Annotated in this window: 75 protein-coding genes and 4 pseudogenes (1 of these 79 running past the window's edge); 54 read left to right on the top strand and 25 right to left on the bottom strand. The window is 63.3% G+C overall.

What is annotated here, in order from left to right; all coding sequences use genetic code 11:
- Positions 1 to 638, bottom strand: the 5' portion of a protein-coding gene (locus HHL14_RS25770) for an OmpA family protein (RefSeq protein ID WP_169500412.1). Its footprint begins 52 nt before the window's first position; only the first 638 of its 690 coding nucleotides appear in the window; it begins with the start codon at positions 636 to 638; its stop codon lies off the left edge, out of view.
- A 100-nt stretch (positions 639 to 738) separates the two neighbouring features.
- Here HHL14_RS25770 and HHL14_RS25765 point away from each other — a divergent pair, with 100 nt between their 5' ends.
- The 3 genes from HHL14_RS25765 to HHL14_RS25755 all read left to right on the top strand — a co-directional run bounded on the left by HHL14_RS25765 (position 739) and on the right by HHL14_RS25755 (position 2638).
- Entirely contained in the window at positions 739 to 960 is a 222-nt protein-coding gene (locus HHL14_RS25765; protein ID WP_169500411.1) for a hypothetical protein, read from the top strand.
- Positions 961 to 1144: 184 nt separating this feature from the next.
- Complete coding sequence (locus tag HHL14_RS25760) at positions 1145 to 1927, top strand: ABC transporter substrate-binding protein (protein WP_169500410.1); 783 nt, start codon at positions 1145 to 1147, stop codon at positions 1925 to 1927.
- Between the two features lie 366 nt (positions 1928 to 2293).
- Complete coding sequence (locus tag HHL14_RS25755) at positions 2294 to 2638, top strand: DUF190 domain-containing protein (protein WP_169500409.1); 345 nt, start codon at positions 2294 to 2296, stop codon at positions 2636 to 2638.
- A 24-nt stretch (positions 2639 to 2662) separates the two neighbouring features.
- Here the strand turns inward: HHL14_RS25755 and HHL14_RS25750 are convergent, their stop codons facing one another.
- The 3 genes from HHL14_RS25750 to HHL14_RS25740 all read right to left on the bottom strand — a co-directional run bounded on the left by HHL14_RS25750 (position 2663) and on the right by HHL14_RS25740 (position 6233).
- Positions 2663 to 4075 carry a DUF2252 domain-containing protein gene (locus tag HHL14_RS25750; RefSeq protein WP_169500408.1) on the bottom strand — a complete coding sequence of 471 codons (1413 nt, stop codon included), beginning with the start codon at positions 4073 to 4075 and terminating at the stop codon, positions 2663 to 2665.
- 705 nt (positions 4076 to 4780) lie between these two features.
- Positions 4781 to 5503, bottom strand: a complete 723-nt coding sequence (locus HHL14_RS25745) for an EAL domain-containing protein (protein ID WP_169500407.1) — start codon at positions 5501 to 5503, stop codon at positions 4781 to 4783.
- Between the two features lie 316 nt (positions 5504 to 5819).
- Positions 5820 to 6233, bottom strand: coding sequence for a response regulator (locus HHL14_RS25740; protein ID WP_169500406.1), 414 nt, complete (start codon positions 6231 to 6233; stop codon positions 5820 to 5822).
- 724 nt (positions 6234 to 6957) lie between these two features.
- Here HHL14_RS25740 and HHL14_RS34000 point away from each other — a divergent pair.
- Together HHL14_RS34000 and HHL14_RS25735 are read left to right on the top strand one after the other, a co-directional pair.
- Positions 6958 to 7071, top strand: a pseudogene (locus HHL14_RS34000) (ESPR domain-containing protein); the annotation flags it as partial.
- Positions 7072 to 7182: 111 nt separating this feature from the next.
- Positions 7183 to 21063 carry an autotransporter-associated beta strand repeat-containing protein gene (locus HHL14_RS25735; RefSeq protein ID WP_230413190.1) on the top strand — a complete coding sequence of 4627 codons (13881 nt, stop codon included), beginning with the start codon at positions 7183 to 7185 and terminating at the stop codon, positions 21061 to 21063.
- A 162-nt stretch (positions 21064 to 21225) separates the two neighbouring features.
- Here the strand turns inward: HHL14_RS25735 and HHL14_RS25730 are convergent, their stop codons facing one another.
- On the bottom strand, positions 21226 to 21945 hold the full coding sequence (locus tag HHL14_RS25730) for a response regulator transcription factor (RefSeq protein WP_169500404.1): 720 nt from the start codon (positions 21943 to 21945) through the stop codon (positions 21226 to 21228).
- 257 nt (positions 21946 to 22202) lie between these two features.
- Here HHL14_RS25730 and HHL14_RS25725 point away from each other — a divergent pair, with 257 nt between their 5' ends.
- Positions 22203 to 25553 (top strand): hybrid sensor histidine kinase/response regulator, encoded by a 3351-nt coding sequence (locus HHL14_RS25725; RefSeq protein WP_169500403.1) that lies wholly within the window; start codon positions 22203 to 22205, stop codon positions 25551 to 25553.
- A 131-nt stretch (positions 25554 to 25684) separates the two neighbouring features.
- Here the strand turns inward: HHL14_RS25725 and HHL14_RS25720 are convergent, their stop codons facing one another.
- On the bottom strand, positions 25685 to 26116 hold the full coding sequence (locus tag HHL14_RS25720) for a transposase (protein WP_169500402.1): 432 nt from the start codon (positions 26114 to 26116) through the stop codon (positions 25685 to 25687).
- Between the two features lie 68 nt (positions 26117 to 26184).
- Here HHL14_RS25720 and HHL14_RS33605 point away from each other — a divergent pair, with 68 nt between their 5' ends.
- The 8 genes from HHL14_RS33605 to ggt all read left to right on the top strand — a co-directional run bounded on the left by HHL14_RS33605 (position 26185) and on the right by ggt (position 34444).
- On the top strand, positions 26185 to 26313 hold the full coding sequence (locus tag HHL14_RS33605) for a hypothetical protein (protein WP_268966644.1): 129 nt from the start codon (positions 26185 to 26187) through the stop codon (positions 26311 to 26313).
- 523 nt (positions 26314 to 26836) lie between these two features.
- Complete coding sequence (locus HHL14_RS25715; RefSeq protein ID WP_230413195.1) at positions 26837 to 28339, top strand: catalase; 1503 nt, start codon at positions 26837 to 26839, stop codon at positions 28337 to 28339.
- Positions 28340 to 28413: 74 nt separating this feature from the next.
- Positions 28414 to 29064 carry an ankyrin repeat domain-containing protein gene (locus tag HHL14_RS25710; protein ID WP_169500401.1) on the top strand — a complete coding sequence of 217 codons (651 nt, stop codon included), beginning with the start codon at positions 28414 to 28416 and terminating at the stop codon, positions 29062 to 29064.
- 366 nt (positions 29065 to 29430) lie between these two features.
- A complete protein-coding gene (locus HHL14_RS25705) occupies positions 29431 to 30114 on the top strand; it encodes a GntR family transcriptional regulator (protein ID WP_169500400.1) in 684 nt (227 codons plus the stop codon).
- A 94-nt stretch (positions 30115 to 30208) separates the two neighbouring features.
- Positions 30209 to 31030: an ABC transporter substrate-binding protein gene (locus HHL14_RS25700; RefSeq protein WP_169500399.1), complete on the top strand. Its 822-nt coding sequence runs from the start codon at positions 30209 to 30211 to the stop codon at positions 31028 to 31030.
- 13 nt (positions 31031 to 31043) lie between these two features.
- A complete protein-coding gene (locus HHL14_RS25695) occupies positions 31044 to 31811 on the top strand; it encodes an amino acid ABC transporter permease (RefSeq protein ID WP_169500398.1) in 768 nt (255 codons plus the stop codon).
- Between the two features lies 1 nt (position 31812).
- Positions 31813 to 32625, top strand: coding sequence for an amino acid ABC transporter ATP-binding protein (locus tag HHL14_RS25690; RefSeq protein ID WP_169500397.1), 813 nt, complete (start codon positions 31813 to 31815; stop codon positions 32623 to 32625).
- Between the two features lie 226 nt (positions 32626 to 32851).
- Complete coding sequence (ggt, locus tag HHL14_RS25685) at positions 32852 to 34444, top strand: gamma-glutamyltransferase (RefSeq protein ID WP_169500396.1); 1593 nt, start codon at positions 32852 to 32854, stop codon at positions 34442 to 34444.
- 162 nt (positions 34445 to 34606) lie between these two features.
- Here ggt and HHL14_RS25680 read toward each other — a convergent pair whose 3' ends face one another.
- Genes HHL14_RS25680 through HHL14_RS25670 form a run of 3 tightly spaced genes read right to left on the bottom strand, consistent with a single transcriptional unit; the run spans position 34607 to position 36375 of the window.
- Positions 34607 to 35083, bottom strand: a complete 477-nt coding sequence (locus HHL14_RS25680) for an SRPBCC family protein (protein WP_169500395.1) — start codon at positions 35081 to 35083, stop codon at positions 34607 to 34609.
- A complete protein-coding gene (locus HHL14_RS25675; protein WP_169500394.1) occupies positions 35076 to 35411 on the bottom strand; it encodes an ArsR/SmtB family transcription factor in 336 nt (111 codons plus the stop codon). The genes HHL14_RS25680 and HHL14_RS25675 overlap by 8 nt, the downstream gene beginning before the upstream one ends.
- Before the next feature lie 58 nt (positions 35412 to 35469).
- A complete protein-coding gene (locus HHL14_RS25670; protein WP_169500393.1) occupies positions 35470 to 36375 on the bottom strand; it encodes a LysR family transcriptional regulator in 906 nt (301 codons plus the stop codon).
- Positions 36376 to 36470: 95 nt separating this feature from the next.
- Between HHL14_RS25670 and HHL14_RS25665 the strand changes: the two genes are divergently transcribed.
- From HHL14_RS25665 to aroE, 5 genes are read left to right on the top strand one after another with little or no spacing between them, the layout of a single operon-like run.
- Entirely contained in the window at positions 36471 to 37421 is a 951-nt protein-coding gene (locus HHL14_RS25665) for a ketopantoate reductase family protein (protein ID WP_169500392.1), read from the top strand.
- A complete protein-coding gene (locus HHL14_RS25660; protein ID WP_169500391.1) occupies positions 37418 to 37810 on the top strand; it encodes a VOC family protein in 393 nt (130 codons plus the stop codon). The genes HHL14_RS25665 and HHL14_RS25660 overlap by 4 nt, the downstream gene beginning before the upstream one ends.
- A gap of 1 nt (position 37811) precedes the next feature.
- Positions 37812 to 38270: a MaoC family dehydratase gene (locus HHL14_RS25655; protein WP_169500390.1), complete on the top strand. Its 459-nt coding sequence runs from the start codon at positions 37812 to 37814 to the stop codon at positions 38268 to 38270.
- Entirely contained in the window at positions 38270 to 39490 is a 1221-nt protein-coding gene (locus HHL14_RS25650; RefSeq protein WP_169500389.1) for a CaiB/BaiF CoA transferase family protein, read from the top strand. Before HHL14_RS25655 ends, HHL14_RS25650 begins: the two co-directional genes overlap by 1 nt.
- Positions 39490 to 40323: a shikimate dehydrogenase gene (gene aroE / locus HHL14_RS25645; RefSeq protein WP_169500436.1), complete on the top strand. Its 834-nt coding sequence runs from the start codon at positions 39490 to 39492 to the stop codon at positions 40321 to 40323. The genes HHL14_RS25650 and aroE overlap by 1 nt, the downstream gene beginning before the upstream one ends.
- Here aroE and HHL14_RS32905 read toward each other — a convergent pair.
- A complete protein-coding gene (locus HHL14_RS32905) occupies positions 40304 to 40834 on the bottom strand; it encodes a hypothetical protein (protein ID WP_206002509.1) in 531 nt (176 codons plus the stop codon). The genes aroE and HHL14_RS32905 overlap by 20 nt on opposite strands.
- 120 nt (positions 40835 to 40954) lie before the next feature.
- Entirely contained in the window at positions 40955 to 41614 is a 660-nt protein-coding gene (locus HHL14_RS25635) for a hypothetical protein (protein ID WP_169500388.1), read from the bottom strand.
- 63 nt (positions 41615 to 41677) lie between these two features.
- Between HHL14_RS25635 and HHL14_RS25630 the strand changes: the two genes are divergently transcribed.
- Both HHL14_RS25630 and HHL14_RS25625 read left to right on the top strand, forming a co-directional pair.
- A complete protein-coding gene (locus tag HHL14_RS25630; protein ID WP_169500387.1) occupies positions 41678 to 42016 on the top strand; it encodes a phage baseplate assembly protein in 339 nt (112 codons plus the stop codon).
- Between the two features lie 106 nt (positions 42017 to 42122).
- Entirely contained in the window at positions 42123 to 42536 is a 414-nt protein-coding gene (locus HHL14_RS25625) for a PPC domain-containing DNA-binding protein (protein ID WP_169500386.1), read from the top strand.
- A 68-nt stretch (positions 42537 to 42604) separates the two neighbouring features.
- Here the strand turns inward: HHL14_RS25625 and HHL14_RS25620 are convergent, their stop codons facing one another.
- Positions 42605 to 43216, bottom strand: coding sequence for a LysE family translocator (locus HHL14_RS25620; RefSeq protein ID WP_206002508.1), 612 nt, complete (start codon positions 43214 to 43216; stop codon positions 42605 to 42607).
- A gap of 676 nt (positions 43217 to 43892) precedes the next feature.
- On the opposite strand from HHL14_RS25620, the gene HHL14_RS25615 reads away from it, so the two are divergent.
- On the top strand, positions 43893 to 46556 hold the full coding sequence (locus HHL14_RS25615; RefSeq protein WP_169500385.1) for a glycosyl hydrolase family 28 protein: 2664 nt from the start codon (positions 43893 to 43895) through the stop codon (positions 46554 to 46556).
- A gap of 161 nt (positions 46557 to 46717) precedes the next feature.
- On the opposite strand, the gene HHL14_RS25610 is transcribed toward HHL14_RS25615, so the two are convergent.
- Positions 46718 to 47584 (bottom strand): IclR family transcriptional regulator, encoded by an 867-nt coding sequence (locus HHL14_RS25610; protein WP_169500384.1) that lies wholly within the window; start codon positions 47582 to 47584, stop codon positions 46718 to 46720.
- Positions 47585 to 47701: 117 nt separating this feature from the next.
- Here HHL14_RS25610 and HHL14_RS25605 point away from each other — a divergent pair, with 117 nt between their 5' ends.
- Positions 47702 to 50047 carry a cytochrome P450/oxidoreductase gene (locus HHL14_RS25605; RefSeq protein WP_169500383.1) on the top strand — a complete coding sequence of 782 codons (2346 nt, stop codon included), beginning with the start codon at positions 47702 to 47704 and terminating at the stop codon, positions 50045 to 50047.
- Between the two features lie 192 nt (positions 50048 to 50239).
- On the opposite strand, the gene HHL14_RS25600 is transcribed toward HHL14_RS25605, so the two are convergent.
- The 4 genes from HHL14_RS25600 to HHL14_RS25585 all read right to left on the bottom strand — a co-directional run bounded on the left by HHL14_RS25600 (position 50240) and on the right by HHL14_RS25585 (position 55983).
- Complete coding sequence (locus HHL14_RS25600) at positions 50240 to 51790, bottom strand: sulfatase family protein (protein WP_230413189.1); 1551 nt, start codon at positions 51788 to 51790, stop codon at positions 50240 to 50242.
- 165 nt (positions 51791 to 51955) lie between these two features.
- Complete coding sequence (locus HHL14_RS25595) at positions 51956 to 53053, bottom strand: porin (protein ID WP_169500381.1); 1098 nt, start codon at positions 53051 to 53053, stop codon at positions 51956 to 51958.
- Positions 53054 to 53112: 59 nt separating this feature from the next.
- Positions 53113 to 54408, bottom strand: a complete 1296-nt coding sequence (locus HHL14_RS25590) for an MFS transporter (RefSeq protein ID WP_169500380.1) — start codon at positions 54406 to 54408, stop codon at positions 53113 to 53115.
- A gap of 138 nt (positions 54409 to 54546) precedes the next feature.
- Positions 54547 to 55983, bottom strand: a complete 1437-nt coding sequence (locus HHL14_RS25585) for an NAD-dependent succinate-semialdehyde dehydrogenase (protein WP_169500379.1) — start codon at positions 55981 to 55983, stop codon at positions 54547 to 54549.
- Between the two features lie 77 nt (positions 55984 to 56060).
- Here HHL14_RS25585 and HHL14_RS25580 point away from each other — a divergent pair, with 77 nt between their 5' ends.
- Positions 56061 to 57020: a LysR family transcriptional regulator gene (locus HHL14_RS25580; protein WP_230413194.1), complete on the top strand. Its 960-nt coding sequence runs from the start codon at positions 56061 to 56063 to the stop codon at positions 57018 to 57020.
- 114 nt (positions 57021 to 57134) lie between these two features.
- On the opposite strand, the gene HHL14_RS25575 is transcribed toward HHL14_RS25580, so the two are convergent.
- From HHL14_RS25575 to HHL14_RS25555, 5 genes are all read right to left on the bottom strand, one after another.
- Entirely contained in the window at positions 57135 to 58283 is a 1149-nt protein-coding gene (locus HHL14_RS25575; RefSeq protein WP_169500377.1) for a pyridoxal phosphate-dependent aminotransferase, read from the bottom strand.
- Entirely contained in the window at positions 58280 to 59959 is a 1680-nt protein-coding gene (locus HHL14_RS25570) for a thiamine pyrophosphate-dependent enzyme (RefSeq protein ID WP_230413188.1), read from the bottom strand. The genes HHL14_RS25575 and HHL14_RS25570 overlap by 4 nt, the downstream gene beginning before the upstream one ends.
- Positions 59960 to 60490: 531 nt before the next feature.
- Complete coding sequence (locus HHL14_RS25565) at positions 60491 to 60877, bottom strand: MAPEG family protein (protein ID WP_169500375.1); 387 nt, start codon at positions 60875 to 60877, stop codon at positions 60491 to 60493.
- 193 nt (positions 60878 to 61070) lie between these two features.
- The gene (locus HHL14_RS25560) at positions 61071 to 62765 is read right to left on the bottom strand and encodes an alkaline phosphatase family protein (protein ID WP_169500374.1); all 1695 of its coding nucleotides are present in this window, start codon (positions 62763 to 62765) and stop codon (positions 61071 to 61073) included.
- 193 nt (positions 62766 to 62958) lie between these two features.
- On the bottom strand, positions 62959 to 64800 hold the full coding sequence (locus HHL14_RS25555; RefSeq protein WP_169500373.1) for a sulfatase-like hydrolase/transferase: 1842 nt from the start codon (positions 64798 to 64800) through the stop codon (positions 62959 to 62961).
- Positions 64801 to 64943: 143 nt separating this feature from the next.
- Here HHL14_RS25555 and HHL14_RS25550 point away from each other — a divergent pair, with 143 nt between their 5' ends.
- The 19 genes and pseudogenes from HHL14_RS25550 to HHL14_RS25460 all read left to right on the top strand — a co-directional run bounded on the left by HHL14_RS25550 (position 64944) and on the right by HHL14_RS25460 (position 102482).
- Positions 64944 to 65945 carry a LysR family transcriptional regulator gene (locus HHL14_RS25550; protein WP_169500372.1) on the top strand — a complete coding sequence of 334 codons (1002 nt, stop codon included), beginning with the start codon at positions 64944 to 64946 and terminating at the stop codon, positions 65943 to 65945.
- A 777-nt stretch (positions 65946 to 66722) separates the two neighbouring features.
- Entirely contained in the window at positions 66723 to 72020 is a 5298-nt protein-coding gene (locus HHL14_RS25545) for a YadA-like family protein (protein ID WP_169500371.1), read from the top strand.
- Between the two features lie 87 nt (positions 72021 to 72107).
- Positions 72108 to 73247, top strand: a complete 1140-nt coding sequence (locus HHL14_RS25540) for a DUF2827 domain-containing protein (RefSeq protein ID WP_169500370.1) — start codon at positions 72108 to 72110, stop codon at positions 73245 to 73247.
- Positions 73244 to 74398: a DUF2827 domain-containing protein gene (locus HHL14_RS25535; protein ID WP_169500369.1), complete on the top strand. Its 1155-nt coding sequence runs from the start codon at positions 73244 to 73246 to the stop codon at positions 74396 to 74398. Before HHL14_RS25540 ends, HHL14_RS25535 begins: the two co-directional genes overlap by 4 nt.
- A 72-nt stretch (positions 74399 to 74470) precedes the next feature.
- The gene (locus HHL14_RS25530; protein WP_169500368.1) at positions 74471 to 76372 is read left to right on the top strand and encodes a tetratricopeptide repeat protein; all 1902 of its coding nucleotides are present in this window, start codon (positions 74471 to 74473) and stop codon (positions 76370 to 76372) included.
- Positions 76373 to 76387: 15 nt separating this feature from the next.
- Complete coding sequence (locus tag HHL14_RS25525; protein WP_169500367.1) at positions 76388 to 77446, top strand: tetratricopeptide repeat protein; 1059 nt, start codon at positions 76388 to 76390, stop codon at positions 77444 to 77446.
- 23 nt (positions 77447 to 77469) lie between these two features.
- Positions 77470 to 78969: a tryptophan halogenase family protein gene (locus HHL14_RS25520; protein ID WP_169500366.1), complete on the top strand. Its 1500-nt coding sequence runs from the start codon at positions 77470 to 77472 to the stop codon at positions 78967 to 78969.
- A 369-nt stretch (positions 78970 to 79338) separates the two neighbouring features.
- Entirely contained in the window at positions 79339 to 80880 is a 1542-nt protein-coding gene (locus tag HHL14_RS25515; RefSeq protein ID WP_169500365.1) for an acyltransferase domain-containing protein, read from the top strand.
- Positions 80881 to 80964: 84 nt separating this feature from the next.
- Entirely contained in the window at positions 80965 to 87096 is a 6132-nt protein-coding gene (locus tag HHL14_RS25510) for an SDR family oxidoreductase (RefSeq protein WP_169500364.1), read from the top strand.
- Positions 87093 to 91376, top strand: a complete 4284-nt coding sequence (locus HHL14_RS25505) for a cytochrome P450 (RefSeq protein ID WP_169500363.1) — start codon at positions 87093 to 87095, stop codon at positions 91374 to 91376. Before HHL14_RS25510 ends, HHL14_RS25505 begins: the two co-directional genes overlap by 4 nt.
- 45 nt (positions 91377 to 91421) lie before the next feature.
- Positions 91422 to 92786: pseudogene (locus HHL14_RS25500) on the top strand (flavin-containing monooxygenase); the annotation flags it as partial.
- Entirely contained in the window at positions 92783 to 93502 is a 720-nt protein-coding gene (locus HHL14_RS25495; RefSeq protein ID WP_169500361.1) for an ABC transporter ATP-binding protein, read from the top strand. The pseudogene HHL14_RS25500 and the gene HHL14_RS25495, both read left to right, overlap by 4 nt.
- Positions 93499 to 94938 (top strand): ABC transporter permease, encoded by a 1440-nt coding sequence (locus tag HHL14_RS25490; protein ID WP_169500360.1) that lies wholly within the window; start codon positions 93499 to 93501, stop codon positions 94936 to 94938. The genes HHL14_RS25495 and HHL14_RS25490 overlap by 4 nt, the downstream gene beginning before the upstream one ends.
- A 179-nt stretch (positions 94939 to 95117) precedes the next feature.
- On the top strand, positions 95118 to 95876 hold the full coding sequence (locus HHL14_RS25485) for an outer membrane lipoprotein-sorting protein (protein WP_169500433.1): 759 nt from the start codon (positions 95118 to 95120) through the stop codon (positions 95874 to 95876).
- 11 nt (positions 95877 to 95887) lie between these two features.
- The gene (locus tag HHL14_RS25480; protein WP_230413187.1) at positions 95888 to 97399 is read left to right on the top strand and encodes a hypothetical protein; all 1512 of its coding nucleotides are present in this window, start codon (positions 95888 to 95890) and stop codon (positions 97397 to 97399) included.
- Positions 97400 to 97455: 56 nt separating this feature from the next.
- Entirely contained in the window at positions 97456 to 97905 is a 450-nt protein-coding gene (locus tag HHL14_RS25475; RefSeq protein WP_329601730.1) for a DUF4345 domain-containing protein, read from the top strand.
- A gap of 63 nt (positions 97906 to 97968) precedes the next feature.
- On the top strand, positions 97969 to 99060 hold the full coding sequence (locus HHL14_RS25470; RefSeq protein WP_169500359.1) for an esterase/lipase family protein: 1092 nt from the start codon (positions 97969 to 97971) through the stop codon (positions 99058 to 99060).
- A 2-nt stretch (positions 99061 to 99062) separates the two neighbouring features.
- Positions 99063 to 100091, top strand: a complete 1029-nt coding sequence (locus HHL14_RS25465; RefSeq protein ID WP_169500358.1) for a lipase secretion chaperone — start codon at positions 99063 to 99065, stop codon at positions 100089 to 100091.
- 123 nt (positions 100092 to 100214) lie between these two features.
- Complete coding sequence (locus HHL14_RS25460; protein WP_329601729.1) at positions 100215 to 102482, top strand: multicopper oxidase family protein; 2268 nt, start codon at positions 100215 to 100217, stop codon at positions 102480 to 102482.
- 30 nt (positions 102483 to 102512) lie between these two features.
- On the opposite strand, the gene hcaR is transcribed toward HHL14_RS25460, so the two are convergent.
- Positions 102513 to 103400 carry a DNA-binding transcriptional regulator HcaR gene (gene hcaR / locus HHL14_RS25455; protein ID WP_169500356.1) on the bottom strand — a complete coding sequence of 296 codons (888 nt, stop codon included), beginning with the start codon at positions 103398 to 103400 and terminating at the stop codon, positions 102513 to 102515.
- Positions 103401 to 103553: 153 nt separating this feature from the next.
- Between hcaR and hcaE the strand changes: the two genes are divergently transcribed.
- The 8 genes from hcaE to HHL14_RS25415 all read left to right on the top strand — a co-directional run bounded on the left by hcaE (position 103554) and on the right by HHL14_RS25415 (position 111384).
- Positions 103554 to 104918 carry a 3-phenylpropionate/cinnamic acid dioxygenase subunit alpha gene (gene hcaE, locus HHL14_RS25450; RefSeq protein WP_169500355.1) on the top strand — a complete coding sequence of 455 codons (1365 nt, stop codon included), beginning with the start codon at positions 103554 to 103556 and terminating at the stop codon, positions 104916 to 104918.
- Positions 104911 to 105453, top strand: coding sequence for a 3-phenylpropionate/cinnamic acid dioxygenase subunit beta (hcaF, locus tag HHL14_RS25445; protein ID WP_169500354.1), 543 nt, complete (start codon positions 104911 to 104913; stop codon positions 105451 to 105453). The genes hcaE and hcaF overlap by 8 nt, the downstream gene beginning before the upstream one ends.
- A gap of 10 nt (positions 105454 to 105463) precedes the next feature.
- Positions 105464 to 105784 (top strand): 3-phenylpropionate/cinnamic acid dioxygenase ferredoxin subunit, encoded by a 321-nt coding sequence (hcaC, locus tag HHL14_RS25440; RefSeq protein ID WP_169500353.1) that lies wholly within the window; start codon positions 105464 to 105466, stop codon positions 105782 to 105784.
- The gene (gene hcaB, locus HHL14_RS25435) at positions 105781 to 106629 is read left to right on the top strand and encodes a 3-phenylpropionate-dihydrodiol/cinnamic acid-dihydrodiol dehydrogenase (protein WP_169500352.1); all 849 of its coding nucleotides are present in this window, start codon (positions 105781 to 105783) and stop codon (positions 106627 to 106629) included. Before hcaC ends, hcaB begins: the two co-directional genes overlap by 4 nt.
- Positions 106630 to 106679: 50 nt before the next feature.
- Entirely contained in the window at positions 106680 to 107906 is a 1227-nt protein-coding gene (gene hcaD / locus HHL14_RS25430) for a 3-phenylpropionate/cinnamic acid dioxygenase ferredoxin--NAD(+) reductase subunit (protein ID WP_169500351.1), read from the top strand.
- 258 nt (positions 107907 to 108164) lie between these two features.
- A complete protein-coding gene (locus HHL14_RS25425; protein ID WP_169500350.1) occupies positions 108165 to 109361 on the top strand; it encodes an acetyl-CoA C-acetyltransferase in 1197 nt (398 codons plus the stop codon).
- A 105-nt stretch (positions 109362 to 109466) separates the two neighbouring features.
- Positions 109467 to 110357 (top strand): MBL fold metallo-hydrolase, encoded by an 891-nt coding sequence (locus HHL14_RS25420; RefSeq protein WP_169500349.1) that lies wholly within the window; start codon positions 109467 to 109469, stop codon positions 110355 to 110357.
- A gap of 115 nt (positions 110358 to 110472) precedes the next feature.
- The gene (locus HHL14_RS25415) at positions 110473 to 111384 is read left to right on the top strand and encodes a LysR family transcriptional regulator (protein WP_169500348.1); all 912 of its coding nucleotides are present in this window, start codon (positions 110473 to 110475) and stop codon (positions 111382 to 111384) included.
- A 44-nt stretch (positions 111385 to 111428) separates the two neighbouring features.
- On the opposite strand, the gene HHL14_RS25410 is transcribed toward HHL14_RS25415, so the two are convergent.
- Positions 111429 to 113141: a phospholipase D-like domain-containing protein gene (locus HHL14_RS25410; RefSeq protein ID WP_169500347.1), complete on the bottom strand. Its 1713-nt coding sequence runs from the start codon at positions 113139 to 113141 to the stop codon at positions 111429 to 111431.
- An 89-nt stretch (positions 113142 to 113230) separates the two neighbouring features.
- Positions 113231 to 113576 (bottom strand): annotated as a pseudogene (locus tag HHL14_RS25405) (DUF3616 domain-containing protein).
- A 67-nt stretch (positions 113577 to 113643) separates the two neighbouring features.
- Here HHL14_RS25405 and HHL14_RS25400 point away from each other — a divergent pair.
- The 3 genes and pseudogenes from HHL14_RS25400 to HHL14_RS25390 form a co-directional block, all read left to right on the top strand.
- Positions 113644 to 114364 (top strand): annotated as a pseudogene (locus tag HHL14_RS25400) (IS5 family transposase).
- A gap of 287 nt (positions 114365 to 114651) precedes the next feature.
- Positions 114652 to 114951, top strand: coding sequence for a hypothetical protein (locus tag HHL14_RS25395; RefSeq protein ID WP_169500346.1), 300 nt, complete (start codon positions 114652 to 114654; stop codon positions 114949 to 114951).
- 58 nt (positions 114952 to 115009) lie between these two features.
- A partial coding sequence (locus tag HHL14_RS25390; RefSeq protein ID WP_169500345.1) for a hypothetical protein occupies positions 115010 to 115343 on the top strand: 334 nt, incomplete at its 3' end.

Raw genomic sequence — 115343 nt, 5'->3', positions numbered from 1 at the left:
GTCGCATTGCTGGCGACCGGCTGCGCGTCGCCGTAACCGTGCACGTCGTAGCGATGGGCCCGCAGTCCGTGCGCGTCGAGGTAGTGCGCGACGGTCTGCGCGCGTCGTTGCGACAGGTCGAGATTCTGCGTAGTGGAGCCGCGCGAGTCGGTGTAGCCTTTGATCACGACCGTGTCGATCGTGACGCCGGCCGAGTTGGCGATCAGCTTGTCGAGTTGCTGCGTCGCGGCCGGTCGCAGCGTTGCTTGTGCGGTGTCGAAAGTCGCATCGCCGGCGAGCGACAGTTGCTGGGTCTTCGGCACGGGTGCGACCACCGGTGCGGCCGGTGCTGCCGCGGCGGGCTGCTCGGGCGTACCGCACTGGAACAGCAACTCGCGCTGATCCTTCTGGGCCGTGTGACCGACCGGCGAGATGCCTTCCAGCACATGCAGCTGGCCGCCGTCTTTCTCGCAGATGCGCTCCGCTTCGCGGCGGCAGGTCGCACCGTCTTCGAGCAAGCCGAGACAGGTGACTCGGTACGCGTGCTGGCCGTTATCGAGCTGCACGCTGTGGAGGCTATAGGTCAGCCCCGACGAGGACTGACATCCGGCGAGTCCGAGCCCGGCCAATACTACCGCGGCGGTGAGTGCCTTGACCATGCGATGCTCCTTCCGCGTTTCAGCGATATCGGAAATCGTGTGGTGATTTCCGATTGCCTGACGTCGATTAAATGAATTAGATTGATTGGATTTTTTTTCAATGAAGCGGGTGCGTAAATCTGTTGTTGAGTCTGTTGTTGCGCGGCACCCATTCATCGAAAAGTCTGGTCTCTTCGCGCTAAAGCGCTTTTTTGTGTCAAATCAGATCGCGATTGAATACAGCGGGAAAATCGGCCTGATTGATGGAATTCATTTTTTCATGAATCGTCGAAGCGGCGCGGGGCGGCTTTCAATCTTTAACAGCCGCGCCGTGGCCTTTTGAAGATGTTTAAACGATTGCCCGGAGGGAGGTTTGAACCGGCTCGATGCGCTTTGTAAGCTTATGCGTATCGCGCATGAATTGATTTTTTTAATGAATTTGTGCGGATAGGCGGATCACGGTCGAATGTCGGGTTTCGCGCGCGATGCGCGATCGGTTTTTTCTTCAGAAGAGTAAAGGAGCAACAATGAAAGCCATGCTGGCAACCCTGACGATTGCGCTTTTTGCCGTAGCGTCCGGCAGTGCAATTGCCAAGGACTGGTCGACGGTGCGCTTTGGCGTTGACGCGAGTTATCCGCCGTTCGAATCGAAAGCCGCCGACGGCAAGCTGGTCGGCTTCGACATCGATCTCGGCAATGAGATTTGCCGGCGTCTGAACGCGAAATGCGTATGGGTCGAGAATTCGTTTGACGGCATGATTCCCGCGCTAAAGGGCCGCAAATTCGACGGCGTGCTGTCGACGATGTCGATGACGCCTGCACGTCAGGCGCAGATCGGGTTTTCGTCGAAGGTGTTCCGCATTCCGACGCGTCTGGTCGCGAAGCAGGGTTCGCCGATCGAGCCGACGCCCGCCGCGCTGAAGGGCAAGCGCATCGGCGTCGAGCAGGGCTCGATTCAGGAAACCTATGCGAAAACCTATTGGGAGCCGGCCGGCGCCGTGATCGTGCCTTATCAGGATCAGGATCTGGTCTATTCGGATTTGCTTGCCGGTCGCATCGATGCGTCGTTGCAAAACGCCGTGCAGGCGGAAAAAGGCTTTTTGAGCACGCCGCGCGGGAAGGATTTCGCATTTGCCGGCAATCCGCTTTACGACGCGAAGACGCTTGGCAGCGGGACTGCAATCGGATTGCGTAAAGAAGATACCGATCTGCAAGCCAAAATCGACAAGGCGATTGCCGATATGCGCGCGGACGGCACTTACGACCGCATTGCGAAGAAATATTTCGATTTCGACGTGTACGGGCAGTAACAGTAACGGCAATCCGGTGATGGGGGATGGGGGATGGGGCGCTGGTGGGGCGGGCGGCATTTGTTTCGCCGCTCAGGGCAAGGAGGCGTCGGCCTGCCTCGATCTGGCTCGCAGGCACCCGCTGGAGCCCCGCTGGCACTCGGGCAACTGGCCACCTACACTTGTCTCATACCCGTCCCGCAACGGAAAGCGATTAGTCCATGAGCTTGGGCGCCTTTCCGCTGGCGCACTTCGCGGCAGCTCCGCTGCACCGCACGTTGCCGCTTACGGCAATAACCAAACGGGACGGCGCAATGTGAGGAAAGCGGCCGTCGATGCCACGCGTCGAGCGATTTCCGGCGCAGCCCGCATTGAGGAGGCACCGACATGCACGGCTATCAGCTCACGTTCTTCACCCAGCAGGGACGCAGCCATCATGGCAAGCCGCTCGCCGATTGGCTTGTGCGGCTCGCGAGCGAACTCGGTCTGCGCGGCGCGACCGTGATTCCGGCTTGCGAAGGCATCGGCCAGCATCATCGGATCCATTCCGCGCATTTCTTCGAGCTCGCGGATCAGCCGCTGTCCGTCGTGATGGCGGTGACGGACGACGAAGCCAGCCGGCTGTTCGACCGGCTGCGCGCCGAGCAACTCCATCTGTTCTACGTGAAGACGACGGCCGAGTTCGGGGTCGTCGGTGAAGATGACGGCGACGACGGCGCAACCCACAGCTAGCGCGTCGCCCCGAACCGTGCCCGGCTACGCGACGAAATCCGCCGCCATGTCCGCGTCGGTGCGCGCGTCCAGCCGACCGCTGCGGCACGCATTGCGGAATACCTCGTAGTCCTTCTCGACCTGATCGGCATAGGCGCGCGAGTAGAGAACCAGCGCCTCGATCATCTGATCGCCATTGCCGAGATAGCCGTCGACCTCGGTGGCGACGCCGCCGGCTTTCGCGTGGGCCCGCGCGAGCACCCAGCCGCACATGCCGGCGTACTGGCCGAACGTTTCCTTCGCGAACAGCTCGAGCGTTGCCGAGATCTTCATGTCGCGTAGCTGGCGACCATAGATCGCGCGTCCGAATGGACCCGAAGTCCAGCCGAGGAACGGATCGCTCGCGCCCTGCATCAACTGCTGTCCGTCGACCACGCGCTGTCCCTGATGCTTCGGCCCGTGCGCCTTGAAGTAGCGCGACACGACCGAGGTGGACGCCTCCTTGAACTGGATGAACAACGGCTTCTCGTGCTGGTCGACCATCAGCAGGATCAGGCAGCGCGTGCCGACGCTGCCGACGCCGACCACCTTGAACGCCATGTCCTGCATCGTGAAGTGATCGAGCAGCGTGCGGCGCACCGTGCCGAGCGACTTCAGATAGTTGTCGTAGATCGGCTTCATCAGCGTGCGCCAGTCGCCGAGGCCGATCCAGTCGTCCTTGTGCGTGAATAGCGTGTTTTTACCGTGCACGTGGAAGACGGTTGGCGGCACGTCACGGATTTGCCAGATGCCTTCGCGCCGGTTGGCGAGCTTGGGCAGAATCGTTTCGTGCGTGCGGCGCGACGCTTTAGCGATGCCGTTGCGGATCCGTTGGCGCGCGTCGGCGGTCGGCGAGAGCTCCTCGAGACGCGCGAACGTGATCAGCTCGCACCACAGCTCGAGCGGGCTCATCTGCGAGTACACCGAGGTCCAGTGCTGATAGCTCTGCACGGCGAGCGCCACGACTTCGTCGGCCATCCGATCGCCATGGCCGAGATGTCGGACCGCGATGTAGAGGCTCGCGACCAACCGCTTCAGATCCCATTCCCATGGGCCGACCGCGGTTTCGTCGAAGTCGTTGATGTCGAACACGAGCGCGCGCTCGGGCGTCGCGAAGCCGCCGAAATTCATCAGGTGGCAGTCGCCGCAGATCTGGAAATGAAAGCCGCTGTTCGCGGTGGCCGCGAGATCGTGCGCCTGGATGATGGCGCTGCCGCGGTAGAACGTGAACGGCGATGCGAGCATGCGGCCGTAGCGTAGCGGGACCAGCGTTTCGACGCGTCCCCGGCTGCTTTCGCGCAGCAGGCGGACCGGATCTCGATGGACGTTGCCGATGTCGGCGTGGGCGCTGCGTGGCGTGTTCTTGCGTGCGTTGCGACCGAGTGCTCGGCGCTCTGCGAGCGAGTCGGGTGGCGTCATCGTTTGCCCCTTGGAAATGCGGCGTTGTTCAATTCGTTTTGCTCACGACGAAAAACCTTGCCTGCACTCCCGCCGATGAAGTCCACCAGAGCGCTGTGAAGCGATCCGGCATTGGCGGGTCAACTATGCGATCGCGCCCGTCCTCTAGCGCGTCGGCCGCTGCTGGCAGCGGCGTCGCGGTACCGGTCTCGAGGGCTGTGGCGGGTCGCCTGTCTTGCCTGTTCGCACTCTAGCGTGTCCGCGCGGTTATTGCCATAGCGGGCGGCCCGTTATGTGCTTGGGGGTGAGAGATGGAGCGCGGGCGTGGAACCGATCGGTCGGAGCGGCTTGCTCCGAAGCGCAACGCAGGCGGGCGGCGGGTGCTCGCTTTCAGCGACGTAAGCAGCGAACCGAGAGGGAGTGAAGCATGCGTCCGGTTCTGGGGAACCCGCTGAGCGTGCTGTCGACGGGTGTGGCCGGTTTCCGGCTGCCAGCGCGCGAACGATAACGGCAACGAATCGCTGAGTCAGCGCAGCGGCAACAGGATAAGCAGGTCGACTAGTGTGAACGACGCGTCTCGCCTGGTGATGCGGCGAATCAGATGAACGGCGAGGCCGGAGTAGGGGAGGCGCTATGTCGGCAGCGAACGGCGCGGCGCCCTTTCGCCGTACGCCGCCGACGAGTTTGGCTTCTGCTACGCAGTAGTCCAACTCGCTCGGGGAGGCTTTACAGCTTCGGCAAGCCCGGCTGCGGCCGCGAATACGCGTAGCCCTGAGCCCATGCCTGCGGAAGCGTGGCGACCCATTCCACCTGCTCAGGCGTTTCGACACCTTCGATAATCGCCTGCGTGCCCAACGCTTCGAGAATGCGCAACACGCCGAGCAGCACGTCGGTCGATGCGCTCGAGGTCGGCACGCCTTGCAGCAGCTCACGCGCGATTTTCACCGCGTCGACCTTGATGTGGACGAGGTCCAGCACGGTCCACGAACCGCAGCCGAAGTCGTCGATAGCGATTCTGAAGCCCATTGCGCGAAGCGCCTGGATTTCTTCCACGAGTTCGTCGCACGGCGGATGCGGCTCGGTTTCGAGCAACTCGATCATCAGCGCTTCGGGCGCGCCGCCGCGAGCGAGGTAACGGGTTTCGAGAAGCTGCCGGAGCTTGCCGCCCAGCAGTTGCGACGGATAGGCGTTGAACGAGACGAATGCGGTGCGGTGCGCCTTCGGCAGCGCGCTCAGATCTGCGGCGATTTGCTCGACGACGAAGGCGGTGGCTGCCCACGCGACCTCGGCGTCTTCTTCGAGCACCTGAATGAACGCGCCGGGCTGCAGCCAGCCCCGCTCGGGGTGGTGCCAGCGCAGCAGCGCTTCGGCCCCGACTACCGCTGCGCCGCGGGCATTGACGATAGGCTGATAAGCGAGCGTGAACTCCCGATCTGCGAAGCCCCGCAAAACGCGCTGGCGCTGCCGGAAAGACGCGGTTTGGGCGGATTCGCCAAGACGGAACGGAGTGGGAGTTCGCGGAACTTCCCGAAAAGTGTTGATGTGCACGCTCGTTACCCCATGAGATTGAATCAGGCGTTTGCCTTGCAGTGCAAAGCAGCGGGGGGATGCGGTCCTGATTCGCTGCGTAGGATCAGCGTAAGAACGCTGTCGCACTTCTGCTGATGATTGCGGCCAATTATCCGAAGATACGCAGCGGCGGCCTATATGACACGTCCTAAATTGCGGATGTGGGAAAAGACGGGAAATGGCGGCGAAATGATGGTTAATGCATGCAAAAGACGTCTGATGGGCGTCTGAGCGCAATAATCGTCTGCGCTGCGTCGCCGACCGCTTCGATCAGTCGCCCGATTTCATCGGATTTTTGCACGATCGAGCAGACGCCTAGCCTTGAGGTTTTGCTGCTGAGATTGGGATCGTCGTCGGTGGTGAAGAGGACGATGGGTAGGGCGGGATAGCGGCGATGCAGGTCTGCGAGCAGCGTGACTCCTTCGAGATCGCTGTCGATGCGGGCGAGGTGATCTATTACTAGTACGTCGCATTGCATCGTGCTGAGCAACGCGTCGAGTTCGGTCGAGTTGCGCGCCGTGCCGGCAATATCGAAGCGCTCGAATTCCGACAACACGACCCCGACACCGGCTAGCACCGCGGGGTGCATGTCTGCCACGGCGACGTTCATTCTCATATGAGCTCCTGAGTCATGGATGGGTGGCAATGCACTGACCCTCAGTCATGAATCGAGTTTACGTGCTGCTTGTCACAGGCGGTCTAGGACTAGTCCTGGTTCTTTTACCTGATGATTCGTATGCGTACGATTTTCGAAGGCATATAAGAGCGTTCCATCAGAGTAGTCGCGACATCAATATGCGGCTCGGTTTAAACACGCTGGACTCAGCATCGCATTGTCGGGAGCGCAAAAATATCGCGGAGATCGGCGCTGTGGAACGGCTGAATTATTCAGGTAACCGGATCATTAAAATAATCGAGAGATAAGGAAATTCAATCGCATGCGCGCATGAATGGTGTTTTGACTTGATTCGTTATCCTCATATGGAAAATTGCTGTTGATGGTCACAGCATATCGAGTGATGTGCCGATGCGTTCAGCGCGAAAAATGCTGTGTGAGCAGAAACGGGCAACCCTGCACGACGGGGCCCGACATCCCGTAAGCATACCTGTATTTGCGAGGAGTTCTCGACTGTCATAAGGCAGACATCAACCCGCATGATGGCCGTCAGCTATTGTGCGGGTTGAGGACAACGAATGGATTTCCAGACAGGCTTCAATGCAGTATTCTTTTCCGAAGCATACTAATTCGGGAAAAAGCGCACTAGAACAAAATCGGTTGAAAATCAACCTAAAAAAACGATCGGTGAACTATCAACTTTGCATAGGGAATAGCCGTGAACAGAACCTACCGCAGTATCTGGAACGAAGCGTTGGGTAGCTGGGTGGCCGTATCGGAGTTGGTTTCATCGCATGTCAGACGCAGCTCGCGTTCACGGCGGCGCGCTGCGGGAGGGCTGGGAACCGTTGCCGACGACGCTGAAGGTGCAGAAGCGCGCACACCTGAAAATCAGGCGTTCGTTCGGCCTCTTCGATCGTTGTTGTTCGTGCAGGCGTCCAGTATGGCGTTTGCGTCCGCGGTGTCCGCGCAGGTCACGATTCCGACGGGAACCGATATCGGCACCTACCTGAACACCGGCACGAACTGGAGTGCCACCAGCACCCAGTTCAACCTGGGTGCGAATGCCACCTGGAATAACGTTGTTTATGTGAATAGCGCCGCGCATTCGATACTTTCGCTGGACGGCGCCGGCCATACGGTTACGCGTGCGGGTAATTACGTCGTTTATTACGACGGCTCAAGTATTAATCAGAATTCCGTCACGCTTTCGAATATCAATTTCGGGCAAACCGCTAATTCAGGAGTGGCAATTTTCTATAACGCCGGCGGCACGGTGACCTCGAATTTGTTCCTGAATAACGTAACCTTCAACGGGCTGCAGGGAGCATTCGGTAATATTTTTTATATGAATGGCACGACCGGCAGCACGATAATGAATATCACCGCCGGTACGGGCACCAATGGCGTCACGTTTTCCAATAACGTTTCGTCGGGAGATGGCGCGGGGGTCATCTCGATGTACGCCGGCAACATGAATTTTTACGGCGACTACACCTTCAATTCGAATTCCACCGGCAATTACGGCGGAGCGATCTCGATGTATCAGAGCCCCGGCGTGATGACGTTCTACGGCACGACGGCGTTCAACGGCAACTATTCGACGACCTACTTCGGCGGCGCGATCGATATCTGGGGCGGCGCATCGACGCTGACCTTTAACGGCGTCACGAGCTTCACGGGCAATTATGTGAATACCTCGGCCACCGGCTCGGGCAATCCGCGTGGCGGCGCGATCAACATCGGTTATACGAGTCCGGGAACGGGCGCTTCCGTGGTGCAATTCAATAACACGGTCACGTTCAACGGAAACTACATTGTGTCGACGGGCGCCGGCGGCATCGCCTATGGCGGTGCGATCAGCGCTTATGGCAACGGCGCGGCGTACAACTACCAATATATCTTCAACGCCGCGGCGATATTCGAAAACAACTATGTCGTCAAAGCCGGCACCGGAGCGGGCGGCGGTTATGGCGGTGCGATTTACTACGATGCATCGGGAGCGCTGGTCAGCCTGACTTCGGGCACGCAGTTTCTGAATAACTATGCATCGACCAGCGGCGGCGCAATCTATCTTCAGTCCGGCACGATCACGCTGAATGCGCTGACCGACAATATCCTGTTTCAGGGCAACCGGCAGGGCGCGACTTTCGGCACATCGGGTAATTACGCGCCAGTCCCGGGAACCGGCACCCCGAATGCGATTTATCTCGGCTCGTCGGGCAACCTGAATCTGAATGCCAATGCCGGCTATCAGATCCAGTTCTACGATCCGATTTCGTCGATTGCCGGCTCGACCGTAACCGTGACGAAATCCGGCAACGGCGAGGTCATTTTCTACGGCGATAACGGCGCGACCACCAATTACGATTCCACGATTCAGGCGAATACCACCGTCAGCGGCGGCTATTTCACGTTGGCCAATGGCGTCAATTACGGCAACACGGCGGCCGGTGTCTTCACGGTTACGACCGACAGCGGTGCCGGCACCGCGGGCACGGTGCGCGGCGGTGGCGGCTCGAGTCTGCGCGCGCTGACCCTCACCGTGCAGAGCGGCGGCACGGTCGCCGTCACCGACGGCACCTTCACCGTGAACGTCGGCACGATCAACGTGCAGAGCGGCGGCCAGTTCGCCGGCAATGGCACGCTGGCCGCGACCAGCCACATCAACATCGCGGGCACCACAATCGCGAACGTCAGTGCCGGCAACACGCTGAACATCAGCGGCCTGCTCGCGGGCGCCGGCGGCATCACCGCGCAGGGCGGCGGCACGCTCGAGCTGTCGAACGCGGGCAATACCTACACCGGCGCCACCACGGTGGTCGCGGGATCGACGCTGCTCGGTGGCGTGGCGAATGCGTTTGCGACGAGCGGCAGCGTGGCGGTCAACGGCACGCTCGATCTGAGCCAGAACAACCCGAATCAGACCGCCAACAACCTGTCCGGCAGCGGCGCGATCCAGCTCGGTTCGGCCACGCTGACGGCCGTCAACGGCGCGACGAACACGACGTATGCCGGCACTATTGCCGGTACTGGTGTGCTGAACAAGACCGGTACGGGCACGCTGACGTTGTCGGGCACGGGCAGCACGTATAGCGGCGGGACCACGATCGGCGCGGGCACGCTGGTCGCGACCAACGGCGGCGCGCTCGGCACTGGGGCGGTGAGCAACGCGACGACGCTGCAACTGGACTTCGCGTCGAATAGCACGCTCGTGAACCAGCTGACCGGATCAGGTGTACTGAACAAAACGAGCGCGGGCATCGCGACGCTGACCGGTGTGAATTCGACGCAGAGCGCGGTAACGGTCGCGGCCGGCACGCTCGATTTCGGGCAGAGCGGCGTTTTCGCGGTCACGGGTGGTCTCAGCACGAGCAGCGGCGCGACGACGCAACTCGACGCGAATGCCCAGTTGACGCTCGGCACCACGTTGACGCAGGCGGCTGGCGCGACGTTGAACGTGAACGTCGGTTCGGCCAATGAGCCGTTGATCAGCGCGACATCCGCGTCGCTCAACGGCACGTTGAACATCGCGAGCTGGGCGGGGACGGCGCCGTCGTCGGCCAGCGCACTGCCTTCGACGCAATACACGATTCTTCATACGACGGGTGGCATTACCGGCAACTTCAGCGCGATCACCTACGATGCGGTGAGCCCGGTCGATTATCTGACGCTCGCCGCGCAGCGAAGCGCGAACGGCCTCGATTACAACGTCGGCTTCGGCCTGACGTGGCAGGCGGGGACGACGCTGGGCAATGGCACGTTCACGCTGACGAATGCCACGGATGTGTTCAATGTCGACGTGGCATTGGCGAACGAAGCGGCCTCGGCAACTGGTTGGGACGGCACGGATCTGACGAAGGCCGGTGCGGGCACATTGACGCTGTCCGCGCTGAACACATATACGGGCACGACCACAGTCAATGCCGGCACACTGGCGATGGGTATCGCGAACGCGATCGCATCGAGTTCGGCGGTGACGGTGAACGGCGGCGCGACGCTGGCGTTGCAGGACTTCTCGCAGACGGTGAACGATCTGTCCGGTGCGGGGGCGGTGACGCTGGGTTCATCAGCCGCAACCGTGCTGACGGCGAACAACACGGCGGCCACGACCTTCTCCGGCGTCATCAGCGGCGCGGGTAGCGTGGATAAAACCGGCACTGCCGCTCTGACGCTCTCCGGCGCCAACACCTACAGCGGTGGCACAACGGTGACCGCCGGCACGCTGATCGCCACCAGCGGTAGCGCGCTCGGCACAGGCGCCGTCACCAACGACGCCGCGCTGCAACTCGACTTCGCGACCAACAGCACGCTGGCCAATACGTTGTCCGGCACCGGCAGCCTGACGAAGACCAGCGCCGGCACGGCCACGCTCACCGCAGCTAGCTCGACCCAGGGCGCGGTCTCGGTGAACGCTGGCACGCTGCAGTTCTCGCAAGGCGGCGCGTTCAACGCAGCGAGCTACACGACGCAAACCGGTGCGACGACCGGCATCGGGTCGACCTCGCAACTGTCGACGACCGGCGCATTCACGCAGGCCACGGGCTCGACGCTCGACGTCGCGCTCGGCGCGAATAGCCCGGCGATCACCGCGGCGACGGCATCGCTCGCGGGCACGTTGAACGTGACCGGCTTCTCGGCGACCGCGCCGACCTTGGCGAGCGCGCTGCCCGGCACGCAGTACACGATCGTCCATACGACAGGCGGCGTCAGTGGCGACTTCAGCACGATTTCACTGGGCGGCGCGTCGAGTTCGGTCGATTACCTGACACTGGCGGCGCGCGCGAGCGCGAATGGCCTGGATTACAACGTGGGTTATGGCCTGACGTGGCAGGCGGGCACGACGCTGGGCAATGGCACGTTCACGCTGACGAATGCGGCGGATGCGTTCAACGTCGACGTGGCGCTCGGCAACGAAGCGGCCTCGGCAACTGGTTGGGACGGCACGGATCTGACGAAGGCCGGTGCGGGCACATTGACGCTGTCGGCGTTGAACACCTATACCGGCACGACCACAGTCAACGCCGGCACACTGGCGATGGGTATCGCGAACGCGATCGCATCGAGTTCGGCGGTGACGGTGAACGGCGGCGCGACGCTGGCGTTGCAGGACTTCTCGCAGACGGTGAACGATCTGTCCGGTGCGGGGGCGGTGACGCTGGGTTCATCAGCCGCAACCGTGCTGACGGCGAACAACGCCGCGGCGACGACCTTCTCAGGCGTCATCAGCGGCGCGGGCAGTGTGGATAAAACCGGCACTGCCGCTCTGACGCTGTCGGGCGCCAACACGTACAGCGGCGGCACGACGATTGGCGCCGGCACGCTGATCGCCACGAGCGGTAGCGCGCTCGGCAGCGGCGCCGTTACGAACGACGCCGCGCTGCAACTCGACTTCGCCTCCAACAGCACGCTGGCCAATACGTTGTCCGGCACCGGCAGCCTGACGAAGACCAGCGCCGGCACGGCCACACTCACCGCGGCGGGTTCGACCCAGGGCGCGGTCTCGGTCAACACCGGCACGCTGCAGTTCTCGCAGGCCGGCGCGTTCAACGCAGTGAGCTACACGACGCTAAGCGGCGCGACGACCGGCATCGGCGGCACGTCGCAACTGTCGACGACCGGTGCATTCACGCAGGCCACCGGCTCGACGCTCGACGTCGCACTCGGCGCGAATAGCCCGGCGATCACCGCGGCGACGGCATCGCTCGCGGGCACGTTGAACGTGACCGGCTTCTCGGCGACCGCGCCGACCTTGGCGAGCGCGCTGCCCGGCACGCAGTACACGATCGTCCATACGACAGGCGGCGTCAGTGGCGACTTCAGCACGATTTCACTGGGCGGCGCGTCGAGTTCTGTCGATTACCTGACACTGGCGGCGCGCGCGAGCGCGAATGGCCTGGATTACAACGTCGGCTTCGGCCTGACGTGGCAGGCGGGGACGACGCTGGGCAATGGCACGTTCACGCTGACGAATGCCACGGATGCGTTCAACGTCGACGTGGCGCTCGGCAACGAAGCGGCCTCGGCAACTGGTTGGGACGGCACGGATCTGACCAAGGATGGCGCCGGGACGCTGACGCTGTCGGCGTTGAACACCTATACCGGCACGACTACAGTCAACGCCGGCACGCTGACGATGGGCATCGCGAACGCGATCGCATCGAGTTCGGCGGTGACGGTGAACGGCGGCGCGACGCTTGCATTGCTGGACTTCTCGCAGACGATCAACGACCTGTCGGGCGCGGGTGTGGTGACGCTGGGTTCATCAGCCGCAACCGTGCTGACGGCGAACAACACGGCCGCGACGACGTTCTCCGGCGTCATCAGCGGCGCGGGTAGTGTGGATAAAATCGGCGCTGCCGCTCTGACGCTCTCCGGCGCCAACACCTACAGCGGTGGCACAACGGTGACCGCCGGTACGCTGATCGCCACCAGCGGTAGCGCGCTCGGCACAGGCGCCGTCACGAACGACGCCGCGCTGCAACTCGACTTCGTGACCAACAGCACGCTGGCCAATACGTTGTCCGGCACCGGCAGCCTGACGAAGACCAGCGCCGGCACGGCCACACTCACCGCGGCGGGTTCGACCCAGGGCGCGGTCTCGGTCAACACCGGCACGCTGCAGTTCTCGCAGGCCGGCGCATTCAACGCGTCGAGCTACACGACGCTAAGCGGCGCGACGACCAGCATCGGCGGCACGTCGCAACTGGCGATGACCGGCGCGTTCACCCAGGCCGCCGGCTCCACGCTCGACGTCGCGATCGGCTCGAACAATCCGATCATCAGCGCGGGCTCGGCTACGCTGAGCGGCGCGCTGAACGTGACCGGCTTTTCGGCGACCGCGCCGACGTCGGCGAGTGCGTTGCCCGGCACGCAGTACACGATCATCCACACGACAGGCGGCGTCACTGGCGACTTCACTTCGATCTCGCTGGGCGGCGCGGCGAGTTCTGTCGATTACCTGACACTGGCCGCGCGCGCGAGTGCGAACGGCCTCGATTACAACGTTGGCTTCGGCCTGACGTGGCAGGCGGGCACGACGCTGGGCAACGGCACGTTCACGCTGGCGAATGCGGCGGATACGTTCAACGTCGACGTGGCGCTGGCGAACGAAGCGGCCTCGTCGACCGGGTGGGACGGCACGGATCTGACCAAGGATGGCGCCGGGACGCTGACGCTGTCGGCGTTGAACACCTATACCGGCACGACTACAGTCAACGCCGGCACACTGGCGATGGGTATCGCGAACGCGATCGCATCGAGTTCGGCGGTGACGGTGAACGGCGGCGCGACGCTTGCATTGCTGGACTTCTCGCAGACGATCAACGACCTGTCGGGCGCTGGTGCGGTGACGCTGGGTTCCTCAGCCGCAACCGTGCTGACGGCGAACAACGCAGCCGCGACGACCTTCTCCGGCGTCATCAGCGGCGCGGGTAGTGTGGATAAAATCGGCGCTGCCGCTCTGACGCTCTCCGGCGCCAACACCTACAGTGGTGGCACAACGGTGACCGCCGGTACGCTGATCGCCACCAGCGGTAGCGCGCTCGGCACAGGCACCGTCACCAACGACGCCGCGCTACAACTCGACTTCGCGTCCAACAGCACGCTGGCCAACACGTTGTCCGGCACCGGCAGCCTGACCAAGACCGGCACCGGCACGGCCACACTCACCGCGGCGGGTTCGACCCAGGGCGCGGTCTCGGTCAACACCGGCACGCTGCAGTTCTCGCAGGCCGGCGCATTCAACGCGTCGAGCTACACGACGCTAAGCGGCGCGACGACCAGCATCGGCGGCACGTCGCAACTGGCGATGACCGGCGCGTTCACCCAGGCCGCCGGCTCCACGCTCGACGTCGCGATCGGCTCGAACAATCCGATCATCAGCGCGGGCTCGGCTACGCTGAGCGGCGCGCTGAACGTGACCGGCTTTTCGGCGACCGCGCCGACGTCGGCGAGTGCGTTGCCCGGCACGCAGTACACGATCATCCACACGACAGGCGGCGTCACTGGCGACTTCAGTTCGATCGCGTTGGGCGGTGCGTCGAGTCCCGTCGATTACCTGACACTGGCCGCGCGCGCGAGTGCGAACGGCCTCGATTACAACGTTGGCTTCGGCCTGACGTGGCAGGCGGGCACGACGCTCGGCAACGGCACGTTCACGCTGACGAATGCGGCGGATGCGTTCAACGTCGACGTGGCGCTCGGCAACGAAGCGGCCTCGGCAACTGGTTGGGACGGCACGGATCTGACCAAGGATGGCGCCGGGACGCTGACGCTGTCGGCGTTGAACACCTATACCGGCACGACCACAGTCAACGGCGGCACGCTGGCGATGGGCGTCACGAACGCGATCGCATCGAGTTCGGCGGTGACGGTGAACGGCGGTGCGACACTGGCATTGCAGGACTTCTCGCAGACGCTGGACGACCTGTCGGGCGCGGGTGTGGTGACGCTGGGTTCCTCAGCCTCGACCGTACTGACCGCGAACAACGCAGCGGACACGACGTTCTCCGGCGTAATCAGCGGCGCGGGCAGCGTCGATAAAACCGGCACTGCCGCCCTGACGCTCTCCGGCGCCAATACGTACAGCGGCGGCACGACGATTGGCGCCGGCACGCTGATCGCCACGAGCGGTAGCGCGCTCGGCAGCGGCGCAGTCACCAACGACGCCGCGCTACAACTCGACTTCGCGTCCAACAGCACGCTGGCCAACACGTTGTCCGGCACCGGCAGCCTGACCAAGACCGGCACCGGCACGGCCACACTCACCGCGGCGGGTTCGACCCAGGGCGCGGTCTCGGTCAACACCGGCACGCTGCAGTTCTCGCAGGCCGGCGCATTCAACGCGTCGAGCTACACGACGCTAAGCGGCGCGACGACCAGCATCGGCGGCACGTCGCAACTGGCGATGACGGGCGCATTCACGCAGGCCGCCGGCTCGACGCTCGACGTCGCGATCGGTGCGAACAGTCCGGCCATCAGCGCCGCCTCGGCGACGCTGAATGGCGTGCTCAACATCGCCGGCTTCACGTCGGCCGAGCCCACGTCGGCGAGCGCGCTGCCGGGCACGCAGTACACGATCATTCACACGACGAGCGGCATCACCGGCGACTTCAGTTCGATCACGCTGGGCGGTGCGTCGAGTTCGGTCGATTACCTGACGCTCGCCGCACAACGCAGCGCCGATACGCTGGACTACAACGTCGGCTTCGGCCTGACATGGCAGGCTGGCGCGACGCTCGGCAACGGCACGTTCACGCTGGCGAATGCGGCGGACGCGTTCAACGTCGATGTCGTGCTGGCGAACGAGGCGGCCTCGTCGACCGGGTGGGACGGCACGGATCTGACGAAGGCGGGCGCGGGCACGCTGACACTGTCAGCGGTGAACACCTACACGGGCACGACCACAGTCAACGCCGGCACACTGGCGATGGGCATCGCGAACGCGATCGCGACAAGCTCAGCGGTAACGGTGAACAGCGGTGCGACGCTGGCATTGCAGGATTTCTCGCAGACGGTGAACGATCTGTCGGGCGCCGGTGCGGTGACGCTGGGCTCGTCGGCCTCGACCGTACTGACGGCGAGCAACGCAGCGGACACGACGTTCTCCGGCGTAATCAGCGGCGCGGGCAGCGTCGATAAAGCCGGCACTGCCGCCCTGACGCTCTCCGGCGCCAACACGTACAGCGGCGGAACGACGGTTAGCGCCGGCACATTGATCGCCACCAGTGGCAGCGCACTAGGCACAGGCACCGTCACGAACGACGCCGCGCTGCAACTCGACTTCGCGTCCAACAGCACACTGGCCAACACGTTGTCCGGCACCGGCAGCCTGACCAAGACCGGCACCGGTGTGGCCACGCTGACCGCAACAGGCTCGACCCAGGGCGCAGTATCGGTGAGCACCGGCACCCTGCAGTTCTCGCAGGCCGGCGTGTTCAACGCGTCGAGCTACACGACGCAAACCGGTGCGACGACCAGTATCGGCTCGACCTCGCAACTGTCGACGACGGGCGCGTTCACGCAGGCCGCTGGCTCGACGCTCGACGTCGCGATCGGTGCGAACAGTCCGGCCATCAGCGCCGCCTCGGCGACGCTGAATGGCGTGCTCAACATCGCCGGCTTCACGTCGGCCGAGCCCACGTCGGCGAGCGCGCTGCCGGGCACGCAGTACACGATCATTCACACGACGGGCGGCATCACCGGCGACTTCAGTTCGATCGCGTTGGGCGGTGCGTCGAGTTCGGTCGATTACCTGACGCTGGCCGCACAACGCAGCGCCGATACGCTGGACTACAACGTCGGCTTCGGCCTGACATGGCAGGCCGGCGCGACACTCGGCAACGGCACGTTCACGCTGGCGAACGCAACGGATGCGTTCAACGTCGATGTGGTGCTGGGCAACGAGGCGGCCTCGTCGACCGGGTGGGACGGCACGGATCTGACGAAGGCGGGCGCGGGCACGCTGACACTGTCAGCGGTGAACACCTACACGGGCACAACTACAGTCAACGGCGGCACACTGGCGATGGGCGTCGCGAATGCGATCGCATCGAGTTCGGCGGTAGCGGTGAACAGCGGCGCGACGTTAGCGTTGCAGGACTTCTCGCAGACACTGAACGATCTATCGGGCGCGGGGACGGTGACGCTGGGTTCATCGAACGCCACGGTACTGACGGCGAACAACACGGCGGCGACGACTTTCTCCGGCGTCATCAGCGGCGCGGGCAGCGTCGACAAAACCGGCGCGGGTGCGCTGACGCTCTCGGGCAACAACACCTACAGCGGCGGCACGACGGTGAGCGCCGGCACGCTCGTCGCGACGAACGGCAACGCGCTCGGCAGCGGCGCCGTCACGAATAACGCCGCGCTGCAACTCGACTTCGCATCCGACAGCACGCTTGCCAACGCGTTGTCCGGTACCGGCAGCGTGACCAAGACCGGCGCCGGCACCGCCACGCTCACTGCTGCGGGGTCGACGGAAGGCGCGGTGTCGGTGAATGCCGGCACACTCGCCTTCGAGCAAACCGGCGTGTTCAACGCAGCGAGCCTGACGACCGCGAGCGGCGCGACGACCAACATCGGCCCGAATGCGCAACTGTCGATCAGCGGCGCGCTCGACCAGGCCGCCGGCTCGACGCTGAACCTCACGATCGGCTCGAACGACCCGGTCATCACGACGGGCACGGCCACGCTCGCCGGTACGCTGAACGTGGCCGGCTTTACCGCGAGCGCTCCGACCTCGGCGAGCGCGCTGGCCGGCACGCAATACACGCTGATTCACACGACGGGCGGCATCCCGAGCGATTTCGGCACGGTCAATCTCGGCGGCGCGTCGAGCCCGGTCGACTATCTGACGCTGTCCGCGCACACGAGCGCCGATCTGCTCGACCTCGAAGTCGGTTTCGATTTGACGTGGCAGGAAGGGACGACGCACGGTAACGGCACATTCACGCTGGCGAACGCGGCGGATGCGTTCAACGTCGACGTGGCGCTGGCGAACGAGGCGGCATCGGCAACCGGATGGAACGGTACGGATCTGACGAAGGCGGGGGCGGGCACGCTGACGCTATCGGCGGTGAACAGCTACACCGGCACGACCACGGTCAACGGCGGCACGCTCGCGATGGGTATTGCCAACGCGATCGCATCGAGTTCGGCGGTCACGGTGAACAGCGGCGCGACACTCGCGTTGCAGGACTTCTCGCAGACGCTGAACGATCTGTCGGGCGCGGGAGCGGTGACGCTGGGTTCATCGAGCGCCACGGTACTGAGCGCAAACAACACGGCGGCGACGACCTTCTCCGGTACGATCAGCGGCGCGGGCAGCGTCGATAAAACCGGCACGGCTGCACTGACGCTCTCGGGCAATAACACCTACAGCGGCGGCACGACGGTGAGCGCCGGCACGCTCGTCGCGGCGAACGGCAACGCCCTCGGCAGCGGCGCCGTCGCCAACAATGCCGCGCTGCAACTCGATTTCGCATCCGATAGCACGCTTGCCAACACGTTGTCCGGCACCGGCAGCCTGACCAAAACCGGAGCCGGCACCGCGACGCTGACCGCGACGGGCTCGACGCAAGGCGCGGTCTCGGCCGCCGCCGGCACGCTGGAGTTCGCGCAAAACGGCGTGTTCAACGCGTCCGACTACACGACGCAAAGCGGTGCGACGACCAGCATCGGCGGCAATTCGCAACTGGCCGCGAGCGGCACCTTCACCGAAGCGGCCGGCTCGACGCTGGACGTCACGCTCGGCACGAACAATCCGGTCATCACCGCGAATACCGCGACATTGGGAGGAATACTGAACATCGCGGGCTTCGCGGCCGATGCGCCCTCGTCGGCGAGCGCGCTGACGTCGACGCGCTTCACGATCGTCAGCACGACCGGCGGCATCAGCGGCGACTTCAGCGGGATTACGCTCGGCAGCGCGGCGAGCCCGGTCGATTATCTGGTGCTCGCCGCTGGCGCGACGGGCCGCAGCGTGAACAATCTGCTGTACACGGTCGGCTTCGGGCTCGCGTGGCAGGCGGGCTCGACCGCGGGCAACGGCACCTTCACGCTGGAGAACGCGTCGGATGCGTTCAACGTCGACGTCGCGCTCGCGAACCAGACGGCGTCGGCGACCGGCTGGAACGGCATGGACCTGACCAAGGCCGGCGCAGGCACGCTGACGCTGTCGGCGCTGAACAGCTACACCGGCACGACCACGGTCAACAGCGGCACGCTCGCGATGGGCATCGCGAATGCGATCGCATCGAGTTCGGCGGTCACGGTGAATAGCGGCGCGACGCTCGCGCTGCAGGACTTCTCGCAGACGGTCAACAACCTGTCCGGCGCGGGCGCGATCACGCTCGGCTCGCAGGCGTCGACCGTGCTGACCGCGAACAACACGGCGGCGACAACTTTCTCCGGCGCGATCAGCGGCGCGGGCGGCCTGAGCAAGACCGGCGCGGGCGCGTTGACGCTGACGGGCACGAACACCTACGGCGGCGGCACGACGATTTCGGCCGGCACGCTGAACGGCTCGGCGACGAGCTTCGGCAGCGGCTCGATCATGAATAACGCCGCGCTCGTGATCGACCAGCCGGTCAATGCGGCACTCGCGAATTCGATCAACGGCACCGGCACATTGACGAAGACCGGCGCGGGCTCGCTGAATCTGACCGGCGACAGCATGCTGACCGGCGCGACCACGGTGGCGGCCGGCCGGCTCGCGGTGAACGGCTCGCTGGTGCGCTCGGCGGTGACCGTGCAGAACGGCGCGACGCTCGGCGGCAACGGCACGGTCGGGCAGATCACGATCCAGAGCGGCGGCACGATCGGCCCGGGCAACTCGATCGGCAAGCTGACGATCAACGGCGGCTTCACGCAGGCGTCCGGCTCGACCTATCAGGTCGAACTGGATCCGAACAGCACGTCGTCGGACCTGATTCACGTGAACGGCGCGGCGTCGATCGCCCAGGGCGCGGTGCTCGACGTGATCAAGTACTACCCCGGCGAGTACTCGGCGGCATCGAACTACACGGTGCTGAGCGCGACCGGCGGCGTGACCGGCACCTATACGCTGACCGGCGCGACGAGCGGCGCGTTCTACGATCTGGTGGATAGCTACGACGCCGACAACGTGTACCTGAAAGCGGTGCGGGTGCGCAGTTTCGTCGATGCGGCCCGCACGCCGAACCAGCGTGCCGCGGCCGGCGGGCTGGAAAATCTGCCCGACGGCAATGCGCTGAAGGCGGCGGTCGCGGCCCTCGCGAACGATACCGAAGCGCAGGCCGCCTACGATCAGGTGTCCGGAGAAATCCACGCGTCGGTCAAATCGGCGCTGATCGACGACAGCCGTTACATTCGCGACGTCGCGATCGAGCGCGTGCGGCAAAGCTTCTGCCTGCCGGGCGGCAGCGCGAACCCGATCGCGACCTCGTCGGCGAACGCGGCGCCGGGCGCGATGTCCGCGCCCTCCGCATCGGGCGGCGAATGCGCGGCGCGCGAAGGCGACCTGGTCGGCTGGGCGCACGTGTTCGGCGGCTGGGGCCATATGAACGGCGACGGCAACGCGGCGACGCTGCGTCAGAACACCGGCGGCTTCCTGATCGGCGCGGACACGCTGGTCGCGCAGCGCTGGCGGGTCGGCGCGCTCGCCGGCTATAGCGGCACGAGCTTCAACGTCGACGACCGCAATTCGTCCGCAAGCAGCGACAACTACCACGTCGGCGTGTATGGCGGCTCGCAGTGGGGCGCGCTCGGCGTGCGCGCGGGCGCCGCCTACACGTGGCATTCGATCGACACCACGCGCTCGCCGGTCTTCACCGGCTATTCCGACCGGCTGACCGCCGGCTACAACGCGCACACCATCCAGGTGTTCGGCGACGTCGGCTACCGGATTCCGCTGCGGCAGATGTCGATCGAACCGTTCGCGAGCATCGCCTACGTCAATCTGCACACCGATGCATTCAACGAGCAGGGCGGCCTCGCGGCCCTGCACGCGGACAGCGGCAGCACGAATTCGACGTTCTCGACGCTCGGCATCCGCCAGTCGATCGATCTGGCGTTGCGCAACGGCACGGTGATGACGGCCAGCGCGACGCTCGGCTGGCAGCACGCGTTCGGCAACGTGGTGCCGGTGTCGGCGCTCGCGTTCGCTGGCGGCAGTCCGTTCGACGTCGCCGGCGTGCCGATCGCGCGCAATGCGGCGCTCGTCGAGGCGGGGCTGGACTTCCGGGTCACGCGCAATGCGTCGCTCGGCATCACCTATCGCGGCCAGTTCGGCAGCGGTACGACGAATCAGTCTGTGCAGGGGGCGCTCAAGGTGCAGTTCTGAGCGTGAAGAGGGCGATGGTGGGGCGGTTGGAGGTGGTGGCGCGCGGCGTGGTAGCGATGCCGCCGCGACTGTGGCCGGGGTTGAACGTGGCGGGGTGAGCGTTTGCCCAGTGGCGTAGGGCGGGCCGGTGGGGTGTCGGGCCAACCCGCGCTATAGCCCGCGTCACAAGCCGTTGTCGGCGTTGTCCGGATTGCCGGCGTTCTCGGCGGACGCGTCGCTGTCCGGCGTCGACGGCGGCGTACCGTCGATGCCCATCTCCCACGCATAGCGGAACAGTTCCGCATCGCGTACGATGCCGAGTTTTTTCATCGCCGTGGTCTTCTGCGAGCTGATGGTTTGCTTGCTGCGGTTCAGCTTTTTCGCGATTTCGCCGATCGACATGCCCGACACGTAAAAACGGATCACTTCGATCTCGCGCTTGGACAGCGCGACGCGTTCGTCCTGTTTGCTGGTCGGGGCTCTGAGGCTGTGCTCATGGCGCGAGCTTTCGGTCGGGAAATAGATCGCGTTGGCATAGACCGCGTGAATCGCGGAGACCAGACGATCGAGGTCGTCGGTCTTGTTCAGGTAGGAATGCACGCCGAGCCGCGCGACCTCGCGCACGATAGCCGGATTGTCGACCATCGTGAAGACGATGATCTTCAGGTCGGGATAGCGGCGTCGCAGGTAGGACAGCAGCGTGATGCCGTCGCCATAGGCGCCGTTCGGCATCGCGTAGTCGGCGACCAGGACGTCGCACGGAACCGTTTCGAGCAGTTGGACGATCTCGCTGGAGTTTTGCGCAGTGCCGGTGACCTTGATCGTCTTGACCGGCTCGAGCGCGTACTTGACGCCGGCGACGAGTGCGGGATGATCGTCGGCAAGCACGACGTTGATTTGCATGAAAGACCCTTATGGCTAGCTCGGCTGAGCAATTTTGAGACAAGTATAGACCGTGGGAATCTCGTATTTGCGTAGCGGGTAGAGGAATTGACTTTGCTTAACGTTTGCTAGATTGCAATTTTAAGAGAAATACGATATGGAATAGGACATGTCTGTATTTTTTTCATATCTAACTGATACTTGTCCTATTTTTTCAATTTGACAAGTTTTATTCTGCACTGGATCAATTGACCACAATATTGGGGAAATAACCGTACATGCCCACCACGTCGTTACGACGCCTGCGCCGCTATCAGGACATGCTGTTGCTGGGCGGCGGCGTCGTCATCACGCTCGTGGCGCTGCTGACGATTCCCGCAGCGTGCCTTTACGCGGTCCGGCAGTTCGTCGCCGACGAGCGGCAGCAGTTCACCGACGACAGAAGCCGCGTCGCGACCGCGGTGCGCGAGGCCGAAACGTCGCTGCGCCGCACGGTGGCGTTTATTGAACTGTCGTGGCCGACCTTGCCCGCTGCCGAGCAGCAGTACTACGACGAATTCCGGCGCAATGGTAACCGGCTTACGATTTCGCCGTCGGCGACCTCCAACGGCGTGCTGTTCGCGGCCGATGCGCTCGCGCTCGAAGATCCGCTGCTGGTGCGCCGCTATCTCGCGCTGGCGCGGCAGTTCGCGATCAGCAATGCGTCGGCGTCGGCGAGCAACAACATCGATGTCGACGGCTACATCTACAGCATGCATCACGAGCTGATCGTCGTGCCCGACTCGGTCGTGCCCGTGAGTCGGCTTCTCGACGTCGGTAAGCTGATCGAACAGTTGAAGATCGACTTCGCGAAGCTTCCGCCACGCGAGCACGAACGGCCCAAGCGCTTTCATGTGCCAGTGTACTGGCTGCCGCCGTTTAACGATCCGCTCACGGGCCACCGGCGTCTGCGGCTCGTCGCCCAGGCGACCAATCATGGCGAACCGTTCGCGGTGATCGCGATCGAATACGATCCGCGCGTGCTGCTGAGGGCGCTCGACGAACGCGGTCCCGACAACGCGTACGAAATCGCGGGACCCGACGGCACGGTGATCACGAGTCTCGGCGACGACGCCGACAAGGATCGCGTCGCGCAGGCCGGCGCGAAACACCAGTTGCCGCGCCCGGGTTTTTTCGGCGGCGACGTCGCGTACGCCAACGGTTTCTTCGTGATGAAGGAGCCTATCTACGACACCGGCTGGACGCTGCTCTATACGTTTTCGTGGCGCGACGTCGCGCGCGGCATCGCCAATCAGCTGATTACGGCCGGGATTGCCGTCGCGGTGATTCTGGCCGCCGTGTGGACGCTGCTGCTGATGTTTCGCAGCCGCGTGTTCGCGCCGATTCTCGCCGATTCCGCGCGGGTGTTCGAGAGCGAGCACCTGAGCCGCACCGTGATTCACACGGTGCCGGTCGGGCTCATGCTGGTGTCGCGCGAGACCGGCGAGTGGCTGCTCGGCAATCCGCTGATGCACGAAATGGCGCAGCAGATGGTCGGCGGCGAGAAGGCGCTCGCGGATACGCTCGTCGCGCATTACGCCGACTTCGAGCGGGAAGATGCCGGCGACGCGACGGTGGGCGTGCTGCGCCAGGACATTCTGTTTCCGGCCGTCGACGGCGGCCACTTCGAATTCGCGAGCAGCGCGTCGCAGGCGCGTTTTCTCGGCATCGACGTGCTGGTGGCCGCGTTTATCGACGTGACGCAGCGCCGCCGCATGCAGCGCGAACTGGCCGAGGCGATGCGCGCGGCCGATTCGGCCAACCAGGCAAAATCCGCATTCCTCGCGGCGATGAGCCACGAAATCCGCACGCCGCTCAACGCGATTCTCGGCAACCTCGAACTGCTCGCCAATTCACCGATGACGAGCGTGCAGCAGGACCGTCTCGAGACCGTGCGCGTTGCATCGGACGGGCTGCTCGCGGTCATCAGCGACATCCTCGACTTCTCGAAGATCGAGGCCGGCGAGATGCCGCTCGAAGAGATGGAGTTCAACGTCGTCGAGGTGGTCGAACGCGTGCTCGAGATTTTCGAGCCGATCGCGCGGATGCGCGGCATCGGCATCTATCCGCGCCTCGACATCGCGACCACGCAAACGATGTGGGGCGATCCGACGCGCATGCGGCAGATTCTCAACAACCTGCTCAGCAATGCGATCAAGTTCACCGAGCGCGGCATGGTGACGTTGACGGTCGGTGTCGGTCAGGAAGCCGAAGGTCGGCCGCAGATCACGTTTGCGGTCGCCGATACCGGCATCGGTATCGCGGAGGAGCATCGGCAGCGGCTCTTCAAGGCGTTCTCGCAGGTGGATCTGTCGATCAACCGGCGCTTCGGCGGCACCGGACTCGGCCTCACGCTGTGTCAGCGCCTAGTGAACGCGATGCACGGCCGCATCGACGTATCGAGCACGCCGAACGTCGGCAGTTGCTTTACCGTCTATCTGCCGCTCGGCGACGGTATCGCGGTGCGCTCCGATACCCGCATGCTGGACGGCGAGCGCGTGCTGTTCCTGGCTTCCGCGCAGGAGTGGTGCGATTTTGCGGTGCCGCATCTCGAGCGTTGGGGCGCCCAGGTGCAGGTATTCCGGCATCCGGCCGCCATTGCCGACGGCGCGCTCGAAGACGATTCGCTGCTGGTGATCTGGGGCACGCGCGAGCAATGGCAGCCCGAAGACGAGAACCGCGTGATCGAGGATGCGCTGTGGGTGATCGACGGTTATCTGGAGGGGCCCGCGCACGCGATGCGCACGGGCAAGATTCTCAGCGTGTCATGCCTGAGTCTGAGCGGACTCGAGGCGAGCGTGCGCGCAACGCTGCTCGGCGAGCCGCTGCCGGTCGCATCCGCGAGTGCCGCCGGAATGCAGGCGCGAGCCGGCTCGATGCCGCTCGAGCGTCGTTTGCACGTGCTGGTGGCCGAGGACAACGCCGCGAACCGGCTGCTGCTATGCGAGCAACTGGAAACGCTCGGCTGCGAGGTCAAGTCGGCCTCGGGCGGTAAGCAGGCGCTCGAGCTGCTCGACGACGACGAGTGGGACGTGCTGCTGACCGACCTGAACATGCCGGGCATGAGCGGCTATCAGCTGGCCGAAGCGGTGCGCGAGCGCCGTCCCGCGTTGCCGATCATGGCAATCACCGCGCACGCGACACGCGAGGAGCGGTTGCGCTGCGAGGCGGCCGGCATGAATCGTGTGATGACGAAGCCGCTTTCGCTCGAGCAGTTGAACCAGGCGCTCGCGACGATCGCGAACGGCAAGGGCGTCAAGCTCGCCGGTTTCTCGGTGGCGGACGAACGGAAGTTCAGCGGCAATGCGATGCCCAAGCCGCTTCGCGACATATTCCTGAAATCGACGAGCGAAGCGTTGACGGCTATCGAGGCCGCGCACGCATCGAACGACGTGGATGCGCTGCTTGCCGAGCTTCACTCGCTGCGCGGCGCGTTGTCCGTGTTCGGGCACGCGGAGTTGGGGACGGCGTGCGCGCGCGTCGAGCAGGACATCAAGCGCGACCGGGCGGTGTCGTCGCCGGAAGAGCTGGAGGCGCTGGGGCAGTCGCTGCGGAATCTGATCGACGAGGAGGGGCGAGTCGAGGAGTGAGCCACATCCGCGATGACCGTAATGCGGCTAGCTCGAACCCCTGCGTTGCGATGATAGGCAGCAAGAAACAACACCACCCGAATGACAGGTCATTCGGGTGGTGTTAAAACCGTAAAAACGTATTAATACGATTATGCAGCGTGCTTGAAAGACGCCGGATATGCCGGGCTTTGCGACACGCCGGGCGTAAGCGAATCCAGAATTCGCAAGCCAGATGTGACGTGGCTGGATTTACGCGCGGACATGGTGTGTTTGCGCATGCGAACCTGCATGGTCTTGCACAATTCTTCAGCACCCGCACCATATAGCTCATGCAGCAGACGCTTTAGTACGCCTGATTCATTCCACGCCAGAAACCGCCGGTGGCAGGTCTGATACGACGGGTATTTGCGCGGCATCGCGGACCACACACCGCCGCTATAGATGACCCACAACACGCCGTTCAGTACCTCACGGGTATTGGCCAGCGGCCGGCCACGCATTTCACGGCGCGGCCGCAATTCCGGAAGCAGCTCAGCAACACGCTGCCATTCTTCATCGTTGATATCGCGGTAATTTGTCACGATTTTCCCCCTCCGGGCGAAGCATTAAGCGGAAAAATATATTGACGGCCATCTTGAGGATATTAGACGTGTCCGATTTTCTTGAGCGTGATGCGGATGAGTTTGAGCGATTTCGAGAAGAAGCCAAGGAAATCAAACGTTTAGAGAGGCCTGGAAAGACGGGCGACATCTCGGTCAAGATGATGCGCGCATCGTGATTTCATCGATGCCCGTCTTCATTTGCTGGCTTTTCCGCAACAGCGTCTTGCGAAAATATTGTATTTGAATGATGCCGCGGCGATGCGTAGAAGCATGGCTCATGCATGGGCGATACGCGTCGCGACAGGAAGGCTCCGCGGCCGTGCGGTCGGCCGTTACATGGCTTGCCAAAGCGTTTTTGATATCAATCAATTAAACATCGGAATTTTAATTGGAATAAATGAGAAATAAAATATTTCCATTGAAAAATCGATGATTTCGGTATATTTGGCGCGAAAAGTTAAATAGTTTTCACAAAATCGCTCTCTCATTTTTGAGATAAAACAAATAAGAAAGTATTTTCTTTTGGTAAAAATTTCACGCGAATGCAGATTTGTCGGACTGCTATCGTCGTTATACGCATTTTCAATTGGCCAATTATCAAATGATCTTTTGTAATTTAGGCGGCTTCTTTGTAGTCGACTGTAATCAAGGAGTTTCATGGATATGCCTAATAAATCAACAAACCGGTTATTGCGGGGGATGGTTGCCGCAGCGTGCGTCGCGTTTTGCGCAACGCCCTATGCGGCCCAATTGACGCGCGACAACGGTTCGCCCGTCGGCGATAACCAGAATTCGCAGACCGCCGGTCCCAACGGATCGGTGCTGCTGCAGGATTCGCATCTCATCGAGAAACTGCAGCGATTCGATCGCGAGCGCATTCCGGAGCGTGTCGTCCACGCGCGCGGCACCGGCGCGTTCGGCGAGTTCATGCCCAGCGCGGACATCAGCGATCTGACCTCGGCTGCCGTCTTCAAGCCGGGTACGACGACGCCGGTGTTCGTGCGTTTCTCGACCGTGATGGGCTATCGCGGCTCGCCGGAACAGGCGCGCGACCCGCGCGGCTTCGCGGTGAAGTTCTACACCACGCAGGGCAACTGGGACTTCGTCGGCATCAACTGGCCGATCTTCTTCATTCGCGACGCGATCAAGTTCCCCGACTTCGTTCACGCGAACAAGCCGAGCGCGGTCACCGGCGTGCAGGATCCGAATCTCGCATTCGATTTCTTCGCGCACACGCCCGAAGCGACCAACATGCTGACGCACCTGTACACCAACGAAGGCATGCCGAATTCGTATCGGCATATGGATGGCTTCGCGGTGCACGCGTTCAAGTTCGTCAACGCGCAGGGCAAGGTCACCTACGTGAAGTTCCACTGGAAGAGCCAGCAGGGCATTCACGGCATGCGTCCGCAGGATATCCCGGGCTCGATCGGCGCGGACTGGAACCTGATGACCAACGACCTGTACGGCGCGCTGAAAGACGGCAAATATCCGAAATGGGATCTGTATATCCAGGTGATGAACCCGTCGGATCTCGACAAGTTCGACTACAACCCGCTCGACGACACGAAGATCTGGTCCGACATTCCTGAGCGCAAAATCGGCACGATGACGCTGAACCGCGTGCCGGACAACTATTTCGATGCCACCGAAATGTCCGCGTTCGCGCCCTCGCGTCTCGTACCGGGCATCGAGCCGTCGGAAGACCGGATGCTGCAGGGCCGTCTGTTCTCGTATGCCGATACGCAGATGTATCGCCTCGGTGCGAACTTCAATCAGCTGCCGGTCAATCGTCCGCATGTTCCTGTCGTGAGCAACAACCAGGACGGCGCGATGAACGTGGGCGATCGCAAGGGCGAAGTGAACTACGAGCCGTCGGCGATGAACGAACTGGCTCAGGATCCGAGCTACAAGTACATCGAGACGCCGCTCGCTGGCACGACCCAGCAGAAAGCGATCCACAAGACGCTGAATTTCCGCCAGGCCGGCGAGTTCTACCGGACGCTGTCCGCGCAGGACAAGCAGGATCTCGTGACGGCGCTTTCCGCCGATCTGGGTCGCGTCACCAACGATGCCAACAAGTACACGATGCTGTCGTACTTCTATAAGGCCGATGCCGACTACGGCACGCGCCTCGCGAAAGCGACGCATGCGGACCCGAGCCGCGTGAAGTCGCTCGCCGACAAGCTCGTCGAGAACTAATCGACGGGCGCCGCGAAGGCCGCGTGGGGCCTTCGCGTTTTTTCTCACCGCTCGCGCGCGCAGCGCACTTCCCGATGAAACGATTCCAGACCGCCATCTTTCGCCCGCTGGCGATTGCGTGCGCCGCCGTGCTTGTCGGCTGTGCGCAGCCCAGACTTCCCGACGCGCTGCCGCAGCCCGATCAGCAAAGCGCGCAACCCGGCGATCCGCATCGCTACGACGACACGTGGTTTGCCGCCGCCCGCCTGGGGCGCGTCGATATTCTGCAGGCGCTCGTCGATGCGCACTATCCGCTCGACACGACCACCTCCGAAGGCTATACGGCCGTCATCCTGACCGCGTATCGCAGCCAGCCCGATGCGCTTGACTATCTGCTGCGCGCGGGCGCCGACCCCTGCATCGGCGACCGTCACGGCAATACCGCGCTGATGGGCGCGTTGTTCAAGGGCGAGACCGCGATCGCGAAACGTCTCGTCGATACGCATTGCCCGATCGATCAGACCAACCATGCGGGCGAGACCGCGTTGTCGTTCGCCGCGCTGTTCGGCCGGCTCGACATGCTGCCGATGCTGGTCGCGCACGGCGCGAATCCTGACCACGTCGACCGGCTTGGGCGCACCGCGTTGCAGAACGCGATCCTGCAAGGCAACGAAACGGCCGTCGCCGTGCTGGAAAAGGTCGGTGCCACGCCGAACGCCGATCAGACGCTGCGCAGGCGTCCGTAGCGCAAGCCGCGCGGCGAGCGCGTTGTTGCGCTTGCCGCTGGGCGCGCCTCAGCCTACCCGTCGCGCGCGGAGTACAACGCCTCCGCGCAGCCAACCCGAGCGGACGCAGCAATACGCGTACCGCTACCGCTCACGGTGCAACGCCGTGAGCGACATCCACTCCGTTTTCACGCCTTGACCAGTGGACCGCGATCCCCGCCATCGCGGTTACCTCTTATCTCTTCCCGCCAGTAAGCGTCCGCCAAGGGTAATCACCAGGTTCGGGCCTTCTCTCCGGACATTCCCTGATTTGTTTTTGAAAAACTGGATACAAAAATCCAGTTTAAGTATCCTGCTTCCGTGTTCTTGCGCCTTTCCCACCGAATCATGCAGACATCCGCCGCGTCACGAAGCGCCGAGCACGGCACGACCGCCGAACAGGCGGCCTATCGATACCTGTTCGACGCGATTTCCCAAGGCCGCTTCGCGACCGGCCAGCGGATCGTCGCCGAGACCATCGCGGCCGAGCTGTCGATGAGCCGCATGCCGGTGCGCGAAGCGCTGCGCCGGCTCCATGCGGAAGGCCTCGTGGTGCTGCGTCCGAATCGCGGCGCGATCGTGCGCGGCCTGAGCGCCGAGGAGCTGGAAGACATCTTCGACATGCGCGTCGCGCTCGAAGGTCTCGCCATGCGTGTCGCCGCGCCGCGTTGCACGGACGAGCATCTGCGCACGCTCGCGCGTCTGCTCGACGACATGGACACCTCGGTCGACGACATCGATCTGTGGATCCAGCGTCACTGCGCGTTTCACGAGTACCTGTGCGGCATCAGCGGCCGCACGCGCCTCTACGAACAGATCTGCTCGCTCTACGCGTTGATCGAAGGACCGATGCGGCTCTGGATCGAGCAGGCCACCTTCAAACGCAAGAGCGCGCGCGATTACCACCAGCTGCTGATCGACGCGCTGCGTAGCCGCGATCCACAGCTTGCAGAGCAGGCCATGCGCGAGCACATCGAATCGACGGTGCCGCGCGTGCTCGCGTTGCTCGGCACGTCAAAACCACGCGATTGACGGCCGGCTGTGCCAGCCGTGCGCGATCGCGGGTCGCATGGCACGACATTCCACGACACACCACGACAAAACAGAACACCACAGGAGCAAGCCCATGTCAGGAACAAAGATCACGCGCTTTCGTTTCGCCGCCATTTGCGCCGGCGTTTCCGTGCTGTTGCACGCAGGTATGACGTACGCGGATCAGGCGCAGCCGGCGGGCCTGCTGAAGAACGGTACGCTGACCTATTGCGCGAGCATGGACGCACCGCCGCTCGCGTTCTATGACGAGCAGCAGCAGCCGCAAGGCTTTTCGATCGACATCGCGCGTGACGTCGCGAAGTCGATGGGCAATCTGAAGGTCGAATGGCATGTGGTGCCGTTCAGTGGCCTGATTCCGGCGCTGAAGGCGCATCAGTGCGACCTGATCATCGGCCAGCTGTTCGACAAGCCGGAGCGGCGCGAGATCATCGACATCATCGACTACATGTATTCGAGCCAGTCGATCATGGTGCCGCGCGGCAACCCGCGCAAGGTTCATTCGCTCGACGACCTGTCCGGCCAGAAGGTCGCGGTGATCAACGGCTCGACGATGCGCTCGCTGCTGGAAAAAGAAAACGACAAGCTCGTCGCCGCGCACAAGCCGCCGATGAACGTCGTCGTCTACAACACCGACGCCGACGCGTTCCAGGCATTCCGTCTACAGCAGGTCGACGCCTACGGCACGACCGCCGAAAGCGCCGCGCAATTCCAGAAGGTGTCCGGCAGCATGTTCGAGGAGGCCGTCACCGGCTTTGCGCGGATGCCGACCGGCATCGGCGCGCGCAAGGGCGAGCCGCTGTCCGGCGCGGTCGCGAAGGCCACCGCCGAGCTGACGAAGAGCGAGCGCTATACGCAGATGCTCGGCAAGTGGAAGCTCGAAAACGAACGCTATTGAGCGGGATGACGCCATGAACTTCAGCTGGGAGATTTTCCGCAAGTTCCTGATGACGCCGAGCCCGGCGTACCTGCATGGGCTCTGGCTGACTTGCGGAATCAGCGTCTGCGCGATTCTGCTTGGCGTCGCGCTCGGGCTGGTCGTTGCGCTGTTGCGTCTGTCGCCGAGCCGGCCGCTGCAGTACCTCGCGCGCGGCTACATCTGGGTCGTGCGCGGCACGCCGCTGCTGGTGCAGATCGTGTTTCTGTATACCGCATTCGCGGCCGCCGACATCTTCCGCTTCCACGATCTCGACTTCGGCGTGTTCACGCTGCCCGGCAACATTCAGGCGGCGGTGCTCGCGCTCGGCATGAACTCGGCCGCGTATATGGCCGAGATCATCCGCGCGGGCTTGAGCGCGGTCGATCGCGGCCAGTACGAGGCATCGCGCTCGCTCGGCATGACCTCGACGCTGCTGATGCGGCGCATCGTGCTGCCGCAGGCGCTGCGCGTGATCGTGCCGCCGATGGGCAACGAGTTCAACGTGATGCTGAAGAACACGACGCTCGTCAGCGTGATCGGCGTACCGGAACTGATGCTCAGCACGCAGATGGTCACGTCGGTCAATTTCCGCGTGTTCGAGCTATACCTCGTGCTCGCGATCTACTTCCTGCTGCTGACGACGCTATGGGGCTTCGTCCAGCGCCGCCTCGAGGCGCACTATGGCCGCGGCGAAGCGCATGCGTCGTCGGGCAACCGCCTGTTCGGCGCGCAAACCATGAAGCTTCTGAGAGGGCGTTGAAGTGAGTCAGACAGACGAAGTCATCATCGAAGCGTCGGACATTCACAAGTCGTTCGGCGCGACGAAGGTGCTCAACGGTATTTCGTTGAGCGTGAAGAAAGGCGAGGTGGTGGTGCTGATCGGCTCATCGGGCTCGGGCAAGACCACCTTCATTCGCTGCCTGAATCTGCTCGAAACGTTCGACGCCGGCCGCGTGCGCGTGCATGGTCGCCTGCTCGGTTTCGTCGAGCGCGCGGACGGCAAGGTGGTGCGAGACTCGGCGCGCGAGCTGGCGCGGCAACGTCGCGACATCGGCATGGTGTTTCAGCGCTTCAATCTGTTTCCGCACATGACCGCGCTCGAAAACGTGATCGAGGCGCCGGTGCACGTGCTGAAAGTGTCGCGCGACGAAGCGGTGCAGCAGGCCAAACGCCTGCTCGCGCGCGTCGGCCTCGCGGATCGCGCGGATCATTACCCGTCGCAATTGTCGGGCGGGCAGCAGCAGCGCGTCGCGATTGCGCGCGCGTTGGCGATGCAGCCGAAAGTGCTGCTGTTCGATGAACCGACCAGCGCGCTCGATCCGGAGACGGTCGGCGAAGTGCTGCAGGTGATGAAGGAGCTCGCGCGCGACGGCATGACGATGGTCGTCGTCACGCACGAGATGGAGTTCGCTCGCGAGGTTGCGCATCGCGTGGTCGTGCTCGACCAGGGCGAATTGATCGAGCAGGGGCCGCCCGAGCAGATCTTCACCGCGCCGACGCATGCGCGCACGCGCGCGTTCCTGCGCCGCACGTTGAAGAGCGCGCCGGTGCTGGCGCCAGAGTCGTCGGTTTAGTGGCCGCTTGAGTCGCGGTTGATTCGCGCTTGAATCACGGCTGAGCCGCGCTCGACCGTGTGTTCGCGTTGGCGCTGCGCCGTCGCTGCCAACGCTCATGTCAAGGCCGTCGCCGCCACGGCTGTGCGGCGCGGCGTCATTTTTCCCGAAGCGCGCGCGTTCGATCAGGCATTGAATTGAAGCCCTGATATGTCGCGCGCTTCTCAACGGATTGGAGAACGTTTCTATGCGTAACTTCGAGAAACCCGGCCGTTCGCTCGCGTTCGCCCGCAACGGTATGGCGGCGACGTCGCATGCGGCCGCAACGCTCGCGGCGGTCAACGTGCTAGCGGCTGGCGGCAACGCGATGGATGCGGCGCTTGCCGCGTGCGCGGTGCAATGCGTGGTCGAGCCGGGCTCGACCGGCGTCGGCGGCGACTGCTTTGCACTGTATTCGCGCGGCGGCACCGACGACATCGTCGCGTACGACGGTTCGGGCTGGGCGCCTGCACAGGCGAGCGTCGAGCGGTTGCAGCAGTTGGGTGTGAACGCGATCGAGCGTCATTCGCCGCATGCGGTGACGGTGCCCGGCGCGGTGCATGCGTGGACCACGCTGCATCGCGATCACGGCCGCCTGCCGTTGCGCGACATCTTCGCGCCGGCGATCCGCTACGCGGAGGAAGGCTATGCGGTCACGCCGCGCAGCTCGTCGGATTGGGCGCACGAAGTCGACACGCTCGCGCGCGACGCCGAAGCACGCGCGACGATGCTGGTGGATGGCGCCGCGCCGCCGCAGGGCACGGTGCATCGCCAGCCGCATCTGGCGAACACGCTGCGGCTGATCGCCGAGCAAGGCCGCGATGCTTTTTATCGCGGTCCGCTCGCCGAAAAGATGGTCGCGCATCTGCGCGCGCACGGCGGCCTGCACACGCTCGACGATTTCGCCGACTATCACGGCGACTACGTGACGCCGATTCGCGCGAGCTTTCGCGGCTACGACGTGGTCGAGTGTCCGCCGGCGGGCCAGGGCGTGATCGCGCTGATGATCCTGAAGATTCTCGAGAAGTGCGCGGCCGAAGGCGACCCGCTCGACGCCGATCGCATCCATCTTGAGGTCGAGGCGGCGAAGCTCGCGTACTCGGTGCGCGACGCGGTGCTGGGCGACTCGCGCCACGGCAAGGTCGACGTCGACTGGTTGCTGTCCGATGCGCTTGCCGACGAACTGCGCGGCCGCATCGACCTCGCGCGCGCGTTGCCGTCCGCGCCGCCGCTCACGCCGGTCGAACACAAGGACACTGTGTACATCACGGTGGTCGACAAGGACCGCAACTGCGTGAGCTTCATCAACTCGCTGTTCCATCCGTTCGGCAGCGGTCTGATGGCGCCGGGCACGGGCGTGCTGTTGCATAACCGCGGACAGAGCTTCGTCGTCGAGGCGGGGCATCCGAATGCGATCGGGCCGCGCAAGCGTCCGATGCACACGATCATTCCCGGCATGGTCACGCAAGGTGGGCTCGTGCGCATGAGCTTCGGCGTGATGGGCGGTCACTATCAGGCGATGGGGCACGCGCATTTTCTGTCGAAGGTGCTGCATTACGGCGTGGATATGCAGTCGGCGATGGACTTGCCGCGTATCTTCCCGCGTCCGGGTACCGACTCGGTCGAGGTCGAATCGACGATGCCGGCTTCCGTTTGCGCGGAATTGAGCGGACGCGGCTTCAGGCTCGCGCAGCCGTCGTCGGCGATTGGCGGTTCGCAGGCGATCTGGATCGACTGGGAGCAGGGCGTGCTGATGGGCGCGTCGGATCATCGCAAGGATGGTTGCGCGCTTGGGTATTGAGCGGCATTCGTGCAGCTGAAAAGAGCCGCCAGGCTGGAAGGAGATGGCGGTTCTTCACGCCGGCAGTGTGTGCGCGTTTGCCGGCGTCTACCCGGTTCCACCGGCGCTTAACAAGTTTGCGGCGGTCGCATTGAGTGCGTGCCGCCGCCCACCCTCACTGCCTCACTGTTTCGCGGCACCAGCGTTATTGGCCGGATACGCTTCCTGCAACGCAATCGCGCCCGTTTCCAGCAGCGATTTGAGGTTGGACATGATCTTCGGCCAGCCGCCCGACACCGCCTCGATAAATTTCGACGGCTCGCGCTCGATCGTGTGCGTGATCGACAGCTTGACCGCGGTGCCGCTCGGTTCGAGCTCCATCGTGCAGCGCGAATCGCCCTCGGCCTGCAACTCGGGACGAATCTGATGCTGCCAGCGGATCACCAGACGCCGTGGCGGATCGGCCTCGATAATCTCGCCCGCATCGAAAATCTGCCCGGCGGCGGACACGAGCTTCCACGTGGAGCCCGCTTCCCATTCGCTCTCGCAATGCATGCCGAACCAGTACTGCTGCATGAACTCCGCGTTGGTCAAGGCCGACCACAATTGCTCCGGCGTGGTGCGGATATAGGTCACGTAGACGAAGGTTGATCTAGTCATTGCCTTTCTCCAGGCGTCGTTTCAGATTCGAGAGCGCCTTGAGGCGCGGCTTTTCGAACTTGGCAATCCAGCGCTCGTAGATCTCCTGCAGCGGGACCGGATTGAGGAAATGCAATTTCTCGCGGCCGCTGCGTACGCTGACGACGAGATTCGCCGCTTCCAGCAGCACCAGATGCTGCGTGACGCCTTGCCGCGTCATCTCGAGGTGCTCGCATAGCTCGCTGAGTGTCTGGCCGTCGTGCGCATGCAGCAGATCGAGCAGCTTGCGGCGGCTCGGATCGGCGAGGGCTCTGAAGAGCAGGTCGGTGTCGGCGGGGCGCTCGGCCATGAGCGGCGATAGGCAAAGAATCTGTTGCCTTTAATATAGGCAAGGGATTGCTTGCATGTCAAGTCGGATTGCCGAATAGCTGGACCACCATCGCCCGTAACCAGCGATTGCCCGCTTCCTGGTGATAGCGCGCGTGCCAATGCTGACGGACCGCAAAACGGTCGACCGGAACCGGGCAGGTGTGAATGGCGAGATCGTTCACTTCGGCCAGCGTCTCGCCGATGTGCCGCGGCAGCGTGGCGATCAGATCGGTACTCCTGATGATCGCGCCAAGCCCCAGAAAGCCCGGCAATTCCAGCACCACGTCGCGCTCGATATGTTCGCGCGTCAGTGCCTGTTCGAGCAGTTGCGCGCCGGTTCCCGCGGTAATCGCGACATGACTTTCCGCACGATATTGCTTCAGGCCAAGCTTCGCGCGTAGCCTCGGATGACGGCGATTCGCCAGACAAATCCAGTCCTGCATATACAGCTGTTGCTGATAGATGCCGCCGCCGAGCCACGGCACATGGCCGATCGCGAGATCCGCCTCGCCGGATTCCAGCGCACGCTCGGTATTACCGTCAATCCTCGCCGCCTCCAGGCGTATCCCCGGTGCATGTTCGCGAACGTGCGCGAGCATGCGTGGCAGCAATGTGATGTGACTCGCGTCGGTCATGCAGATGCGAAAACGCCGCTTCGCCGTGGCCGGGTCGAACGCGATTTCCCACGCCGTGAAGCGCCGCAGCGATTCGAGGATTTCCCGGCACGGCCCGATCAGCGCATCGGCTTGCGGCGTGGGCGCCATGCCGCCGGGCGTGCGGATGAACAACGGGTCCTGCAGATGCTCGCGCAGGCGCCCGAGCCAGATGCTGACTGTCGGCTGACTTTGCCCGAGCTGCTCGGCGGCACGCGTGACGCTGCGGACGTCGTAGAGCAGATCGAACAGTTGCAGCAGTTTCAGGTCGGGGAGTTCGGTCGTGTTCATGATGATATTGCCTGTCGCAATGATGCCATTGTAGTCATTGCATTGCCGACATAGACGTCGGATCGTATCGTGGTCTCAACATCAGGGAGACGACAGTGAAGATTGCGATTCTGGGCGCCGGCGCGCTGGGCTGTGCGATCGGTGCGGCGCTGACCGAGGGCGGCAACGAGGTTTGGCTGCTGAACCGTTCGGCGGCGCACGTGGAAGCGATGCGGCGCGACGGCCTGAGGGTCGACGACGCTAACGGCTCGCGTTACGTAAAAGTACGCTCGACGACACGCGCCGCCGAGGCAGGCGTCGTCGAGCTGGTGGTTGTGCTGGTCAAGTCGTTCGACACCGCCACGGCGATGCGCGGCGCGCTGGAGCTGATCGGGCCCGAAACGCTGGTGCTGTCGTTGCAGAACGGACTGGGGCACGAGGATCTGTTGGCCGAGGTCGTCGGACGCGAGCGGGTGCTGGCGGGCAAGACCTATGTGGGCGGCGTGATGCGCGGCCCCGGACACATCGAGTCCGGCGTGGCCGGCAAGACCACCTGCATCGGCGAACTCGACGGCCGTATCACGCATCGCCTGTCGAACCTTGCCGACACCTTCAATGCGGCGGGTCTGGTTACTACGATCAGCGACAACATCGTCGGCACGATGTGGGACAAGCTGCTCGTCAACGTCGCGACCGGCGCACTGACCGGAGTCACGGGCCTGACCTACGGGCAGCTGTATGCCGAGCCTCAACTCAAAACGACCGCGCTCGCGGCGGTGGCCGAAGCCATTGCGGTGGCGCGGGCCGCCGGCGTGAAGCTCTCCACCATCGATCCCGAACGTCCGTGGACGCTCGCCGGCGAAGGACTGCCCGCGAGCTTCAAGACCTCGATGCTGCAAAGCCTCGAGAAAGGGGCGAGCACCGAAATCGACTTTATCAACGGCGCGGTCGTGCGCTGGGGGCAGCGGCATCGCGTGCCGACGCCCGTCAATGCAACGCTGGTGTCGTGCATCAAGGGCATCGAGCGCGCGATGGCCGACCGGCAACACAAGGAGACAGCAGCATGAATATGCCTCGGGCTTATCTGGAGCACGTCGCCATCTGGGTGAAAGATATTCGCTGGCACATCCGCTTTTTCGAGGACGTGTTCGGCATGACGATGCGCGAAGTCGACGGTACGCGCGACGAACCGCGCCAGTACTGGACGCTCGGCGGGTTGCAGTTCATCCATCAGCCGCGGCACGACGCGCGGGAGGGACGGCTCGCGCATCTCGGCGTGATGTGCGAAGACCTGGAAGCGGCACTTGCCGCCGCCCATCGCTACGACGTCAGCACGATGCCTCAGGGCCGCAACTGGTTGCGCCTGCCCGGCGGGCTCGCGGTCGAACTGATTCAGGCGAAGCCCGCGTCGTGCGTCGCTCAGGCTCTCGCAATCAATCCACGCGCGGAGGCATGAAATGACGATCATCGACAAGTACTGGGACGACGCCCGCGAGGGCGACGCCTGCGTGAGCCCGACCTACACGGTGACGAAAGCACGCATTCTGGCTTACGCCGACCTCACCGGCGATCACACGCCGGTTCACGTCGACGAAGAATACGCAAACGCAAGCCACTTCGGGTCGATCGTCGCGCATGGGCTGTTCGGCCTGTCGATCGCGGATGGTCTGAAGACACAGAGCGACTATCGCTTCGTGCCGGGGATGTCGTTGGGCTGGAGCTGGGACTTCCGACTGCCGATCAAGGTCGACGACGTGCTGCACGTGAAATTCCGCGTCGGCTCGATGCGAGAGAGCAACAGCCGTCCGGGGTGGGGCATCGTCGTGCTGCCTTCGGAGTTGATTAATCAGCATGACCAGGTCGTGCAACTCGGCGAGCATCGCCTGATGGTGCCGCGCCGGCCGGGAGCGTTCTGATGCAAGCCCGTCCTCTCGAAGGTCTGCGTGTCGTCGATTACAGCCACTTTCTCGCGGGGCCGTATGTCGGCCGTTGTCTTGCGGCGCTCGGCGCCGAAGTCATCAAGGTCGAGCGTCCGGGTAGCGGCGACGCCGGGCGTCAGCACGCGAGCGTGCTCGACGACGAACAGAGCGGTTATTTCCTGCAACTGAACATGGGCAAACGCGGCGTCAGCGTCGATATGAAAGACCCGCGCGGCAAGGCATTCATGCAGCGTCTGTGCGATTCGGCGGACGTATTCGTCGAGAACTACCGACCCGGCGCGCTCGACAAACTCGGGCTCGGCTACGCCGAACTGTCGGCCCGCAATCCGCGGCTCGTCTATTGCTCGATTTCCGCCTATGGGCATACCGGACCGGATGCGCATCGCGCCGGCTTCGGTCTGATCGCCGAAGCGAAGAGCGGCATCATGCAGATGATCGGCAAGCCGGGCGAGCCGCCGCCGCTCATGCGCATTTCGCTCGGCGACATGTACACGGGGATTCACGCGGTCGCGGCGATCAATGCCGCGCTGCTCGGTCGCACGAAGAGCGGCCGTGGCCAGCATATCGACATGGCGCTCTACGACACGCTGGTGTCGATGCACGAATACGCGGTGCAGTGCTACACGTTGCAAGGCGTTGTGCCCGAACAGACCGGCCACGATATGCCGACCTCGACGCTCTATGGCGTGTTCCGCGCGGCTGACGGAGACCTCGTGATCGCCGCGCAGGTGGATGATGCATGGAAGCGTTTTGCCGCGCTGGTCGAGGCGCATGGCGGTCCGGCGAACTTCGGCAGCGACAGCCGTTTTCACCATCTCGACGGGCGCAACGCGAACCGCTTGGAAATTCTGTCGGTGGTGCAGCCGTGGGTCGCGAGCCAGTCCGTTGCCCAGGTGCTCAAGCTGCTCGATAGCATCGATGTGCCATGCGCGAAGGTGCAGCGGATCGACGAGGTGCTCGCCGATCCGCAGATCGTCGCGCGCGGCATGGTGGTCGAGCAGCAGCATCCGCGCTACGGCACGCTGCGTCTGCCGAACCTGCCGTTCCGCTTTTCCGATTGCGACACGACGATTCGCGAGGTCGCGCCCGATCTCGGTCAGCACAACATGGAAGTCGCGCAATCGCTGGGCTTCAATGCCGCCGAGATCGATGCGATGCAGACCGACGGCGTGCTGTATTCGAAGGTGACACGATGATGAAGGATCGATACGCGGTGATCGGCAATCCGATCGGCCACACGAAATCTCCGCTGATTCATGGGCTATTTGCGCAGGAGACGGGCGAAGACCTGTCTTATACCGCGCTCGAGGGGCCGGTCGAACCGGCCGATGCCTTTGCGGCGACGGTGCGTGCTTTTATCGCTGCGGGCGGCAAGGGGATGAACGTGACCGCGCCGTTCAAGCTGCAGGCCTTTGCGCTCGCCGACGAACGTAGCGAGCGAGCGGAACTGGCGGGTGCCGCGAACGCGCTACGTTTCGAAGGAGGGCGCATCGTCGCCGAGAACTTCGATGGCGTTGGCTTGCTGCGCGACATCGAGGTCAACCTCGGATTGCCGATCGCGGGCAAGCGCGTGCTGATACTCGGCGCGGGCGGTGCGGCGCGTGGCGCATTGCTGCCGTTCGTTGCCGCGAGACCGGCGGAGCTGGTGATTGCGAACCGGCACGTCGCGAAGGCACAGACACTGGTTGCGCAGGTCGTCGCGGATAGTCCGCTGCTTGCATGCGGTTATCGCGAGCTTGCCGCGATGGGACACTTCGATCTGGTCGTCAACGCGACGTCGGCGAGCCTGGCCGGTGAGTTGCCGCCGCTACCGCCGGGCGTGTTCAGCGCCACGGGCGCAGCCTACGAGCTGGTCTACGGCAAAGGGTTGACGCCGTTCCTGCGGCTTGCGCGTGAGGCGGCCGTGCCGCGCGTCGCGGACGGGGTCGGCATGCTGGTCGAACAGGCGGCGGAAGCGTTCGCGTGGTGGCGCGGCGTGCGACCACAGACGCGTGCGGTGATCGACCGGCTTACGGTTCCATTGGATTGATCACGACGCGCGTGTGGTTTCGAGGCAGCGCGAAGGTTTCGGTATGCGAACCATAGCGCTTCGTCACTTCCGCGTCCTTCATCAACCGGGACGATTGCAGAATCGGGCTCGTGACCGCGTAGAGCCGATCGGCGTCGGGACCGTACATGTACAGGTAGCCGTCGTTGCCGTCGGCGTGTAGTTCGCTGTCGCCGAGTTCGCCGACGCCGGCGCGTCGGATAACGTGCCGCAACTGGTGTTCGAGCGCGCCGATGCGTGGGCGATCTTGCGGGTAGTAGTCGAAATGAACCGTTATGACGGGGCCCGGAGGTCTCGCCGCCTGTTGAGCCGATGCTGTGCCGACAGTGGCTAAAGCAATGCTTAGGGATGCAATGAAGTTTTTTCCTGTCGGCATGGGTGCGTTATTGCTTTTGTTGAGTCCTGGGTGAGGAGTGGATTGGCGATGCTTGTGCGCGCTTGAGGTTGCCGTGGTGCAGGATCGGACCACGCGCGGCACATCGCTCGTCAGCATGCAAGACGGCAGGCACGCCTGCAGCCACGCATCTTACTGATGCTGGTGCAACGGCTTTGTCAGGATATGGCTCAATATGACCATCTGCTACAACAGGTGAATCCTATTAACCCTGTTTTCTCACCCAGCGAATTCCGCGTTTCGCTTTAGCCTGGTGCGTCTACCTTTGCCTTTTCCTTGTTGCGATCCCGATCTGATCTGAGTCATCAGCAATTCGGCGCTGGCTACTCTCGAAAGAAGGTATAGAAAGAAAAAAGTGCAGCACGCCGATACAGGAAAACTGGTTAAAGCAAAAATGAAACGGCGATGCTTGTCCTGGAACATTGCATTAGCAAGGGGCGGTATCCAAAGGCTGGCCGCGCCGAAAAATATCGTGACTGTGCAGTACCAGCCTTTGAGCAGTGCTCGCACCCAGACTTTTCGATACCATTTTTTGAAAGCGAAGCCGTGGACTGACTGAGCATCGTCGGAATGCTCCAAATATTTCTTGCCTGGCGAATATTGGGAAAGTGCCTGAGACGGCGCTTGCAACGAAAGCAGGTATTCGACGTGCTCCGGAATCGCCCGGCTGTCTCCAGTGATCGCCTGACATCCTTTTTCTCGAAGAAAGGGATCTAGGCGACTTTCACCGCGGAGTTCAGCAAGAAATTCCTTTGCGAACTTGTATTCCTCCCGTATTCGATTTCTTGAGGTGAGTGACATTTCGAGGTAGATCTTTCGAACGCCATAAAGTGAGATTGCAACGGTTACAAGCTGTGCGGCAGCTCCCCAATCAAACATAAGTTTCTCCGATCGTAAAGCCGGCGAGACACCGGCATGTAGTACAACGACAAATCCACGAGCATGATTGATGACATTGCGCGGATCATTGATCGTACAACGATTGAGGGCTGGAAAAGCTTACGCATCACGCGCGACATGGAGTGCATCCCGGCTGAATTCGATATTTCGATGACCGAGCGCTATTCCACCACAACAACGGTCATGGTGATGGAGGGCGATTCATGCGTCGTGAATATCGGCGCGGATCCGGTTATCACTGGCTACGTTGATCACGGGTGGAATCCATCAGCTACCGGGCATGCTGCGTCCGTAGATGTGTCTCAATGTCTGTATATATTTCCACCCAAAGGACGATGCGCTTCATGCCGGAACCGCTACTCGCCAACTAGCGATCGATGATGAATCGAATCTGTACGGACGCCACGTAACTCGCCGGAACCAGGCGTCTATGAGACACTGGCTCATAGACGCCTAATCTCGATGTCCACCGCACATCAAGCCAGCCATGCAAGCCCATCCGCTTCGACTCTCCCCCGGCGACGACCTGCGCGTCGCCATCGAAGATGCGCTCCGTCAGCGCAACCTGCAAGCGGCCTTCGTCGTGCAGGGCATCGGTAGTCTGAGCGTCGCGGCATTGAGATTCGCGGGCGCGGATGCCGCGACGGAAATTCGCGGCGACCTCGAAATCCTGACGCTCGCCGGTTCCGTGTCGCCCGATGGCGCGCATCTGCACATGTCCATTGCAGACGCGCGCGGCCAGGTGTTCGGTGGTCATGTCGCGCACGGCTGCACGGTGCGCACGACGGTCGAGTTGTTGCTGGCGTCGCTGCCTGGATATGTGTTCGCGCGCGAGCCCGATTCCACGACCGGATTTATGGAACTGGTGATTCGCGGAGGACCGCACGCCGAGCCGAGATGAAGCCGTGTCGTTCCAAACGCGCAAGGCCTGAGCGTCGTGCTGCTCTCGCTTCTCACCGGGTGCTGCCGTCAACGCCCCAGCAGTAAGCGTCCGCCCAGTCCCATCAACAGCACGCCGGCCGCCGTATCGAGCGCGGCCTTGCGTCGGATCAGCGTGCGCCGGACCGCGGGATGCGATGCGAGGAGCGCCATCGTGCAGTACCACGCGCACGAAATGCCGATCGACAGCGCCACCACCGCCGTATTCAGCCACAACGGCGCATGCGCGGGCACCATCAGCGCGAAGATGCTGCCGTAGAACGCGACGGACTTCGGGTTCGTCATGCTGACCACATAGCCTTTTCGCGTCGCGGCCCAACCGGAGACGGTGCTCGGCTCGGCAGCGCACAACGGTCGCCGCGCGGTGGCGATCATCTTCATACCCAGCCAGATCAGATAGAGCGCGCCGGCCACACGCAACACCGCGCCGATCCACGCGACATGCGTCACGATCAGGCTCAGCCCGGCGATGGCGATCAGCGCCCATGTGCCCGAGGCGGCGGCAAGGCCAAGGCCGGTCATCACGCCGGCACTGCGCGACGCGATGGCCGTCGACGTGACGATCAGAAAATTCGGTCCGGGGCTCGCGACGCTGAGCAGCAGGACGCCCGCAAGCGCGAGCAGGAGGTTGATCGAATGCAAGATGGGTCCCCGGTGATGGGTTGGGGTGCAGATTCGAACTATTGCGAACTAGTGCGAATTATCGTGGGTTCGGTCTTCGCATCATACCTATGCATCCCGAAGCGATGTCGGCCCAAATCGGCTTAAGCCAGTGCCCGCAAGCCGGGCCAGGGCGTTCAGCTTGCCCGCCAGACGTTCGTCGAATTTGACATTCTGCTGTTCGTCGCGGGGCCGCCGGGGTGTCGATAAGAATTGGAAAGGTGGGGTTTACTGTAATTGAAACGACACGGTCATCTGAAGCATTATGCGTCGCATGTTGTACGATGAATTACATCATTGCCAGACAACTACCGAGGAACAGGTGAAGGGCAGAGCGGACCTGACGGTCGAGCGGCAGCCGCACAGCACAAGCCTATTAATGAGATCGTAATCCTTTGTCAGGCAAGGAATGTATTCCGCATGGCGAGCGTGAATGGTTCCGCTCGTAGATCGAATTCGCGTGTCCACATAAGCACCGAAACGGCCTGGGAGGGCATGTCGCGCGTCGCGTGGTCGGCTGTAACTTTACGTGATATCTTATACGATGTCTTATAACAAATAGCCGTGTCCCGCCTGCCGGCGACGCTCCCTACGCGCTGTCGCGAGGAGCGAGCGGGCGTGCTGAACACGAACAGAATCCACCCCAAGGAGATGACTTATGAAGATGCGCTCGGTCCGGGAGCTGTTGGCTCTTGGCCTGTTTGTCCTGACCGTCGCCGGTTGCGGTGACGGTCATGGCGTTGCAGGCTCAAGTAGCAGCTCGACCACATCCACCGGCACGACCAGCCCGACCTCGCCCTCAAAGCCGTCCTGGTCGCCGGGTCGTTATGCGGCCGACAACAACTTGCCCGACTCGCCGTCACTGCCGGCGGACACGCAGGTCTGCTCGACGCTGCAAGCCAGCAACACGCTGATCAAGAACGCGGACGGCTCGCTGCCGCTCAGCTCGGACCCGACGCCCGCTGCGTACGGCGGCGCGACCACCGCGCTGAACAACCCCGACCAGGCGCGTATCCAGGCCGCGCTCGACGCGTGCGGCGCAGCCGTCGATGCCGAAGTCGGCGCGAAGATCGCGCAGGCCGACCAGCAGGCGGCCGCTACGCAGCAGGCCGCGAATAACCCGCTCGTCAACATCGCGGGTGCATCGGGCGAAACGCTGTCGAATCCCACCTACAAGGCGACCAAGTTCGCGGTGCGTCTCGTCAAGAACAGCAGCGGCGCGGGCAATGCATTCCTGAGCGGTCCGCTGGTGCTGCCGTCGGGTGTCACGTTGTGGGTCGACGACGGCGTCACGCTGTTCGCGAGCCGCGATGTCGTGGTCTACGACAAGACCACGCAAGACCGCCCGAATGCGATCACCTGCGGCGCCGCGATCAATAACCCCAGTGGGCTTCCCGCGCCGAGCGGCACGCTCAACGCGGGCACGGCGACGATCGCCGGCACGAGCGGCATGCAGAACTGCTACCCGCTGATTCGCGGCAACCACACGGTCAACGCATCGGTGATGGGCACGGGTTCGATCGATGCGCGCGGCTACATGCCGCTCATCAGCTCGTCGTCGCAGTATCCGATGATCCGCTGGGCCACCGGCGTCACGGAAGCGTTCACCTACTCGGGCAACAACATCACCGGCGTGACGACGCCGAAGTTCAGCTGCACCAACACGATCGCCGCGTACCGCGCGGGCACGCTCGCGCCGGAAGGCACCGCGTGCGACGTGGTCACCGCGATGGGCAAGACGACACTCACCACGCCGGCCGTGACCTACGTGGTGAACCGTCAGGCTACCAGCGTGCCGAGCGGCTACTCGGTTACCGGCGGCGGCTGTAACGCCAGCACGACCGGTTGCGCGCGCTGGGTGCCGGCGAGCTGGTGGGACATCTCGTACCACGGCAACAAGGACATCGGCGGCGGCCCGTACAGCTTCCAGGGCAACCCGGGGATGTTCTGGATGCAGCAGTCGAAGAACCTGTCGCTGTACCAGATCACGTTCCGCAACAGCACCTTCTTCACCGTCGAAGCCGACGGCGTGGACGGCCTGACCGTGTGGGGCATCAAGATCATCACGCCGTTGCTGCCGGATGCGGCGAACCAGGCGAGCGTCGGCATGAACAACGACGGTTTCGACGGCGTTAGCGGTTCGTACTCGCACCTCTACACCGGCGCGACGATCGACGCGAGCTCGACCGGCGTGAAGAACACCGACGGCGTCGACCCGAGCGTGGCGGCAGCGCCCGAGCATGCGGCACTGGGCACGGGCAGCAAGACGACCTCGTCGGGCCAGGTGTACTTCGACGGCTACGTGAAGAACGTCGCGATCGTGTACAACTTCCTGAGCCCGTCCGACGACAACGTCGCGTTCAAGGGTGGTCTGATGGATCCGCGTCCGAGCGCTACGCACGGCGCGCAGAACGGTTCCGATCCGACGAAGATGGTGTGGGGCATCGACGGCAATCGCGACGTTTCGTCGAACCGCACCTACGGCATTACGGTTGCGCATAACCACAACTACAACGGCCACGGTCTGTCGATCGGCAGCCCGACGAATGCAGGTGTCCGAAACATTCACTTCTACGACAACTACTTCGACAATATCTACGACGGCACCAACTCGTCGACGGATATGGGCATTGTGGGTCTGCGCATCAAGAGCGGCCAGGCGCGCGGCGGTGACGTCAGCAACATCTACTACGACGGCGCATGTATGCGTGGCGTGAAGGACTTCCTCGTGTTCGACATGTACTACACGGGCCCGAGTGCCGACCCGATTTCGTACACGGGCCTCGGCTGGTTGATCCCGAGCTTCCACGACATCAACCTGAGCAACATCCGCATGATGAACATCCCGGCGAACAAGTCGGCGGGCAAGAACGGCGGCGGCAATCTGACCTTCCGCGGTCTGCATGCCGATACCGCTTACGCCAATACGCAGAGCGTGATCCAGCTGAACCTGGATAACGTGGTTGCGGACAAGGACGTCGTGATGGGCATCTCGAACCTGAGCAAGCCGGTCGTGAACATCGGTTCGACGGATGGCTCGTCGCAGTCGAAGGGCGCCGATGCAACGCTGAACCTCGGCGCGAACGTGAGCCTGATCGGTCAGTCGTTCGCTCACGGTTCGGGCGGCATCCTGACGAACACGTCGAGCGGCGCGGGCAAGTACACGAGCCCGACCAACACGCTCAACCTGACCGTCAACGGCAGCGACGATGCGGGCGCGGCGAGCGACACGGACCCGGCGGCGACGATCGTCGCGGCGAATCCGAAGCTGTCGCTGTGCGATCAGGCTTCGTCCTGGCCGGTGTTCCCGAACGTGAAGTAAGCGGCGTTTGGTGAAAGAGAGGACTCGCGGCGATGCGCTGCGGGTTCCACGAAGCCCCACGGGTAACCGTGGGGCTTTTTTCATTGCGGGTTTCGGCAGTGCCGGTTCATCGCGACGTCAGTCATCCTCGTCGTGACCGGCGCTTGCCCGTCTTCATTCCACTAGACCGAACTGGTCCGGTCGGTCGGCCCGGATTCAGGAAGATATCCGAGCCGGGTGCTGATAGCTTGCGCTTCCCGCTGCACCGCTTTCGCAATCAACCCATCGACGGACGAGTCGAATCCACCCGTCGCACCGAGCGACGTAAGCGTTGCACAGAGTCGGCCGTTGAAATCGAAAATCGGTGCGGCAACGGCACTGATTCCTTTCAGATTGGTGTCCTTGACCGTTGCGCACCCGGCCGCCCGAATCTCGCGCCGCAACTGGCCGACGGGATCGTTGCGATCGAGGAGTGCCAGCAGATCGGCGGGCGAATGCCGCAGCTCTTCTTCCGCCATCGTTCGAACGCGAGATTCATCGAGCAGCCCGAGAAAGAGCCGGCCCGTCGCCGACCATAAGAGCGACATGACCGAGCCGGCCCGCACGTTGACCGTGACAGGCAGCCCCGGCTCCTCGAAACGTACGATCGTCGGTCCCCGATTGCCCATCACCGCGATGAAGGAGGTGACTTCGAGGCTTTCCCGCAGACGCACGAGTGATTGTTCGGCAAGCCGGATCGGGTCGGCGAGCCGCATCGCGGCGAGGCCGATGGTGATGCACTCGCTTCCCAGCAGGTATTCCTGGGTGCCGGGTTCCTGCGTCACCAGCGATTCTTCCATCAGGCTCACCAGATAGCGGTGAACCTTCGCCGGATTTTCGCCGACCTGCGACGCCAGCGCGGTGAGCGACGCGCGTCCGCCGATTGTCGCGAGGCTCTTCAGTACGTTCATCGCAGTCGACGCCGACTGCACACGCTGACGGCGCTCACGTTCGCGCTCAGGCGCGGCCGCTGCGACTTCGATTTTTTCGATTGCTGGCGCTTTTTTCATCTGTTCATTCTAACGGGGCGCGGCTAACGGCCGTCGGCCTTGCCACGTTTACCCTGTAGAGGTGATTACGCAATGCGTACTATAGTTACGCTAAATCGATACGGCAAGGAGACACGCATGAGCGACGCCCTGAACCCGGATCGCGCTTCGGCGTGTCCATTTCACCAAAGCGCAGCCACCGGCACGCCGACGACGCCGACAGGCTGCCCCGTCAGCCCGCGCGCTGCGGAATTCGATCCGTTCGAAGACGGTTACCAGCAGGATCCGCCGGAATATGTGCGTTGGGCGCGCAACGAGGAACCTGTTTTCTATAGTCCGAAGCTGGGCTACTGGGTGGTGACTCGCTATGAAGACATCAAGGCCATCTTTCGCGACAACCTGACATTCAGCCCGTCGATTGCGCTCGAGAAGATCACGCCGACTGGCCCCGAGGCCAATGCTGTGCTGGCGTCATATGGCTATGCAATGAACCGCACGCTGGTGAACGAAGACGAGCCCGCGCATATGCCGCGCCGTCGCGCGCTGATGGACCCTTTCACGCCGGAAGCGCTCGCGCATCACGAGCCGATGGTGCGCCGTCTCGCGCGCGAATATGTCGACCGGTTCATCGACGACGGCAAGGCCGACCTCGTCGACCAGATGCTGTGGGAGGTGCCGCTCACCGTTGCGCTGCATTTTCTGGGCGTACCGGAAGAAGACATGGACACCTTGCGGAAGTATTCGATTGCGCACACGGTCAACACCTGGGGACGGCCGAAACCGGAAGAGCAGGTCGAAGTCGCGCATGCGGTCGGCAATTTCTGGCAGTTTGCCGGGAAGGTACTGGACAAGATGAGGCTGGATCCGGACGGTCCGGGCTGGATGCAATACGGTATTCGCAAACAGAAGGAATTGCCCGAGGTCGTCACCGATTCTTATCTACATTCGATGATGATGGCGGGCATCGTAGCGGCGCACGAAACCACGGCCAACGCAACGGCCAACGCGATGAAGCTGTTGCTTCAGCATCCGCAGGTGTGGCGTGAGATCTGCGAAGATCCGGGCCTGATACCGAATGCCGTCGAAGAGTGTTTGCGGCATAACGGTTCGGTTGCCGCATGGCGCCGTCTCGTGACCAGGGACGTGACGATCGGCGGCATCGACATTGCCGCGGGTTCGAAGTTGCTCATCGTCACGTCTTCTGCGAATCATGACGAACATCACTTTGCCGACGCCGATCTGCTGGACATCAGGCGTGAGAATGCGAGCGATCAGCTCACCTTCGGCTATGGTTCGCATCAGTGCATGGGCAAGAACCTCGCGCGCATGGAAATGCAGATTTTCCTCGAGGAGTTCACACGGCGTCTGCCGCACATGCGTCTTGCGGAACAGCGCTTCACCTATGTACCGAACACGTCGTTTCGCGGCCCCGAGCATCTGCTGGTCGAATGGGATCCGACGTGCAATCCCGAACGTACCGATCCCTCGGTGCTCGAACCCCGGTTCGCGGTGCGCATCGGCGAGCCTTCCGCACAGGCAATCAGTCGTTCTGTGGTTGTCACCTCGGTGTCTGATGCGGGCGCGGACATCGTTCGTGTGAAGCTCGCCTCACGCGATGGCCAGCCGCTGCCTCGCTGGACGGCAGGCTCACATATCGACGTGGAGTGCGGACAGAGCGGAATGTCGCGGCAATACTCGCTTTGCGGCGACCCGGACGATGTGGGTACGTTCGAAATTGCCGTGCTCAGGGAATCGCAGGGACGAGGCGGTTCCGAGTGGATTCACAACCACGCCAAAGCGGGCGCATTGCTGCGCATACGCGGTCCACGCAATCATTTCCGGCTCGACGAAACAGCCGGCAAACTTATTTTGATCGCGGGTGGCATCGGTATCACGCCGATCAGCGCGATGGCTCGCCGCGCACGCGTGCTGGGGATCGATTACGAAGTGCATTTCAGTGGTCGCACGCGCGCATCGATGGCATTGCTCGATGAACTTACCGCGCTGCACGGCGAGCGTATGCACGTGTACGTTTCCGATGAAGGAACACGCAACGACTTCGGCGCGCTGCGGATAGCCGATGGAACCCAGGTCTATGCGTGCGGACCGGCGCGCATGCTCGACGCGCTGCAACAGGCGTGCGTCGACTGGCCTGACGACACGCTGAAAATCGAGCATTTCAAATCGACGACGCGTACGCTCGATCCGGACAAGGAGCATGCGTTCGAAGTCGAGCTGAAGAACACCGGGCTCGTCGTAACGGTGGCCGCCGATCAAACGCTGCTTGCCGCGCTGCGTCTCGCGAATGTCGACGTGCAGAGCGATTGCGAGGAAGGCCTGTGCGGCTCGTGCGAGGTGCGTGTGCTGGCCGGTGAAATCGAGCATCGCGACGTCGTGCTGACCAGAGGCGAACGGCAATCCAATACGCGGATGATGACCTGCTGCTCGCGTGCAAAAGGCACGAAGCTCGTGCTGGAGCTTTGATGCTTCGCGTCTGGCGCCGAGTGCATGCTCGAACGGATGGCGTGACGACACCCGAAGTGTCGTCCGGAAATGCCGCTGGACTGTCCTGACGGGAAAGCGGCCGATCGTCGGATGTGTCGTGCCCGACCTGATACGTCGAACACGCTCCGCCTGCGAGACCATCTTTCGCTTGCCGGGTGCGCGTGTTTCGTATCAGGCCAGTGCGCTGGGATAGGGGCTGGTATCGACGTGGTAGAGCATGCTGCGCGTGAGCGATTCCATCATCGCGGCGCGTGTCCCGGCGTACGCGGAATCATCCCAGCAATTGCGAAATTCAAGCGGATCTTCCTGCAGGTCATACAGTTCGCCCCATTGCACGCCGTCGTAAATGGTCAAACGGTAGCGCCGATTCATGAGCGTTCGGCAGCGGGTGCGGCCCTGGAAGCCAAGAATGACACGCTGATTTTCTTCTTCCAGCAGCAGATTTTCCCGCACGGATTCCTTGCGGCCGAGCATGACGGGCAGCATGCATTCGCCTTGCATGCCATTGAAGCGTGTCACGCCGGCACGATCGAGAATCGTAGGTGCGATGTCGATGCTGCTGAAGAGTGCATCGCTCGAACGGGCGCCGGCGACGCCGGCCGGATCTTTCCAGATGAACGGCACGCGGATCAATCCCTGATAGTGGATTGGCCCCTTCAGCATCAGACGATGATCGCCCAGATAATCGCCATGATCGCTCGTGAAAATCACCACGGTATTGTCGAGCAGCTTTGCGTCCTCAAGCGTATCCATGATCTGGCCGACGCGGTCGTCTATGTTGGTGATCGAACCGTAGTTCAGCGCGATCGCCTCGCGGGCCTCGCGTTCCGAGCATGCGAAGAGAGCAGGCGTGTGTTTGGCATCCTTACCGTTTGCGCGCCGGTCGAGCAGCCAGCGCAGGTGTGGAGGCATGGGCTCCGGGTGATGGAATGAGGCGGGCAAGCTCACGTCGTCCGGCATGTACATGTTCCAGTAGCGTCCCGGTGGCGTGAATGGATGATGCGGGTCGGGGAAGGATACCTGCAGGAAGAAAGGCCGGTCACTACTCGAGAAAGCACGTAGCTTCGCGCAGGCCCGATCGGCGATGTAGGCTGTCGGGTAGAGCTCCTCCGGTACCCGCGTGCGCCACGCCTGACCGAAGCGACTGAGTTCGTACTCCGGCGTCGGGACGGCCTGCTGACGTCCCGCTAGCTGTGCAACCTGCGGATGATTACTGCGTAGCCAGCGCAGATAGTGGCCGTGCACTTCATCGCTATGGTCGTCGACGAGATCCACTGTTTCGAAGCCGTAGAACGGATAGTCCAGCTCGAAAGCGTCGTCGGCCAGCCATTTTTCTTTCAGTTCCTGATCATAGCGGCCGGCGGGAGCGCGAAATGCTTCTCTGACGAGCCGATCCTCCGCCCGGACGGGCCAGGACGGCGGTAGGTTGGTCATGTTTTGAAAGTGCGCCTTGCCAACCAGTGCCGTCGAATAGCCGGTCACGCGCAGCATGTCGACGAAGGTGGTCGCATCGGTCGATAACGCAATGCCGTTGTGACGCGCGCCATGTGCGGATGGATAGCGACCGGTCAGAATGCTCGCGCGATTAGGCATGCATACCGGTGTCGCCACGTACATGCGGTCTGCTCGCCATCCCCCCGAGGCAAGCTGGTCGAGGTTGGGCGTTCGTACAATCGGGTTGCCATCCGCGCCCAGATGATCCGCACGTTGCTGATCGGTCATGATTAAGAGGAAGTTGGGCCGTTTCGATTGTGCTGGCATTGGAAGTGTCCCAAGGTCGGAAAGGGGAAAGGGGAAAGGGGAAAGGGGAAAGGGGAAAGGGGAAAGGGGAAAGGCGGCGGCGAGTCCGGGCACCCATACGCCCGAACCCGCTGGCGCAGGCTGCGTTCAGAAGCGGTTGCGCAGACCGACGCTGACGCCGGTCTGGTATTTTCGGTTCGGCATCTCGTCGTCAGCCGCACCCGATACCCGGTTGTAGTCGACCGTCGCATACAGCGTGGTCCGCTTTGACAACAGGTATTCGGCCAGCGCGACGAGCGCATAGCGATGCCCGCTGTCGGTCGTGCTTGCTCCCGGCGGTGTTTTTCTCGACTGGTCGAAATAGAATGCGTTGGTCAGTTTGAAGTCGGGCGCGAGGAACCACGAGAGCCCCGCTACATACGCGTTGTCCCAGCGCGGGTTGACGACGTTCGGGGCCGCCGTGCCGGTCAGAAACGCGTTCACGCGACCCGTCTCGTCGCGGCTGTGGTAGTAGCCGAGCCACGCTTCGGCTGGATAGGCCCGATATCGCAATTGCACGTTGTAGGAGGTTTGTGCCCGATTCGACAGATCGTGCGCGTCGACGTAGCCGATCTCCGCGCCCAGCGGCTCGGGGTCGATCGTCACCGACACGGACCTCATCGAGTTGGCGCTGAAGTCGCCTGCCTGATTACCCAGGCCATACGCTCCCCGGATCGCGAGCCGACCGCGCCGCCACGTGTAGAACGCCGTATTGTTTTCGCCGCGAAGAAAACCCGAAAACGCGATGGGGAGCCATTCGTTCTGAAGATAGTTGCCGACGGTCAATGGATCCCAGCCTTCTGTCAGATTCTGATAGACAGCATTTTGCTGCTGACCGAACGTGAGGGTGCCATAGGTGGCACTGGCAAGACCGACGTAAGCGTAGCGATTGAAGAGTACGCCTGATACCGACGACGCACCGTTAGGAAGACTGAAGCCCGACTCCAGCCTGAAGATGGCCGATAGTCCGTGACCCAGATCCTCGCTGCCGACGAGACCCCAACGGCTTTGGGAAATCGCGCCGTTGGTCAGGGACAGGACGCCGTCGTTGCCGGCATTGGCGCCCTTCAGGTAACGGACGCTGGCGTCCGCGACCCCATACAGGGTCACGCTCGACTGCGCGTGGGCCGCGCTGGCGGCAAACGCGAGCAACGTGGCGATAGTAACGGTAGTGGTAGTCGCGACGCATGCTGCCAGGTGTTTCATGAAGGTATCCTAAATATTATGGAGTGTTGTTTTGCGCAGCGATGAGAAATCCGCGCGGTTCAGCTGGACGTCGAGTGCGCGCCGGCCACTTCCAGAGAGGACGCCGGCTTTCGGGCGATCATGAATGCACAGGCGAGACTGAACAGCATGCCGGCGGTCGCGTAATATCCGGGAACCAGCTGGTTACCGGTCTGCGACACGAACCACGTCACGATGAAGGGCGTCGTGCCGCCGAACAGGGTCACTGCACCGTTGAAGCACACCGACAATCCTTGCGAGCGAACTTCGGTTGGAAAGAGTTCGGCGAGGGCGGTCGGCATCGCGGCATTCACGATTTGTGCGAGCACGTTGACAATCAGTTCGACGGTCAGCAGCGTGAAGAAGACTGGTGATGCCTGGAGCCAGATGAGACCAGGGAAGACGGACAGCGTCGTCAGCACGCAGCCGTAAACCATGGTTTTCCTGCGACCCCAGTGGTCCGCGAGCACGCCGAATCCGGGTGTTGTCAGCATGCGGGCGATGCCACCAAGCATGACCGCGAGAAAAGCGGACGGAGCCGCGAGATGGAGTTCCCGCACCGCGTACGACGGCATGTAGACGTTGAAGAAGATCTGCACGATATTGACGCCGGTCGCGAGACCGATACCGATGAAAATCGGTTTGCGGAATTCGACGAGAAAGGCGCCGAACGACTTGCGATTCCGTGCTTGCAGCGTGGCCTTGAACTCGGCGGGTTCTTCGATATGGCGGCGAATGTAGATGCCGACCGGTGCGATGATGAGCCCCACGGCGAAAGGCAGACGCCACCCCCAACTGTCGAGCTGCTCCGGCGCGAGAAGGTTCGTGACGAGATAGCCCGCTGCCGACGCGAGAGTTGCGGCGACTGCCTGGGAGAAGAGCATGAAGCTACCGAAAAAGCCCTTTCTGTTTTCCGGCGCGAACTCCACGAGCATCGCCGTGCCTCCGCCGAAATCCCCGCCGGCCGATATGCCTTGCAATACCCGGGCGACCAGCATGATGATCGACGCCCAGATGCCGATCGAGCTATAGGTCGGACAAAAGGTAATCAGCACGGTCGACACGAACATCATGTTCATGACGAGGAACAGCGCCGCTTTTCTGCCGACACGATCGGCGTAGACACCGAGCACCACCGCGCCGAAGATCCGGGCAAAGAACGACACGCCGAACGTGGCCGATGCCAGAAGTAGTCCGCTCGCCGCGGATGACGAAGGAAAGAAATGTTTGGCGACGATCCCCATCAAGAATCCGAAGGAGATGAAGTCGTACCATTCGAGAACATTGCCGATCGTTGAAGCCAGTACTACCCTGAAGCGGTTTCCGGTTACGTTCATCTTTGTCTCCACCCATAAGATGCCGACGGTGCGTGCCTTCTGTGGAGGTATCGCCCATCGACCTGTTTGTTGTACGTGTAATCTACAACTCCGGCTCGAGTTGCCGCACCTGTTTTGGTGGTAGCGACTCGCAAACATCTAGACGTCGGAAATGGCCACGGTCTTGGCCTGCAGATAGGCATCCAGAGACTCGGGGCCGCCCTCGTAACCGTATCCCGAGTCCTTTACGCCGCCGAAGGGCAGTTCGGGCCACGCGGCGGCGGCCTGGTTGACCCACAATGTTCCTGCTTGCACCTCGGCCGCAAGGCGGGAAACCGTCTTGATCGCGCGAGTGAAGGCGTAGGCCGAGAGCCCGTAATCGAGCCGGTTCGCCTCGGCGATGGCCTCACCGAGTTCCGCGAATCGCCAAACCGTCGCGACAGGACCGAACGGTTCGCTGTTCAGCACGAGGCTGTCTTTCGACGGCTCGGTCAATACGGTCGGCGCAAAGAAGTTGCCCGAATCGCCGAGGCGGACGCCGCCCGTCGCCAGCGACGCGCCTCGCGACAGCGCGTCGTGAGTCAAACGCTCCATGGCGTCGAGGCGCCGTTTGTTGGCGAGGGGCCCCATCGTGCTGCCTTCGAGCATTCCGTCTCCCACCCGGATCTCGCGGATACGGGCGAGGAATGTCTCCATGAATTCGTCGAAAGCGGTCTGTGCGACCATCATGCGCGTCGGCGACAGACAGATCTGACCGGCGTTGCGGAATTTCGCGTCGGCGAGCGTGCGCGCGGCCCGTGCCACGTCGGCGTCGGCGGCGACGATCACAGGCGCGTGACCGCCCAGCTCCATCGTGACGCGCTTCATGTGCATGCCGGCAAGTGCTGCCAGTTGTTTACCGACGGGTGTCGAGCCCGTGAAGGTGATTTTCCGGATCGCGCGGTGCGTAATCAGATGCTCGCTGATTTCTGCCGGTTCGCCGAAGACGAGCGCCAGAACGCCGGCGGGAAGGCCCGCATCGACGAAAGCTCTGACAAGTTCGGCTGCGGAGGCCGGGGTTTCCTCGGCTGCCTTCAAGACGAGCGAGCAGCCGCTCGCGAGCGCCGGAGCCACCTTGCGGGCCACCTGTGCGATCGGGAAATTCCAGGGCGTGAATGCGGCAACCGGGCCCACGGGCTCCTTCTGGACCATCTGCTGCACGCCGGCGGCGCGCGGCGGAACGATGCGGCCGTAGATACGCGGTGCTTCGTTCGCAGCCCAGCGGATGATGTCGGCGGACATGGCGATTTCCGCCCGGGACTCGGCAAGCGGTTTGCCTTGTTCGAGCGTCAGGAGGTTGGCGATCGACTCGGCGCGCTGGGTGAGCAGCTCGGCCGCGCCGAGCATGACGCGCGTGCGTTCCACGGCAGGAGTGCGGCGCCAGACCTCGAAGCCGGACGCCGCACATGCTACGGCATCGTCCAGATCGGTCGTGGTTGCGAGCGCAACGGTGCCGATGACCTCCTCATTGGCGGGATTGTGCACGGCGCGTGTGGCGTTGCGTCTCCCTTCGCGCCACACGTTGTCGATCAGCAGCAGTACGTTCGGGTAAGACATAGTCGATGCTCCATCGGAATGCTGAAGGGCGGTAGCGCTGGAAACGAGGCGAGGGCACGTGGACACCCGCTCCGTTGATGCATTATTCTGCGAAGAAAAATATCGACTCAATGGACTTGCGCAGGAACACATATCTTTTTCTTATGAATCTTCGCCACCTCACGTTTCTTCGTCTGATCATCGAAAAGGGCAGCTTTGCTGCTGCTGCGCAGACGGCTGGCGTAACTCAGACTGCGATTACGCTCGCCATGCAGGCGCTGGAACGCGAATTGGGGTTTGCGCTATTTCACAAGGAGGGGCGAAGGAAGTTCGCTACCGATCGGGCGCTCGCATTGGCGCGCAACGGGTATCAGTTGGACACCGCCGTCAGGGAGTTGCGTGTCGCACGCGGCGTCAGGTCGACGCAGTCTGCCAAGGGAACGCTACGCGTTGGAATGTCGCCGGCCGCCGGCTTGCTGTACGGCGCGACGGTTTTTCAGGCAGTGCATCAGCGTCAGAACCCGCCTACCGTGCAACTCGTCGCAGGTAGCGCCACGGACATGCTCGAACAACTCAAGCAGCGTTCGTTGGACCTGGTGATTGCACCCACGCCTCGAAAATTCAAGGCGGAGGGCTTGGTCCGTCACGTGCTGTACGTTGCTCAACCAGTGATCTGCGCACGCAAGGGACACCCGCTGGCCGGCGCGCGCAGTCTGGAGGAAATCGCGGGTGCGGGGTGGGTGGTCACGGGACCGGCCGGCACGCCAGGCAATCTGGTCGAGGAGGCGCTGCGGGTGAGAAAGCTCCCTTCGCCGCGTATCGAGGCGCTGTGCCCGGATTTCCGGATGCTGGTCCGGCTCGTCGCAGGGACGGATCTGCTGTGTGTCGTTCCTCATCAGATACTGGTGAGTACCGACGAGCAAGCCGCGATTCGACCGCTATCGATTCGCGAGGCGTTGCCGAGGTATGAAGTGTGTCTGCATTTTGCCGAAGCAGGATTGATCGACGGTTCGCCGCAGGCTCTCGTGGTCGAGGCGCTGCTGGCGAGCCTGCGATAGCGCGACGCTGATCGACAGTGCGAGGGTCTTGACTGGGATCGAGGCGACAACGATATGCAGTATTTGCGGCGGGGCGTGCATCGCTGCGGACGCGCCCCGTGCCTGCTATCGTCACTAGCGGTGTCGAGCGTCTCTACTGAGGTCGCTCAATGCCTGCACGAATGCGGTCATCGCATCGGCTGAGCCGACAGATACCCGGATCCACTCTGGCAGTGCATTCTGATTGGCGACCCGGCATAACAAACCTTTTGCCGCGAGCCGGGCATTCAGGGTCGTCGCACCATCGGCACCGCCGGGCACCTGAAAGAGCGCGAAGTTGCCGACGCTGTCGGTCGTACGGTAGCCGAGCCCTCTGATCTGGTCCTGCAACCAGGTGCGCCACCTCACGTTGTGCGTGTACGCGGAAGTCTGATAAGCCGTGTCTCCCAACGATGCGATCGCCGCGGCGATCGCAATGCGCGAGACTGCAAACGGGCCGCGAAGCTTGTCAAAAACGCGTACGAAGCTCGTGGGCACATAGGCCCAGCCCACGCGCAGTCCGGCGAGACCATAGAACTTGGAAAACGTGCGCGTGACGATCACATTCGCTGCTGGACTGTCCACCAGCGCGAGCGCGGTCTCGTAGCCGCGGACTCGCACATAATCGAAATAGGCTTCGTCCACCACGAGCAGAATGTCCGATCGCAGACGCGCGCGAAGACTTCGCAACTCTTCGAGCGAAAGCCACGTCCCGGTCGGATTGTTAGGATTTGCAATGAAGACGGCGCGGGTCTGCGGCGACACGCAGCGCAGAATCGCCTGGACGTCGGTCCGCAAATCTACCTCGGGAGCGGCGACAGGCGTGGCGCCGTTGTTCGCGGCGCGAATCCGGTAGGACTGGAATGCGTGCTCGGGATAGATCACACTGCCTTGGCCTACCCAGCCCTGAATGATCCAGTTGATGATGATGTCCGAGCCGGGTGACGTGACGATTCTGGCGGGGTCCAGTCCGAACACGTCGCCAATAGCGCGCGCGAGCGGTGCGCCGTCGGGATCGGGATACAGATGCTGGTTACCGGCCACGCCAAAGATTGCGTCGCGTGCCATATCCGACATGCCGAGCGGAGACTCGTTGCTTGCAAGTCGGAACACGGTGGCTGCACCGGCGGGCGCGCTCGCCTGTCCCGGCGTATAGACGGGGCCGTCGACGAGATACGGCATTGGCAGCGGCGAGCCGACTGCATGTTCGTCTGGATGCCGGTGGTCGAAGTGGGGGCCGTTCATTGCGGTTGTCCTGGCTGGATCAGGCGTTCGGTGTTGATGATGGCGGGGTCAGTCGACATTTCTATGAAGATGGGGCCGTCGGTGGAGCGGCGCATCGTTTGCCATGTCTCGGACAGTTCACGCGGATCGTCGATACGGCGTGCCGGGATGCCCATGGAGTTGGCGAACTGGACGAAGTCGGGATTGTCCAGATTGGTCGCGATAGGTCGACCTGGATACCTGAATTCCTGGTGCATGCGGATGGAGCCGTAAATGCCGTTATTCATGACGATGACCGTCAGCTTCAGGCGCCGTTTAACGGCAATGACGAGTTCCTGGGCGTTCATCAGAAAGCACCCGTCGCCGGCGTAGGCTACGACTTCCTGCGCAGGACATTGCATCGCGGCGGAAATCGCAGCGGGAATCGAGTAGCCCATGGGCGCGCATACCGGCGCGAGCAGTGTATTCAGTTCGTGGAACGGATGATGACGCAGCACGAAGTGCGTGTAGTTCCCGGCGCCCAGCGTGACGATTGTGCGTTCGGGCAACCTTTGCGCGAGGGCCGATACCGCGCTGGCGGGATTGATGCGATCGCCGAAGTCGACCGGTTCGCTGTAGGCCATGTAACCCGCGCGCAGCGTCTGACGGTGTCGGTTCCATAGCGGGTTGCAGGCCGGCTCCTGCTGGTTCAGCGCGTTGCAGAAGTTTTCCGCGTCGCCGATGATCGCGAGATCCGGCGCAACCGCGCCATCGAACTCAGCCATTTCGCGCGCGACGTGCACGAGATATCGTGAGGGTGATGGTGTCACCATGCGCTTGTAGCGGGCGGTCTCGATTTCGCCGAACGTTCCGGAGATCGAAATGATGAGATCGCTGGTCGTCAGATAATCGTGCAGCGTCGGGGGCGTGAAAATGCCGATGCTGCCTACGTAGCTCTCGCTGCGGTTGTCGAGCAGATCGTGCCGGCGAAAGGTCGAGGCGACCGGTATGCCGAGGCGCTCCGCGAAGTTCGCGAGTCGCGACGACGCCTGCTGTGTCCAGCCTGTGCCGCCAACCACGAGCAACGGGCGTTGTGCGGCGGCAAGACGGTCGGCTACCTCGGCCACGTCGTGGCTCAGATCCGTTTTCCAAGGCAATTCCTGGCGGTGTGCCGTTTCGCGGCAAGGTACTTCGTCGAACTGTACGTCGTCTGGCACGCCGATGACCACTGGCCCTGGACGTCCTGTCGTCGCGATGCGGAAGGCCTGATCCATGACGTCGTAAGCGTCGTCTGCCTTCTGTATTTCGAGGACCTGCTTGGCCATTCCACCGTAGAGTTGGTGCAGGTCGATGTCCTGAAATGCAAATTGTCCCTTGGTTCCGCGCGTGACGTCGCCAACGAGCAGAATCATGGGCGTGCCTTCATGCTGTGCCGTATGAACGCCAATTGCCGCATTGCATGCGCCCGGTCCTCTCGTGACGAGGCAGATTCCTGGCTTGCCCGTGATGCGTCCGCTAGCCTCGGCCATGTAGGCGGCGCCGCCCTCGTGACGGCACACCACCAGATCGAAGGCGTCACCCTGTTCGCGGATCGCTTCGAGAATCGCCAGATAGCTCTCGCCGGGAACACAGAATGCACGTTGCACGCCGTGTTCGACGAACGATTTCACTATGACCTCACCAACGGAAAGTGTTCTACGGAAATTCGAATGACCCATGATTTATACCCAGTGGGGATGATTAGCGGCGGGACACTGCGGCCTGGATGTGGCGTGGCTCAATCAGACGAACGCTCTTCGCATCGCGCAGAATGTCGAACGACGCTCGCCGTCCTGCCCGGTCGCGTTCCGGTCGGCGTCGTCAATTCGTGAATCGATTCTGTCGACTCGCTGCACGGGGGGCAAGATCGATCCGCCTCAACGCATATGAAATTCTTATGTATCGTCGCGAGGCGTTTGGGAAGCGTGGAAAACCGGTGGAGTTACGGGTGGCGACAAGCTGTCCCGCGGCGCATGTTGCGCGGGCGTCGCGATTCCGGCGCTCGATAGCTGCCCTTATTCGTAGACGAGCGTTCGGCCAACCTGGAACCGAGTCCAATAAGGGACAATCGGGCGTTGCGGTCAGTATGCGAGTCACGAGTGCGAGCACGAGTTGGCCGCCCGCAGCATGTGCTGCTCGATGAGCCGCAAGAGAAACTGTCGGGACAACGCTCCGACGGAGGGCTCCTGGTGCCGCGGCGCCGTCTCATCTCACCGCAGCAACCCCAGGCACAGGCCGATCCCCGCCGCGTACGTCCCAACCGCGCCGATAAACCTCGCGGGATTGGGCCGCGCCATTGTCGGCCACGCAACCAGTCCGACCACGAGCAAACATCGGCACACGGTCGCGACGACCATCAGCGCAACCGTCGCCGACGAAGGCGAGCGCGAACCCAGATAGAGAAACAGCAGTGCGAAAAAGGGCGCGTATTCCGTCGTATTGCCGTGGGCGCGAACCAGTTTGTGCAGCAGGTTCGCCGGGTCTTCGGCGCAGCCCGAGGTGACGCGCTCGCGAAAACGCATCATCGAGACGGACAAGCCGAGGCCGAATAGCAGCAGCCCTAACACCGCTACGCATGCGAGAGCAACGGAGTTCATTTGAACGTCCTCCTTGCGGGCGATCGACGCACGCCGGTCTGGCGGCTCGAGCGGCTCCAATTCTCGCATGGTCCGGCGCGCGCCGGTCATGCTCGGGCTACGTCATCAAACGGCCGCGCCACGGTTCGCCCGATCCTCACCGCGGCGCGGCCTACCGTGGCCCACTACCCGAATACGCGAACTATGCAGGCGCTTAGTCCCGACGCTCGAACTCCGGCAACGGCTGCGTGCCTTCGAGCGCGACCGAGTGCAACAGCTCGGGCTTCAGATCGAGCAGACGCAGGATCGTCGGTGCGACCTGCGTGGTCAGCACGCGCTCGTTGTTGACCTGTCCGGCGTGGTGCGCGTGCGGCACATAGACCACCAGACCGAGATGGCTGTCGTCGGGTGCATTGCCGCCATGCTCTTCATCCTTCGACGTGCTCGACGTGTAGATGACCCCCGGGTTCGGCTGCACGATGATGTCGGGCGTGCGGCCGCGTGCCGGATCGCCGAAGCGGTTGGCGAGTTGCGGACCATACAGCAGGTACGCCTGCGGACCGTCCGCGCAGATGCCGGGCGCGTTGCAGCTCAGATTCGCTTTCAGTGTCTTCACGACCGAGGGCAGCTGGCTCTGATCGGGCAGCCAGATCAGACCGACGTCGTCGGTTTGCACAAAGCCGGTGCCGACGAGGCCGGTGCCGTCGTTGAGGTTGCCGCTCTTCGTACTGTTCTGCCCGAAATTACCGCTGGAATCGAGGTAATTGTTCGCTTCGAGCAGTTTGCTCAGCGTGTCGCCGTTTTTCACGAGCTTCGAGTGATCGGTCGGCGACTGACCGTGCTTCGCCGTGACGATGATCGCCGTCGACGCATACAGGTTGCGTTGTTTCAGCTCGGTCACGATGCGGCCCAATGCATCGTCGAGATACGCGATTGCGCCGGTGACTTGCGGCCCTGGCGTGAAGCTCGCATCCAGATAGCCGCCGCCCGTCGCGACCGTCGCCTTCTGCGCGACGCTGAGCGTCTGGAAGTTCGCGCCGAACACGGTCGGCACGGCGGCGCTCGATTGACCGGTCGAGTCCTTGCCGTCGATTTCGTTGATCAGCGACTGCACGTGGTAGTTGTCGAACTTCTCCGTGTGCGTGTAGCTGTCGAGATAGTACGTGTTGGTCGCGGCATCGATCGAGTTGATCTCGGTGCGCGAAAGATCGTCGACGCCCTTGCCCGACGGCCCGTTGAGCCAGTCGTAGCCCCACGCGTGTTTATCGGCCCACGCGGTACGCGCGCCGCTCACGTTGCCCTTGATCACTTCGAAGACGGTATTGGTCTTCAGGTAGTTGTGCGGATAGACGGATGTGCACACGCCATTGACGAGCGCATGCGGAATCGCTTGAGGATTGAACTTGCCGCCGCCGTCGAGATGCGTGAGCGCACCGCCGTTCTCGGCGTCGATGCCGGTGGTTTCATCGAAGACGACGTTCCAGCCAGTCTGGCCGGTGCAGTTGCTATCGGACGGCGCGTAGAGCGTGCGGTCGTAGGAGACGTCGTAGAACAGGCCCGCGGATTTCGGCGAGCCGCCGGTCACGAGTGCGGCAAGTCCCGGGAACGAATCGGAAAGACCTGGTGTGTGTGCGTTGGCGTATGTCGTGCCGGATTTGGCGAGCAGTGCGAGATTGGGGCAGGTGTTGGCGCCGATGCAACGGGCGACGTCCTGTTCGTGCAGACCGTCGAAGCTGATCAGCAACACATGCTTGACCGAGTTGCGATCGTGGTCGCGACCGTGGTCGTGATCGTCGTCGGCGGCTGCGACTGCGACTGCCGGGTGCAGGCCTGCGAGCAATGCAACGGTAGCAGCGACGGCGGCGCAGATCGCACTTTGTTTACGCTTTCCTTTCCTGATCGTCTTCATGTCTCGTCCTTTTGTTTGCCGGAAATTTTGGGTAAGGCGGGACGAGCGTGAAGCGAAAGGAAGTCATTCGTGTGACTTGAGTTTTTTAATTCGTGCTGCTTATTTCTTAAGGTTTCGTTAAGGATCGGGTGATCCATTCGCGCCGACTGGTCGCCGTTTCTTTTCCCAACGGCGGCAACCAGCCGGCGCCTGCTCAGATCGATTCCCTGAGCTGGATCTGCACCTGTCCGTTGCGGATCGGCATCACGTCCGGGCTGTCTTCGCCGACTTCGCGATCCATCGTTTCGTTAAGCTTGTCGTTCAACGCGAGCAGCAGTTCGCCGTTGCGCTTGCGATCGACCGCGAGGTTGTGCATCTCGCCGGGGTCTTTGAGCAGATCGTAGACTTCGACGTCGTTCTTCGCGAACAGCGCTTCGAGCGTGGTGGGGCGGTTGAATTCGAGCGGCGAAAAATAGCGGCTGAAACGATAGCGTCCGTCGAACACGCTGCGAATCGTGCCGCGCAAGCGGTAGTCGGGTTGCTGCGCGAGCGCGCGGCGACGGATTTCCTCTTCGGGCACGCCTTTTTCGTGCAGCGTCTTGAACTCCTTGAGCATCCATTCGCTGTCGTAGTAGAGCAGCATCGCGTAGTTGAAGAGCGCCGCGGACCGTACGGTGTCGGCACGCGCGTGCTCCGGTTTGGCGAGCAGTTGCGCGAGGTCGTGGCCTTTCAGCGTGTCACCGCCGATCGTCTGCAAACGTCCCGCGTCGAGACCGGTGAGGCCGAGCAGCGTCGGCGTGATGTCGACGTGCGAGGTCAACGCTTCGCAGCGTTTGCCGCCCGGATAGGCGGGGTGACGGATCACGAGCGGCACGTGATTCTGCTGCGCGTAGGTCGTCGCACCCTTGTCGACGAGCTGGTGCGCGCCGACGTGATCGCCATGGTCCGCCGTCATCACGACGATGGTCTTGTCGTCGAGGCCGAGCGTTTTCAGTGTCTGCAGGAGACGCACGACGTGCGTGTCGCAATCGCGGATGCAGTTGAAGTAGTTGTTCTGATAGACGCGCACGCGTTCGTCGGTGAACGGAAAGCGGCCGACCAGATGCACGTGCGCGTCGTTGTACATGCCGTGCGCGGGCGGGCGGCCCGGTTCGTCGTACGGTTGACGGCGCGACGCGGCGAGCGGCACATGATTCCAGTGCTGCTGATACAGCGCGTCCTCGGGCGGTGGCGCGTTGCCGATGATCATCGTATTGGCGCGCTGCAATTCGGAGCCCGGCGGATCGGTATTCACGAACATCACGTCGTGAGGATTCACGAGGTTGACCGCGAGGAACCACGGCTTGTTTTCCTTCGCGAGTTGCGGCGCGCGCGTGCGCATCCAGCTGACCGCCGACTCGGTCGTGATGCCGTCGTAGTTGTAGCCGCCGCGCACTTCGCCGATCAGATCACCGACGCCGAAGTAGTCGTCGAAGCCGTACTCCTTGATCTTCTTGTGATAGTTGGACACCGGCGCGTCGTACGGGCTTCTTGTTTCGTGCAGGCTGCCGCTCAGATGCCATTTGCCGAGGTACGCCGCGTAGTAGCCGGCGTCGCGCATCATATGGCCGATCGTGCGGATGTCCGTGCGCATGTCGGGTTGCCACGGCACGCCCGCGTTGTCGAGCACGCCGGTGTGCTGCGTGTGCTGGCCGGTGTAGATCACCGAGCGCGACGGCGAGCACACGCACGAGGCGATCTGGTGCTGGGTGAACGTGATGCCGTCGCGTCGCAAGGCTTCGCGGCCCGGCACCGGAAACGGCCACGTATCGAAGTAGCGTTCCTGGTCGGTCAGGATGAACAGAATGTTGTAGCCGGATGGCGCGCTTTCTGGCGCGACGCGCGAGGCCTGCGTTGCTTGCGCGGCAGTGTCCGGTTGTGCCGCCGTGTCCGCGGCCCGAGCGATGCCGGTTGCAGCGATCGCCGCGCCTGCGCCTGCTACCTTGAGGAAATGCCGTCTGCCGTCGTTCGTGGGTGCAGCCGACGTGTCGGCCTCAGGGTTCTTTCGATCGCTCATACCATTTGTCTCCACAACTTCTGTCTGTTATCCGTAGCCACCGGGCGGCGGATGGGTGAACGATTGTGTCGCAATATGCGATACGATTCGATGAAAGATGAAGGTCGATCAATAACCGTACGGTAATGAATCAAAGGACGCCGATGGCCACCCCGAAAAAGCCGACCGTGCCGCTTCCGGCCGTCACGCCGCCCGGTGCGGACCGCAGCCGCATCGAACATCTGCCTCACGTGCTGCGCAAGCTGCGCATTCGCGATCTGGAAACGCTCGACTGGCTCGGCCGCTATCGCAGCTTTGCGCGCACCGCCGAGGAAGCGTCGATCACCCAGCCGGCGTTGTCGAAGTGGCTGCGCGAACTCGAAGATACGCTCGGCTTGCCGCTGTTCGCGCGCACGTCGCGGCGCGTCGCACCGACCGCGTATGGCGAATCGATGCTCGAATGCGTTGCGCGCATCCTCACGGATCTGCGCACGGTGCAGCCCGCGTTCGACGCGCTGAAGCGCGGCACCAGTCTGCCGCTGAAGATCGGCATGCTGCCGTATATCTCGATGCGCGTGCTGCCGGGCGTGATCGAATATCTGTCGAGGCTCGCGCCGACGCAGCAGATCAATTTCTCGGAAGACACGCTCGACCATCTGCTGCCGCTGATGCAGCGACGCGAACTCGACATGCTGGTCTGTCGACTGGAGCCGGTCGCGCTGACCTCGGGCTTCACCGTCACCGAGCTATACAACGACGAGATTCTGGTGGTCGCGCCGAAGCTTCATCCGCTGCATCGACGCAGTCGCATTACATGGCGCGACGCGGCCGCTTACCCGTGGATCATGCCGCCGACCGGTTCGCCGATGCGCATCGCGCTCGAAGTCGAGTTCGCCAATGTCGGCGTAGCCGTGCCGCACGTGTTGATGGAGTCGACCTCGCATCTGACCAAATGCGCGGTGGCGCGGCGTGTGCCGTGCCTGTTCGTGTCGACGCCATTGCGGCGCGGCGAAACGGATCTGAATGGCGAGCTGAAGCAGTTGCCGCTGAAGTTATCGACGGCGGTGCAGCGGATTGGCGTGTTGACCGCGCAGCCGCACAACGCGGCGGTGTCGATGGTGCTCGCGGCGTTGCGCGAGGCGAGTGCGGAGCAGATGGTGGGGTAAGGGCAAGTGAAGCGAATGCTTTCGCTTGCGCTATGGGAAATGATTCGGTATCCGAAACTTGTATTTCGTTAGCGACGATCTGCGGTTGTGCATCGCACGCGTGGCTGACAACTATCTGAGTGTTGCTGCGCTCCTTTGTGCGCACGTGACTGCGGGACTACCACGCTGCCGTACAACGCGGCGAAGTATTCAGCGACCGCCAAACCGCTTTTTAAATTGCGACAAATTACCGCATCGAGGAACTTCGTCTTCATTCAGAAGAATAGGACGGATCAGATGTGACTAATAGAGTCAATCTTCGAATAAAATTTAAATGAATTTAAACATTGTATCACTAAAAAAATTCTGGGTGATACGTCTATGGATAAGCGGAATGAAAAAGAGATAGATATCTCTTCTTTCGCTCGATTTGAGGGACATTTCAGCGTAGAACGCCGATGGGACGGGAATGAGAGCTGGTAGACCTCAACGTCTGATCAATTTTTATAATCGTTAAGATTTATAAAATCTTTCACCAAAAAAGGGCGTGAGAAACGCCTTTCTGACCAATAAAAAGGCAGTAAAAATCGATTAGTACTCGTACTAGCATCGGATATTCCTGATTAGTACGCGTCAGATGTTGAGATTTCGCCTTTATTGAGATTATGCGTACAGGCTTCGGATTAATACGAAGCGGTGACGCAGCTCACAAACAGCCCGCGTCGAACCAAGAGCCAGGTACTTCCATTCCGTATCGGAGTCGCCTGTTCATTACTCGGCACCATTGGGGTCTGTAAAATGAATAAAAGTTATCGCACCGTCTACAACGAAGCGCTCAACGCGTGGGTAGCGATCAGCGAACTCGACTCGGCTAAAGGCAAGTCCAGTCGTTCGGAGCGCAAGGCACGCCGTTCGCTGACGCGCGTGGCACTATCAATCGTCCTCGGACTGGGGCTGGGTGGAGCAGTGGTGCAGCCTGTTCTGGCCGGTTATGTATCGGCCAACGCCAACAACTCCGCAAGGGACGCTTCCTCGAGCTATACGTATCAGAACACGATTGCGGCCGGCTTTAACGGCGTTGCGCTGGCGGGCGCAATCGACTGCGGCATGCTCTCGCCGGCCGGCAGCTCGAGCACCACGTCGATGATCTATGGCACTGACGGCAACTTCACCGGCGGCCTGTACGGCTTCGGTTCGCAAGCAACCGCAATGAGCTATGGCACGTTGGTCAACCAGGGCACGGGTCAGACCTCGGGTATTAACAACTGGACGGGCGCGCAGACGCTAGGCAACGTGGCCGTCTCGGCCGGTACTGCGGCGACGCCCAACGGCGTCGGCAACACGCTCGCAACCGGTATGAACTCGTTCGCGACGGGCTGCGGCTCGCAAGCCACCGGTATCGGTTCGAACGCACAGGGCTGGGGCGCCGTCGCGTCCGGCACTGGCGCGACCGCACTCGGCATCAACTCGACCGCGTCGGGCCAGGGCTCGTTCGCGTTCGGTACTTATGCAACCGCAAGCGCGACCGACACGATCGCCATGGGCACGCAGTCAACGGCTGCCGCGACCGACGCGATTGCGATCGGCGCGCAGTCGACGGTTTCGAGCAACGGGACGTCGGGCATCGCGCTGGGTCACTCGGCTAAGGTGCTTGGCGCGTACGGCATCGCACAGGGCGATAGCTCGGTCGCGGGCGCGACTGGCCAGAACGTGGCCATCGGCTCGGCGGCGACCAACGCCAATTCCAGCACGGGCGCCGGCGGCGCAGTCGCGATCGGCCGTGCCGAAACCGCGACCGGCGACGGTGCGGTTGCCATCGGTAGCGCAACGGTTGCGAACGGCAACGGCGCGCTGGCGTTCGGCGTGAATTCGACGGCTTCGTCGAATGGATCGATCGCACTCGGTTCGGCGGCACACAGCAACACGACCGACGCGATCGCGATCGGTACGGGCGCGAGCGCCCAATACGGCAGCAGCGTTGCGATCGGCGCGGGCAGCACGACGGGTGCGGCTGCGCCGACCGGCACCGGCTATATGACGGCACAGGCCGCGCCGACTTCGGAAGTGTCGGTGGGTAGCGCAAGCAGCTTGCGCCGGATCACGAACCTTGCCGACGGCTCGGCAGCGACGGATGCCGTGACGGTTTCGCAGTTGAGCACCAGCAACGCCAGCCTGTCGACGGGTATCGTGTCGCTGTCGACCTCTACCTCGACGAGCGTTGCTTCGCTGTCGACCGGCATCGCCGGGACCAACAGCATGGTGAGCAGCCTGTCGACCGCGACGGCCGATAGCGTCAGCTCGCTGTCCACGGGTATCAATACGCTGTCGGCTTCGACCTCGACGAGCGTCGCTTCGCTGTCGACCAGCGTCGACACGACCATCAGCTCGGTGAGCAGCCTGTCGACCGCAACGGCCAATAGCGTCAACTCGCTGTCCACGGGTATCGACACGCTGTCGACCTCGACGTCGACGAGCGTTGCATCGCTGTCCACGGGCATCAACACGTTGTCGGCTTCGACGTCGACGAGTGTTGCTTCGCTGTCGACCAGCGTCGACACGACCAACAGCACGGTGAGCAGCCTGTCGACCGCGACGGCCGATAGCGTCGGCTCGCTGTCCACGGGTATCAACACGCTGTCGACCTCGACGTCGACGAGCGTTGCATCGCTGTCCACGGGCATCAACACGCTGTCGGCTTCGACCTCGACGGGCGTGGCTTCGCTGTCCACGAGCATCGACACCACCAATAGCAATGTCGCGAGCCTGTCGACGTCGGTTTCGTCGTCGCTCTCGAGCGGCCAGGCTTCGCTGTCGACCACGATCGACACGTTGTCGAACTCCACATCGACGAGCGTTGCGTCGCTGTCGACCAGCATCGACTCGACCAACAGCACGGTGAGCAGCCTGTCGACCACGACGGCCGATAGCGTGAACTCGCTGTCCACGGGTATCGACACGCTGTCGTCGTCGACCTCGACGAGCGTCGCCTCGCTGTCGACCGGTATCGACGCGACCAACAGCACGATGAGCAGCCTGTCGACCGCAACGGCCGATAGCGTGAACTCGCTGTCCACGGGTATCGACACGCTGTCGTCGTCGACCTCGACGAGCGTCGCTTCGCTGTCGACCGGCATCGATACGACCAACAGCAACGTGACGAGCCTGTCGACGTCGACCTCGACCACCACGGTGTCGCTGTCGACCGCGATCGACGGTCTGTCGGCTTCCACGTCGACGAGTGTCGCTTCGCTGTCGACCAGCATCGATTCGACCAACAGCGCGGTGAGCAGCCTGTCGACCACGACGGCCGATAGCGTGAACTCGCTGTCCACGGGTATCGACACGCTGTCGTCGTCGACCTCGACGAGCGTCGCTTCGCTGTCGACCGGTATCGACGCGACCAACAGCACGATGAGCAGCCTGTCGACCGCAACGGCCGATAGCGTGAACTCGCTGTCCACGGGTATCAACACGCTGTCGTCGTCGACCTCGACGAGCGTCGCTTCGCTGTCGACCGGCATCGATACGACCAACAGCAACGTGACGAGCCTGTCGACGTCGACCTCGACCACCACGGTGTCGCTGTCGACCGCGATCGACGGTCTGTCGGCTTCCACGTCGACGAGTGTCGCTTCGCTGTCGACCAGCATCGATTCGACCAACAGCACGGTGAGCAGCCTGTCGACCACGACGGCCGATAGCGTGAGCTCGCTGTCCACCGGCATCAACACGCTGTCGTCGTCGACCTCGACGAGCGTTGCCTCGCTGTCGACCGGTATCGACGCGACCAACAGCACGGTGAGCAGCCTGTCGACCACGACGGCCGATAGCGTGAACTCGCTGTCCACGGGTATCGACACGCTGTCGTCGTCGACCTCGACGAGCGTTGCCTCGCTGTCGACCGGTATCGACGCGACCAACAGCACGGTGAGCAGCCTGTCGACCGCGACGGCCGACAGCGTGAACTCGCTGTCCACCGGCATCAACACGCTGTCGTCGTCGACTTCGACGAGCGTCGCTTCGCTGTCGACCGGCATCGATGCGACCAACAGCACGGTGAGCAGCCTGTCGACCGCGACGGCCGACAGCGTGAACTCGCTGTCCACGGGCATCAACACGCTGTCGACCTCGACCTCGACGAGCGTCGCTTCGCTGTCGACCAGCGTCGACGCGACCAACAGCACGGTCAGCAGCCTGTCGACCGCGACGGCTGACAGCGTCGCCTCGCTGTCGACTGGTATCGACACGACCAACAGCACGGTGAGCAGCCTGTCCACGGCAACCGCCGACAGCCTCGGTTCGCTGTCGACCGGCCTCGACACGACCAACAGCAACCTGAGCAGCCTGTCGCTGTCGACCTCGGACAGCATCAACATGCTGTCGACGGGCGTCGCTTCGCTGTCCACGGGCATCTTCAACCTGTCGACGACGGTCGTTACGCTGTCGACCTCGACCTCGACGAGCGTCGCTTCGCTGTCGACCAGCATCGACACGACGAACAACACCGTGACGAGCCTGTCGACTTCGGCTTCGACGAGCGCTGCTTCGCTGTCGACCAGCATCGACACGACCAACAGCAACGTGACGAGCCTGTCGACCTCGGCTTCGACAAGCGCTGCATCGCTGTCGACCAGCATCGACACGACCAACAGCAACGTGGCGAGCCTGTCGACCTCGGCTTCGACGAGCGCTGCATCGTTGTCGACCAGCATCGACACGACCAACAGCAACCTCGACAGCCTGTCGACCTCGACCTCGACGAGCACCGCGTCGCTGTCGACCAGCATCGATTCGACGAACGCCAACCTGAGCAGCCTGTCGTCGTCGACGGCTTCGGGTCTGTCCTCGCTGTCGACCAGCATCGACACGACGAACACGAACCTGAGCAACCTGTCGACCTCGACCTCGCAAAGCGTCGCTTCGCTGTCGACCAGCATCGATACGACCAACAGCAACGTCGCCAGCCTGTCGGTGTCGACTTCGAGCGGTCTGTCGTCGCTGTCGACCGGTCTGGTCTCGACCAACAGCTCGCTCGCCAGCCTGTCCACGAGCATGGGCGACGCGGCGGCCAGCGTGACCTCGCTGTCGACCACGGTGGATACGCTGTCGACCTCGACGTCGACGAGCGTCGCCTCGCTGTCGACCGGTCTCGACACGCTGTCGGTTTCGACTTCGACCGGCCTCGCCACGCTGTCGAGCACGACCTCGACCGGCCTCGCTTCGCTGTCGACCAGCGTGAGCTCGTTGTCGACCACGGTGTCGTCGGTCACGCCGCTCGTCGACATGGTGCAGACCGCCAACGCGAAGGGTGACTCGTTCTCGGGCACGCTGAGCGGCGGCATGAACACGAACGGCACCGTGCAGACGCAGGGTCGTAACGGTCAGACGATCACCAACGTCGACGCAGCGGCCTGTACGTCGGCGAACGGCGTCGACTCGACGGCCTCGGGTCTGTGCTCGACGGCCGACGGTACCGGCTCGACCGCGTACGGCTCGAACGCCCAGGCGACCGCGGCTAACACGACCGCGGTGGGTTTCCGCGCCAGCGCAACCTACGAAGGTTCGGTGGCGGTCGGCTACAACGCGCAGGCAACGGCCGATCCGACCGTGGCTGTCGGTGCGAACTCGCTCGCCGGCGGCAACAACTCGGTGGCGGTGGGCGCGAGCGCCACGGCGACGGGCAACAACTCGGTCGCGCTGGGCGCGGGCTCGATGGCGACGGAAGACAACACGGTGTCGGTCGGTTCGGCCGGCAACGAACGTCGCATCACCAACGTGGCGCCGGGTGTCGCACCGACCGACGCGGCTAACGTCAGCCAGTTGAACAGCGCGATCGGCAGCGTCAACAACCAGATCAACGACGTTGCACGCAATGCCTACTCGGGCGTAGCGGCCGCCACGGCGCTGGCGATGATCCCGGAAGTCGACCCGGGCCGTACTTTGTCGATCGGTGTCGGCTCGGCGTCCTACAATGGTTACCAGGCGATGGCCATCGGCGGCTCCGCACGCATCACGCAGAACATCAAGATGAAGGCGGGTGTCGGTATCAGCGGTGGCGGCACGGCAGTCGGCGTGGGCGCGTCGTACCAGTGGTAAGACCTGCCGCCTGACAGGGTGGCGTTCCGGGGGCCGGCAGTTCCGTTGCACGACGGACGCCGGCCCCCAAACTTTGGAGAGGACTCCATGCGGATTGGCATTTCGATTCTGAGCCGCGCGGGCCAAAACATCTGGCAGAACGGGCTGGGCCAGAACGTCGTCTTTCTCGCGCAGCTATGCCAGCGCCTGCCGTTCGTCGAATCGGTCGTACTGATCGACGTGGGCAGCGAAGGCGCGTTGCCATCCGAGGCCGCCGCCGTGGTCGAAGGGCTGCGTGTCGTGAATCAGCACGAAGCGACCGACCTGGTCGATATCGTGATCGAGGCAGGCGGCAATCTCGATAGCAAATGGCTCGAGCTGATGCGGCGGCGCGGCCGTAAGGTCGTGTTCTATTGCCACGCTCAACCGTATGCCGCGCTCGTCGAGCCGGCGGTGTTCGACCGTCCCGCGCCGGCGTCGCGTCCCGATCGATACGACGAGGTGTGGCTGTTCCCGAAGGACCGTTCGCTGATGCCGATGATGCGCACGATGCATCGGTGTCCGGTCTACGAAGTGCCGTTCATCTGGCATCCGGAGTTCGTCGAAGCGCGCATGGCCGAGGCCGCGCGACATGGCGTGCATTACGGTTACCGCGAGAACGGGCGTGTCCCCGGGCAGGGCTTTCGCGTCGCGATCTTCGAGCCGAACGTCTCCGTCGTCAAATGCTGCAGCATTCCGATGCTCGTCTGCGACGAGGCATGGCGCGCGGATCCGCAGAGCGTGCGCGAAATGCATGTGCTCAACACGCTGCACATGAAAGACCACGCAACAATGTTGTATCTGGCGAATTCGCTCGATCTCGTGCGCAATCACCATGCGCGGTTTCACGGGCGTCACGACATCGTCGGCTTCATGGGGCAGCACGCCGATGCGGTCGTCTCGCATCAATGGCAGAACGATCAGAACTACGCGTACCTCGATGCGTTGTACGGCGATTACCCGCTCGTGCACAACTCGCCGTGGCTCGCGGCGGCCGGCTACTATTACCCGGGCTTCGACGCGGCCGCGGGTGGCGCGCAACTGCTGCGCGCTTTCCGCGAGCACGATGCGCTGCTCGCCGGCTATCGCGAGCGTTCGCAAGCCGTCTTCGACGCGGTGAATCCGTTCGCGCAACCTAATCTCGATGCCTACGCGCAGCGGCTTCTCGCACTCGCCAATCACACCGCGGCAGCAGGGGAGGCGCAATGAACGTTCCGGGCGAAAAGCCGCGCAATCTGAAGATCGGCGTCTCGCTGTTCGTGCGCAAGGGCGGCCAGTCGCTGTGGGAAAACGGCATCTTCCAGAACTGCCTGTTTCTCGCGATGCTGCTGCGCAATCTGCCGTCGGTCGCGGAGGTCTACATCGTGATGGGCGGCGACGGCAGCGAAGAAGAGGCGAAGCGCCTCGTCGAAGACGTGCCCGTACCCGTGATGACGATGGACGCCGCGGCCACGCAGCTCGACGTGATGATCGAGATGAGTGCGCAACTGGGCCGCGAATGGATCGCGACGTTTCGCGAGCGCGGCGGCAAGATCGTGTCGATGCGCGTCGGCAACGACTACGTGATCGATATCGAGCGGATGATCTTCGACCGCCCCAACGCACTGCTGATCAGCCGTGCGTCGTATCACGAAGTATGGACGCTACCGCAATACGAGCACATCTGCGCGCCTTACTATCGCAGCGCGATGCGTGTGCCGGTGCGTATCGTGCCGCACATCTGGAGCCCGCTCGTGCTCGACCGCGCGATTGCGCGCGACCCGCAGGCGCGCGACGCATTCGGCTACCAGCCAGGCCGGCGCCGGTGGCGCGCGGGCATCTTCGAGCCCAACATCTGCATGGTCAAGACGAGCCAGATTCCGATGCTCTGCTGCGAAGCGGCGCATCGGGGCAATCCCGAGGCGCTCGAGCACGTGTGGGTCTACAGCACGCTCGCGCAGAAAGCGCAGGCGGGTTTTGCGGCCTTCGCCGAAAGCCTCGACATCCTCAAGCATGGACTCGCGACCTTCGAAGGCCGCTTCCCGTTCCACCAGATGATGACGCGCTACGTCGACGTGGTCGTCGCGCATCAGTGGGAAAACGCACAGAATTATCTGTATTACGAAGCACTTCATGGCGGCTATCCGCTCGTGCATAACTCGTCTATGATCGGCGCGTGTGGCTACCGCTATCACGACTTCGATTGCGAGGAGGGCGGCCGCGCGCTGCTGCATGCATTCGCGGAGCACGATGCGAATGTCGGGCGCTACCGTGAAACGGCGCGGGCCTTTCTGAACACGCTCGCGCCGGACTACGCGCCCAACATCAAGGCGTATGGCGACGCCATCGACGAGCTATTCGCATTGCCGGCTATCGCGTAAGCACCTGCCAGATGCTTCCCGTTTGACCCGAGAAGGCTCGCACGAAAAGGGCCGTTACAACAAGGAGAGAAAATGAGCACGGACGCAGCCGGCGAAAAAGGGCTCTGCCAACGCGGCATGCAGTTGCTGGAAGCGGGCGACGTCGCCGGCGCGCAAGCCTGTTTGAGCGCCGTCGATGAAAAGAGCCCCGACTTCCCCCTCGCGCAATATCACCTTGGCCTCGCCGCGTTGTACGGCAATCAGCTGGAGACAGCGGAGCGGCATTTTCGCGTGGCCGTCGCGCGCAAGGCCGATTTCGCGGCCGCCTATAACAATCTCGGTGACGTGCTGATACGCACGGGCCGCCTCGACGAGGCGGAGCAGCATCTGCGCCGCGCGACTGTCGAAGATCCGTTGCTTGGCGAAGCCTTCTATAACCTCGGCACGCTGATGCTGAACATGAGCCGCTTCGTCGAGGCGGAAGCGTGTCTGCATCGCGCGATTGTGCTGCGCCCCACCTTCGCGCACGCGTACAACAATCTGTGCGAAGTGATGTTGCGCACGAATCGTCGTAAGGAAGCGGAATCGTGCGTGCGCAAGGCCATCGAACTCGGGCCGGATCTCGTCCACGCGCACTACAACCTCGGCAATCTGCTGCTGATGAGCGGCCGCGTGGCCGAGGCCGAAGCCAGCTTTCGGCGCGCGCTTGAAATCAAGCCGGATTTTGTCGAAGCGATCCACAATCTCGGCTCGCTGTTGCTTAGCCTGGGCCGACCTGGCGAAGCCGAGGCGTATCTGCGCACGCGGGTTTCCCTTCAGGCGGATTCGTCTATCGCGCATCGCACGTTGGGTATTGCGCTGATGGCGACGCAGCGCCCGGAAGAGGCGTTGGCGAGTTTTCGCCGCGCGGTCGAACTCGACCCGCGCGACGCCGAAGCGCACTGCCACGAAGGCGGCGCATTGATGGCGCTGAATCGCCTCGACGAAGCGGTCGAGGCGGCGTCGCGCGGTTACGCGCTGGCACCGGAATTAGCGGCCGGCCGGCTGATTCTCGGCATGGCGCTGCTCACACTCGGGCGTTACCGCGAAGCGTGGCCGCACTACGAATACTTCACCGCGCGCCGCGGGCCCGGCATGACCCGTTCGGCGCTCGCCGGCGTGCTGCCCGAATGGCAGGGCGAGCCGATCGACGGCAAAGCGCTGATCGTGCAATGCGATTACAGTTTCGGCCTCGACGAAGCCATCCAGTTCGTGCGCTTTCTCGCGCAGCTCAAGGCGCTTGGTCCCGCACAACTGACGCTCGTCTGTCCGCCCGAGATCAAACCGCTGTTCGACGGCATACCGGACATCGACACGCTCAAGTCGACCGACGAGCACGTCGATCTGCAACGCGCCGACTATTGGTGCTATCTGACGAGTCTGCCGCTGCGGCTCGACGTGACGCTCGACCATCTCGCCGCGGCGCTGCCGTATCTGCGCGTGCCGTCCACGCAACTCAAGCGCTGGAAGAACCGCCTCGATCGCAGCTTGCCCGCGGATCGGCCGAAGCTCGGCATTGTCAGCGCGATCGATTCGCCCGCCGATCTGTATCGGCCGCTGCTGGACGTGCCTGGCGCGTCGTTCGTCTCGCTATGCAAGGCGCCGGATCAACGGGCGGCGTGGCGTGAGTTGCCCGCTGCTTTGCAGCCGCTTGACCTCACGGACGAGGTCCGCGATCTCGCCGATACCGCGGCCTTGATCCGCAATCTCGACCTCGTGATCACGGCCGACACGGCCATCGCGCATCTCGCCGGCGCACTGAATAAGCCGTTCTGGCTGCTGCTGAAGTTCGACGGCGATTGGCGCTGGTTGCACGATCGGTCCGATTCGCCGTGGTATCCGGCGGTCGCGCAAATTTTCCGGCAGCATCGGCAACACGCATGGGACACCGCGATCGACGAGGCGGCGGCCGCGTTGCCGGCATGGGTGGCGAATAACCGAACAGCGAACCAGTAACGGAGAGCACAGGCGATGAAAGACACCAACGAACCTGCCGCGCAAGCGGGCCATCAGCAGGCGATCAACACGCACAATCTCGACGCGCTTGCGGCGATGCGCGAACGTCGCTTCGACGATGCACGCCGCGCACTGCAACAGGCATTCGACCTGAACCCCCATAGCGCGCAAACGCTCTGCAATCGCGGCCTGCTGTTCGCGACCGAAGGCAACCTGCAGGACGCGGAAAGCGCGTATCGCTCGGCGATCGAACTCAATCCGACGATGGTGGAGGCGCATTTCAATCTGGCGGTGTTGCTGCATCACCAGGGACGGTTGCAGCCCGCGGAGGCCGCTTACCTGCAGGCGCAGCAACTGTTGCCCGAGAACGCCGAGATCAGCTTCCACCTGGCCACGTTGTATCGCGAGAGCGGGCATCGTGCGCAAGCCGAGGCGGCATACCGGTTTGCGGTTGAGCGGCAGCCGGATTTCGCGCGTGCGTGGAACGACCTCGGCGTGCTGCTGCTCGACGTCGGCGAGGCGGCGAATGCCGAAGCGCCGCTTCGTCAGGCCACCGCGCATGCACCGGGCTATGCCGATGCCTGGTACAACCTGGCACTCGTGATGCGTGAATTGGGGCGCGTCGCGGAAGCCGAGTCGATGCAGCGCGAGGCGATCCGTCTGCGTCCGGGGCGCGTGGAAGACCGCAACAATCTCGGCATTCTGTTGCTCGCGCAGGGTCGGCAGAACGAAGCCGAGGCCGAATTTCGCGAGGCTATCGCGATTGCGCCGCAGCGTGGCGAGGCGCATGCGAACCTCGGCAATCTGCTGCGCGAATCCGGCCGCTTTACCGAAGCGGAGGCGGCGTTGCGCGAAGCAGTGCGACTCGCGCCGACGCTGCCGGGACCAATCGACGGACTCGGTGTGCTGCTGCAGCAAAGCGGCCGTTTCGTCGAGGCCGAGCAGGCTTATCGTCAGGCGCTTGAATTGCAGCCAGGCCTCGCGTCGGTGCAGAAGCATCTGGAGGGGCTGCAGCGCGAGATGCGCGGCGAGCCGCTCGCGGATGACGACGCGGCTTCATCCACGGCAGGCTAACCTACCCACTCGAGGGCAATAACATGCTCAATTTTCGGTCGATGCGTCATTTCGTCGTGCTGGGCGGCGGCACAGCGGGGTGGTTCGCGGCTCTGGAGCTGCAGCGTCTGTTCGGCACGCAGGTCAGCATCACGGTGATCGAGTCGCCGCGTATCAACGTGATCGGTGTCGGCGAGGGCGGCATTCTGAATCTGCCCGGCGCATTGGCGCGCTACGGCATCCAGGAAGCGGAATTTATCGAGGCGACCGGCGCGGTACTGAAGCTGGGCTTCGAATATGTGGGCTGGAATACCGGTCGCGACGACGATGTCTTCTACCACCTGTTTCATGCAGCGCCGAATGCGGCCGACGGTAGCCTCGTCGACGGCGTGCCGGTCGATTGGGCGATGCTCGTCGCGAACGGCCTCGGCGTGCAGTACACCGAGAGCGCGCTACCGCTGATCCAGAATAATGCTTCGCAAACCGAAACATTGGGCGTGCGCTCAGCACTCGGCGCACGACTGCCGACCTCGATGCATTTCGATGCGCATCGTGTCGCCGCCTATCTGAAGCGCGTCGCGACCGGACGCGGCGTGCGTTTGCTCGAAGCGACCGTGCAGCAACTCGACGTCGCGGCCGAGAATGGGTATGTGACGGGCTTGCGAATCGAAGGCAACGAGCAGCCGGTGCCGGTCGATTTCCTGATCGATGCTTCGGGCTTCGCGCGCATGACGCTCGACCGTCAGTTCCATGTGCCGATGCGCACGTTCAGCGAGCACCTGCTGCACGATCGTGCGATTCCATTCTATCTACCGCATCCGCGCCCGCAGCCGCATCTGGTCACGCGCGCGGTGGCGATGAACGCCGGCTGGCTATGGCAGATCCCGGTGCAGGAGCGCGTCGGTTGCGGCTACGTTTATTCGAGCGCGCATCTGAGCGACGACGAAGCGTTGCAGGAAATCGAAGCGCGGGTCGGCAAGATCGAGGCGGTGCGCACGATCCGCTTCCAGGCCGGCCATTTCGACGATGTGTGGATCGGCAACGTGATGGCGGTCGGACTCGCATCGGGATTCATCGAACCGCTCGAAGCCACCTCGATCGGACAGATGCTCGGACAGGTGCAGACGTTCGGCGAACTGGTTGCGGGGAGCGCCTACATCGTGCCGCAGACCAGTATCACGACGTTCAACGAGCGCAACCGTATCGACTGGATGGGCATTCGCGATTTCGTTCGCATGCACTACGACGTGCGCCGTCGCGACACGGCCTTCTGGCGCGACGTGACCGCGCTGACGCTGCCCGAGACCTACGCGACGCTCAAGGCGTGCTGGCAGCATCGCCTGCCGCGTACCGCCGATCTGCAGCCGTATCGGCAAGGCAACTTCATGCACTTCGAAGCGACGAGCTGGATTTCGGTCGGGCAGGGCACCGGTGTGATTCCGCCGCAAGCCGCCGCTGCCGATCTCGCGCGTTTGCCGCGCGAATCGGTGCTGAAGTCGCATCAGTTCATGATGAGCGTGAAGACCCGCTTTGCGCTCGCCTAGCAGGTATTGATTCCCGCCGCATCCACCACCTCTGTTTGTCTTTAGCGGCGACTCGGGCCTGACTGAGTCGCCGCATCATTTCGTGGCGTTCGCCTATCGCGAGCCGCGCCTCCTTGCCTTTCTCGCAGCCGTGCGTGAGAGAGCGCCAACACGCTAATTCCCGCATGCCGTTTTAATGGCGTGAACGCTTCTGGCGAACCTTTTTAGCCCGTAGCAGACGAAATATTCGCAATGAATAGTAATAATTCAAATTAAAACTTTATCAATAAAAAAATGCGTTTTGGTGTTTTAGAGATATGCGTCAGGGTATAGTTAATTAAGTTTTAAATGACTCGGACGGCAATGCCAAATGAGTAAAGAGTTATCCGTATGAATCGAATTGCCTTTATGTTTCCTGGGCAGGGCGCGTTTTATCCCGACGCTTTGCTTGCATCAAGATCCACCTATCATTGCATCGATCCAATCTTGAAAACAATCGAGACGGTAGCGCAACGCCGTCTTGGTCATTCTTTTTTCGATGTAATCTGGGGTGGAGAAGATGCAGCCGAAGATAATTTTCGAAATAAATCAGATATTCTGCAACTGGTTATTTATGCGGTCTCGGTTGCGAATTTCGAAATTCTTCGGCAGGAAGGTATCGAGCCGGATGTACTGGTAGGACATAGCTTCGGTGAAATCGCCGCGCTGGTGTGCGCGGGGGTTTATTCGGTCGAGCAGGGTGCGCAGATCGTCTGCGACCGGATCGAATCGCTGGCCGCCGCAGCGCCGCGCAGCGGCTGCATGGCGGCGGTCTCGGCGGGCCCTCAGGCCGTGCACGCGGCGCTCGAAGCGTTTTATGCGGGTCGTGGTGAGCACGCGGATGCGCGTATTCAGATCGCGGTCGAAAACCATCGCTCGCAAACCGTGGTGTCCGGGCCCGAAGGCGAAATGGCGGCATTCGTTGCCCATTGTGCCGGTCAGGGCATGACCGCCCGGCAATTGAAAGCGCCCTACGCATTTCATCACAGCAGCCTCGTGAAGGCGGGCGAGGTTTTTTCACGCCGGTTGAAATCGTATCCGACAAAGGCACCGCAATATGCGATCTATTCTCCGATCCTGAATCGCTATTACGATTCATCGGATGAATTCGGAAATTGCCTTGGGCAGCACTTAACCTTGCCGGTTAAATTTTTTGATGGAATAGGTTTTCTTAAATCAGATAATTTCGATGTTTATGTCGAATGTGGCGCGCTCGACGCACTTGGCAAAATAGTTATTCGAATTGCCGGTCCGGGAGTAGTTAAAACTTTTTCGGGCGCCATAAGGGCCGGCGCTGAGCTCGAAAATATCAGGAAAGTTGTGCTTTATTTCAGGGAGATGAATATCGTGAACGCGAATGCTCAAACCAATCTCAATCAGCCGGATTTCGACACGTTCTGGCGTGCCAGCGGGGCCGCGATAACGGCCGGCATCAAAGCCGAATTCGAGAAGTTCTACCAGTTGAACGGCTCGCAAAACGTCGCGGCGGCGCCGGCGGTGCGAATGACCGCAAGCGTGCCGGCACAGTCGGTGGCCGCTGCTGTTCCGCCGCCGCTCGCGGCTGTGCCCGTCGCGGCACCCAGCGCCCCGGCCGTGCCGCCGCCGGCGGCCCGCCGCGCCGCGATTTCGCGCGACCAGCTGTTCCATGAACTCGTAGCGATCTACGCGGAAGCGATGGAATACCCGCCCGAGGTCTTCACCGAAGCAGTCGAGCTCGAGGCGGAACTCGGTATCGACTCGGTCAAGCAGACGGAAATCATCCAGCGCATCAGCAAGCTGTACGGGCTGCCGCCGTTGCCCGCGGGTTTCCGCTTCGGCGATTTCAAGGCGATGGGGCAGATCGTCGATTTCGTACATACGCAGATGGGTGCGTCGGCGGTTGCCGGCAACTAGGGAGTGAATTTCCCGGCGTGAGGCCGCCGCGAGGCGGCCCACGCCATGCATCGTTTTTTTGTGGTCGATCTGGATAGGCGTGTAATGTCAAGCTCCAATCTGAAGGGTAAGCTGGTTCTGGTGACGGGTGGCGCGAAGAACGTCGGTAAGACGATCTGCCGGCGTTTTGCCGAGCAGGGTGCTCATGTCATCGTGAATTTTTTCCATTCTCTCGATGCGTCGAGAGAGACAGTGGCGGAGTTGCGGGCGCTCGGCGCCACCGTCGACGTCATCCGGGCGTCGGTGGCCCAGCAGTCTCAGGTCGACCGGATGTTCGACGAGATCGAGGCCAAGTACGGCCGTCTCGACATTCTGGTCAACAACGCGGCGTCGGGCGCATTGCTCGGCGTCGGCGACATCGCGTCCGAGCATTTCGATCGCGCGCTCGACACCAACCTGAAAGGGGCGTTCTGGTGCTCGCGTCGCGCGGCCGCGCTGATGGCGCGCACGGGTGGCGGCTCGATCGTCAACGTGTCGTCGGTCGGCTCCACGCTGGTGCCGGCCAACTATCTCGTGGTCGGTACCGCGAAGGCCGCGCTCGAATCGATGACGCGTTATCTCGCGGTCGAATACGCGGCGGACAACATCCGCGTGAACAGCGCCTCGTCCACCCTGATCGACGGCGACGTCGCGCAGCAGTTTCCCGATCCCGACAACACGCGCCGCTCCAGCATCGCCGCGACGCCGCTCAAACGCCTCGCGACCGCCGAGGATCTCGCCGACGTGGTGCTGTTCCTCGCTTCCGACGCGTCGCGCTGGGTGACGGGTCAGGTGGTCACGGCCGACGGCGGCCTGTCGCTGTGCAGCGAAGGCCTGTCGCCGCGTGCGGAGTGGGCGTCGCAAGGCGCGCAGGGTGCCACGCCCGCGGCCGGCGCGCAGCCGCTGCCGACCCACGCCAATCCCGCCACGCAGAAGATTCTGAACAGCAACGGCCACAACCTGCTCGATGCGATCGACGCAAGCGACGACGCCATCGCTGTGGTCGGTATGGGCCTTGCCCTTCCGGGCGCCAACAGCCCGCAGGAATTCTGGCGCGCGCTGCTCGAAGGGCCGGAGCTGTTCGGCAACGTGCCGGCCGACCGCTGGGACTACCGCTCGTTCTATTCGGCGGATACGTCGGCCGAAGACAAGGGCTATCAGTCGCGCTCGGTGTTCATCGGCGATTTCCAGCCGACGCCCGCTCTGAAATCCGAACTGGCCGGGCAGGAAGGCGATCATCACGAACTCACCACGCTGTGGCTGCGCCACTCGCTGCTGCAGGCGCTCGACGGCGTGCGCATCCGTCAGGACGACCGCACGTCGTTTCTCGTCGGCTACACCGCCGACGGCAGCCAGCATCTCGAGGAAGGCATGGTGCTGGCAGCCGCACGCACGCGTCTGCATAGCGCACTCGACGAAGCCGGCGTCTCGCCCGAGGAGCGCGACGCGTGCATCGCGCACGTCGGCGACGTACTGAATGCACGCTATCGACGCGGCGCGGCCGGGCTCGCGGAATTCTTCCCGCATCGTGTCGGCCTCGACGCGATGAAGGGCATCCTGCCCGACGACGCCGAATACATGATGGTCGACACCGCGTGCTCGTCGTCGCTGTACTCGGTCGACCTCGGCATCAAGGGGCTGCTGCTCGGCCAGCACGATGTCGTTGCCTGCGGTGGCGCGTTCGCGCTCGCGCCGCGTTGCTCGGTGCTGTTCTCGAAGCTGCACGGTCTGTCGCGCAGCGGCGAAGTGCGCCCGCTCGACGAGAAGTGCGATGGCGTGCTGTTCGCCGACGGCGCAGGCGTCGTGATCCTCAAGCGCCTGAAGCGCGCGATTGCCGATGGCGACCGTGTGCTCGGCGTCCTGAAGGCGTTCGGCTCGTCGTCCGACGGCAAGGGCAAGGCGATCTACGCGCCGAATCCGGATGGCCAGGGCATCGCAATTCGCCGCGCGTACCAGCAGTCCGACGTGACGAGCGAGCAGATCGACTGGGTCGTCGCTCATGCCACCGGCACGCCGGCGGGCGACCTCGCCGAGTTCCAGAGCCTGCGCGATTCGCTCGGCCAGAACCGCACCGTGCAGGTGACATCGAACAAGTCGCTGGTGGGCCACACGGGTTGGGCCGCGGGCGTGGTGTCGCTGATTCAGGTTCTGCTCGGCCTGCAGTACGACTGCATTCCGCCGCAGCACCGCTATTCCGAAGCGCCGCGCGAGTTCGACCTCGCCACGACCGGCCTGACCATTCCCACCAGCGCGGTCGCATGGCCGCGCGAAGCCGACCGCGCGCGTGCCGCGGCGGTGTCCGGCTTCGGCTTCGGCGGCACCAACGGCCACCTCGTGATCAGCGAGTACCGGCCCGATCTGCCCGCTGTGCCGTCGCCGCGACAGCACGACAAGGCGCCGCTCGCGATCGTCGGCTGGTCGGCGAAATTCCCGGGTCTTGCCAATGACGGCGCGGTGTCGTCGTGGCTGCGCGGCGAAGGTGCCGCTCCGCACGCGAGCTTCGGCCTCAGTTATCCGCTGCCGAGCTTCGACCGCGTCCGCATGCCGCCGGCGGTGCTGCGCGCGCTCGACCGCTGCCAGCTGATGTCGCTCGATGCCGCGCACGACCTGCGCGAGAAGCTGCTGCCGTTCTGGAGCGCGACCAGCGACACGATCGGCATCGTGATGGGCCATATGGGCCCGACGCGCAACTCGGCGCTGTACGCGAGCCGTTGCTATCTCGACGACATCGACACGGCGCTGCGCGGCGTGCCCGAGACCGCCAAATTCCGCGCAATGGATGCGGCGCTCGCCGGCTTGCGCACGAAGACGCGCAGCCTCGTGCCGCCGACCACAGAGAATTCGTTCCCGGGCATGATGTCGAACGTGATTCCGGCGCGCATCGCGAACTATCACGATCTGCACGGGATGAACATGACCGTCGATGCCGGCCATGCATCGACGCTCGCCGCCTTCGAAGTGGCCGCGCGTTTCCTGCATAGCGGCGAACTCGACATGGTGATCGTCGGCGGCATCAACGGCAACGTGGCGGACGAAGTGCAGCCCGCATTCGACACCGCACTCGCCGAAGGCGTCGTGCTGTTCGCGGTGACGACGCAGGCGCAGGCCGAAGCGGCGGACTTGCCGGTGCTCGCGTGGGTCGAGACCGAACGCGCAAGCGACAGCACGGGCACAACCACGCCGGCGCCGCGCGATAGCGAAGGACGTGCGGTCACGTATGCGGGCGCCGATGCGGCCGTCTCGGTACTGAGCGCACTGGTGCGCGAAGATGCCGCGGCCACCGTGGCGACCCACAACCCGGGCGACCGTGCGCGCTTCTCGCTGCGTCTGACGCGTGGCGACCTGCCGCCGGGCGCGGGACCGGATTCGACGCGTCGCAAGACGACGGTGCAATCGCTCCCGTCTTCGGGCGCGCCGTCCGCGCCGATCGCACCGTCTCAGCAGCGCGCAAGCGTGAGCGTCGCCGCGGCGGTAGCCCCGGCGGCTGCGGCTGCCGGGGCTACCGCAGCCGCTGCGCCGACCCTCTTGCCGCCGGCGCTCTATCGAACCGACGTGGCCGCCGATGGCGACCCCCTCGGCGTCAAACGCTATCGCATCGATCTGCAGGAGGTGCCGTGGCAGTGGGGTGCCGAGCCGGTCGAATTTTTGCCGGCGAAATGCGTGGTCGTCACCGACGCGCCGCAATTGCTCGCCGAACTCGACACGTTGCCGTCCGATCTGATCGTGCTGTCGACGCAGCCGCTCGCGCAAGCGCGCGCGGGTTGGCATCACGTGCAATTGCCCGATGAAGAAACGCTCGCCGGCCTGCTGCATGCCGACGTGCAGCATGTGCGCGTGCTGAGTTCGCTGCACGCGAGCAAGCTGTTGCCGCGTCAGGTGCCGCCGCCCGTGCCGGAATTGCTGGCGCTGCACGACCTCGCATTCCTCGCGTTGAAACGCTGTCACGATGGCGTGTCGCAGCACGGCTCGTTTATCGCGCTGCTGCTCGACGCGGTCGCGGGCACGGTGCTGCATCCCGAAGCCGGGCTGTTCTCCGGTCTGACGAAGGCGCTCGGGATCGAACTGCACGACACGCATTCGCTCGCGGTCTTCACCAGCAGCACCACGGTTCGCGTGGCGATCGCGCAGGCCGAGCACGAAAGCGGCGCGCTGCATCTGCTGCCGGTGGTGGTGCTGAGCGGCTCGCGCCGTCTGACGATCCGCGTGACCGAGGCCGCCGGCGAACTGCCGGACGACCGGCTCGCGCGGCTCGGCCCCGACTCGGTCGTGGTCGCGTTCGGCGGTGCGCGCGGCATTACCGCCGAGCTGATGAAAGAGGTCGCGGCTCATTACCGCCCGACGCTCTACCTGATCGGCAGCAGCCGTCTCGACGACTATCCGCCGGAGACCTTCGCCGGTAGCGACGAAGACTTCATCAAGCGGCGTCCGCAGTACATCCGCGAACAGAAGGAGCAGCATCCGTCGATGCCGCTGCCGCAGATCATCAAGTCGTTCGAGCGTCAGGTCGAGGTGCGCGCCGCGCATCGCAACATCGAAACGATGAAGGCGCATTGCGGCGCGGACCGCGTGCACTATCTGCGCGCTGACGTGTTCGATCGCGCCAGCGTGCAGGCCGCCGTGCAGCAGATCACCGCGCGCGAACGCCAGATCGATCTGGTCGTCAATGCGGCGGGCCTGAATCGCTCGGCGTCGATCCCGGTCAAGGCCTTCGAAGACTTCGTCGCGGTGCGCGACATCAAGGTACGCGGCTACTGGAACCTGCGCGAGGCGTTCGTCGCGAATCCGCCGCGCGCATGGTGCAACTTCGGCTCGTTCATCGGCCTCACGGGTCAATCCGGCGAAACCGACTACGCATCCGGCAACGACTTCCTGAACACGCGCGCCGCTTATCATCGCGCGGCGCTCGGCTACGACGAATTCACGATCGGCTGGACCTTGTGGCGTTCGGTCGGGCTCGGTTCGAATCCGGTCACGCGCGCGTTCCTCGAAAAGAGCGGGCTCTTCACCAGCATGCGCACCGAAGAGGGCGTGCATCACTTCCTGCGCGAACTCGATCTGGTCGATCGGGCCTCGGCATCCGTGCATCTCGGCGTGCCCGAACGGCGCGCGATCGAAGCGCATCTGCCGACTTTCTTCAAGGCGCCCGAAGTCAAGGCACCTGAAGCGAGCCCGGCGCGCGTCGTCGCCCGAGTTTCCACCGGCATCGTTGGTGGCGGCATCGGCGACTTCTATCTCGGCCGCGAACTGCAGCACACCGCCGAGAGCATCACGTTCGAGCGCGTGTTCGATCTGCAGACGGACGCGTATCTGCAGCATCACGTGGTCAACGGTTTCGCGACGCTGCCCGGCACCTTTGTGCCTGAGCTGGCCGCCGAGGCTGCGCTGAAACTGCTGCCGGGCCTCAAGGTGGTCGGCTTCCAGGACGCGGTGTTCCACCACTTCCTGCGTGTCTACGACGCGAAGCGCCCCGGCGTGAAGCGCATCCACGCGCAGATGATCAAGCGCGACGGCGAGCTGACCACGCTGCAGGTACGTGTGACCGGCGACGTGCAGGCGCCGAGCGGCCAGGTGCTGGTGCGCGACAAGCTGCACTTCGAGATCAAGGTACTGCTCGCGCCGGCCTATGAGCCTGCGCCGGCCTGGGCACGCTGGCCCGAAGCTGGCCACATGTCGATCGCCGATCCGTATCACTTCGCGGCCGCGCCGGTGTACCTGAGCGGGATGTTCGTGTCGACCACCGACACCGGTTCGTCGCCTCCGGGCAAACGCGCGCGTTATCAGCTCGGCGTGGGCGTCGACGATCCGGTGTTCTCGCGCTTCGTCGTGCCGAGCATCATGCTCGACGGCCTCGCGCGCGTCGCGGTGCTGAACTACGTCGCCGACGACTACATCCCGCTCGCCGCGCCGATGACGATCCGCCGTATCGACATCTACGAAGACGGCAACGATTGCCAGCTGTCGAGCCGCTACGACCGCATCGATCTGTATGCGACGCCGCGCGAGTTTTCGCTCGAAGGTGTCGGCACGCGCAACCGCTTCGTCGCGGTGCGCCCGGACGGCCACATGCTGATGCAGATGAAGGACGTGACCGGTGTGGTGATCGGCTACGTGCATCGCGATAGCGGCGCGTATGTGTCGAAGGACGAGGTCGATGCGCTGGTCGCCGCGCGCGGCATGTCGAATCGGGTGAGCGCATGAAGACCCGCCGCCTCGCTCCCGGCCCCCGTGGCAACTTCGTCACGGGCAATCTCGCCGCGTACAAGAATGACCCGGTCACGATGCTGATGGATCTGTATCGGCAGTACGGGAACATCGCGCGTAACCGGCTCGGCCCGTTCCTCACGCATGGGCTCGCGCATCCCGAGCACATCCAGTACGTGCTGCAGGAGAACCATCGCAACTACTCGCGCGGCCGCTTCTACGACGCGTTCAAGGTGTTCTTCGGCGAGGGTTTGCTGACCACCGACGGCGAGTTCTGGCGGCGTCATCGTCGCGTGGTGCAGCCGCTCTTTCACAAGAAGCAGGTGAACGAACACGCGGAGGCGGTCGGCGCCGCGGCGTTCAAGCTCGTGCAGCGCTGGGGCGAGTTGCCGGACGGCCAGCCGGTCGAGGTGGTCGAGGAAATGATGCACCTGAGCCTGAGCATGCTCGGGCTGATGGTGTTCAACACCGATATCTCGCGCTTCGCGCGCCAGGTCGGGCCGTCGGTGCGCTTCGGCATCACGGCGATGATGCCGCAAGCCAATCTCAACGACGTGATTCCCCGTTGGGTGCCGACGCGCTTCAATCGCCGCATCGCCGAGGCGCGCCGCAACATCGATTCGATCATCGCGCAGATCATCGAGGATCACCGCACCGGTCAGTGCGACGAGAGCGATCTGATTTCGCTGCTGCTGAACGCACGCGATCCGGAGACCGGCCAGCCGATGTCGCAGCAGGAGGTTCACGACGAAGTGATGACCGTGTTCCTCGCCGGTCACGAAACGACTGGCAGCGGGATCGCGTGGGCACTCTATGCGCTGGCACAGAACCCCGGCGTGATGCGCCAGTTGCGCGAGGAACTCGATGCGCGGCTCGGCGGACGCGCGCCGACGCTCGAAGATCTCGACGCACTGCCGTATCTGAACCAGGTGGTCGACGAAGTGCTGCGCGTGTATCCGCCGATCTGGGGCTTCACGCGCGATCTGATCGAAGACGACGAGATCGGCGGCTTTTATGTTCCGAAGGGCTCGTCGGTGTTCATGTCGCCGTACGTCACGCATCGGCATCCGGAGTTCTGGCGCAATCCCGAAGCGTTCGATCCGGAGAACTTCGCGAGCCACGCGCCCACTCCGCATCGCTTCGGCTATTTCCCGTTCGGCGGCGGCATGCGCAAATGCATCGGCTTTCAGACCGCGTTGCTGCAGATGCGCGTGCTGATGGCGGTGGTGGCGCAGCACGTCGATCTGAGCGTGGTGCCTGGGCATCCTATCGAACGTGGCGCGGCGATTTCGCTGCGACCGATGCATGGGATCCTGATGGTCGTCAAACCTCGCCGAATCGAGAAGCGGCCGGGGGCGAGCGGGGCGGATGCGTCGGGGTCGACGGGTGACGTTGCGGGTGTTGCGGCGGCAGCCGCTTCCGCATCTGCGTCCGCGGCGGCTTCTGCTTCGGGCGCTGCACGTGCGCAAACCACGCCTGTCGGTGCGACGCCTGAAGGCAAGGTGGCCAGCGGCTGCCCGTTCTCGGCGTCGGGCGCGGCGCCGCAGTCTGCTGTCGCGTCGCAGGCCACTGCCGCGCAGCAACCGGTCGTCGCACCGCAAGCCGCTGTTGCACAGCAACCGGTCGCAGCACCGCAACCCGCTGCCGCACCACAACCGGCCCCAGCACCGAATCCTGCGCCTGCCTCCGCCATTGCTGCGGCCGTTGCCGCTCAAACGCTGTCGGCATCGCCGAGCCTCAATCCTGCGCCGACGTCGGCTCAACCGTCTTCCAGTTCGTCCACGGGCGCCGTCCCCGATACGGTCCCGAACTCCCGCTTCACCTGGTTCGCGTCGGAAATCGAAGCGTTGCCCGAAGCGCCCGCAGCCGAGCTCGGCGGCAAGCGCGTCGTGATCGTCAACGGTCGCGCCGGTACCGCCGAGCGCGTCGCGGTCGCGCTGGCGCGTGCCAGCGCACGGGTATCGGTATTCGCGCCCGGCGATGCGGATCCGGTCGAGGCGGCACGCGCGCTGGTGCGCGATGCCGGTCCGTTCGACGGCATCGTCGATCTGAGTGTCGAACAGGCGTTCTCGCTCGATGCCGCCGCCGCATGGGAAGCGCCGATGCGCAACAGCGTCGCGATGCTGCAGGCGTGCTATCCGGACTGGGAAGTCGAGGAGAACGCATCGCGTCTCTTCTACCTCGCGGTCACGTGGATGGACGGCCTGATGGGCTTCGGCGAAAAAGCGGCCGGACCGTTGGTTCAACCGCTCGGCGGCCTGTGGGCCGGCCTCGCCAAAACGTTGCCGCAGGAAGTGCCCAACTGCAACGTCTGCATACTCGACGTCGCTCCCGACGACGCGGCACAGATCGATCGGCTGATCGCGCGCGAGCTGTATCGCTGGGGACCGTTCGAAATCGGTTATCGCGCGGGTCGTCGCTACACGCTGCGCGCGCGGCGTGACGAATTGCCGGCGCCGCAGCCCGGTGCCGAGGCCGATCTGAAGCCCGGCGACACGGTGCTGTTTTCCGGCGGCGCGCGCGGCATCGGTCTGCTGTGCGCGACCGCGATCGCCGAGCGCTACGGCAGCACGGTGATCGTGACCGGCCGCGATGCATTGCCGAGCGGCACCGAACCGTGGATGACGCTCGACGACGCCGGCTTTCGCCGTTACGGCGAGGAGCAACTGCGTCTCGCGAACCGCGAACGCACGCCGAAGATGATTCGCGATCAACTGGCGCGGCTGCGTCGCCGTCGCGAACTGAAGACCGCGCTCGATGCGCTGGCCGCGCGCGGCTTGCCGGTGCACTACCGCGTCTGCGACGTGACCGACGCGGCCGCCGTGCGCAAGCTGTGCGGCGAATGGCGCGACACGCTGCGCATCGTGATCCATAACGCGGGCGTCGATCGTCCGGTGCGGCTGCCGCAAAAGAGCGCCGACGCGTTCATCGATACCGTGCGCACCAAGGTCGCCGGCTTCGCGAACCTGTGCTCGGCCGTCGCCGGTTATCCGCGTCTCGTGCAGTTCTGCAACGTCGGTTCGCTGACCGGCCGCTGGGGTGGCATGACCGGCGAAACCGACTACGCGGCGGCCAACGACGCGCTCGCGCGGCTCGGCCTGTGGGCTCACCGTCATGCGCTGCCGTGCAGCGTGAAAACTTTGGTGTGGCCAACCTGGGAAGAGGTTGGGATGATCACCAATTTCGCGGTCACCAAGCGCTACATCTCGCCGCTGGCCGTCGACGAAGGCGTGCGCCACTGGCTGCGCGAACTCGCGAGCCGCGACAGCGGCGAGGTGATGTTCATGGGCGCGGTCGGCCCGGCGTTGACGCCGGTGCAGATCAAGGGCTTCGCGCCGATCGTCGAATTGCCGAACATCGCCGAGCTGCTCACGCGCCGCCATCATGCGGGCGATCCGCTGCGCTTCCGGCCGTTCGGCTGCTTCGAGACACGCTACCGGATCGATCCGGGCGCCGCGCCGGTCGCGCTCGCGTTTCGCGTCGAAGGCCGTCATGCGCTGCCGGCCGCGCTGCTGATCGAGCACGCGTGTTCGGTCAGCACGTGGGTGACGCCGCCGACGCTCGAACCGCAGTATCTGGAGACGCTGACGAACGTCGTGATCCGTCTGCAGCCGTTGCCGGTCGACAGCGATCCAAGCCGTGGCGCCGGTGCCGAAATCGTTCTGCAAACCGAAGCAAATGGCTATCTGCGCGACGAGCGCTGGCATGTGGATGTGCGTTGCGTGCACGTTGAAACGCGCGCCGAACTGCTGCGGGCGACGCTCGTCTATCGGGCCGGCACGGCGCCGACGGCGGCGCGCATCGTGTGGCCGGCGAATGCGTCGCTGAGTCCGGCTCCGGCGCTTGCCGCGTCGGCGCTGACGTGGAACGCGCATGTGCTGCCCGGGGCCGACTGGCAGACCGCGTTCGATCCGGCCGGCGAGATCGTCGGGATGGGTCGTGTGGCCTGCGCCGATGCGTCCGATCTGTGGGCGGTGCCGTTTCCCCCCGAGCTGCTGCTGCCGGTCAATCACGTCGAAAACATCCTGCGTGCGCTGGCGGCGGGGCAAGCGCGCGACAACCCGGCGACACCGTCCGCGTGGCGTGTCGAGCGCATCGCGCTCGGCGGTCTGCCCGCCGCGAGCGCGGCTGCGATCGTGCAGTACCGCGATGGCCATGTCGACGTCGTCGATGCGCACGGCCAGGTGTTGCTCGAGCTGCGCGGCATGACGCTGCCAACGGTGCAGCCGGCCGATCGGGTCGAGCAGGCCGGGCAGGTCGCCGCACAGGCCGCCTAACCCTCGTACATTCAGCAAGAAAGGACAGGATTCGTTATGACGAAGCGGGATTTCAGTTCGCGCTATTGCATCATCGGCGCCGGCGCGGCCGGTATCACGGCCGCCAAGAATCTGCACGAGCAGGGCCTCGCATTCGACGTGATCGAGCGCGAAGACGACGTGGGCGGCACCTGGTACTACGGTCGCGACAACAGCGCGATCTACCGGTCGGTCCACATGATCAGCTCGAAGAAGTTTTCCGAGTACACGGACTTCCCGATGCCGGACGACTATCCGATCTACTCGCGCGCCGATCAGGCGCTCGCCTATCTGCGCAGCTACGCGCGCCGCTTCGGTCTGTACGAGCACATCGAATTCGGCCGCAGCGTGATCGATATGGAGCCGGTGGCGGGCACCGCGCTGTGGGACGTGACGCTCGATCACGGCGAAGTACGCCGCTATAAGGGCGTGCTGGTCTGCAACGGTCACCTGTGCAAGCCGCAGATGCCGGCCTATCCGGGCCGTTTCGGCGGTTTGCAACTGCACTCGGCCCAATACAAGACGCCGGACGTGTTGAAGGGCAAGCGCGTGCTGGTGGTCGGTGCGGGCAACTCGGGCTGCGACATCGCGGTGGAAGCGGTGCATCACGCGCAGGCGGTGTTTCACAGCACGCGACGCGGCTACTACTACTGGCCGAAATTCGTGTTCGGCATTCCGGTCGACCGCTGGGCCGAGTGGCCGCTCAAAATGCGTCTGCCGATGTGGATGCGCCGTCTTGCCGGCGAGAAGCTGTTGCGTTTCGCGACGGCGGGGCAGCCGGAAGACTACGGTCTGCCGAAGCCCGATCACCGCCTGCTCGAGTCGCACTTCATCGTCAACTCGACGCTGTTCTATCACCTCGGCCACGGCGACCTGACGTCCAAGCCGGACGTGCACGAATTGTGCGGCGACAGCGTGCGCTTTAGCGACGGCAGCGAAGAACGCGTGGACGTGATCATCTATGCGACCGGTTTCGAGCTGAGCTTCCCGTTCATCGATCAGGCGTATCTCAGTTGGAACAAGAACCATCCGCAGCTGTATCTGAACATGTTCGATGCGCAGCATCCGAACCTGTTCTTTATCGGCCTGTTCCAGACCTCGACCGGCAACTGGCCGGTGATGGACTATCAGTCGCAACTGCTCGCGCGCTATCTGCGTGCGCGCGACGCCGCGCCGCGCAAGGCGAAGCGCATCGACAAGCTGATCAGCACCGACCATTCCGACTGGAAAGGCGGCATCCATTTCACGAACACGCAACGTCACGCGATCGAGGTCGAGCACTTCGAGTATCGCGCGCAGCTCAAGCGCCTGATCCGCAAGCTGCCGGCGTCGGCCGTCGGCGCCTCGGCGCTGCCGTCCGCGCCGAGACGCGAGGAGGCCACCCACGCATGACCGTCTCGTCTGTTTCGAACGCGGTGTCGATCGAACGTGTGCAGAAGAGCTATCTGCTCGACAGCGTGCGCGTGACCGGCCTCGCCGACGTGTCCGTGAGGATCGCGCCGAACCGCTTCACCGTGCTGAGCGGCGCGTCGGGCAGCGGCAAGACCACGCTGCTGAACATGATCGGTTGCATCGACCGGCCCGATAGCGGGCGCGTCGTGGTGGCCGGTCAGGACACCGCGCTGCTGTCCGACGACGCGCTGTCGGACTTCCGCGCGCGGCATATCGGCCATATTTTTCAGACCTTCAATCTGCTGCCGGTGCTGTCGGCGTACGAGAACGTTGAATATCCGTTGCTGATGGCGCGGCGGCCCGCGCGGCAGCGTCAGGCGCGCGTGATGGAGTTGCTCGACGCGGTCGGCCTCGCCGACAAGGCGCGGCATCGGCCGGGGCAACTGTCGGGCGGGCAGCGCCAGCGTGTCGCGATTGCGCGCGCGCTCGCGCGCGAGCCGGCACTGGTGCTCGCCGATGAACCGACCGCGAATCTCGACAGCCGCACCGGCGAAGCGATCATCGCGCTGATGCGGCGCATGCAGCAGGAGCGACGCGTGTCGTTCGTGATTTCGTCGCACGATCCGCAGGTGCTGAGCGCGGCCGACGAAGTGATCCAGATCCGCGACGGTGCGGTGATTGGCCAGCGCAGCATGGTGGCGGAGGGCACGGCATGAAACACACGTTCCTGCTCGCGTTGCGCAACCTGCAACGCAACCGCCGACGCTCGCTGACGACACTGCTCGCGATGATCGTCGGCGTGTGCTCGATCCTGCTGTTCGGCGGCTTCAGCACCGACATCACGCTCGGTTTGCAAACCGACTTCGTGCGGCGCAGTGGCCATCTGCAGATCCAGCGCCAGGACTACTTCCTGTACGGCAGCGGCAACCCGGTCGCGTACGGCATTCGCGATCCGCAGAAGCTGCTCGACACGCTGCGCGCCGATCCGGTGCTCAAGCCGATGCTGGTGGTGGTCACGCCGACACTGCAATTCGGCGGCGTCGCGGGCAACTTCGCGGCGGGCGTGTCGCGCACCGTGCTCGCGCAAGGGATGGTCGCCGCCGACCAGGGCCGCATGCAACTGTGGAACGAGTACGCGTTTCCGCTGAAGCCGCACCCGTTCGCACTCGAAGGCACCTCCGACGATGCCGCGGTGGTCGGTCGTGGCGTCGCGCGGGTGCTGCAGCTGTGCATGGCGCTGCACGTGCCGGATTGCGCGGAGCACGAGCCGGGCCATGGACAGGCGCATGAGCCGTCGGCCGCGGCGGCGGACGGCGCGAGCGACGCAGCGTCCGCCACCGCGCCGGCCGACGTGCTCGCGCTCGCCGCGCTCGAAGCGCCGCCTGCCGAGGCCAAGAGTCCGGCGACGCATATCGAAGTGCTGGCCACCAACGCGTACGGCGCGCCGAACGTCGGCAGCTTCACGGTCGTCAAGGCCGAACAGCAAGGGGTCAAGGAACTCGACGACGTGTATCTCGCGATGCATCTGCCGCGCGCGCAGCGGCTCGTGTATGGCGGCGACACGCCGCGCGTGACCGCGATCCAGGTGCAGTTGCGCCACACCGCGCAACTGCCGGCCGCGCGCGAGCGCATCCGCCAACTGCTCGCGCAGCACTTCGCCGATCAGTCGCTCGACGTGCTCGACTTCGCGACGCTCAACCCGTTCTACGACCAGACCAACCGGATGTTCTCGGTGATCTTCGGCTTCGTGTTCACGCTGATCGGCGCGATCGTGCTGTTCGTGGTCAGTAACACGATGAGCACGGCGATCGTCGAACGGACCGTCGAAATCGGCACGTTGCGCGCGATGGGCGAGCGGCGCGGCGGCATTCAGGCGCTGTTCGTCAGCGAAGGCTTGCTGCTCGGTTTCGCGGGCGCGGCAGTCGGCGTCGTCGCGGCGTTGCTGATCGCCACCGGCATCAACCATAGCGGCATCTCGTGGACGCCGCCCGCGCGGATCGACTCGATCGCGCTGACGGTGCGTGTGTGGGGCCAGTGGCGGTTGATGGCGCTGACCTTCGTCGGGCTTGCGCTGGTGGCGGGTCTGTCGGCGTGGTGGCCGGCGCGCAATGCCGCGCGGCTGTCGATCGTCGATGCGCTGCGGCACGTCTGAACCCCATGTCTGAAGTGGGTGGTTTTTTGTTTCGTCATTGCTGGAATTTCTGGAGTTTGCCTGTGCGTCGTCTGTTTGCTTCTTCGTCCGTCTCTTCGTTCGTTCGCGTATCTGGACGCTTGCCCGCCCGCTTGTCTGCCCGTCTGCTGGTGGCCGCTTCGTTCGCGGTTCAGCTCGCCGTGCCCGTCGCGCTTCAGTTCGCCGCGCCGGCCGCGCATGCGCAAAGCGCGCCCGATCCGCAGAAGCTGCTGCGCGAAAGCGATGCGATCCGCACGCCGACCGGCTCGTTCGTGCTGAACGCGGCGCTGACCGAGTATCGCGGCGGCAAGCAGGTCGACGGCAACGCGCTGACGATCTACTCGAAGCCCGATGCGCCGGGCGGCGCGTTTCGCACGCTGGTGCGCTTCATCCAGCCGGCGCGCGACGCGGGCAAGCTGATGCTGAAAAACGGCAACGACCTGTGGTTCTACGATCCGGCCAACCAGGCGAGCATCCGCATTTCGCCGGACCAGCGGCTGCTCGGTCAGGCGGCCAACGGCGACGTGGTGACGGTCAATCTCGCGCACGACTACAAGGCAGAGCTGAAGGGCACCGAGGACGTCACCGACGGCGACCGTCAGATGCGCCATTGCTACAAGCTGTCACTGGCGGGTCAGTCGGAAGGTCTCACGTATCACCGCATCGAGATGTGGCTCGACGCGAGCAATAGCCGTCCGGTGAAGGCGAAGTTCTATTCCGAGAGCGACCGGCTGCTGAAGACCGCGTTCTATCGGCGCTATACGCAGCAACTGGGCGTCGATCGGCCGACCGAAACGGTGATCATCGACGGACTCGATTCGAGCTGGGTCACGGTGATGCAGTTTTCCGGCTACGCATGGCGTGACATTCCCGATGCCTGGCTGCAACGCGATTCGCTGCAGCGCTTCAAGGCGGAATGACGCGGCGCTCGATGCGCTCGTTCGCACCGACGGCCACGCTGCTGATGGCGGCGTGGTTGCCGTTCGTGTGCGGCAAGGCGACGGCGGCCGAAGCTGACGCGAACGATGCACCACCGGATGCGGCAGGCGCAGCCGGCGTGCCGGGTGGCGCGGAGGCGGCAGGCACGGATGCAGCGGATGTAGTGGGTGCGGGTGCGGCGGGCGTGGATGGGGCAGCGGCGCATGCGCCCGATTACGCGCCGGTCACACGCGCGGCGACCACGGCGCCCGCCGCTCCGGCTAGCACCCCGAGCATCCCGAGCACTGCAAGCACCGACGCCAGCGACGCCACCGCCGCCGCGCTCGACCTCGCCGACGCGACGCCTGACACGAAGGTACAAACCTCGCGGCCGTGGAAGGTCGCGATCGAGGAAGCGGTGCGGGCGAGCGGCGCGCGCGACGGCACGTACTCGGGCCGCAGCCAGCTGTCACTCGACTTCCAGTATGTGCAGGCGCTGGGCTCGCAATTCGTCGTCAACTTCGCGGCGCGTTACGACCGCTTCGATCCGTTGTCGTCGCAGGCGGAGTCGCATCGCGACGTGCCGCTCGTGAAAGAGGGCTACGTCAGCTGGCATCCGTCGTCGTTGCAGCAGGTCGACCTCGGGCGGATCAACATGCGCATCGGCGCGGGCGTCGGCTACAACCCGACCGATTTTTTCGGCGCGGGCGCAATCACCACCGACGTGCCGCCCGATCCCGACAGCCGTCGCACGACGCGCCTCGGCAGCGTGGCGGTGCGCGCGCAGCAACTGTGGGACACGGGCTCGGTGTCGCTGACGTACTCGCCGCGGCTCACGAGTCGCAGCCTGCCGGGCAACCCGGACGCGTCGTCGGATCTGCAGCGCACCAACGGCGTCGAGCGCTGGATGCTGCTCGGCAGTCAGCGGCTCGGCGCGACCGTGCAGCCGCAGTGGGTAATCTATCGCGAGCAGGGCGAGGCGCCGCAGGTCGGGCAGAACCTCAGCGTGCTGATCGGCAATTCGGTGGTCGCCTATGCGGAGTGGACGGGCGGTCGGCGTCGCTCGCTGATCGGCCGCGCGAACCATATCGACGACACCGCGTTTCGCACGAGTTCGTCGATCGGCGCGACGTGGACGCTGCCGGTCGATCTGTCGTTGACCGCGGAGTTTCAGAGCAACGGCGCGGGCGCGAGCGCATCGCAGTGGCGTTCGCTCGCGGCCACCAATCCGTATGCATGGGGCAACGCGGTGCAGACGGCGGTAACCTCGCAGGAACTGCCGAGCCGGCACGCGCTGTTCGTGATGGCGATGTGGCGCAACCTCGGCGTGCGTGGCCTCGACCTGTCGGCCTTCGTGCAGGCCGATGCGGGCGGCGGCCGGCAATACTGGGCCGAACTGCGGCGCCGCTTCCAGCGCTTCGACGTCGCGCTGCAGGCGCAGACGCAGACGGGCCCGGCATGGAGCCGCTTCGGGGCGATGTCGGAGGCGCGCAGCGTGCAACTGGTGGGTGTTTTTTATCACTGAGTTTTGCCACTGAGTTTTATCACTCAGTTCTATCAATGAGACCGTGAGGAGATCAAATGAGCGAGCGCTTCGCAAACCCAACCATGAACAGCGGCGGCACGGCGGGCCGGCGCGCCTTGCAGGTCGCGACCGCGATCCTCGCCGTGGTGCCGACCGTCTCCGGCCTCGTCGCGATGACGGGGCTCGCCGATCCGCTCTACGCGCATCTATCGCTGCCGCACGACGCCACGCTCGACAGCAACCTGCGCTTCTATGCGGGTGTCTGGATGGGCCTGGGTCTCGCGGCGTTCTGGGTGGTGCCGCGCATCGAGCGCGAAACCGTCCTGTTCCGCGCGCTGTGGCTGATGATTTTTATCGGCGGTATCGGCCGGGCGGCGTCGCTGTTCGCGGTCGGCCTGCCGTTTCTGCCGTTTGTCGGCTTCACCGCGCTCGAAGTGATCGGCGCGCCGCTGTTCATCTGGTGGCAGCACCGCGTCGCGCTCGCGGCGTCCAGGCGGCGGCCATGAGCGCCTGACGCAAAACATTTTTCATAACACTACTAACCGAAGTTAACCGGAGAATACGCTCCTATGAGAAATACAAGTTTTACCGTGCGTCGCTTGTGGACGCTGCTCGCGGGTCGCGCGCGCTATGCGGTGCTCGCCGCATCGCTGGCGCTCGGCGCGGTCGCGAATCCGGCTCACGCAGGCACCACGGCCGTGGCCGATAACTACGCGGCAACCCGCTACCCGATCATCCTCGTGCACGGGCTGACCGGCACCGCCGACTACTTCGGCGTGCTGCCGTACTGGTACGGCATGCAGGCCGACCTCAAGAGCCATGGCGCGACCGTCTACGTCGCCGACCTATCCGGCTTCCAGAGCGACCTCGGCGCGAACGGCCGCGGCGAGCAACTGCTGGCGTATGTGAAGCAGGTGCTCGCGGTCACCGGCGCGCAGAAGGTCAACCTGATCGGCCATAGCCAGGGCGGTCTGACCTCGCGCTATGTCGCGGCCGTCGCGCCGAACCTCGTCGCGTCGGTCACGACGATCGCCACGCCGCATCGTGGCTCGGAGTTCGCGGACTTCGTGCTCGCCGCATTGAAGCTCGATCCGACCGGCATCGCGACACCGGTGTTCGGCGCGGTGCTCAATATCTTCGGCGTGCTGACGAGCGATACGCACAACACCAACCAGGATTCGATCGCGGCGCTCAATGCGTTGAGCACGACCACGACCGCATCGTTCAACCAGTTGTTCCCGAGCAAGGGTCTCGGCACGGCAGGCTCGTGCAAGATCGGTGCGGCGAGCGAGACCGTCAACGGTAACGTGCATCTGCTGTACTCGTGGAGCGGCACCGCGTTCCAGCCGATCTCGCTGTTCGGCATCGTGACCGGCGCGGTCGATACCAGCGTCGGCTTGCTCGATCCGGCAAGCCTGCTCGATATTTCGACGCCGGTGTTCTACACCGCCGGCGTGATCATGGCCGGGCGCAAGTCCGGTCCGAACGACGGCTTCGTGTCGGCGTGCAGCTCGCTGTACGGCTCGGTGATCAGCACCAGCTACAAGTGGAATCACTTCGACGCGATCAACCAGCTGCTCGGCATTCGCGGTCTGAATGCGGCCGATCCGGTGGCGGTCCTGCGCACGCACGCGAATCGTCTGCGCACGGGCGGAGTGTAAGCATGGCGCGCGCCGGAACTTACTGGAAAGCGTTGTTTGCAGTGGCCGGCGCGGCTGCCGTCGGCGCGGTCGCGTGGGTGCTGCTGGCTGGGCATCCGGGCGCCGCGCCCGCGGCGGCGGCGGACGGTGCGCCAGCGGCGCAGGCTGCCCCGGCGGGCGCCGAGGCGCTGGATAGCGCGTCCGCGCCGCAGGCGCCGGCGTTGCCGGCGTCGCTGGCAGGCACCGAGGCGCCGCGCCTGCCCGTCGACGAGCACGGGCGTCTGACCCATACGCGCGCGGTGCGCGACTTCTTCGACTATTTCCTCACCGCGCAGGACAGCGAGTCGCCGCGTGCGATCGACGCACTGGTGCGTCGCGCGATCGCCGCGCAGCTCGAAGGCACGCCCGCCGCCGACGAAGCGCTGGCGGTCTGGCAGCGCTACAGCGCGTATCTCGCGGCGAGCGCGAAATTGACGCCGCCGGCCAGTAACGCGAGCCCTGGCAAGCCGGACCTGGACGCGCTGCAGACCACGCTCGACCAGCGCGCGGAACTCGCGACGCGCCTGATGGGCGATTGGAGCGACGCGTTCTTCGGCGACGAACTGCACCAGCAACGCGACGATCTCGCGCGGCTGCGCATCACGTCCGATCCGAACCTGAGCGACGCGGAAAAGCGTGCACGTCTCGCGGCCCTGGATGCCGGACTGCCCCCGGCCGAGCGTGCCGAACGCGAGCAGGCGCGCGCGCAGGAGGCTACGATCGATTCGATCGCGCAGTTGCAGAAGCAGCATGTCTCGCCCGACGACCTGCGCGCCCAGGTGTCGCAAACGCTTGGGCCGGCCGCCGCCGAGCGGGTCGTGCAGATGCAGAAGGACGAAGACGACTGGCAGTCACGTTACGCGAGCTACGACGCGCAACGCGCGCAGCTTGCGCAGGCCGGACTCTCCGCGCAGGACTACGCGACGCAAGTGGCGAGTTTGCGGCAGCGGCTCTTTCCCGACAGCAACGACGCGCTTCGCGCGGCGGCACTCGATCAGGGAGCGGGGCACTAGACGAAGGTTCGAACGTAGTCGTGCAGTTGGCCAGATAACAGGATTCACAAGAATTCAAAAATCCATAGAAGGAAGGGCTAAAAGCCCTCGGGGGTAGTAATGAGGTTGTCTTCAGTAGTAGCAGTGTGGTTAGTTGTTCTGATCGGTCTTACTTTCGGTCGTGAAGTCCATGCGCAGGCGGTGTCGGCGGCGCAGGCATTCGCCGATCTCAGCGCGACCGCCGAGGCGAGCGCGGACAATACCGCCGAGAATTCGACCGGCGGTCTCGCGTCGATACTCGCGCGGCAGCGCTGCCTGACCGGCTATACGTTCGACGGCAGCCAGGCTTCGCTCGGGCTGAACGTCAACATGACGAGCTACAAGCTCTTCAACCCCGACACGAATGCGTTCGATACCGTGTCGATGCGCTCGTACAACGGCTGCCCGGCGGGCCCGACCATCAGCGTGAAACCGGGCATGCGTCTGAACGTGACGCTCAACAACCGGCTGCCGCCCGAATCGTCGACGACCTGTCCGCCGAATCCGGACCCGTCCGTTCCGCACTGCTTCAACACCATCAACCTGCACACGCACGGGATGCACGTGTCGCCGTCCGGCAACTCGGACAACGTGATGGTCAGCGTCGCGCCGAACGCGAGCTTCGCGTATCGCTACGACATTCCCGCCAACCATCCGGCCGGCACGTTCTGGTATCACTCGCACAATCACGGCTCGACCGCGATCGATGTGTCGAGCGGGATGGCCGGCGTGCTGATCGTGCGCGGCACGCGAACCGCGGCGGCGCGCGCGTCGAACGGCGGCATCGCGGACATCGATACCATCCTGCATCGCAAGGAGCGCTCACAGCCGTTTCGCGAGCACGTGATGCTGTTCCAGCAGATCGAGTACGGCTGCTTCGAGAATGCGGCGGCGAGCGCGCCGCTCGCCGATCCGGTCACGCAGGCGTGGGTCTGTCCGCAGGGCAGCGTCGGCGAGATTCGCAATTACACGAATCAGCTGAACTTCGTCGCCGATCCGCGTCCCGGCCATGCGGGTGAGGTCAACAGCACGTGGGCAATCTCGGGGCGCTATACGCAGATCAACGGCGTGGTGCAGCCGGTGTTTCCGGGCGTGGCGAGCTATGTGCCGGCCGGCGAAATCCGTCGCTTGCGGATGATTCACGGCGGCAATCGCGACACCATCAACGTGAAGATCGTGCGCGCCAATCTGGCGGCGCTGGGCATCAACGATTCGAGCGCGCTGAGCGCCGCCGACGTGGACAGCGCGACGCGCACGGCCGCCGCGCGGCTCGCGGCCTCGCATGGCCATGCACAGCAGACCACCACGCTCGACGCGCTGTGCAGCGGCGAAACGGTCAAGCAGCTGGAAATCGCGGTGGATGGCTTGACGCGCTCGTCGATAGTCGAGAAGGACGTGAATACGCTCGACCCCGGTTATCGCAGCGACGTGCTGGTCGCGTTTCCGCGTCCCGGTTTGTACTGCATCCTCGACGAGGCGGCGAACGCGGCCGCGACGATCAACTTCCGCCGCAACTCGGCGACCGTGAAGGACCGTCGGCTGCTTTCGTTCGCGCGCGTCGGGCCGGGCAACAACATCCCCGATTACAGCGACGACGGCCTCGGTCATTCGAAGTACTGGCAATACGTGCGCAACCAGCTGGTCGACGCGAACCAGAACCTGCCGCGCGACGTGCTGGCCGACCTGAACCGGCTCGACACGCACGTATTCGCTCCGCCGCGCGTGACCGACGGCGTGCCGGCGAAGACCGTGTCCGATACGTTCGACGTCGACGCGTCGTCTGGTGTGCCGCACTTCGTGATCAACAACCGGCTCTACGACATGAGCCGCATCGATTACACGGGCACGCTCGGCAATCTTGACGAATGGCGCGTGAGCACAACGGTGGCGGGTGGCGGTCATGTATTCCATATCCACGTGAATCCGTTTCGCGTGACCGACGTGCTGAATGCGTCGGGTCAATCGATTTACGATTCCACCGGCGCGTGTACGCAGGCGGAAATCGCGACCGGCGATACCCAGTACTGTACGCAGCGCGACGTGCTGCGCGACACCATCTTCATCAAGCCCGGCTATACGCTGGTGCTGCGTACACGTTACGAGGATTTCATCGGCCAGTTCGTCATGCATTGTCACATCCTCGATCACGAGGATCAGGGGATGATGCAGAACATCGCGATCGTGTCGGGCAAGAGCACGTCTACACCTAACGCGCCGAACACGCCGGGCGCCTCTAACGTGCCGAAGGTGACGACGCCCGCGTGGCTCGCGAACAATCCGCTGCTCGGCGGGCTGCTGGCGAAGCTGTTCGGCTCGACCTCGAGCGCACTCGATGCCGCGCTCGCCGCATCGATGTGCGGGACCAAACGCTAACGGCTAACGGCTAACACGGGGCCGCGCGCGTCATTCGTCGTTGGCCTGGTGCGCGGCCAGTTCGAGCAGCACGTCGAGTTGCTGCGAGCGATGACCGGCGCGCCAGGCCATCAATAGCTCGATTTGCGGCACCGGGCCCGCCAGCGGGCGCGTGCAGATCGCCGGATTCGTCAGCAGCGCGGTGTAGCCGGGCAGCAGTCCGACGCCGAGGCCCATCCCGATCAGATTCAGGTTCAGCAGGATATTGGTGGCGACCTGAATCACTTTCGGCTGCACGTTGTGCTGTTTGAAATAGCCGTCGACCACGTCGTACACGTCGCCCGAGTAGAGCGGGTGCGTGCTGATGAATGCCTCGCCGTCGAGTTGCGCGGGCTTGATGCGCTTGTAGCGCGCGAGCGGATGATCGACCGGCAGCACGACGAGAATCGGCTCGCGCAGCACCACTTCGCTGAGGATGTCGGGCGAGCGGATCGGCTTGCGCATGAAGGCCACGTCGATTTCATCGTCGAGCAGCATCTGCTCCTGTTCGGAGGTCGGGATGCTGCGCAACTCGACGTTCAATTCCGGAAAGCGCAGCCGCAGACGCGGCAGGATGCGCGGAAATATTCGTACCTCGGCGGCCGGCACGAAGCCGATCGTGACCGTCGAGCTGTTCTGGCGGCCGACGTGCCGCGCACGCGCCACCGCGCGCTCGGCTTGCGCGAGTGTCAGGCGCGCCTCGATCAGAAACACCTTACCGGCTTCGGTCAACGCCACCTTGCGGCGCGTGCGCTCCAGTAGTTGCGTGCCGACCTGATCTTCGAGATCGCGAATCTGCTGGCTCAGCGACGGCTGCGCGGTGCGCAGACGCTCGGCCGCGCGCGTAAAGCTCAGTTCTTCCGCGACGGCGATGAAGTAGCGCAGGTGTCGGAGTTCCATCGTCGGCTTGTCCTTGGTCGTGTTCCCAGGCGGGGTTTCAGTTATCGCTGAAACGTCTTAATCCAAACAAACAAAATATTTTACAGCGCGGCACTACGCCGCGATCATTTGGCCACACCTCGCATACCAAACCTCCCACGGAGGAGACGCTAAATGTCTCAGAAATCGATCGATTTCGACGCGCTCGTCGACGCCCATACCGGCCGGGTCGCCGCATCCATCTACTCGGATCCCGAACTGTACGAACTGGAGCTGGAGCGCATCTTCGGCCGCTGCTGGCTGTTTCTCGCGCACGTCAGCCAGATTCCGAAAGCCGGCGATTACTTCAACACCTACATGGGCGAAGACCCGATCATCGTGGTCCGCCAGAAAGACGGTTCGATCAAGGCATTCCTGAATCAATGCCGGCATCGGTCGATGCGCGTGAGCTACGCCGATTGCGGCAATACCCGCTCGTTCACCTGTCCATATCACGGCTGGTCGTACGGCACGGACGGCGCGCTCGTCGACGTGCCGCTCGAAGCGCGCGCGTATCCGCAAGGGTTGTGCAAGCAGAAGCTCGGCTTGCAGGAAGTCACGCGCGTCGCCGAATACAAGGGGCTGATCTTCGGCAACTGGGACGCGAGCGCGCCGGACCTGGAAGCGTATATGGGCGATATCGCGTGGTATCTCGACGGCGTGCTCGATCGCCGGCCGGGCGGCACGGAGATCATTGGCGGCGTGCATAAGTGGGTGATCGACTGCAACTGGAAGTTTCCGGCCGAGCAGTTCGCGAGCGATCAGTATCACGCGCTGTATTCGCATGCGTCGGCCGTGCAGGTGCTGGGCGCGAAAGAGGGCGAGGGCGACAAGGCGCTCGGCGCGGGGCAGACCGCGCGGCCGGTGTGGGAGACCGCGAAGGATGCGCTGCAGTACGGCCAGGCCGGTCACGGCAGCGGCTTTTTCTTCACCGAGGGGCCGGACGCGAACGTGTGGGTCGACGGTGAAGTATCGCAGTACTTCCGCGACACCTACCCGGAAGTCGAAGCGCGTCTGGGCAAGGTGCGCGCGCTGCGCCTCGCCGGCCACAACAACATGTTCCCGACGATGTCCTGGCTGAACGGCACCGCGACGCTGCGCGTGTGGCATCCGCGCGGGCCGAATCAGGTCGAGGTGTGGGCGTTCTGCATCGCCGACAAGGATGCATCCGACGAGGTCAAGCAGGCATTCGAGCGCAGCGCGACGCGCGCGTTCGGGCCGGCGGGTTTTCTGGAGCAGGACGACTCGGAGAACTGGGTCGAGATTCAGAAGGTGCTGCGCGGCAAGCGCGCGCGCTCGACGAAGCTGATCGTCGAAATGGGACTGGGCAACGAAAAGCGGCGCGACGACGGCATCCCCGGCATGACCAACTACATCTTCTCGGAGACGGCGGCGCGCGGCATGTATCGCCGCTGGGCCGATCTGCTCGCCTGCGACAGCTGGGACGAGGTGCTCGAACGCACGCGCGTCTATGAACAGGAGGTGATGAAGCATGACTGAAGCCACTCTCACGCGCGCATGCGCGGTGCCGCTGCAACTGCATCACGAGATCGAACAGTTTCTGTATCGCGAGGCCGAGCTGCTCGACGACTGGCGCTTTCGCGACTGGCTCGCGCTGATGTCGCCGGACACGCAGTACACGATGCGCACCACGGTCAATGCGCAAACGCGCGACCGGCGCCGCAGCGTGCAGCCGCCGACTACGTGGATCTTCAACGACACGTACGCGCAGCTCGAACGCCGTATCGCGCGACTCGAAACGGGGATGGCCTGGGCCGAGGAGCCGCCGTCGCGCACGCGCCATCTGGTGGCCAACGTGGTGGTGTCGGCGACCGACGAAGCCGACACTTTCGACGTGCGCGTGAACTACCTGCTGTATCGCTCGCAAAAGGAACGCGACGAAACGATCTACGCGGGCAAGCGGCTCGACCGGATTCGTCGTGCGGACACGGAGGCGGGCTGGCAGATCTGCCGCCGCGAGATCACGCTCGATCAGGCGACCCTGAACTCCCACAACCTCAGCGTACTTTTCTGAAGCGAATACCATGGCACGCATTCTCGTTTGCGAAGACAGCGCTTTGCCCGACGGCGAGGCAATCAAGGTGGAGGCGCCCGGCGAAGCGGTCGCGGTGTTCCGTTCGAATGGCGACGTCTACGCGCTCGCCGACCGTTGCAGCCACGGCAACGCTTCGATGTCCGAAGGTTATGTGGAGGACGACGGCACCGTCGAATGTCCGCTGCATGCGGCGCGTTTCTGTCTGAAGACCGGCGCCGCGTTGTGCCAGCCGGCCACCGAGGCGCTCCGGACGTTCCCGGTCGCGGTGGTCGAAGGGAAGATTTACGTCGACGTGCCGGAGGCCGCATGAGTACGACGCATGAGCAGAAAGCGCAGGCAACCGGTGGCTGGTTGCGAGGACAGGTCGCGCTGATTACCGGCGGCGGCTCGGGGCTCGGGCTTGCGCTGGTCGAACGGTTTCTCGGTGAAGGTTGCCGGGTCGGCGTGCTGGAACGATCGGCGGAAAAGGTCGGGGCGCTCAACGAGCGCTTCGGCGCGGACGTGGTCGCGGTGCAGGGCGACGTGCGTTCGCACGAGGACAACGCGCGCGCGGTCGCGGCGACGCTGGCGCGCTTCGGCTCGCTCGACACCTTCGTCGGCAACGCGGCGATCTGGGACCACGCGGCCGGTCTGATGGACCTGCCCGCCGAGCAGCTGGACAGCGGCTTCGACGAACTGTTCGCGATCAACGTGAAGGGCTATCTGCTCGGCGCGAAAGCCGCCGCGCCCGCATTGCTCGCAAGCGAGGGCAGCATGATCTTCACGCTGTCGAACTCGTCGTTCTATCCGGGCGGCGGCGGTCCGCTCTATACCGCGAGCAAGCACGCGGCGGTCGGACTGATCCGTCAGCTCGCCTATGAACTCGCGCCGAAAGTGCGCGTGAACGGCGTCGGTCCGTGTGGGATGGCAAGCGATCTGCGCGGGCCCGCCGCGCTCGGTCAGCAGGACAGACGGATCATGGACTCGCGCTCGCCCGAAGCGATCGCCGGCATTCTGCCGTTGCAGTTCTTTCCGGAACCCGCCGATTTCACCGGCCCTTACGTGATGCTGGCTTCGCGCGCGAACAACCGCGTGTTGAGCGGCGTGATGATCAATGCGGACGCCGGGCTCGGCATTCGCGGCATTCGTCACGTGGCGGGCGGACTGCATCTCTGATGCGTGGCCGCGTGAGAGTTGAATACCCGTTGAGCACCTGAGTTGAATCGATGAATCGTTCCGTTTATGTGATCGTCGGCGCCGGACAGGCTGGCGCGAATGCGGCGGCCGAGTTGCGCCGCCAGGGTTTCGACGGCCGCGTGCTGCTGCTCGGCGACGAAGCGCATGCGCCGTACGAGCGGCCGCCGCTGTCGAAAGACGTCTTGTTGCGTGCCGCGTCCACGCGCTGCGCGGTACACGCGGACGGCTTTTACGACGAGCATGCGATCGAGCTGAGGCTCGGTGCGTCCGTCACGACGCTCGATCCACACGCGCGCACGGTGACGCTGGCGAATCGCGAATCGATCGCTTACGACAAACTGCTGCTGACGACCGGCGCGCGGGCGCGTCGGTTGCCGCTGCTCGATGCGTTGGGCGCGAACGTGCACACGCTGCGTACGCTCGACGACGCACACCGGCTCGCTGGTGAGTTGCAGCCGGGCCGGCGCGTGCTGCTGGTCGGTGCAGGCGTGATCGGGCTGGAGCTGGCATCGAGCGCGGTCGATCTCGGCGCTCAGGTGACCGTGATCGAAGCCGCGGCATCGGCGATGGGGCGCTGCGCGCCGCCACTGGTGAGCGAATTCCTGTGTGATCTGCATCGCCGGCGCGGCGTGGCGTTTCACTTCGGCGCGAGTCTCGCGCGCGCGACTCGCGAGAACGGTGAGATCGTGCTGCATCTGCAGGACGGCACGCGGATCGCGGGCGATGCGGTGATCTACGGGATCGGCGCGCAACCCGATATCGCGCTCGCGCAAACAGCGGGCCTTGAAATCGACAACGGCATCGTGGTCGACGAGCAATGCCGCACGTCGGACCCGCACATCTACGCGGCCGGCGACGTCGCGAGCCGTCGTCATGCCGGCAGCGGTCTCTATCGACGCCACGAAACATGGGAGAACGCGCAGAAGCAGGGCAGCGCCGCTGCGCGTGCGATGCTGGGTCTCGCGCCCGACGCCGAAGCCGCGCCGTGGTTCTGGACCGATCAGTGCGGCCTCAACGTGCAGTTCGTCGGCGACATGGCGGCATCGGACTGGCTTGTGCGCGGTCAACTCGACGGCTCGCCCTGCGTGTTGCTGGGTCTCGACGAAGAGGGCGCGCTGGTGGGCGCCATCACGATCGAGCTGGGCCGTGAGATGCGTAGCGCGCGGCAACTGGTCGAGCAGAGAGCGACGCTCGCGCGCGAAGTGTGGCTCGATCCGCAGCAGACCTTGCGCGCGCTGGCCAAAAAAGCGCCGTAAACAGGAGGTCGCGACGCGCGCTTTTCCTACGCGTCGCTTTCAGCTTTCTTGCTACGTTCCGTTCCATTCCGGTCTTCGAATGGCGTATGGCTAGTTGCGTTGTCGACATGCGCCGCGCTCGCCACGGACGCAAAGCAACGCTCCAATAGCCGGGCGTCTTAAAGCCGACGAAAGGGCGCTTTCGCAAAGCAAAATTGGCCTGACGGGCCATCTCGGTCATGCTGGGGACCCCAAGAACCCACTGGACCGGACTTGCCGATGCGTGAAGCCTTGATCGTCTCTCCCCTTCGAACGCCGATTGGCAAATTCGGCGGCGCGCTTGCTTCCGTCACGGCGGATGTGCTGGCTGCGGAAGTTATCAAGGCCGTGGTGGCTCGCACCGACATTGCGCCCGATACGCTCGACGAGGTGGTCGTATCGCAATCGTATGCATCGAGCGAAGCACCTTGTATGGGCCGCTATGCGGCGTTGCTCGCCGGACTGCCGATCGAAGTCCCGGGGTATACCCTCGACCGACGCTGCGGCTCGGGCTTGCAAGCGCTGATCAATGCCGCGATGGCCGTTCAGACCGGTGCCGCGGACGCAGTGCTGACGGTCGGCGTGGAGAGCATGAGTAACATCGAGTACTACACCACCGACATGCGCTGGGGCTCGCGCAGCGGCTCGGTGAAACTGCACGACCGGCTCGAGCGGGGTCGCGAGCGCTCGCAACCGGAGTCCCGCTTCGGACGCATTTCGGGCATGCCGGAGACCGCCGAGAACCTCGCCGCCGATTACGGCATCGCTCGTGAAGAAGCGGACCGGTTGGCGCTTCTCAGTCACCAACGCGCGGCAGCCGCCTGGCGCGACGGTCGTTTCGATGCGGAAGTGATTCCCGTCGAGGTAAAGAAGAAAGGCGGGGTCGAGCTGGTTCGGCAGGACGAAGGCGTGCGTCCGGATATATCGATCGAGCGCCTGCAGGCACTCAAACCGCTGTTGCCGAACGGCGTGACAACGGCGGGCAACGCCAGTCAACAGAACGATGCGGCGGCCGGATGTCTGGTCGTCAGCGAAGCGTATGCAAGGCAGCATGGGCTTCAGCCCCTCGCCCGCCTGGTGGGTTGGGCCGCCGCCGGCTGCGAGCCGTCGCGGATGGGGATCGGTCCCGTGCCGGCAGTCGACAAACTGCTCGGACGATTGCGACTCAAGCTGGCGGACATCGATCTGATCGAGCTTAATGAAGCGTTCGCCGCGCAGGTGCTCGCGGTGCTGCGTCAATGGCACATCGACGACCTCACCAATCTCAACGTGAACGGCTCCGGCATTTCGCTTGGACATCCGATCGGCGCGACGGGTCTACGTATCATGACGACGTTGCTGCACGAAATGTCGCGACGGGGCAGTCGATACGGACTGGAGACGATGTGCGTGGGCGGCGGCCAGGGCGTGGCCGCGCTGTTCGAGCGCGTGGCGTGATCGACAGCGAGTGAGCGACAGAATGTGATGCAAACGTGCGCGGCTTGCCGTGCGCGTCGCCGATACAACAGACAATTCGCCGTAGCGAATCAAGGAGACAGAACGATGATGCAGTCCCGCATGATTGGCGACCTGAAAGTCACGCGTATTCTCGAATACGCTGGCCCGACTCACGATCCGGCTTTTCTGTTTCCCGAGATCGACCGGTCGGTGCTGGACGATCACGCCGCGCTGATGTCGCCCAATCACTGGATCGCGCACATGAACAAGCTGATTGTGACCATTCAGTTCTGGGTCGTGCACGCGGGCAGCAACATCATCGTCATCGATACGGGTGTGGGCAATTTCAAGCCGCGACCCGGGATCGCTCGCATGAACATGCTCAACACGCTGGTGAGGGAATGGATGATCGCGGCGGGGGCGCCGCCGGAAAAGGTCACGCATGTGGTGATGACCCACCTGCATGCGGACCACGTTGGCTGGAATACCACGTGGCAGGACAATCGCTGGGTTCCGACGTTTCCGAACGCGCGTTATTACATTCCGAACGACGACTTCGTGTTCTGCCGCGAAGGACGCAACCGGGAGTCCGGCGTGATCGATGTATTCGGCGAGTCGTTCTTCGATAGCGTGATGCCGATCGTCGATGAAGGGTTGGCCGAAATGATCGACCCGGCGCGCGAGATCGCCGATTGTCTGACGGTCGAACCGGCACCGGGACATAGCCCGGGACAGCTCACGTTCCGTGTGCGCTCGCGTGGAGAAGAAGGCATTTTTTGCGGCGACATCTTTCATAGCCCGTTGCAGATCGTGCGTCCCGACGTGAATTCCGGGTACTGCATCTGGCCTGAAATTGCGCGCCGAACGCGCATGGAGTGTCTGAATCGGGCCGCCGACCGGGAAGCGCTCCTGCTGCCGGTTCACTTTGGCGAACCGCATTGCGGCTACATTCGCCGTGAGGGGCAGGGCTTCCGGTTCGAACCGGCAAGCTGGTAATTCCGCCGACGTTTGGTGTCGCGTGTGACCGGTGGCAGAGGGCGTGCGCGATACACTGTTTTCTTTCGTGTCCCGTTATGATGACGGCTCCGGAAGCTAGAGTCGAGACACGAAGATGGCTGTATCGTTCGATATCACCGATTTTCGTCTGTTCGTCAATATTGCGGAAACTCGCAGCTTGACACGCGGTGCGGAGCGTTCGTTTCTGTCCGTGCCGGCGGTGAGCAATCGAATCAAGAACCTCGAAGACACGCTGGGTATTCGCCTGCTCGAACGCTCGCCGCAAGGCGTTGCGCTCACCGATGCGGGCCAGGTTTACCTGCAGCATGCGCGCGTCGTGCTTTCCGAACTGGAGAAGCTGACTGGCGATTTGCAGCAGTTTGCGCCGGGCCTCACAGGACATCTTCGCCTCGTCGCGAATACTACGGCGGTCACCGAATATCTGCCGCCGGTGATCGGCGATTATCTGAGCGCACATCCCGACATTCATATCGACGTCCGCGAACGACTGAGCGACGACATCGTACGCATCGTGCGTGAAGGCGCCGCCGATCTCGGCATCATTTCCGGTAACGTCGCAACCGATGGCCTGCAGGCCGTCCCCTTCGTCTCCAGTACGCTGGTTCTGATCGCGCCATTGGGGCATCCGTTGCTGGAGCATGCGGAAGTCTCGTTCGAAGAATCGCTCGCGTATTCGTTCGTCGCGCTGATGGAAGGCAGCGCGATTCAGATCTTCCTCAATAGGGCGGCATCGGTGGTGCACAAACCGATGACGATTCGCGTTCATGTCGCGAGTTACGACGCGATCTGCCGGATGGTCGGTGCGGGAGCGGGTATCGCGATCGTGCCGAAAGCCGCATTCGTGCGACTGAAAGGCGATCAACCGATCGGCTCCTGCGCGTTGCGTGATCCGTGGGCGTTGCGAACGTTTCAGGTGTGCGCGCGCGATCTCGACGGCTTGTCGGCTTTCGCGCGCGAGTTTGCGCATCGGTTGATTGAACGGTATTCGGTGAATGGTGCTGCTTAAAGATCATTGCAGAAGGCGCTGTTTCTGAAAGCCGCACCTCGAACTCAGGCAAACAGTTCGCGATCCTTGACCTTCCGGGGATTTTCATAGTCCTCCAGCCACCACGGCTTTTCCGCCTCCGACTGCGGCGACCTTTGGAGCGTCAGTTCTTTTTGAGCTGTGGCGGCATCGAGTTGAGCGACCCGGAAGCGGTAGTGATCGAAGATTCGTAGCGCTTCTACCATGTAGGCGGTGGCTACCCGCCTGTCTTTGATAAGCAGCAGGTTCTCGCCGTTCTCGGTGTCAGCAGGCCCCGAGAAATTATATGAACCTGTGTACACGCGGGCAGTTGGTTTGTCGAAATCGATAACGACAAACTTGTGGTGCATCCGTACACCCGATCCCCCCGTCACTTCCGCTTTGAATGGTTCGGGCACGTGCTGCGTCAGTGCCGCGGGGTACACCGGCGCCATGTTGCCGTTGGTCTGCTGGATGTCCAGTCCACCCACCTTTTGATCCGAGATCCCGTAGACGAAGATTTCATTGTCTTCGACAAGCGCCTTGACGGCATCGCGTACTGCGCCACCAGTTTGATAGATAAAAGCCAACGAGAAGAGCATGCTGGATGACGTGCCAGTTCTCATATCATTCGCAACCAGTTCCAGTTGCGCATTAGAGGCGCTGTGCGGAGAAAATGCGACAAGCGGCTTCAGTGAGGCCAGGTCGATAACCGCCTGGCTCGCGGACACCGATTCTCCGAACTCACCCGCAGGATGGTTCCAGTATTGTTCGAATGCCGCATGAAACGCGGAGACGGCCTTTTCTCCGCTAAAGATCAGTGCATTGTTCGACTGCACGTAAAACCCGCGCCAGCTGAAGTTTGTCGACCCACAAACGACAAGCTTATGCTCAGGGCTATCAACGACGATCGACTTGTTATGTTGAAGGTTACCTACGTGCTGGCGCTTCACGTTTTCGTCACCGGCGCTTTGCTTCAAACGGCTTTCGGCCGCGGTCTCGGCAGACTCTTTTCCCCCATGATCTTTGCTATTGTCGATGATGATCTGCAAGCGCGAGCCCAGCTTTTCCAGTCGCTCGACAATCTCTGGAAGATTGAGATCGTAAGCAATGACCCGCACCGTCGCGTGCTCGTCGTTGACGGCCTTGTCTAGCACGTCAAGGATCGCGGTACGCGCTTCGAACCCCATCCAGGCGAATGCTTCGTCCGCTTTGGGATGCGTTGGAGTGAAGTCCAGTCCCTCTGCCGCCTTGGACGGCAGCAAACTGGATATGGGGCCGTCCTTCTGGTACTGGTCCACGAACGCCTGAGACGAAACGAATCCACGTGTGAAAGCGACGTTTAATTCACCGGGGTATGTTTCGCTCATCAGTTCGATATTCGCCTCTTGCGCCACACCGTACGTCAACGTACCCGCATCATCCATAAACACAGGGGTCACTTTGTAGGTGAATGCTCCCGGAAGGTGTGCGTTTCGCGGAAAGTGTACCCATCGGAATTTCTGGATCGGTGACTTCATGGTGGACAGCGCCTCGGGGTTGATCGTCCCGTCCACGCCCTTGAATGCAAGTCTGTTCTTCAACTGAAAGAACTTAACGCCGTTGGGTTCCCGGTATTCAATTGCGAAACCGACGAAGTTTCGCGACGGCTTGCCATTTCTCCAGTTCATCGCGAGTAATAGCATGCCTTCGCCGCGATGAAGTTTTAGTGTGAATTGCGCGGCTGCATTTGTGCCCACCACCTGAAAGTCCGACGACATGACGCCTCCTTGAAATGACGTGAAGAATTTTTGGCCGCAGGTCGCTCGCGCGCCGGACAGCGACCATCAGAGTGCTATTCATGACCCGATCATGCCCCGAGCCGGAAAAGGTCGATCTCGAAATACTTTCCTTCGTGGAGCCGCTTTTTAGCCGGACTGTCATAGACGACAAGCAACTGGGCGTCGCCATTGCCTGATCTGAACAGTGAGATGCATTCCGCGTGATCGACGCGTTCATCCCATGGAATGTCGAATAACAGATCGAGAACACTGTTGTCGACGCGTTGTTCTTCGTTATTTCGAAGAGCATTGCGCCATCGAAAAAGACGGATGGGGCCGTCAAGCTCCATTGTGGGGCCGGCAAGAACGAGCAGGTCGTCGTCGATTACGCAAAGATCGCGAATGCCCATCTGGTTCGAATTGAACCTGCAGCACCGTGGCCCAGCCACGCAATACAGGCCCGCGCAGACCCAGAAATACGCGGTCGCCCCTAGACGATGTTATGAACTTCCGGCCAGACCTGGTATCTCGGGGGTATGAAAAAAAACGCAGAGCTTACCCAGCGGATGTGTCGAATGAAGAGTGGTACTTCGCTGCTCCGTACCTGACTTCGATGAGCAAAGACGCACCGCAACGCTGGATTCAGGCGGGCTGTTTCGAAGCCATGGTCCAGGACCTGTGCTCGATTATCCGGGTGGCGCAGGACCGGCGAGGTCAGCCCAGTGCAGTGATCCTTGATGGCCGAACGCTGCAATCGACGTGCGAGAGCGGACCGCGTGCAGGCTATGACGGGTACAAACGCAAGAGAGGCAGCAAGGTGCACATCGCGGTCGATACCTTGGGGCAACTGCTCGCAGTGCATGTGACGCCGGCGAACGAACAGGAGCGCGCACAGGTTGGAGAACTGGCGCGGCAGGTCCAGCAGGTCACGGGGCAGACGGTCAAAGTAGCATTTGCGGATCAGGGGTACACCGGCGAAGAGCCCGCGCAGGCCGCACTCGACGAGGGCATTGAGCTTCAGGTCATCGAGCTCCGGAGGCGAAAAAGGGCTTTGTACTGTTGCCACGTCGCTGGGCGGTCGAGCGCAGCTTTGGCTGGCTCAACCGCTTCCGCGATTGGCCAGGGATTACGAGCGACTGCCCGAAACTCTGGCTGGCTTGCACTTTGTCGTGTTTTCCGTGCTTATGCCTACTCACTTTGCATTCCTTACCAAAAGTGCATAACACCGTCTAATCGCTGCGATTAAGACAGCTTATTGTCGCCTTTTTATTGATTCATCACCGGCGGAGCCACGCAATAAAACCGGGATATAGAAATTCATCGTAAATCATTGTCAAAATCGAAGGGTTTCAGATTAGTCCAGTTGACTCCCTCAGGCCTGAAACGTCACCCTTCGGCTTCCCGACCGTCGGGGGCCAGACCAATATGACCAGTGGCATCTGGCATGGTCCACGCACGGTCAGCACATCGCTTCAGCGTAATTCACAACGATCAACCGGAGGGATGGAACTTGAATTCGGTTCTGTCGGATGTCGCCGCGCGCGCAGGCATTAACGTTCATCAGTATTACACCCTCGAAGTGACCGGAACACCCGGTGCTGCCCTCGCGGATATCTACTCGTTCAAAGGGACGAGCGGCATGGGCGTGCCGATAAAGTACACCATCGAGTTCACGCATCCGCAGCGCGACCAGCCACGCAGTGACTACATCAACAGGATGGCGACATTTGCTATCCAGCCGCCGCTCGCGGCCAGATCGCGAACCGGCTGTCAGGAGTTTCGGGTGACGTACTCGCACATAACCCGCTGACGCCGCCCGCGCTGGGCTGACCAGTCGATCCCCATCATCACAAGCAGGTAACAGGAACATGACGGCAGCAGAAACCCCGCGTACTCCGCAACATGAGATACCGGCAGAGATAAAGACCAATGCCGAAGGCCGGCGCGTCATCCCCAGCGCTGTACCCGCGAAGGCCACTACGCCGAACCTCGTGCACAAAGGCGTTGAGCGTGTCGAAAACCACGGCCAGGAAATCTTCGTGCAGTGCCTGTACATGGTGCCGCTGGTCGGCAACGCGATGTCGCTGTATGACGTGGGGACCGACATCTACCGCATCTGCAGCGTCAGGGGCGCGGAAAAAAATCTCTTCAACTGGGGCATTCTCGCCATCGATGCGATCGGCGTGATTCCGGCGGCGGGCA

This window comes from Paraburkholderia antibiotica (genome assembly GCF_012927125.1).
GTDB lineage: Bacteria > Pseudomonadota > Gammaproteobacteria > Burkholderiales > Burkholderiaceae > Paraburkholderia > Paraburkholderia antibiotica.
This window is presented reverse-complemented; position numbering and strand designations above follow the sequence as displayed.

Coding starts and splice junctions, on each gene's coding strand:
- HHL14_RS25415 (WP_169500348.1), top strand. CDS start 110,473: ATGGCTGTATCGTTCGATATCACCGATTTTCGTCTGTTCGTCAATATT.
- HHL14_RS25470 (WP_169500359.1), top strand. CDS start 97,969: ATGAGAAATACAAGTTTTACCGTGCGTCGCTTGTGGACGCTGCTCGCG.
- HHL14_RS25730 (WP_169500404.1), bottom strand. CDS start 21,945: ATGCAAATCAACGTCGTGCTTGCCGACGATCATCCCGCACTCGTCGCC.
- HHL14_RS25535 (WP_169500369.1), top strand. CDS start 73,244: ATGAACGTTCCGGGCGAAAAGCCGCGCAATCTGAAGATCGGCGTCTCG.
- HHL14_RS25570 (WP_230413188.1), bottom strand. CDS start 59,959: ATGGGTCATTCGAATTTCCGTAGAACACTTTCCGTTGGTGAGGTCATA.
- HHL14_RS25545 (WP_169500371.1), top strand. CDS start 66,723: ATGAATAAAAGTTATCGCACCGTCTACAACGAAGCGCTCAACGCGTGG.
- HHL14_RS25605 (WP_169500383.1), top strand. CDS start 47,702: ATGAGCGACGCCCTGAACCCGGATCGCGCTTCGGCGTGTCCATTTCAC.
- HHL14_RS25655 (WP_169500390.1), top strand. CDS start 37,812: ATGACGATCATCGACAAGTACTGGGACGACGCCCGCGAGGGCGACGCC.
- HHL14_RS25490 (WP_169500360.1), top strand. CDS start 93,499: ATGAAACACACGTTCCTGCTCGCGTTGCGCAACCTGCAACGCAACCGC.
- HHL14_RS25480 (WP_230413187.1), top strand. CDS start 95,888: ATGCGCTCGTTCGCACCGACGGCCACGCTGCTGATGGCGGCGTGGTTG.
- HHL14_RS25715 (WP_230413195.1), top strand. CDS start 26,837: ATGGTTGCCGCAGCGTGCGTCGCGTTTTGCGCAACGCCCTATGCGGCC.
- HHL14_RS25675 (WP_169500394.1), bottom strand. CDS start 35,411: ATGGCCGAGCGCCCCGCCGACACCGACCTGCTCTTCAGAGCCCTCGCC.
- HHL14_RS25495 (WP_169500361.1), top strand. CDS start 92,783: ATGACCGTCTCGTCTGTTTCGAACGCGGTGTCGATCGAACGTGTGCAG.
- HHL14_RS25695 (WP_169500398.1), top strand. CDS start 31,044: ATGAACTTCAGCTGGGAGATTTTCCGCAAGTTCCTGATGACGCCGAGC.
- HHL14_RS25590 (WP_169500380.1), bottom strand. CDS start 54,408: ATGAACGTAACCGGAAACCGCTTCAGGGTAGTACTGGCTTCAACGATC.
- hcaR (WP_169500356.1), bottom strand. CDS start 103,400: ATGGAACTCCGACACCTGCGCTACTTCATCGCCGTCGCGGAAGAACTG.
- HHL14_RS25510 (WP_169500364.1), top strand. CDS start 80,965: ATGTCAAGCTCCAATCTGAAGGGTAAGCTGGTTCTGGTGACGGGTGGC.
- HHL14_RS25705 (WP_169500400.1), top strand. CDS start 29,431: ATGCAGACATCCGCCGCGTCACGAAGCGCCGAGCACGGCACGACCGCC.
- HHL14_RS25760 (WP_169500410.1), top strand. CDS start 1,145: ATGAAAGCCATGCTGGCAACCCTGACGATTGCGCTTTTTGCCGTAGCG.
- HHL14_RS25735 (WP_230413190.1), top strand. CDS start 7,183: ATGGCGTTTGCGTCCGCGGTGTCCGCGCAGGTCACGATTCCGACGGGA.
- HHL14_RS25635 (WP_169500388.1), bottom strand. CDS start 41,614: ATGTTTGATTGGGGAGCTGCCGCACAGCTTGTAACCGTTGCAATCTCA.
- HHL14_RS25515 (WP_169500365.1), top strand. CDS start 79,339: ATGAATCGAATTGCCTTTATGTTTCCTGGGCAGGGCGCGTTTTATCCC.
- HHL14_RS25625 (WP_169500386.1), top strand. CDS start 42,123: ATGCAAGCCCATCCGCTTCGACTCTCCCCCGGCGACGACCTGCGCGTC.
- ggt (WP_169500396.1), top strand. CDS start 32,852: ATGCGTAACTTCGAGAAACCCGGCCGTTCGCTCGCGTTCGCCCGCAAC.
- HHL14_RS25615 (WP_169500385.1), top strand. CDS start 43,893: ATGAAGATGCGCTCGGTCCGGGAGCTGTTGGCTCTTGGCCTGTTTGTC.
- HHL14_RS25700 (WP_169500399.1), top strand. CDS start 30,209: ATGTCAGGAACAAAGATCACGCGCTTTCGTTTCGCCGCCATTTGCGCC.
- HHL14_RS25650 (WP_169500389.1), top strand. CDS start 38,270: ATGCAAGCCCGTCCTCTCGAAGGTCTGCGTGTCGTCGATTACAGCCAC.
- aroE (WP_169500436.1), top strand. CDS start 39,490: ATGAAGGATCGATACGCGGTGATCGGCAATCCGATCGGCCACACGAAA.
- HHL14_RS25580 (WP_230413194.1), top strand. CDS start 56,061: ATGCATTATTCTGCGAAGAAAAATATCGACTCAATGGACTTGCGCAGG.
- HHL14_RS25740 (WP_169500406.1), bottom strand. CDS start 6,233: ATGAACGTCGCCGTGGCAGACATGCACCCCGCGGTGCTAGCCGGTGTC.
- HHL14_RS25565 (WP_169500375.1), bottom strand. CDS start 60,877: ATGAACTCCGTTGCTCTCGCATGCGTAGCGGTGTTAGGGCTGCTGCTA.
- HHL14_RS25660 (WP_169500391.1), top strand. CDS start 37,418: ATGAATATGCCTCGGGCTTATCTGGAGCACGTCGCCATCTGGGTGAAA.
- hcaE (WP_169500355.1), top strand. CDS start 103,554: ATGTCTCAGAAATCGATCGATTTCGACGCGCTCGTCGACGCCCATACC.
- HHL14_RS25550 (WP_169500372.1), top strand. CDS start 64,944: ATGGCCACCCCGAAAAAGCCGACCGTGCCGCTTCCGGCCGTCACGCCG.
- HHL14_RS25765 (WP_169500411.1), top strand. CDS start 739: ATGAAGCGGGTGCGTAAATCTGTTGTTGAGTCTGTTGTTGCGCGGCAC.
- hcaC (WP_169500353.1), top strand. CDS start 105,464: ATGGCACGCATTCTCGTTTGCGAAGACAGCGCTTTGCCCGACGGCGAG.
- HHL14_RS25710 (WP_169500401.1), top strand. CDS start 28,414: ATGAAACGATTCCAGACCGCCATCTTTCGCCCGCTGGCGATTGCGTGC.
- HHL14_RS25600 (WP_230413189.1), bottom strand. CDS start 51,790: ATGACCGATCAGCAACGTGCGGATCATCTGGGCGCGGATGGCAACCCG.
- HHL14_RS25540 (WP_169500370.1), top strand. CDS start 72,108: ATGCGGATTGGCATTTCGATTCTGAGCCGCGCGGGCCAAAACATCTGG.
- HHL14_RS25750 (WP_169500408.1), bottom strand. CDS start 4,075: ATGACGCCACCCGACTCGCTCGCAGAGCGCCGAGCACTCGGTCGCAAC.
- HHL14_RS25670 (WP_169500393.1), bottom strand. CDS start 36,375: ATGAACACGACCGAACTCCCCGACCTGAAACTGCTGCAACTGTTCGAT.
- HHL14_RS25560 (WP_169500374.1), bottom strand. CDS start 62,765: ATGAAGACGATCAGGAAAGGAAAGCGTAAACAAAGTGCGATCTGCGCC.
- HHL14_RS25425 (WP_169500350.1), top strand. CDS start 108,165: ATGCGTGAAGCCTTGATCGTCTCTCCCCTTCGAACGCCGATTGGCAAA.
- HHL14_RS25725 (WP_169500403.1), top strand. CDS start 22,203: ATGCCCACCACGTCGTTACGACGCCTGCGCCGCTATCAGGACATGCTG.
- HHL14_RS25520 (WP_169500366.1), top strand. CDS start 77,470: ATGCTCAATTTTCGGTCGATGCGTCATTTCGTCGTGCTGGGCGGCGGC.
- HHL14_RS25465 (WP_169500358.1), top strand. CDS start 99,063: ATGGCGCGCGCCGGAACTTACTGGAAAGCGTTGTTTGCAGTGGCCGGC.
- HHL14_RS25530 (WP_169500368.1), top strand. CDS start 74,471: ATGAGCACGGACGCAGCCGGCGAAAAAGGGCTCTGCCAACGCGGCATG.
- HHL14_RS25420 (WP_169500349.1), top strand. CDS start 109,467: ATGATGCAGTCCCGCATGATTGGCGACCTGAAAGTCACGCGTATTCTC.
- HHL14_RS25575 (WP_169500377.1), bottom strand. CDS start 58,283: ATGAACGGCCCCCACTTCGACCACCGGCATCCAGACGAACATGCAGTC.
- hcaF (WP_169500354.1), top strand. CDS start 104,911: ATGACTGAAGCCACTCTCACGCGCGCATGCGCGGTGCCGCTGCAACTG.
- HHL14_RS25680 (WP_169500395.1), bottom strand. CDS start 35,083: ATGACTAGATCAACCTTCGTCTACGTGACCTATATCCGCACCACGCCG.
- HHL14_RS25595 (WP_169500381.1), bottom strand. CDS start 53,053: ATGAAACACCTGGCAGCATGCGTCGCGACTACCACTACCGTTACTATC.
- HHL14_RS25755 (WP_169500409.1), top strand. CDS start 2,294: ATGCACGGCTATCAGCTCACGTTCTTCACCCAGCAGGGACGCAGCCAT.
- HHL14_RS25630 (WP_169500387.1), top strand. CDS start 41,678: ATGATTGATGACATTGCGCGGATCATTGATCGTACAACGATTGAGGGC.
- hcaD (WP_169500351.1), top strand. CDS start 106,680: ATGAATCGTTCCGTTTATGTGATCGTCGGCGCCGGACAGGCTGGCGCG.
- HHL14_RS25555 (WP_169500373.1), bottom strand. CDS start 64,800: ATGAGCGATCGAAAGAACCCTGAGGCCGACACGTCGGCTGCACCCACG.
- HHL14_RS25505 (WP_169500363.1), top strand. CDS start 87,093: ATGAAGACCCGCCGCCTCGCTCCCGGCCCCCGTGGCAACTTCGTCACG.
- HHL14_RS32905 (WP_206002509.1), bottom strand. CDS start 40,834: ATGCTGACGAGCGATGTGCCGCGCGTGGTCCGATCCTGCACCACGGCA.
- HHL14_RS25410 (WP_169500347.1), bottom strand. CDS start 113,141: ATGTCGTCGGACTTTCAGGTGGTGGGCACAAATGCAGCCGCGCAATTC.
- hcaB (WP_169500352.1), top strand. CDS start 105,781: ATGAGTACGACGCATGAGCAGAAAGCGCAGGCAACCGGTGGCTGGTTG.
- HHL14_RS25525 (WP_169500367.1), top strand. CDS start 76,388: ATGAAAGACACCAACGAACCTGCCGCGCAAGCGGGCCATCAGCAGGCG.
- HHL14_RS25610 (WP_169500384.1), bottom strand. CDS start 47,584: ATGAAAAAAGCGCCAGCAATCGAAAAAATCGAAGTCGCAGCGGCCGCG.
- HHL14_RS25585 (WP_169500379.1), bottom strand. CDS start 55,983: ATGTCTTACCCGAACGTACTGCTGCTGATCGACAACGTGTGGCGCGAA.
- HHL14_RS25475 (WP_329601730.1), top strand. CDS start 97,456: ATGAGCGAGCGCTTCGCAAACCCAACCATGAACAGCGGCGGCACGGCG.